This window comes from Methylophilus sp. Leaf416 (assembly GCF_001424665.1).
Taxonomy (GTDB): Bacteria; Pseudomonadota; Gammaproteobacteria; order Burkholderiales; family Methylophilaceae; genus Methylophilus.
Genome location: NZ_LMQS01000005.1, coordinates 57,672 through 173,014, shown reverse-complemented (window position 1 = coordinate 173,014; position 115,343 = coordinate 57,672). Strand labels below are relative to the sequence as shown.

Here is a 115,343-nt window from a genome sequence, read left to right as displayed (position 1 = left end):
TAATTCACTTTCAACCAATGTTTCTGAAAAGGCACCGCAATTGATGGCCGCAAATGGGCCCGCTTTTCTTGGGCTTAAATTATGGATGTGTCTTGCTACCAACTCCTTGCCCGTGCCAGTTTCACCTTTGATCAAAGCAGTAGCATCACTTGGCGCTACCTTTTCAATCAAAGAAAGTAACTGCTTGGATTTCTCATCAGAATAAATAAGTGCGCTTGCTCTAACGGATAAACTTAAACGTTGTGGATTGGGAAAAAGAACAATCTTGTCCTCTCCCGAAAGGTTTTCATCAAACTCGGATGCTGTCCATACTCCCTCGCCCGCATTGTCACGATCATTTCTCGCCATTTATGTATCCGTCACGTGGTATTTATTTTCAAAAACGTGAAAGATACGCTTGCTACATAATAATTACAAATAACATTTTGTCATTCACTTATATCAAATAGTTATTAAAAAATCGGCAATTCTACTGCTTGCGCTGCAACAGTTCTCAATAGTCAATTGCTGCAAAATCAACAGAGGCAACATTAAAATAAAAAGCGAAAATCATACAAGCCATTGATTAAAAGAGTTTTTAATAAGATGGCACACATTCTGCTATGAATCGGGTACTATAGGCGCCTCCCCTATTTATATAGGCCACCCCCCTATAAAATAACTGTATTTATAACTAGAAAGAATTGATTCATGTCACGCCGAGCTAAGCCCTCATATTCGTATTTATCTGCATTATTTTTATCACTGGCAGCTTTAACAGAATTTCAACAAGCAATGGCTGCTGAAGAGGAGTTACCCGCTGTAGAAGTGAAAGGTAAACAAGAACAAGAGTCGTCTATTAATTTGAAAGCGAAAACCAGTACTGGTAGCCGCCTTGGATTAACCAATTTGGAAACACCCGCCAGTGTTGAAACACTGGATGCCGAAACAGTGAAACTTCGTGGCGATTTCAGCATACGCGAAGCTGTTTCCCGAACTACAGGTTTCACAGATATTAGCAACCTGGGCACCGGTGTTGCTTACTCTGCCCGTGGCTTCACCGGCAATAACTCTGTAGCTCAAGCAGAAGATGGGATACGTTTGCTAGTCGCGGCTACGACCATCACCTACCCCTCCGATAGTTGGGGCTATGAAAGATTCGAAGTATTGCGTGGCCCGGCATCAGTATTGTTCGGTGACGCTTCAGTCGGCGGCATTGTGAACAGCATCCGCAAAGCACCTAGTCGTGAATTTTCATTGCAAGGCCTGGTAAGTGGTGGCACACAAGGAGCCTATCGTTTAGGGATAGGCGGTACAGCACCGGTGGGTGAAGTGGGGGCCGTACGTATTGATGCATCGGCTTCGGGCGGTCAGGGACATGTGGATGATGGACGTTATTACAGTCACAAGTTAATGACTAATTTTGAGATCAAGCCAAGTGATACGCTCAAGCTGAACTTTATCTATGATCATAGTGATGAAAATCCTATGAATTACACTGGCATCCCATTAAAGAATGGCCGGATTAAAAGTGAGCTGCGTGACGAGAATTACAATGTAGACAATGCTATTCAAGAATTCCTGGATGACAGATTGAAAGCCAAGTTGGACTGGGATATTTCAGACTCTCTGAAACTTACTAACACAGCCTACTGGTTTAACTCACGCAGGCATTGGCGTGGAGTTGAATTGTACGCTTTAGGCGCTACTCCTAATACCGTCGACAGGAACACTTATACCGAGATACAGCACAAACAAAGGCAACTGGGTAACCAGACTATTCTCGCCGGCACGAGTGAGCTTTGGAATCATGAAAACAAATGGTCTATTGGCTATGAAGTTGCTCGAGTTGATTTCCAGTATTTTGACAACTTCTACTTGGGCAATGACCCGAGTAGTACGGTTGATATTAGCAACAGCAATCCTGGCTTGTTTCAAACCATAGACCCAACGCTAAAGGAATTTACCTCCAAGACAGTGCAACAAGCCTTGTTCGTAGAAGACGCTTTTCGCATTACGCCTGACCTAACCTTAAGTGCAGGTCTTCGCCAAGACTGGATCGACCTTGATCATACTGCCACCCTTCCTTACAGAACCACTGATTACAACAAGCAGTTCTCTCCCTTCTCATTCCGTCTGGGTGCTACTTACCTGTTCTCACCGAACACATCACTATATGGTCAATGGAGTCAAGGTTCTGACCCTGTCTCTACGATTGTTAGCACACGTTCAAACAATCGCAACTTTAAACTTACCTCGGCAGAGCAGGCTGAAATTGGTATCAAGCATGTGCTCGATAATCGAAAAGGCGAGTTTACTGTGGCTATCTACGATATCAGCAAGGATGATATTCTCACGCGTGATCCCAGCAACCCAACGCAGACGGTACAGGGGGGCAAGCAATCATCCAGGGGCATAGAGTTTTCTGCTTCATTATTACCGCTTGATCATTGGCGCACAGACTTTAACCTTGCTATTCTGGATGCTCAATATGACGAATTGCGTGAAGGTAGTGCGGGTATTTCGCGTGCAGGCAACACCCCAGTTGATGTTCCGGAGCGTGGAGCTAATGCGTGGGTCTATTACCAGCAACCATTGTGGCAAGCCGGACTAGGTGCACGTTTCGTTGGTGAACGTTATTCGAATAATGCAAATACGACAAAATTGCCTGGCTATACCGTTTATGACGCTAATGTAGCTTGGCACATTAATAAAAATGTCACACTGCGTGGCAGCATCCGCAATTTGACCAACAAGCTTTATGCGGCTGTCTCTTACGATACCGAGCAGTTTCTCATTGGTGAATCTCGCCGTGCCGAAATTAGGGGCGAGTTTAACTTTTAAGCAAGCATCTTGAGTTAGTTGTGCGATATCTGTATCTTACCCATCGATGGCTGGGCCTTATTCTTGGCCCACTCGTCGTGCTCTGGCTGTTATCCGGGGTAGTGATGTTATTTGTCAGCTATCCCTCTCTCACAAATGAAGAACAGCTGGGTCACCTGCAGACATTACAGCGCGATTTGGTAAAGGTTTCACCCGAAACCGCCTGGCATTCAATTTCTGGACAATCTCTAGAGACAACTCCAATAAAAATCCAGCTGGAGATGCAACAAAGCCGACCGGTATACTATTTTTTAACAGATCACTGGCGTGCGGTCTGGGCCGACTCCGCGAGTAGAGTTTTCATTGATCGTGAGATGGCTATCCGAAATGCACTGGCTTTCCAACCGGCGGAACACGTTAGTAAAGTGAGTTTGATTGCACTTGATCAGTGGTCTTTTTCCGGCAGGCTGAATCCCCATCGCCCGCTTTATAAAGTCTCGCTGAATGACGAAAACAAGTCCGAAATATATATCTCCAGCCGCACCGGACAAATAGTGCTTGAAACCAGCCGGCATGAAAGATTCTGGAACTGGCTGGGTTCAATCACCCACTGGGTTTACTTCACAGAGTTGCGCGCTAACAGAGAGGTCTGGCGGCAAGTGATTTTATGGCCCGCCGGTTTTGCTATTGCGTTATCGGCGATTGGCATCTGGATAGGCATATTAAGAATGCGGCTGGCTTCACGTTATAGCCGAAATCGACATACCCCCTATCGCGGCCTTATGCGTATACATCATGTTGCGGGTTATACACTGGGGTTGATTTTATTTACCTGGTTATTCAGCGGCTGGCTTTCGATGACACCGATGAACTGGCTGTCTGACCGCAGTTTATCCGATCAAGAATTACATAACTGGCAAGGCCAGCCGGTTTCTTTAGATGATTACCGACTACCAGACCATTTTTCGGCCGAGACAAAACTCCTTGAATGGACCTCATTTTCGGGAAAGGTAGGTGTCATTAGCCATCATTTAGATAAGACCCAAAGGCTAGAGCCGGTGAGCGGCAATGCATTGCCAGCATACACACTGCAACAATTACAGGCAGCTGTCAGGGATTTACAAACAGCATCTCTGACATCTATCGAATGGCTCCCTGAACAAGGAGACGCCTATTACACAACGCATAACAAGCACCTTCCTATCGCGCGTGCCAGTTTTGCGTGTGATTCTAATGTGAGCTATTACATCAATGCAGTCACAGGGGAAATCGTTTCCAGCCAGGATACACGTAGCCGATCTTATCGATGGCTGTTTACGGCACTGCACACATGGAACTTCCCAGGGATTGAACCGCAATTCTGGCGCAGGTTGTTAATTATTCTGCTATCTATCGCCGGGCTGACTATTAGTCTGACTGGCCTTTACTATGGCTTTAAACGTTTGTCATTGCAGCGTTAAACCTAATAATGATTGCGGCGCAACTCAGAAGGAATATAACTCCATTTGGGAATCCACAGCAAAGCGATTAAAGACCCTATCGCCCCTGCTATCGCAATAAATATCATAGCCGGATGCTCAACAATCTGCTCCGGATAAATACTGACAAACGCGCCCAAGCCTATGGCATTTCCGCCTGCTACTAACACTGCCGCAGCATAATCATGAAAGCGGCGGGCCTTATTGGCCCCCATCGCCCATTTCGGGTCAGTGTTATAGCTTGGCATATGCGTATGGGCATTATCCAGCCTCTCAAGCTCGGACAGGAAACGGCGCAGATTGGTAATTGCTCGTTCTGATTTGTAATCCAGGAATGCAAGACTAGTGGAAGCCACGGGGAATCCAAGCACCAACCATTCTATTGGTAAAGGGTCACTCGCTACACCAGAAGGTTTAAGTGCCACCAGGGCTGCAAGCAAACTGACTGTCAGCGTCACATACAGGGTCAGGGCCTGCTGCCGTTGCGTAATGCGGGCATTGACCTCTTGCGAAGCAGAAATAAACCGGTAATTGGCATCCACGATATTTTTTGACATGGTATTGACTCCGCTTTAACAGTGGGTTCATCAATGAGTTTAGCTGAAACAAAAAAACCGGAATAGCCTTCTGAAAAAGCAGAAGCTATTCCGGTTGAGCCAATCAGTGAATTGCTAACTTACATCTGCAAGCTTGATTAAACGTGCGAATAGCCCTGACTCAGCCTGACCTAATGGCTTCCATGAAACAGGGCGCTTATCATTCGGGTACCAATAGGCAGAGTGGCAAGCTTCACAAGCTTTTTCTATACCCTCGCCAGCTTTAAGCAAAGCCTCAGGATTTTTCTCATCAATTGCGATTAGCGCAATTTTGGTTGCTTCCTGTAGCCCCTGAGCTTTTAAGGCAAAATCAGCGTGATTATTGCGGATAAGCTCCTCAATCTTTTTGGGGTCTTCTTCAACAGGGTGTATGGAAGTACTGGCCCCGGTCACCGCAACCTGCCGGTCAGGGATCTGCAATAAATTACCTGCCTCTATCAACGCAATGGCATGCTGCCTGAGTACAGCCCACTCTGCATCTGTAGCAGGTGCTTTTTCCTCAACCCCCTCTTTTGTGACCGTAGTGGAGACGGAATTCCAGATAGGGTCCACATGAGGGTCAATCACCGAAAGCATCAGCTCCTGCAAGGTGCCAAATGGCTTGATTCCGTCCGGAATTTCTGTTGTTTGTTTACTGCACGCAGTAATCACCAGATAAAACGTGGTTAAAAACACTACCTTTACATTCATGTATAAACTTGCTTTCTATTGCGATTGAAGTCTAATTCAAAAAACCGATTGCACGTCCTGCAAATGCAACCCCAAACCACAGGGTGAGGCTCAGTGTTGCTGCGGATATTGCGACCACAGGTTTTGGATTCTCTTTACGCGTCACCAGCCTTGTGATCGTGAAATGCACTACCAGCACCGCGGCCAGCAGATAGAACTTCAGCCAGAATGCAGGATTCGGGTAATACAATGACGCGCTCGGCAGAAGAATAAACAAGCCGGATATGGCAACCAGTACCAATCCAGCCAGGATCAAGGGATTAGTGACTTTAGCCAGATAAGGGATGGGTTGCTTGCGCAATCCAAACCCAATCAGGCGCAGGTTTACGATTAATACGGCAGTTAAAATCAGCAGGAATCCCAGTATATGAAATAGTTGTGCAACTGCACCGGCAAATGCATTCAACTGCGAAATATACAGGCTTACCTGATTGGTTTGTAGTTCATTAAAAAAAGCTTCTGTGGTCATGATCTGGTTCTCGCAATTACTTAGATTAGAATCTGGATTGGGTTGCTTCAAGGTATGGAATCAACCGCCCCAATATAACGACGCCGCTCCATGAAATCAGCGAAACCCAGCCTGCCAGCTTGGCGCCTGCCGGAAATTGAGCCTGCTGACCCCATACTTGTACAGTCCTGCCAAACTTCAGTTCAAACCAAAGTGCATTGAAACCGGCGACCACAATGAGTGCCAGTTTGAGTGGGAAAACCGGTATTTCCCAGATACGCGGGCCTTCAGCCCATAACAAAATAATGCCGGTGACAAAGGTGATCAGGAAACCCACCAATACATAAGGCCTGAAATTATGTAGCACTTCATTGACGGGCACTTGCTTGAGGAATACCCCAATCAGCCGTAGATCAGTTGCTATAATCAAGCCCAACGATAGTGCCAGCCCGATCAAATGAATGCCTTCCAGCAACGGAAACAGATATAGTGATTCGCGCACACTGGTACCAAACTCTGAGTCATGCAGAATTTGTAGAAATTGAATAATGGTCATGAATGTCCCTAAAAATAGTAGCTGATACGATTAGGCCCAAATCTCAGTATTTAGTAGCTATCATCCGCTTCAATACTTGTTTTTATAGGCTTATCCCCTATGGCTGTAGCAGACTCCATGCCATCTATTAGCCCAAGCAAAATACTTATTTAAGTATATGATTTATATATGATTTATCAACAAACCGCACAATGATTGATGGTGATACCAGGAAGCGGCTGTTGCCTGCGCAACAAATGGCTCGAGAGGGTGTTGATTACCCAGCAATGAGTGAAAATAGAAGGACTACAAAAAAGAAAGGTATGCTACGCCCTGCCCCCATTAAAGAGGGATTTAATCAGGGCATAACATACACAGAGATTGCAGCAATTTACTGATGTCAGCTTAATTGCTGCGGGGAGATAGTCAGGCCAGGTGTTGACGGAAAAACTGCACCGTCCTTCCCCAGGCTAACTTTGCAGCTTCCGCGTCGTATCGCGGCGTTGTATCGTTATTGAAACCATGCTGGACATCAGGGTAAATAAACGCCTGATAATTCACTTTTGCGGCTTTTAGTGCGGCCTCATATTTAGGCCAACCAGCATTGATGCGTTCATCCTGGCCTGCATAATGCAGCAATAAAGGCGCCTTGATTTTGGCGACTTCTTCATCAGCAGGCTGCCCACCATAGAAAGGAACGGCTGCCCCAAGATCGGAGACTTTAGTCGCCAGGAAATTGGAAATACCGCCGCCATAACAAAAGCCGACCACGCCAACTTTGCCATTACCTTGCGGCAGTTTTTTCAGTGCAGTCGCTGAGGCAATAAAATCTTCACGGCTTTTAGCCTGGTCCAGCTTCTGGAAAAGTTCACGCGCCTTGTCTTCATCGCCAGGATATCCACCGAGCGGGAATAAGGCATCAGGGGCAAATGCGATAAAGCCATCCACAGCCAGACGGCGCGCGATATCTTCAATATGCGGGTTCAAGCCGCGGTTTTCATGCACAACCAGCACAGTCGGCAACTTGCCTTTGGCATTGGCAGGCGTGACCAGATAGCCGCGCACTTTGCCGTAACCATTGGGCGAATCAATTTCAATGTACTCTGCCTTGATCCGCACATCAGACTCTTCGACTTGCCTGGCCTGGGCAAATTTGGGCGTCAAAGCCGCCAGCAGGCCGCTGGCAGTCACCCCAGCAACTGTATATTTACCAGCCTGGTTCAGAAAGTCACGCCGACTGATATCCCCGTGCACAAACTTTTCAAACAGCCCCAATACTTCCGGATGAAAATCCTTCGCTGTTTTTTGCGTCATTCAAATTCTCCGTAATGTCAGTGATCAATGGTTATTTAGCGCGGCCAAGGAAGCCTTGCGCCAGCAATGGGATACGGTAAGCGGCGCCACGGCCAACTACCACCAGGGTTTTCTTGTCCTTGCCGGCAAAAGCCAAATTCTGTGGTTTGTTAGGCAAAGCAATAATACCCAGCTTCTCACCTTTGGCAGAAAATACCTCTACACCGGAGTTGGTAGCCACATAGACACGGTTTTCAGCGTCAATCGCAATACCATCTGCACCACTGGCAAACTCACCTGCCGGGTTTTTCTGGTAACCATCCAGCTTGGCGAAATCACGCTTGTTGGACAATGAGCCATCAGCCTTGATGTCGTAGGCGATCAGGAATTGGTTGGCAGTATCAGCCACGTACAATACTTTTTCGTCTGTGCTCAACTGTACACCGTTAGGACGCTTGAGGTCATTGATAACACGGGTAGTTTTCCCATCAGGCGTGATGTAGTAAACAGCAGGGCGGGCTGCTTCCGCATCTTTTTCTTCAGGCTTGGGTATCACACCGATGTCAGTGAAGTAAATTCCGCCTTTTTTGTCCAGCACCAAATCATTCGGACGCTGGAAAGGTTTGCCCTCAAAGTTGTTAGACAGCACTTTTTCATGGCCGGCCGGATAAACGATACCTACTTGCGGTTTCAGGTTTTGCACCGAGATCAGGTCACCCTTTGGTGTAAATGCCAGGCCATTAGAACCGTTACTGTTCTGCAGGAAAATCGAAACACCACGGTCTTCTTTTAATTGTGTAATGCGGTTGGCGCGAGTTTCAGTAAAGATCGCCGAACCGTCAGGCAAAGTGATAGGACCTTCAGTGCCTTCAAAACCTTCATAAAGAAACTCGTATTTCGTGCCTTTGGCGACTACGCCAGGAATATCGGCATTTACTTCATACTTCGGCGTTGGCGGTGTGATGCGAGTCAGTGCACCGCCCTGTGCTTCGTAATCCTGCACGCCAATCGCACCCACTACTTTGTAGCCTTTCCCAATCAGCAAATCAGCAGCTGCATGGGCTCGACCGGCATGGTTGGAAATAGTAGCGATCTGTTTATCTTTAGGGATGTAATCCAGGTACTGTTCAAGTTCTTTGGACTGGATGTTCAGGTATACAGGAAAGCCGCCAATCTTGATCAGCTCATCAGGGCGACGAAGATCGATCAGCACGTAGTCGCTAGGTTTGGCAAGGATGGCATCCACATCCGCTTTATCCAGTTTTTTTGAGATAGGTGGTTTTTTCGCTTCTTGTGTATTGGCTGGTGCAGTATTTGTTGCGCCAGTGTTACTTACACCGCCGGCATAAGATAACGTTGCCGCAGAAAGAAATAGTGAAGCCACTACCAGATGAATTTTTTTCATTGTAATCCTTTTATAGGTCTAACAGAGTGATGCAATACATGCATAGCCGTGACCATGACATGCGATATCGGCCATTACTATTGCAACCTGCGTGCCAGCTTTTGAAGTGTGGGATGACTAGCTTCAGGCCTGGAGTTTTTCTATCTAATCAATTGATCTAAAAAGGAATTTTATAAAATGAAAATGGCACGTTAATCACGTGCCATTCAAAGGGATTTACCAGGCTGTTTACTATGCAACAGTTGCCGTATCAGCATGTTGCATTAGAAACAATCATTAGTCTTAAAAGTTGTAGCGCAAACCTACGCGTAATGTGCGTGGTTCCAGCGGATGAACCAGACGTCCATCAATGCCCTGTCCACCGCCGCAACCTGCCCCATCCTGACGCGAGCAGGCGCCGCCCCAATACTCGATGTCATTTGCCTTGCGATTCAACAGATTAAGGATGCTGGCAGACAGTTGCCAGTGTGGGTTGAATTGATAGTCCAGCCTGGCGTTTGCTGTCAAAAATGAAGATGATGTTTGCGTACCGGTTTCTTCCAATGCATAAGAACCGATATAACGTACCCTGATGCCGCCGGACCAATGGCTGCCATCATCATAGTTAGCCGCCAGCGATGCACTTACCGGGATAGCGTTAGGCACATGACGGCCACCGTTTTCTTCGCGGTCAAACCTGGCTTTTGATAACGCCAGATCGGCATCCAGGAAGAAATAATCTGACAAAGTCAGATGGTTAGTCCACTCAACCCCGTAGCGATGTGAACTACCGCGTGGTTCAGTGATTCCTTCGTCGCCAACAAACACCAATTCGGAAGCAGATTTTACCTGCCACACTGCCAATGCTGTTTGCCAACCTTCAAATGGTGCTGCACGCAGTCCTAATTCACCGCCTGTACTTTTGGCGAGTAATGGCACCCGCTCGGCTGGCAAGCCATCAACTGCATTATTGGTGATGACGGCACCACGGATATCATTACTATGGAAACCGCGGCCCCAGTTAGCATAAAATTCAAGTTAATTGAATGGTGCAATCGCTAAACCCAACTTAGGGCTGACCTGATGTGCAGTCTCACTGCCGCCATTCGCCAGGTTGAATTGGCCGCCACGGGCATTTACATCGGCAGAAATGGTGTCATACCGTAAGCCGACATTAGTGCGCAGCCAAGATAACCAAGGCGTTTTCAGTTCAGTATAAAGAGCGCTGCCGGTCTGGTTAACCTTATTTTGACTGACTGTATTGGTACGCACACGATTGACGGTGTCATACAAACCCAGAGCTCCGATGCGGTCATGGCGCAACTGCGCACCGGCAATCACTTCGGTATTAAACCAGCCCTCAGGTAATAACCAATGCTTTTCGGCCTGGCCGCCAAACAGAATCCTGTGATCTTCCTGCTCATGCTGGTCGCCATCAGGGCCATTGATATAACCTGATGGTGCGCTGAAAAGGTTTAAGCCATAGTCGATCACCCAGGCATTGATTTTCCGGTAAGAATGCTCATCACTCTGGTTCCATTCACCTGACAAACTGATGCGATGAGTTTTGCCGCCATCATTGGGAACCAATGTACCAAAGCGGCCAATCTCGCCGCTATCAATGGCCCGTTGCGGTACATGCTCGCTGGCTACCCAGGTGCTTTTATAGGCCATGGCAGTAATGATGTAACCGTCACTGGCTGTCCCTTCACTGATACTGCCATGCAGATTGACCTTGTTCAGGTTTTGCGACTGGTCCCAAGGGCCATCATACCCAACCAGTTCAGCAGCACCCAACAGCTGGCGGCCGTTCCACTCGGCACTTCCGGCTGTCAAAAAACGCTGGTACTGGTATTCACCAACGGTCAATGCTGCGAAAGGCGTTTTGAGCGAGCGTTTGTACTGGATACGCGCCGAACCAGTGGTATTAAAATCCCCATCTTCAGCGGCATATGGGCCTTTCTGGTAACGCAGGCCTCCTATCAGTTCCGGAATCAGGAAATTAAGGTCCATATAGCCCTGGCCGTGAGCATGGCTGACCATATTGATAGGCATACCGTTCACATAAGTAGCAAAGTCACTGCCATGATCCAGATTAAAGCCGCGCAGGAAATACTGGTTGGCCTTGCCATCACCAGAATGCTGCGTCACGATGAGTCCCGGCACGGTTTCCAGCACTTCACCCGGACGCAGGAATGGCCGGTGTGCCAACTGCTTTTCAGTCACTTTTCCATCTGAAGCAGAATCCGCAACCCCAATCAATGCATGGATTTCGGCTCTGACTTCAATGGCCGGTAATGTATCTTTGGCTTCAGCATTTACGGAAGTTGTCCATGCGGTCGCCAATAGTGCCATCAACCAGCACCAGCCATTATTCTTCTTATACATCTAAATCCCTTATTTATTTCGTTAAGACAAAAGCGACGACGATAATAATGGATAGGGGGCTTCCCTATCAGGGGATTTACATAACAGGAGTTATGCCCATTCCTGACATATGATTGAAATCAAATAGTTAGCCGATAAAAATGGTAAGCAGACAAAAAGCATGTGCTGTTATATACACATTTTTCTAACAATTGCTCGCCATGAAGCAGCCAAATACCGGAAAAGCTAAAAAATGCTGTTTAATTATTGGCTGCCGAGTAGATTACCGGAATACTTACCAACACATCCACCGGCTCACCCTTAACAGTAGGAGGTTTGAAAAACCAGCGTGAGACGGTGGTCATGGCGAGCCAGTCCAGCTCAGGGTTAGTAGATTTGAGTATATGTGGTAACTGCACCGCCCCATTTTTATCGATGGTGAATTCCACCAGCACTTTTTCAGCACTTTTAACCTCATAACCATAAGGCAATTCTGCAACAGGTGAATAAATCGCTTGCGGTTTTTGGTCCAGGTGTGCGAGTTTGTAAACAGGTGCTTTGACTTCTTTAGAGTGCCGCAATATCCGGTAAACATCGCTGTCGTAAAGCGTATCCTTGCTATTCCTGGAAAATTCATACCCTATCTTCAGGCTAGCCCATGCCCCTACCTGCTCCTTGATAGCCGGAGTGAACACGCATGAAGCCAGCATCGCCCGTGTCGCCGCTGCAAAATCCTGGTGACTGGCTTCTGTTATATTGATGTCCGCCGGATGGCCAGTAGGATCAATCAGCACTGTCGCCGCCACTTTTCCCGTCACTTTTTTTTGGAACAATTCAAACGGATAAACCAGCGGTGCAACAACTTTAAAGGTAGGCAAAGCATCCAGCTTGACCTGCTCCGGGACATCTCCAGTGGTTTCAACTTCAGGATCGAGACCTATACTGTAAGGCTTGTTATCCTCACTATTCGAACCAAACCTGAAGGGGTATCTGAATAAAGAAGGCACAGCTTTCCCGTTAACCATCGCCGGTTTTATTTCTGATGAAGCTACCACTTTAAATACTTCTCTTTCAAAAGCCGGGTGATCGGACCTTATTACCTCAATCTGGGAAATCTCGCCTTTTTCATCCACCAAAGCCTGCAAGGTGACGGCCCCGCTTTTGTGGAAGCCAGCCAAAGTTTCCGGAAATTTGAGACGCGCCCTATGTGTGAACCTGGGTGGGGTAAATTTATTACCGACGGGATTTCCCTTGTCAAACTCACCCTCGACTCTTACGCCATTTGGCCAGGAAATGATTGCATGGCCATTCATTAAGCTGTTAAGGAAATCTCCTTCATAGCGCATGCCATAATTCCATACCAGGGTTCCTTTTCCATTTTTAAGGCCATGTACAAACATACCGTTAAATTCGCTATCCAGCGTCTGCGCATAAGCCTCACCATACAGCAATCCTTTATGGAACGTTCCTTTGAGTTTATTGACAGTCTTTCCTTCGTACACAGCGATGACCTCGCCAGCGCCTTCTATAAAGCCGTTTTGACACTCTCCATTCCATTCATACTTTGCCAATTGCTGCAAATAGTTATCAAATAGTTTGCAGCCGTTTTGGTCTTTGACCCAATAGCGCTTGTTGATTTGTTTGGGAGTAAGTACCACCACTTCTTTTCCGGAGAAGCAGATGGAGACACTGACCCAGTCTTCCACGGCTACACCATGGGCCTGCTTGGGAATGAACTTCCATTGCTTTACACCTTCCAGTGCGGCTTGATCCAGGTTTTTGTGATTGCTGGATTTTTCTACGGCAATCTCTTTCACTTCGCCTGAGGCTGCAACCAGGACCTTGAGTACCGTGATACCATCTTCTCGGGATTTAAGCGATTCTGCGGGATATACAGGGATGGGCTGGGTTATTGTATGATCCACAAGCGCCATTGAAAAAATATTTGCCGCGACTTCGGCCTGGCTGGTAGTGGATAACAATAGGCAGATACATGCCAGCAGAAATTTGGGAGTAGTCAAACGTATGAGAGAATTTTTTAACGATGTCATAGCGATTTAGTATTTTTATGCTGTCGGATTAAACTTTATAATTGAATATTCTCAGTTTTGCCACTGACACTGACTTTTAGCTTAAGACCGTTTCTTTCAAGCGAGACTGCTGTGGACTAGAGTCTGCTCAGGAATACCTACACCCTCCAGCACAGCCTATCCATCACAGAATGAAACAAGGCAAATCACGACTGTTTAACGGTAAAAAAGCGGAAATGCTGGCGTAAATTTTTGTCACTCTTTTAATTTAATATGACCGGCGCGCACTCGCGAGAGGTTTATTTCAAATACGTCTTTAGCACATTGATTACTTCGTCGAGATCTTCCTGATGATTGTGTCCGGCTTCATCGCCTTGATGTGCATACCCCAGATGCTCGCGGATATGCCCTTCCAGCGCTTCAGACATCAAACCGTCAATTGCGCCACGCACGGAGGCAACCTGGTGCAGAAAATTAGCGCATGCCACACCGTTATACAGTGACTTTTCCAGCGCATCGATTTGACCTTTGATACGGTTAATGCGCAGGCCAAGTTTTTTATTATTTTCCGTGATGTGAGACATGGTGTTCCTTAAAAATAATGCCGGGGCAGAATAACTGGCTCCCGGCATTGATGGTCAAGTCGAGAGAATTAGCTTGAATACTTAATTGAGCAACCATAAGGCTTGGTGCTAGCGTGCGGCACTTTCTTGCCATCAGCCAATGCTGCCCATACTTCGCGCACGTAGTTGTTTGCTTTTGGCAGATCTTCTACTTTGGCAGTTGGAATGTCATCAATGCCGCCTTTGTAGACCAGGATGCCTTTAGGATCAACAATGTAAATGTGCGGTGTCGTCTGTGCGCCGTAAGCCTGGCCAATTTTTCCATTCGCATCCAGCACCACATAAGCAGGTTTTGCGCTTCTGGATTCATTCAGTTTGGTGGCTTCTGCACCACTCACATGGCCTTGTTTACCTTCTGCGGATGAGTTTACTTGTACCCATACAATATTCTTAGCGGCTGCGTCTTTTTGCAGTTGTGGAATATTACCACTTTCATAGTGTTTTTTTACAAACGGGCATTCGTGGTTGGTCCACTCCAGCACCACTGTTTTGCCTTTCAGCGAATCCAGGCTGAGCTTGCCGCCATCTGCTGTAGTGCCAGTGAATGCCGGTGCCGGTTTATCTATAATGGCTTCTGCAGAAACTGACTGGCTGAATACGCCAATCGCCAAACCGATCAAGGTATGAGTAAAAATTTGCTTAATTTGCATGATAGCTCCTGGGTTGTATAAAAGTTGTGGTTAATTAAGGTTGGATATGGGAAAGCACACTGGCTGGCGTCAGTATCTGTGGCAGCTCAATCGGCTTACCGGCATGTCCCGCGGGATAAAACACGTACAAGGGCACACCACTGCGCCCGAACTTAGTCAGAATTTTGGTGATTTCGGCATCTTTGTTGGTCCAGTCGCCTTTTAAATACGTAATTCCCTGTTGTTCGAATGCCTGTACGACTTCGGGCTGGCTAAGCGCGACCTTCTCATTGACCAGGCAACTGATGCACCAGGCCGCAGTAAAATTCAGGAACACCGGTTTGCCTTCTGCCAGCAGCGACTCAAGTTTTTCGGCCGAATACGGCTGCCAATTTTGTTTTAGGGATTTAGCCTGTTTATCAGGCAAAGCTTCAGTGGGAGTTTCGGCCAGTAAAGTGACCAGCCCGATAGCAAGTCCCACCACCAGCACTACGCCAGCATTTGCAAATTTAAGCCTGGTGGATGAAGCGCCCCTGCTGATGGCATAGATCCATGCAGCCAATGCAATCAATACAAAACCACTGAGGACCAGGACTACCGCCAGCTCGCCTTGCTGCTGGGCCAGCACCCACACCAGCCATACGGCGGCTGCATACATGGGGAATGCAAAAAACTGCTTGGTGTATTCCATCCATATACCCGGTTTTGGCAATACTTTTTGCAGGCCAGGCCAACTGGTGAGCAGCAGATAAGGAAATGCCAGGCCCAGACCGAGACTGATAAAAATCACTATCAATTCAGGTGCTGGGCGCGCCAGCGCAAACCCTAAGGCAGCGGCCATAAATGGTGCAGTACAAGGCGTCGCCACTATGGTGGCGAGTACACCGGTAAAGAAACTGCCCCAATAGCCAGGCTTATCCGCCAGATGACTGCCTACGCCACTGATACCGCCACCAATGGTAAACACGCCGGATAAATTCAAGCCGACAGTAAACATCAGGTAAGTCATCAGGAACACAAACCATGCTGACTGGAACTGGAAGCCCCAGCCCACCTGTGCCCCACCCGCTTTTAACAAAACCAGAACCAGGGCTAGCGCAACGAAGCTGACAACCACACCAAGGGTATAAACAAGCCCTTGCCTGATCAGCTCACCGCGACCGAGACTGGAATGCGAGATGAGAGAAAGTGCTTTGATAGACAGTACCGGAAACACACAAGGCATCAGGTTGAGGACCATGCCGCCTGCGAACGCCAGAAAAATCGCCAGCAACAGGCTGTCAGTGCCTGTTTCAGCGGGACTGGATTCAGTCACGGTTTGCAGTTTGGGGTTCAGTAAATAACCGCTGGTTTCAGTGCTCTGCTCCTTTGCAATTAACACGCCTTCCAGTGCTTCGCCGGGTTGCAGCGGCATATCTCCGGCATGCAATTCTATGGCGATGCCAGTAGCGGTTTTTGTAACTACCTGCTCATGGCTTTGGGCAATCTTTCCCCATTCGTAAGGATAAAACCAGATATCCTTCACTGCTGAATCAGCCAGTTCGGGCGCATCCACCAGTAATGTCAATGAACCATCACTGCCTTGCAAACGGACAGGCCAGCTTACTTTGGCAGGCTGTCTTTCCAATGCCAGATCGATATCGGGGGCAGCAGTTTTCTGCCCTTGGCCAGCGGCTACCACTGGCAAATCCAGCGATAAAACAACTTGCTGTGGAATACATTCTTCCTTGCACACCAGCCAGTCGACCACCGCCTGAACTTTCAGCGGTTTGCCAGGTTTTAAATCGGCTGGCAATTTCAACGGCGTGGGTAATGTCACGCTATTTTCATAGCCGTAATTCACAATCGGGCCCATTTTGAAACGATCCGGCAACGGCCAGACCACATCACCCGCTTCTACTGGCTGGGAAAACTTCCAGCCTATGGTAGTCACCGTTCCGGAGTCCCCAGGGTTACGCCAATAGGTATGCCAGTGAGGCAGAATATCGAGTTTGATCCCCAAAATAATTTGCTCACCTGGCGCAATGTGGCTATGTGAAGAAATCAAGGTGGCTGTCACCTGCGGTGTGCTGGCCTGATTTGAAGCCGCCATGACAGGCAGGCTTAATCCCATCCAGAGGACCCACAACATCAGGTTTCTGATGGAATAACCTTTAAACATCATTGTGCGAGCCTGGCCTGGATTTTCTGTAAACCGGCAATGGCGCAAGGCTCATCCGTACGGCCACCACCTACACCAATTGCGCCGATAATTTCGTCACCAACCTTAATCAGGATACCGCCGGGACGACCATTGATATTGGGGTTAGCAGCGACAGCATCAGCAAATGCCTTATCTGTTTTTGCCTGCTCGAACAAAGCGCTGGTACTTTTCTTGTATTGCAGCGCGGTCTGCGCCTTGACTGTGCTGGAACTGACGCCTCGTGGTGAAGTGCCATCTGCTGCCAGCAAAGCTTTTAACACGCCTGCAGAATCGACCACACTGGCAGCGACAGTTTGCGCACCATCTGCGGCACAGGCTTCAACGGCAACTTTTGCTGCTTCAACTGCCAGCGTAAGTGATGGCCCTTTGGCGGCAGGCACCCTGGCAGGCGTATTGGCTGGGGGTGAGGGAGGATCTTCGGCCATCACCGGATTCGCCAGACCTGCGTACAACAAAACCAGAAAAACACTTACTGATAATTTTTTCATAACATTCTTTCTAAGTCTTATAAATGCTTAAGCGTCACCTCTCTTTGAGAAAGCGACGCAGCATATCTGGCTAAATAATTAGGTAGTCATCCATTTACATCCTGGCGCGGAAAGCAATGCCAAGTGTGCGTCCATAACCTGGCTGCTCGGTAATGGGGCCGGTATTACCAAAGGAGCTAGCGCCGGTTTTATAATCTTTATCAAAGATATTTCTGGCAATCACAGTGAACTCCCACTTGTCGCTAGCGCTGCCGATGCCCACACCACCATCAGTGATGTTGTAAGCATCCTGGTAAGTACTTGCCGCCTGAGTTGCTCCAATGTAGGTACCGGAACGATAAGCATTGTTAACAAAGAAATGTGCACGGTAACCGGCACCAAAGAAGTAGTTGTAATCAGCGCCATAACTCAGAGTCACTTTTGGCGCTCCATGCAATTGGCGGCCAGAGAAATCTACCAGCACCGGGTTAGCGACATCTGTCGTTACACTGTCAAACTCTTTATAGAATGCATCGTTGTAAGCGCCACTGAAATTCAGGCGCAGGTTGGGCGTCGCGGCAAAGGCTGTGGTGAATTCCAGGCCACGTGCAATGACTTCCGGAATATTCCCCAAGAAACCACGCGTATTGTTCAGGTTAGTGGGGGTTGGATCCGGAACAGTGACGTTGCCCTGGTAGTCCTTGATTTGCGTGTAGTACAAGTTCGCATTCAATAGCAAGCGGTTATCAAACAAAAGCGTTTTGAAACCCAACTCGAAGTCGAGTGCCTGCTCCGGCTTTACGTTGAGTGGCCTGCCATAGTCAGCACTGGATGCATCATTATTGAATTCAACAGCCCCTGACTTTTCACCGCGGGCAGCTGATGCATACAACAAGGTTGAATCCGTAAGCTTGTAACTAGGATTAATCAGCCATCCAATCGAATTATCGCGGATGCTTTGTCCATTTCTCCAGTCATAAATACCGTTAAATCCTGCAGCATTGGTGCCAATCGCCTGCTGGTAAAGTCCTTTTGCTGCATTCCAGGCCGCCAAATCAGCAGCATTTCCCAAGTTCAGACCATAACTAGCTGCTTTAGAATCATCCGTACCATCCGCATTTGTAATGGCTTTTCCGGCCCTATCCAACTCTCGTTTGTTTCGACCATCCTTAAATTCCAAGGTATTGCGAAGCCCCAAAGTTAATGTTGCCTTTTCAGTCAAATGCCAATTGACTTGACCAAAGGCAGCATAACTCTTGGTTGTAGGATTTAACACGTAAGAACGGTAAACACCATTTTGCGAATCTTTCAATAACCCCAAGTATCTTGGATCGGCCGATAATGCAGTGTATTGAGCGTTGCTAGCGTTAAATGCACCGCCATCGGGACCAAAGTAACTCGGATCATCAGAGAAGACTTCGGCATCCAAATAGTACATACCTACTTGGTAATCATAAGATTTGTCACCAACAAAATTCAGTCGTAACTCTTGTGAAAATTGACGATTTGATAATTGTTGACCACCATTATTGATATCAAATCGGGTTGCTCCACCATTTTTGATGTCAAACTCCTGGCCACGATAAGCAGTAATAGAGGTGAGCTTATATTCATCGTTTATATCCCAATTGACTTGCACTGAAGCACCACCTTGGTCAGTACGTTGTGGTCGGGCTTGAGAATCCTCAATAGAGTTACTGCCGTATCTAGGCTGATATGGCGTGCCATCTGCGTTATTAAAGTAAGAGCGAGATATTCTTCTCGTGAATGAGTTTGTTCTAGGTGTGCCATCTGCAAAAGTGGCTGGATCAGAAATTAGCACTGATTTGTTCCCATTTTCCACCGTCTGCGTTCTATCCAAAATAGTACGAATAGACAAGTTCTCCGTTGGTGTCAGCAGAAATTGTACCCGCCCGCCTATACGGTTGGTCTCATTCCATGTTTCATTGCTGGAAGGGCCATTACTTTGCCAAGCGTTATCTAGTATCCCGTTTTGTTTATTAAAAAAGAATGAAGCGCGGTAGGCCAGCAGGTCATCTACTAACGGCCCTGTGGCAGAGAACTTACCTATCATCTGGTCATACTCGCCCACACGGCCCTCTACGTTATAACCGGGTGTAAAACTTGGGGCTTTAGTGGTGATATTGATCGCACCCAAAGTAGTGTTTTTACCGAGCAAGGTTCCTTGAGGGCCGCGCAATACTTCAATACGGTCCAGGTCGTTAAAGTCGTTCCATGACTGACCTACATAAGAACTCACAACACCGTCAACAATGACGCCGACCCCAGGTTCCAAGGTGTCGTTAGCACTGTTTTTACCGATACCACGAATCGAAATACTAGTCTGGCGTGGATTACTGCCAAACACACCCAGGTTAGGGACTGCCTTTACCAACTCATTAATCGTGACGATATTGTCGCGATCCAGACGCTTGCCGCCAATTACCTCAACCGGTAGCGGTACATCTTGTGCGATTTCTTCACGCGCACGTGCAGTGACGATCAGCGAATCCAGCACATTTTGTGTAATGCGCTCTTCTTCCTCTGCTTTTGCTGCTTGCTTGGTTTTTGGTGCTGGTGCGGCGTCTGCTGCTGAATCAGCTTCTTCATTACTCGCCGCAGTGCTATCTGTTTTTTTTGAATTCAGGCTTTGCTTCAGGCTTTCAAGTTCTTTTTTAAGGCGTTCATTCTCCGCTTGCAAATCAGCTACTGTAGGATCCGCAGCCATTGAAAGGCCTGGGACTACTAGTGTTGCACCAATGGCCAGACTCACTGCAGATTGCAGCACTTTTCTTTTAAATACGATGGCTGTTTTATTATCAACAGCTCTTATTGCTCTTCTGACTTTTAGTACAGTCATTAAGGTCTCCCTGGTTATTTATGCTTATAAACTCAGGGACCGTATTGGCAATTGCTATGCCAATCATTAAGAAACCTTGTTTGAAGTAAAAAAAATAAATTTTAATTTATTAAAATCAATGCATTATCGGAAAAACTTTAACCAATAAATTAATAAGAAATTATTTCGAATTCTATTTATATTTAAAACAGCTGTTTAAATTTCAACACTTGCCAGAACAGACTGTTGCCATTGAAACAAATCGTCAATTTTCAAAGCACACGTGAAGCTGCTTCTATATCAACAGTTTGTTTTTAAAACTGCTCAGATACAAACAGTATTAACTCAGAACACAAAATATCGCGATTTTGAGATAACCCCCTTTAAAAAATTTGTATATAAAAATCATCATGTTAAAACATGTACTGCATAAATCATCCAATCAGATGGGCGGCAAAACAACATGGCATATTTTCTGCTAATAGTCATCGCTGAAAGCATCACCCTTATTGATGACTAACTTTTTTATCCGGACTTATTTGTCTATTAATTAAAGCAACTGGAATTTAAGCGACACATGCAAGACACCACCATAAAAGTCTGGGACCTTCCACTACGACTTTTTCATTGGCTATTAGTCATTACAGTCACAATCTCATATCTGTCTGTGAAAACCGACTGGCTGGATGTGGATATCCACTGGTATGCGGGTCTGTCCATTACTTTCCTGGTGTTATTCCGTTTAAGTTGGGGGATTGTTGGCACACACACCGCCAGATTTACACAGTTCTTCCCTACCCCGCGCAAGCTGCTGAATTACTTTAAAAGTTCGTGGCAGGGCGTTGGACACACACCAACCGGAGCATTGTCAGTGATTGCGCTCCTGTTATTACTGGCGGGGATGGTTGCGACCGGCGTAATTGCAAGTGATGACATCACGCTGCAAGGTCCGTTAGCCAAATATGCAGATGAAGCACTGAGCGACCAGATGTCCGAATTACATTCCCTGCTGTTTAATGTATTGCTGGGCCTGATCGTTTTGCATGTCCTCGCTATCGTTTTCTACGGGTTATTCAAAAAAGACAACCTGTTAAAACCAATGATCAGTGGGAAAAAGTCCGTGCCCCTTGCCGCATCATTAACGCTTCCGCCTATCGGTAAAAGGCTGGGATGGCGCTTACTGTTTAGTGTAATCACTGCTGGCGCATTGACCTGGCTGCTGTTCAGCCCGCAAGCGCATACCTTTTTTTACCAGCCCCCGCCTGCCCCAGTTGTGCCTGCTTCACAGCATGCATGGTAACGACAGGCGTTTTTATCATCAATTTCAAGGAAAAAATACATGAAAATTCAGACAATCCTGTGCGCGTTTTTGATGTTGCAAGGAGCAGCAGCCTCTGCTGGCCCGATTGAAGATCAGATCAAGTTCCGTCAATCTGCTTACAGCTTTATTGGCTGGAATACCAACAAAATCAAAACCCAACTGGACAATCCGGATACACTGTCAAAAGAAGAAATAGTTGCCGCAGCGAATGCCATTGCTGCTGCTGCGAATTCGGGACTGGGCGCGCTATATGGCCCGGGGACGGACAAAGGCGAAGGCTGGAAGAAATCCAGGTTAAAATCTGAGTTCTTTGAAAAACCTGAAGAAGCAAAAAAAGCAGCCTTGCAGTTCAACCTGGAAGCCAATGAGTTTGCCAAGGTAGCAGCCACTGGCGATGTAGGCCAGATCAAAGCCAAGTTTGGCAAACTGACGCAGTCGTGCAAATCCTGCCATGACAGCTTCAGAGAAAAAGATGTGAAATAAGCATTACTGTTTATTTCTATTTTGAACATGCACGGCGGCTGGCATTTGTCAGCCGCCGTGCGTATGTATAGCAATTAAACAAACCCCTTAACCGCCTGTAGATGCATGAGCCAGTATGTCTTTTAAAAAACTAATATTTCTAGCCTTATTCAGTGTGATCCTGATCGGGGGTTCCATGTGGCTTTGGCGGGCTTATGAAGAACGGAACGGAGTTGTTGCGGATGAAGCAGACCCTGCCGCATCTCATGATGCAGACCATAAGAATGGAGGTAAACATGGGCCGGGCAGTGGTCGCCATCGTGGTGACAAACCTGTGCCAGTGTTGGTGACAGCAGTTGTCAAAGCCGATGTGCCTATCATCCATTCGGCCTTGGGCACTGCAATTCCCTCCGCGGTAGTCGCTGTTACCAGCCGTGTCAACGGTCAGCTGATACAGGTGGCTTTTAAAGAAGGTGAACTGGTCAAACAAGGGCAGTTGCTGGCAAAGATAGACCCGAAACCATTTGAAACGGCGCTGGCACAAATCCAGGGCCAGGCCGTACGCAACCAGGCATTGCTGAAAAACAGCCAGATTGACCTGGAGCGTTTTAAAACGCTGCAATCGCAAGATTCGATTGCGTCACAGCAGGTAGACTCACAGGCTTCACTGGTACAACAATACCAGGGTACGGTACAAGCTGACCACGCCTCGGTGGAGAATGCCAGGCTGCAACTCGGTTATACCAATATTATTGCTCCGGTCAGTGGCCGTATCGGTTTACGCCAGGTAGATAGCGGCAACAATATCACTACCACAAACCCGATTGCAGTTATTAACGCTATCCACCCGATTCATGTGGTGTTTACACTGCCTGAAGACAAAATCACGCAGCTGGTCCAACAGACACATACACCAGGCAGCCATCATAAATTCAAGGTGGAAGCCTGGGACAAAGCAAATAATACCAGGCTGGCCAACGGCTTTTTGACCAGTATTGATAACCAGATTGACACCACCTCTGGCACGCTGAAACTCAAGGCGGAATTTTCCAATGAAGACAATCGCCTGTTTCCCAACCAGTTCATCAATGTCCGCCTGTATAGCGACACCATACGGAATGCCAGTGTTATTCCAGTCAATGCTTTACAGCATGGGCCGGACGGCGCCTTTGTTTACAAGATTGTGCGTGACGAGAAAGGCGACAAGGTCATCCTGCAGCCGGTCACCGTTGGTCACACTACCGGTGAAATTGCAGCCATCACAAATGGTCTCGCTGTAAATGACCAGGTAGTCAGCAGCGGCATAGATAAACTGAAACAGAATGCCAAAGTAAAAATTAAAAATCCGGCCAATGCATTTGACGATAAAGACGAGCCAGGTGCCGAAAAAAAATCCAGGCGTCCTCACGGTGCTGGCTCTCCGGACCAGACACATAAACGCCGTTCGGATGCGCCTGCTTAAGCAGCGCACTGGTTGATGATGAATCCGTCTCGAATTTTTATTTTGCGCCCGGTGGCGACCTCGCTGCTGATGCTGGCCATCTTGCTGGCTGGCATTCTGTCATACAGCCTGTTACCCAAGTCCGCTTTACCGCAAGTTGATTACCCGATCATCCAGGTGGTGACTTTGTACCCTGGCGCTAGTGCTGAAGTAATGGCAATGAATGTCACTTCACCGCTGGAAAGGCAGTTTGGCTCTATGTCCGGCCTGGCTCACATGTCTTCTGCCAGCTCTGGCGGTGCCTCGGTGATCACGCTGCAATTCAGCCTGAAAACCAGCCTGGATGTGGCTGTTCAATCTGTGCAGGCAGCCATGAATGCCGCCAGCAGCTTTTTACCTGCCGACCTGCCAGCGCCACCGATCTATAACAAAGTTAATCCTGCCGATGCACCGGTATTAACACTGGCGGTAACCTCCTCCACTTTGCCGTTACCAAAATTGCGTGATCTTGTGGATACCCGTATGGCGCAGAAAATTGCGCAAGTGAATGGTGTCGGACTGGTCAGTGTCGATGGCGGTCAAAAACCGGCTATTCGTATTCAGGTAAATCAATCCGCTTTAGCCGCCTACGGCCTGGGCTTGAATGACTTGCGTACCCTGATTGATAGCGCCAACTCTAACCAGGCCAAAGGCAATATTGATGGCCCACTACTGGCTTATGAACTGGATGCCAACAGCCAGCTGCGCTCTGCAGAGGAATACCGTCAATTGATTGTTGCTAATGTCAACGACAGGCCGGTAAGGTTAAGCGATGTCGCAGACATTAAAGAAGCACAGGAAGACATGTATCTTGCTGCCTGGGCGAATAAAACCCCAGCTGTACTCGTCAATATCAAGCGCCAGCCGGGTGCCAATGTCATTGAGGTGGTTGAACAGATACAGGCCAGATTGCCCTCATTGACTGCGGGATTACCTGCCGATGTTGAAATCAAGGAGTTAACTAACCGCACCCATACCATCCGTAGCGCACTGCACGATGTGCAGTTTGAGCTGATGCTGGCAGTCGGTTTGGTGGTGATGGTGATTTTTCTTTTCTTGCGCACCGCAGCCGGCACCCTGATTCCCAGCCTGACTGTTCCGCTATCTTTGGTGGGTACCTTTGGTGTCATGTATGCCGCTGGCTTTAGTATCAACAATCTGACATTGATGGCACTCACCATCGCCACCGGTTTTGTGGTGGATGATGCGATTGTGATGATTGAAAACATCGCCCGACACATTGAAGAAGGTGAAAGCCCACTTGAGGCTGCATTGAAAGGTGCCCGCCAGATTGGTTTTACCATTATCTCGCTGACATTTTCACTGATTGCGGTACTGATACCACTGCTTTTTATGGGCGACGTGATCGGGCGTCTGTTCCGGGAATTTGCCGTGACACTGGCGGTAGCCATTTTGATTTCAGCGGTGGTGTCATTAACGCTTACCCCTATGCTATGCGCACGTTTACTCAAGGCCGCCCCACCGCAGCATGATAAGCGCCCAACATTCAGCGATAAGGTGATCGAGATTTACGGTCGTTACCTGAAGATTTCCTTAAATCATCAACCTTGGGTGCTGGCTATTGCAGGGCTATCATTCCTACTGACGGTTGCGCTGGCGATCGTGATTCCAAAAGGCCTGTTTCCGGTACAGGACACCGGTTTTATCCAGGTAATTACCGAAACACCAGGTTGGGATGCCTTCAGGCAAGTCAGCCTGAAGCAACAGCAGGTTGTAGATGAAATCCTGCGTGACCCGGATGTAGACAGCGTGTCATCAGTGGTGGGCATTGATGGCGTGAATACCACCCATAACAGTGGCCGCCTGTTGGTTAACCTCAAACCTTATCCCCTGAGGCAATCATCAGCCACAGCAGTAATCAGCAGATTAAAGCGTACCCTGGATGAAACCTCACCGCTTATCCTGCATATGCAGCCGGTGCAGGACCTGACGCTGTCAGACCGTATCAGCCGTACCCAGTATCAATACCTGTTGACTAGTACCGATCCGGATGCATTAACCCAGATACTGCCTGCGTTTCTTGAAAAACTACGCAGCCTGCCGCAAATCACAGACGTAGCCAGCAATCAGCACGATGACGGATTACGCGCCGCCATTGTCGTGGACAGGGACAATGCCGGCCGTCTTGGCATCACCATGGCGGATGTTGACAATGCTTTATACAGTGCATTCGGCCAACGCATGATTACTACTATTTTCACACAGGCAAATCAATACCGCGTGATCCTGGAAGCGCAGCCCTCCCAAAGCCCGGGGCTGGCTGCGCTGGAACAAGTATTTGTTTCCAGCAGCAACGGTCGGCAAGTGCCACTGGCAAGTATCGCGACTGTCAGCGAAAAACCTGCTTCCCTGGTGATATACCGAGAAGACCAGCTGCCTTCGATTGAAATCGGCTTTAACCTGGCCGCGGACTATGCGCTGGGTGACGCTGTGTCTGCGATTACAAGGGTCAGGCAGCAGATGCAATTTCCGGCAACAATCATTAGCCGTTTTCAGGGTGCGGCATCGGCATTTATTGCCGCACTGGATAACGAGTTATTTTTAACGCTGGCGGCAATCACTACCATGTACATCGTGCTCGGCATTTTGTACGAAAGTTATATTCATCCCCTAACCATATTGTCAACACTCCCCACTGCAGGCGTAGGTGCTTTGCTGGGCCTGATGGTGACCAATCATCCATTAAGCGTGATCGCGATCATAGGGATTATTCTGCTGATTGGTATTGTGCAGAAAAATGCCATCATGATGATTGATTTTGCACTCGAGGCTGAGCGCGAGCATGGCAAATCCCCTCTGGAAGCCATCTACCAGGCCTGCCTGTTACGCTTCCGGCCTATCCTGATGACTACCCTGGCAGCGCTGTTCAGCGCCGTACCACTGGTTCTGGGCGATAGCCCCGGCTCAGAGTTACGCGCGCCGCTGGGAATTGCGATGATAGGTGGCTTGCTCTTGAGCCAGCTGCTGACCTTATTTACCACACCGGTGGTTTACCTGACTTTTGATCGCCTTGCCAAAACCTGGCAGACAGCAAAGCAGAAAACGGCGAGGCCAACCTGATGGCATGGTTGACCTTGTTCCTGCGACGACCGATTGCCACCACCTTACTGGCGGTGGCAATCGCGTTGCCGGGGATTGCAGCTTATTTTGCCTTGCCTATCGCGTCCCTCCCGCAAGTTGAAATGCCCAGTATTGATGTATTTGCAAGATTGCCGGGGGCCAGCGCAGAAACCATGGCTTCTGCGGTAGCATCGCCACTGGAACGCTCCCTGGGCAATATCGCCGGTGTCAATGAAATGACATCCAGCAGTTCCAAAGGGCAAACCCGGGTCAGTTTGCAATTTGACCTGGACCGAAATGCAGATGGCGCAGCACGTGATGTGCAGGCAGCCATTAACGCAGCGGTGCCTTTGCTGCCTGCCGGCATGCAAAGCAACCCGACCTGGCGCAAAAGCGGCTCCAACATGATTATGCATATTGCATTGACTTCGGAGCGCTACAGTCGACGCGAACTGTACGATATTGGCCTGTCACTGATCGGTCAGCGTATTTCCCAGGTCGATGGTGTAGGCCAGGTGAATGTGAATGGCAGTGCCCTGCGATCGGTGCGCGTTGAAGTTAACCCGCTCACTGCGCATCAATATGGTATTGCCCTGGAGCAGATACGCAATGTGATCGCAAATACCAACGCGCATCTGCCGAAAGGCTTTGTTGAAAATGATGACAAGCGCTGGCAGCTTGATGTGAATGACAGTGGCAATAAAGCCGCCGACTTTGAAGATTTAATCGTGGCCTGGCGCAATGGCGCCCCTATCCGCCTGCACGACATTGCCGATGTCAAGGACTCGGTACAAGAGCTACGCAGCACGGGCAGTGTCAATGGCAAGCCAGGGGTAGTGATCTCAGTCAATAATATTCCCGGCACCAATATTGTCGCCACCGTGGATGGCATCAAGGCCTTATTGCCAAAACTGAAACCCTTGCTGCCGCCCGGCATTGAAATGGAAGTGCTGATTGACAGGAGTACCATCGTCAGGAAGTCACTGCAGGAAGTGGAACATACGCTGTTGATTTCCATCGTGCTGGTGATCCTGGTGACTTTCGTGTTTTTACGCAGTGGCCGCGCTGCGCTGATTCCAAGTATCGCCATCCCGGTTTCACTGCTGGGTACCCTGGCAGTGATTTATTTATGTGGCTTCAGCCTGAATAACTTAACGCTGATGGCGCTGATTATTGCCACCGGTTTTATTGTGGATGATGCGATTGTGGTGGTTGAAAACACTATGCGTCATATTGAACATGGGTTAAAGCCGTTGCAGGCGGCGTTCCAGGCGGTGCATGAAGTATCTTTTACCATTATTGCCATGAGCCTGTCGCTGATTGCTGCCTTTATCCCCTTGCTGTTCATGGATGGCGTGATCGGGCGTATTTTCCGCGAATTCTCCATCACCCTGGCCAGTGCAGTGGTACTGTCATTGCTGATTACATTGACGCTTACCCCGGTACTATCCTCACGATTACTGAAATCCGATCCTTCACCCAACAGGCTGTCACGCGCGCTGGCGAGCATTTTCGATATTCCGCACCGGGCTTACTACAAGGCATTGCAGTGGGCGATCCGCCATTCCGCGCTTATCCTGGTGCTGTTTTTTGTGGCGATAGGCAGCAATGTCTACCTGTATTCCATCGTGCCCAAAGGCTTCTTCCCGTTACAGGATACCGGCAGGTTGCAAGGCAACTTTGAAGGTGATCAGAACCTGTCGTTCTGGGCAATGCGTGAAAAAGTCGACCAGTTCATGCGCGTGATTGCCAGTGACCCGGATATAGAAACTTATTATGAATACACCGGTGGCTTTGGCGGCGGACAGTCCAATACCGGCATGTTGAATGCTCGCCTTAAACCCAGGAAAGAGCGCGAAGCATCCGCACAGGAGATTGTGGACAGACTACGCCCGCAACTGGACAGGGTAGCCGGTGCTTCGCTTCGTTTACGGCCGCAGCAGGAATTTAATATTGGCGTACGACCCGGTTCGGCTGAATTTCAATATACCCTGCTCTCCAGCAACATCGAGGATTTGCGTAGATTCTCGCCGCAATTGAGAGATGCACTAACTAAACTGCCGCAACTGACCGATGTGAGCAGTGATGCACAAGATAAGGGTTTACAGGCAAACCTGGTGATAGACCGTGATGCTGCGGCACGGCTAGGTATTACCCAGCGCCAGATTGATGCTTCATTAAACGATGCCTTCGGCCAACGATTAGTGTCTACCATTTATGAACCATTGAACCAGTACTTTATTGTGCTGACGCTGGCACCACGGTTTGCAGAAGGACCGGAATCATTAAACCATATTTATTTAAACAGCCTCCAGAACCAGCGTATACCCTTGTCCAGCATAGCGCGCTGGGAGCTGGTCAATACCCCGCTGGCAGTCAATCATGAGGGGCAGTTTGCCGCCGCCACCATTTCCTTCAATATTGCGGAAGGCTATGCACTGGATGCAGCCAGCCAGGCGATTGAAGCAGCTTTTGTATCCCTGGACCCACCAGAAAGCATACATGGATCATTCTCAGGTAAAGCAAAAGCATTTAAAGAATCCATGGATAGCCAGCCCTGGCTGATTTTGACTGCACTAGTCACAATTTATATCGTGTTGGGAATACTTTACGAGAGTCTGATACATCCCATCACGATACTTTCCACCCTGCCCTCGGCCGGGATTGGAGCATTAATGGCCTTATTGCTATTTGACAGTGAGTTGACGATTATCGCCATGATAGGCATCGTGCTCCTCATCGGCATCGTGATGAAAAACGCCATCATCATGATAGATGCTGCGCGCTACATCATCCAGCACCGAGGCACCTCTCCTGATAAAGCGATTGTAGAAGCCTGCATGCAACGCTTCCGGCCGATTTTAATGACTACATTTGCGGCTGTGCTGGGCGCACTGCCCCTGCTTTTTGGCGTAGGCGATGGCGCCGAAATTCGCCAGCCACTAGGTATTTCGATTGTGGGCGGTTTACTGTTAGGGCAAGTTTTAACCTTATTCACTACCCCGGTCATTTACTTGTATCTGGACAAGCTGAATCAGTTTAGAACAAAAAAAACACAACGAACAACACCTGTTTCAACAAATATCACATCTGTATGAAAAATATCAAATTGAGCTTTCTGGTAATCGCTGGCCTGTTGCTGGAAGGCTGCAGCGTATGGGAAGCCTATATCCGACCCACAATGGTGATCCCCGAGCAATATAAAGAAGCGAGTGCGTTTGCCGGCTGGAAAGCGGCGACGCCAGGTAGCCCTGCATTGTCTGACAAATGGTGGGATCGCTACCAGGATGCACAGCTCACTCAACTGTTACTGTCAGCTAACCAGGCAAATTACTCGATCCTGATTGCTGAAGCCAATTACCGCCAGGGCCTTGCACTGGCGAGAGGCAGCCGCGCCCCCCTGTTGCCGGCAATCAACGGGCAATCAGCCATTATCCGTGGCAATAACAGCAATTCGGGCGCAAGCACTGAGCTTAGTATAGGCATTAGTGCCAGCTGGGAAATCGATTTATGGGGCAGGATACGCAACAGCATATTGGCAGGTGAGGCAAATGCGGAAGCTAATGCAGCAGACCTGGCTGCCGTGAAACTATCCGTACAATCCGCACTTGCACAAACCTATTTTCAGTTACGCATACTGGATTCGCAAAAATTATTGCTGGATACCACGGCGCAAAGTTTCGAGCGTTCATTGAAACTTACCATCAACCGTTACAACGTCGGATTAGCCTCCCGTACCGAAATCGCCCAGGCCGAAACACAATTACGCAATACCCGGGCGCAAGCAATCGACATCACTGCAGCGCGTGCGCAACTGGAACACGCAATAGCAGTCTTGATAGGAAAAGTCCCGGCCGAGCTATCGATCCCGTCTAGCCCCTACAAGCAAGTGACTGGTATTGCTTTTCCGATTGCAGAAGCCAGCTTGCCTTCCAGCCTGCTGGAAAGAAGACCGGATATTGCGGCTGCCGAACGCCGCATTGCCTTGGCTAATGCGCAGATCGGCGTTGCACGAGCGGCACTATTCCCGACCCTGAGCCTGGGTGCAGGCCTGGGTTACAGCAACGATACGCTGGGCAACCTGTTATCGCTGCCGAACCGCGTATGGTCGCTAGGCCCGGCATTGGCGGGCCCTATCTTTGACAATCAACTACGTCAATCGCAAACGGATGCAGCGATTGCCCGTTATGACGCCAGCGTTGCCAGCTACAAACAGACAGTTATCAACGGGATACGTGAAGTAGAGGACAATATGGCGTTGCTGCGTATTCTGGAAGCGGAAGCGGTGGAACAGGAAATCGCCGTAAAATTCGCGCGTGAGGCAGTTGAACAAACTGAAAACCGCTATCGCGCGGGTATCAGTGAATACCAGAATGTAGTGATTGTTCAATCGGCATTATTGAATGCAGAGCGCAATTTGCTCACTATTACCGGCCGGAGATTTAATGCTTCTGTGGCACTCATGATTGCGTTAGGCGGCGTACATTAGCTATTTGAGAGTTTGTGGAAGTTACAAATAAAAAAGCTGTGTCCACAGACACAGCTTTTTTAATCATCCAGGGAATTAACGATTATTGAAATATCCAATATTCATCACTCTATCGTTCACAAAAGTCACTTCGGTTTCTTTATAGGTATTTTTGGCATCATATTTAACGATGTTTTTGTAGTACCACATTTCCACTTGTACCGGCTTGGAGCTTTTCTCTTGCCCACCCACGCCTGCAATCATGTTACTCGCATTGCTAGGCTTTACTGATTGCTGTTTCTTGAAGGGTTGGCCCAGTTTTTCCAACACTACTTTTTTTGACTTGCCGCTAAAATTATCAATGAATTCGTTTTCATTGTAGGTTTTGCCAGCGAAGGCTGATGCCACGTTGCTGAACATCACCAGTGCCATAACAACAGCCGAAATCTTTGCATAAAACTTCATGTTTATTCCCTGTGATCCAAATTCAATTTTACAATTATCGTGTTTGTGAAAGTATAACTGTTTATCACCTTATTTGGTTGACTGCAACCACGGTAAACTTGTTCACGTCCTGGTCAGATGGTTAGCTGCAAGCCATCGTAACCCACTTCAACATTGGCCGGCAGTGTTGCCTGTAGCGCATGATATTCCAGCTCGTGGGTCATATGAATCAGCACATTGCGTTTGGCACCTATGCGGCTGATCAGCGCCAGAGATTCACTGAGGCTGACATGGGTGGGGTGCGGGGTTTCACGCAGGCAATCTATGAGTAACAGATCCACATCCTTGAGCAACTCGTAAGAAGATTCGGGGATACTGGACACATCCGTCATGTACACCAGATTCCCTATACGATAAGCATAAATACGTATCTTGCCGTGCATCACCGGGATGGGCGTCACGGCCTGCCCCGCCACTTCAAACGGTGTTTCTACCACATGGGCTGCCAGCACGGGCAAATCCCAGAAGTTACTGGGCTCGCGTAAGGTATAGCCAAATTTATCCTGGATATGGCTGATCGCTTCAGGATAGCTATACAGGGGAATCTGGCAACGGTTGATCTGGCAAAAAGCACGCAAGTCATCAATACCATGTAGATGGTCGGCATGGGTATGGGTAAACAACACTGCATCGACCCGCTGCATATTTTCACGCAGTGCCTGCTGGCGTAAATCGGGCGAAGTATCAATCAGGATCACATGACCATCATCCAGCGTCACCATGCTGGAACAACGTGTGCGCTTGTTGCGGTGGTCAGTGGAGACACAAGTGGCACAAGGGCAACCCACCGCGGGAGTGCCTGCACTGGAACCTGCACCAAGTATGGTTAGTTGCATGGCTGCGCGTGCTTAAACAGGCTGAAAAAGTTGCTGGTAGTGGCATCCATTACTTGTTGCAATGGAATATCGCGTAACCTGGCGATTTCTTCAGCTACGTGGCGCACATAGGCAGGCTGGTTGGTTTTGCCGCGGAAAGGAATAGGCGCCAGATAAGGTGAATCAGTCTCGATCAGCATCGATGCCAGTGGCACTTTCTGCGCCACTTCTTTCAAGGCGACGGCATTTTTAAAAGTGACAATCCCGGAAAATGAAATATAAAACCCCATTTCGATGGCGCCTTGCGCCACTTCCCAACTTTCGGTAAAACAATGCATCACGCCGCCCACTTCTGCTGCGCCCTCTTCCTGCATGATACGCAAGGTATCTTCGGCTGCATTGCGGGTATGAATGATCAGCGGTTTACCAGTGGCCCTGGCAGCGCGGATATGGGTGCGGAAGCGTTCACGTTGCCAGTTCAGGTCACCAGTCAGCCTGAAATAATCCAGTCCGGTTTCACCGATGGCCACCACGCGCGGATTATCGGCCAGCGAGACCAATTCGGCTACGGTTGGCTCCTGGATATCTTCATAGTCAGGATGCACGCCAACAGAAGCATATATATTCGGGTACTGCTCGGCAAGCGCCAATACTTCGGGAAACTTATCCAGTGTGACCGATACACACAAGGCATGACCGACCTCATTGGTAAGCATGCTGGCGCGTACCTGGTCGATGTTTTGCGCCAGTTCGGGAAAGTTAATATGGCAATGCGAATCTACAAACATGAATAATCCAAAAACCTGCTAGATAGTATGGGTTGCGCGACTGGATTTAAGCGCTGCGCCGAGTATGGTTTCAATGCGTTTCTTGGCCTCTACGCCGCCATCGCGGTCACTGAACTGGATGCCTATGCCCTGCGGTTTATTATTCACTGCCTGTGGCGTGATCCAGATCACTTTACCGACAATCTTCAGCTTGTGCGGGTCATCCAGCAAGGTCAGTAGCATGAATACTTCCTCGCCCATTTTGAAGGGTTTGCTGGTTGGGATAAATAGTCCGCCACCTTTGACAAAAGGCATGTAAGCAGCAAACAAGGCAGCTTTTTCACGGATAGCCAGTGACAGCACGCCTGGCTTGGCAGGGCTCATCGTCGATGGTGGTTGGGTGTCAGTCATGCATGGACTCCTGGGCTAATCTATTAGCCAAACATCTTCTTGTATTGGAGCAATAATTGCTCCAATTGCAATTCCTGGTTTAACGGGTGCTGTGCGGTCATTTTAAAACGATTTAACTGCTGTTGAAATGCCAGCAGGCGTGCTAACTCAAGTTTCGATGCAAGTGTTTGTAAAGTAGCTGACTCGGCCGGATGGTAGCGTAAGGGCAGTTGATGCCGCGACAGCCATAAATCCAGCAGCCATTTTTGCAGCACCTGAATGGCTGCGCTCATCCCTTGTTTGATCAATATACCACCTGCCAGCGCACTATCCATGGCAGCACCACGCGAAAGGTGCGGGCTCCACTGCTGGTACCAGCCATACCAATCCAGGTCATCCTGCTGAATAGTCGTCGGTGCACCACCACTATAGTGCCAGAGCCATTCGGCCTGCGCGACCGATTGTAACTGCAACCATTGCAAGCCCTGCTCATGCGTTGGCACCGGCATATCCACCTGCATGCAACGACTTAAAATGGTGGGTAATAAGGCCTGGCGCTGATGCGAAACCAGCAGGAATTGCGTACGCTGCGGAGGTTCTTCCAGTAATTTCAACAATGCGTTGGAAGCCGCAACATTCATTGCTTCCAGGGGGTGAATGAGTACCACACGTATGCCTCCTGCCTGGTGGCTGGTCAGGGCCAGGTAATCATTCAATGCACGAATCTGGTCAATCAGGATCTGCTGGCGTTTACGGGTTTTCTTTTTTGCGCTATCTGCGACTTCGTCATCTTCCGGCGTGATTTCCCTGAAATCAGGATGCGCCCCCTCTGATAGCCAGTGACATGACTGACATTGACCGCAGGCAATCCCGTTTTGCTGTGGTTGCGAGCATAACAGTCCTGCTGCCAGTGTATTTGCAAATGCCAGTTTGCCTATCCCGGCCTTGCCATGAAACAGCAAGGCATGGTGGCGGCTCTCGCCTGCATGCACCCAATGTGTATACAGCGATTCTTGCCATGGATATACATTATTAATCATAATGATATGATAATTTCTTCAACTGATTTCTTTACTTCTTCCAAAGACCTGTTGGCATCAATCACGCGGAAACGTTGTGGATATTCAGTCGCACGCGCAAGATATTGGGCGCGTAATTTGGCAAAAAATTCAATCCCCTGCGCTTCAAATTTATCAGGTGTGCGTGCCCCAGCCAGGCGCTGCATACTAACCTCTACCGGCACATCGAACAGCAAGGTGATATCTGGCTGCAAGTCACCCTGCACCCATTTTTCAAGAGACTGCATTTTAGCTAAAGGCAATCCGCGTGCGCCACATTGATAAGCATAGGAAGCATCGGTAAACCGGTCAGACAAAACAATCGCGCCGCGTGCCAATGCCGGAAGGATTACCTGCTGCAGATGTTCCGCACGGGCAGCGAACATCAGTAATGATTCGGTTTCCACATGCATCTCTTTATGCAAGAGCAGTTCACGCAACTCTTCACCCAACGGGGTGCCGCCGGGCTCGCGGGTAGAAACCACTTCACGGCCAGACTTTGCCAGCAATGCCAGTATGGTGGGAATATGCGTACTTTTACCCGCGCCATCCATGCCTTCAAGTGTAATAAACAAACCTGCCATTACTTTATTTCCCAACTCATGCTGTTGTCATTAGTGTTTCTTTAATTGATAGGCGCGCACGGCCTTGTTATGGTCTTCCAGCGTACTGGTAAATACATGCCTGCCCTGCCCGTTTGCCACGAAATACAACGCCTTGGTATTGGCGGGATGTAATGCCGCTTGAATAGACGCCAGGCCTGGCAAAGCAATTGGCGTTGGCGGTAAGCCACTGCGCGTATAAGTATTGAAAGCGGTATCCGTCAGTAAATCCCGTCGCGTGATATTGCCACGATACCGGCTGCCCATGCCATAAATCACGGTCGGGTCAGTCTGCAAACGCATGCCCAGCCGCAAACGATTGACAAACACACCGGCGATTTGCGGACGCTCCACTTCAACGCCAGTTTCTTTCTCAACGATGGAGGCCATGATCAGTGCTTCGTATGGCGTTTTATAAGGCAAGCCGGATTGACGTGTCTCCCACGCAGCAGATAAATACTGCGTCATTTTCTGGTAAGCACGCTTATACATTTCCGTATCACTGCTTTGCTTGTCAATAAAATAGGTGTCCGGAAAAAACCAGCCTTCAGGAGGCTTGGCTTCACCGCTAACCAGTTCCATTAACTCACTATCAGATAAATGTTGTGTCTCATGCCGTATGCCAGGCATTTGCGCCAGCTTCTGCCTGAAGTCGCTAAAGGTCTTGCCTTCAGTCAACTGAAGTTTAAGCTGATTAAATGTGCCATGCTTGAGTACGTCAATCAGGCCCAGCACTTGCAAAGGCGCATTTAAAGCATAATCACCGGCCTGAAGTCGGCTGCCGCTCCCTGTCAGTTTGACCACCGCCAGGAAACTATAAGGCTCTTTCAACACCCCTGCCGACACCAGTTGGTCTGCAATGCCGCGCACACTGGCGCCGGCGGGAATCTGCAAGCCTATGGTTTCAGAAACCATAGGCAATGGCCGTATCATATAAATGACTAGCCAGAGCGTGAGCGCCAGTCCGCATGACCCCAGAACCGCTAACCCGTATTTGAAGCTTTTCTTAAACATGTAGTGCCTGATAAAAATCTTTTAATGCGTTACATAATGCAGCTGTGACCGGAGCTCTTTCGCCCAGTGATTGGTCGCAACCGGCTGATCGTCAATATGCGACACCTGCAACACACCATAAACACTATTCACGATGACAATCGCTTCTGCATTGAGCAAATCGTCCATGGTTAATGTGCTTACCAGCACGGTCTGGCGTTGCGTTTTATACCAATCCAGTATTTTCTGCCGCATCACACCTGCCACACCGCAACTCTCCAGCACTGGCGTCATCACCACGCCATCCTTGCGGATAAACAGGTTACCGCTTACCGCCTCAATGACATGGTCATCATAGTCGCGCAATAAACCGTCAAAAAATTGCGGGTCTTTCAGCTCGCCACGCGCGAGGACGTTTTCCAGGCGGTTTAAATGCTTGATACCGGCCAGTAAAGGCTGATGCGCCAGCCGCGTCTGGCAGGTATATAGCGCCACACCATTCGCATAAATCTCCGGCGGATAATTTGGTAACGGGCTCTGTATCAGCACCCGTGTGGGTTCACTCACTGCCGGTGGCGCATAGCCACGCGCGCCCTCGCCACGCGTAATCATAATCTTGAGGATACTGAACTGCGTATCTTCTTCACTGGCAGACGCCATCAAGTATTTGAATTCCTGCATCAGTAATTCGGCAGAAGGACACACAATCTGGATTTTGCTGCAATCTGCCACCAGGGTCTGGTAATGCAAAGGCCAGTCTTGCAGCTCACCATTCAACAAACGCATGGTGCGAAAAACACCATCGCCATAAGCAAAGCCACGGTTGGTCGGCGCGATGCCATTGACCAGTTTGCCATTGATGCAATAGCGGACAGTTGTCATCTTGAGAAGGGAAAATTGATGTGTCTGAACAAGGCTGAAACCTTACCATAAAACCGGAAAAAACCACGCACCTAACGGCATAAATCAACCATGAAGGAGTAGCGTTACAAAGAATTGAACAATTTTCTAAAGTTTAATGGTTGGATGCCGTTAACAAGATGAGGCGTATTGTATCTGCAATATTATGGGAGGCATCAGCATGTCATTGTCCAGCATCCAGACTAACCTGGCCGCATTGATCAACAAAGCATATAGCGCTGACAATAGCGCAACGAAGTCCGCTGCATCCACACAGGCTAGCGCAACAGCGAGCACAGCCAAAACCGCGGCTAGCGCTCAGAAAGATGCCACGACTGCTGCCGATACCGCAACAGACAACCCAGCTGGCGCCAGTGCGCAGGTGACATTAGGACAATCGGGCAACACAACAGAAATCTATACCGCACAAGGCCTGTTACAGCAAATGCGGCAGATTCAGCTCAGCAATACCATGCTGCTGTTTGGCAGTGAAGAAGAAAATGCCGAAGACAGTACCGGCTTAATGGGCATGTTTGGCAGTGAAGGTGATACTGAAGGGGAAAGCGATTGGACCGAGTCCATTAGCCAACAGCCGGATAAAGCCGCGATAATGGTTGAAAAGGCCAAGAATAGTTCGATTAAGACCATGCTGGGTGGTTAAGTCAGCTTAGCTAGCTTTTTTTGTTTCTTTACATTGTAAGGTTCGAGAAGAATCTTAAGCTTCAGGCTTCACAAAACTGCCACTTTCTTTATCATTCAGCAAGCTCAGCAAATCTGCTGAGCGCAATGCCAGCGCATAACCCAGTACCCCGCTGCCTATCACTACAGTTTCATATTCTGCAATACTGCTGTCCACCAGCACGCGCAAATCGTCCGGCAAAGCTATCGGTGGTACTGCGCCAACTACATAGCCAGTCACTTCTGGCACTTCGTCATACTCTGCCATACGGCATTTACGCTCATTCAGGTGTTTGCGTAATAAAGCCCAGTCTGCACGGCCACTACCGGCTACCGCCAGTAAACTGAACCCGCTGTTTTCGCCTTTAAAAACTATGCTGCGCACCACTGATTGCGGTTGCAATCCTTGGCCAGAAAGCAATTCTTCAAGGCTGCGGATGGGTTTTTTATCTTCACTCAGAGGAATTTGAATGACCTGGAATTGAATGCCTTGCTGTTGTAGCAGGTTGGTCACAGCAGATTTAAAACTGGAGGTCATTGGCGGCATCCTTAATTATAAATTAGTTTAAGTATTTAACTCAAATCATTGATATTTAGTGTATTTATCGTTACTACCTTTACATTTTTCTATCGGATATTTCTGGGCATTCAGATCGATTTTGGCATTAGTCGCAGCAATCAAATCAATTCCGCAGACTTCGGCGATGCGCATCAGATAAACAAAGGTATCCGCCAGCTCATGCCCAACTTTTTCTTTGGTTGCTTCATCCAGCTGGTGGCTTTCCTGCTCAGTCATCCACTGGAAATGCTCTACCACTTCAGCCGCTTCCACGATCATCGCCATCGCCAGATTTTTGGGGGAATGAAACTGTGCCCAGTCACGCGCCTCCACAAATGCATTGATACGTCGACGTAAAGTCAGCAAAGAATCAGTAGTCTGGTTTTCGGGTTCGGTCATAAATAAAATTATTCAAAAATAAAAGGGCGGCAAGGTTTATTGCTGTGCAAGCAAGGCTTCAAATTCATCTGCAGGCAAAGGCCGACTAAACAGGTAACCTTGCATCTCATCACAATCATGCGATTTCAAGAACTCTAGTTGTGCCTGAGTTTCAACGCCCTCGGCAATGACGGTTAACCCCAGACTTTGGGACATTTTGATGATGGCAGTGACAATTGCCGCATCGTTGATATCAATTTGTATATCACGAATAAAGCTTTTATCAATTTTAATGGTATTCACTGGCAGCAGCTTGAGATACGAGAGGCTGGAGTATCCAGTTCCAAAATCATCTACCGATAGCCGGACCCCCATCTCTTTTAATTTATTCAAATCATGAATCACAGTCGCCTCACTCTGAAACGCAACGCTTTCAGTCACTTCGAGTTCAAGATTATAGGGTTGCAGACCGGTTTGTAATAACACTTTCATGACTTCCTGCGTGAAGTGAGCGTGATGTAATTCCACCACAGAAACATTAATCGCAATCGGAATCTCGGGCAAGCCGGCATCTTGCCATTTTTTATTTTGCGTACAAGCTTCCCGTAATACCCAGTGACCAATGCCCTTGATCAAGCCAGACTCTTCAGCAATCTTGATAAAGCGATCTGGCATCATCAGCCCCCATTCCGGGTGCGACCAACGGATAAGCGCTTCAGCGCCAATAATCTTGCCAGTTTTGATACTGACTTTAGGCTGATAAAACAACAGTAACTCATTGTTTGAAATGGCTTTTTGTAGACTGTTTTCCATCGTGAGCTGGGCCGCAACACGCGCACTCATTTCTTTGGTAAAAAATTGGTAATTATTTCTACCTGAATTTTTAGCATGATACATCGCAGCATCTGCATGTCTCGTTAACACATCCACACTATCGCCATCATCAGGATAAACGGCAATACCAATACTGGCGGTAATATACAACTCGTGATTAGCGATGTTGATCGGGTCTTTAATGGCAGAAAGTATTTTTTGTGCGATTTCGGCAGGCACCGTGTCATCATTTAATTCGGGCAATAACACGACAAACTCGTCTCCGCCCTGGCGACTGAGTGTGTCAGAGGCTCGAATGCACATTTGAAGCTTTTTACTCATGACTTTGAGCAATTGATCGCCAACTTCATGGCCCAGGGTATCATTCACCCGTTTAAAATGATCTATGTCAAAAAACAGAATCGCAAGCTTGGAATCCCTTCTTTTCGCCGCACTAATCGCTTACGTGATACGGTCTGTCAGCAACAATCGATTCGGCAAATCGGTCAGGTAATCATGCTCGGCAAGATAAGTCATTTTTTGTGCCATCTGGCGTGCATCACTCACATCATGAAACACCAGCACCACGCCTAAAATGGCGCCATTCTGATCGCGAATCGGCGCTGCTGAATCCTCAATGGCATATTCAGCGCCTGATTTGGCAATCAGCAAGGTATGATTGGCCAGCCCGCAAACTTTGTTGTGTGCCAGCACCACATCTACCGGGTTGGCTGCCAGCTTGCGGGTGCTTTCATTCAAAATCCTGAATATTTCCAGAATAGGACGCCCCATCGCCTCTCCTTTGCTCCAGCCAGTCATTTTTTCGGCCACCGGATTAAGATAAGTCACCTCGGACTGCATATTGGTGGTAATTACCGCATCCCCGATAGATTCCAGCGTGACAATCGCCAGTTGCCTCTGGTTAAACAGCTCCAGCTCCGTGTGTTTTCTTTGTTCTATCTCCTGACGCAAACTCACATTGATATTGCTCAAATCTTCAGTGCGTTCTTTAACCAGATGTTCAAGATTCAAATTTAATTTTGCCAGCGCCTGTTCTGCCAGTAATCGTTTCTGTACTTCAGATTCCAGCCTGGCAATGGTTGTTTTCAGCTGTTTTGTGCTGGTAATCGTCAAGGCAACCGGCATCAAACGCCACAGCATGATTGCGGTAATCCCTGAAGCCACAGCCGTCACGCTTTTCATAGCGGCATCTAGCCAATAGGCAGGCTCCCAAATGGTTGCAATCGCAATCAAATGCGTCGTTCCACAGGCAAAGATGAACACTGAAAACATGACGAATACCCAGTTAAACTCGAGATCAGCGCGTTTTTTAACCAGGTAGAGCAATGCAATCGGGATCGTGTAGTAGGAAATTGCTATGACAGTGTCGGAGACAACATACATCCACAGCAGGACGGGCGTCCATAAATAGCAATGACCATGCGGCATAAAGTCGCCAGGGACCAACCAACTCAATAAAGCATCCATACAAAGCCTCTTCGTTGATTCTTAGTATTGGTGAAATGTAATGGTTAAAGCTGGGTTCCCACAGTAAATGCAGGAAATGATATAGCGATAATATTTACGACTATAATTTATACTAAAATATAGATATGTGACTCAAATAAAACAATGATTAACATTTCAACAAAGCATCCGCTTCAACGTTGTATTGCATGCTTGAATGCGCCATCACATGCATGGCTAACATATTGGCGGATATAGAATACTAAGAGACCTGCTTACGGTTGCTACCTGCCACCATCTTGATTTCAAATAAACGGCATTCGAGCGGGCCGTTGAACAATGGTGTTTTTTTGCTTGGGCTTAAGCGCATCAGTTTGGGCATACGTAAATCGTTGGTCAGGAAGTACGTATTCCAGCCACTGAATTGCTGTTTAAGTGTGGCAGCCATTTGTGGATATAACTCGGCCAGTGTTTCATCTTCACCGATGCGTACACCATATGGTGGATTCGCCACCAGTACGCCGCTGTCGGCGGGTGGAGTGAGTTTGGTAAATTCGATATGGCTCAGTTGTACCGCTTCGCTCCAGCCGGCCATTTCCAGGTTTTGTTTGGTGACACGCACGGCTCTAAGATCCATATCTGAACCATAAATCTTCTGGAAGCTGACAGGTTTCACGGCTTTGGCGGCCGCATTGCGGATTTTCTTGAAAGTATCTGATTCAAAGTTTTTGAGTTTTTCAAAACCGAAATTGCGGTTCAGGCCTGGCGCAATATTCAGCGCCATCATTACCGCTTCCTGCAGGAAGGTACCGCTACCACACATCGGGTCCAGCAGTGCCTGGCCTGGTTGCCAGCCGGAAAGCTTTAAAATACCAGCCGCCAGGTTTTCACGCAGAGGCGCTTCAATGGTATTTTTACGGTTGCCGCGCTGGTATAACGGGTTGCCTGATGTATCTACATACAGGAGAAAACGGTCACTGGTTAAATAGACATGTACACGGATATCCGGCTCACGTGTGTCAATATTGGGTCGGCTACCCACGGCCTGGCGGAATTTATCGCAAATGGCATCCTTGACGCGCAATGTAATGAATTCCAGGCTTTTTAACGGGCTGCGCACCGCGGTGACTTTCACCATCATGCTGTATTTCACATTGAACCAGTTCGGCCAATTCACTTTAAGTGCACCTTGGTAAATGTCTTCTTCCGTTGCGTACTGTCCGTTGCCGACTTGCATGAGCACACGGGTGGCCACGCGTGAATGCAGGTTGATCTGGTAACACACGCCCAGGTCACCGCTAAAGCTGGCACCGCCATCGGTAGGTTTGATGTCATTGGCGCCGCTTAGCGTCAATTCCTCAACAAGTAAGGTTTCTAAACCGCGCGGACAGGTTGCAAAATAATGGTTACGCATTTTTATCTCTGATTTTCTAGTTGAATATCAACTTAATGGTTGAGCAGTGAGCCGCTGTTGCAGGCTTTAACTAATCTCTGCTCAATGTGAATACTTTGCCGTCATTTGGGTTTGCGCCCTGTAAACGGTCAATTAAATCCAGGAACTGGATTGCATGCGTTTGCATGGCTTCCTGCGCACGTTTCCGCAGTGTGATTAAATCCGGCATGGCCAGTTCAGGCTTAAAGCCAAACACAATGATATTGCCCGGTTTGCCGGTAGGCATCATCAACACGCGCTGGTCAAATGTTTGCTCGATGCGCTGCATGTAGATATCAAACTTTTTGTCTGAACCCCATAAGTTAATGGCAAACAGGCCATCCGGCGTCAATGCCTCGGCGCAATCGTCAAAAAATGCCTGCGTGCAAAAGTCAGGCGGCAGGCCGTTGCTGCCAAACGCATCCATCATGAGCCAGTCACAACTCCCAAGATGCTGCTGAATATAGGCAATACCGTCACCTTCAATAATGTTCAGCCGCGCATCATTCTCCGGCACAAAAAAATGGCTGCGCGCGACCTGGATAACTTGCGGGTTCAGTTCAATGACAGTTTGTTTAATCTGTGGGCAGGCTTGCCAGACATATTTGGCAATCGATCCGCCGCCCAGCCCTACGAGTACGGCATTGCGGACATCCGGCTTGAACAATAGGCTGCTCAGCATACCCCACGAATACGCCAGTACCAGCGCAAACGGGTCTTTCACCTTCATGCTGCTTTGAATCGTCGGCGAACCCAGGTGCATAGAGCGCACGCCATCGACTTCGGTGACTTCGACCATTTCGAGATCAGAAATCGCTTTATGAATTTTGCGGTTAAATTTAAACATTATGCGTTTTCCGCCGCATCTGCAGGCGCGTCGCCTGTTTCGGGGACTGAGGCTATTTCAGTGTTGTCAGCGACCGTTTCTTCAATCACGCGCAAGAACTTGGACTCAAGTTCCATCAGCAAAGTATCTATTTTTTGCACTGACAATTGCACTTTGCTGCCAGGCTTTAATACCGGCATGCCATAGACTTTGGTCATGTAAGGCAAGCCGCTGAGGCGGACCAGGTTCTCGCGCCAGACGGTGGCTTCCACTTCCTGGATGTTTTCCTGTACCAGGTATTGCAGGCACCAGTAACGCTCCATACGGGTCTGGAATTCGTTATAGGCATTGTAAGTCTGGTCAAAATTGCGCATATGACCGACGATTTCATCGCCATTGACGGCGTAGACTGGTTCCTGCATCGTCAATACGCTGATAATCTGGCGTTGATTGATTAAATCAACCGCACGTCGCAGCGGAGAAGTACACCAGGCATATTGCGCCACACCTAACCCCTGGTGACCCTCGGCCTTGGTTGTCATATACACTTTGCCGCCATTCTGTGCACGGTAAATCCCCGGCACATTATGCTCAGCCAGCAATAAACCCCACTGGCTATTCGCGGCAATCATTAATTCAGCCACCAGTTTATCCATAGGCGAACCGCGCTGGCGGTTGATGATGCTGACGATCCCATCGGTAACGTAGAAATTGTAATCTACCGGTTGCGGCCTGGTCGGGTCGTATTTGCCACGCGCTTTTTCCAGGCTTTCAGCAAAGTGGAACAGGAACACCAGCGGCTGCCACAACGGGTGGCCGCTATCGGTCTCCAGAGTATTCTCGTTAAAATAAGGCTCTAAAGTGTCATGGCGCAAGTTGTGCGCGATCTGCACGCGTTCCAGGCGGCTATGCCGTTGGACAACGCTGAAATCAGCGGCAACTTCTAGATACAGCGACAAGGCAGGCTTGGTTTCGCCGGCATCGAGGCTGAACGGGCGGATGGCGGTTTCGGGCAGCATGGTGATTTTATGACCAGGCATATACACGGTAGACAAACGCTTCATGACTTCGTGATCTAGTGACTCACGCGGCGTCACCCCCAATGCTGGCGCGGCAATATGAATACCTACTTGCGTATTGCCGTTTGGCAAGGTTGTCACGGATAAAGCATCATCAATCTCGGTAGTCGTGCTGTCATCGATACTGAATGCCTGCACTGTTGATATTAGCAGATCCGCAGGCAAAGCACCCAATGAGAACTCAGGGAACGCAGTGCCATTGGCAAAATACTCACGCAAAAAAGCGCCGAGGTGATAATCGTGGATAGACGGGATCGCCCCAGCATCGTACAGCACCTGCACCGGTAACTTTTTGAGCTCGGTGGCCGCCTGCTCCAGCGCTTTCCATTCCATGGCGTTTTTATCCGGAGCATACAACAGCTGGTCGAGCTTGGCAGAGAAGCTTTCAGGTAACTGTCCGGAAGTCAGCTGCGCGGTCATCAACGCCATCAGCTCGGCTTGCTGGCGTTTTTTCTCGACGCCAGCCATGGCAGCTTTCAAGGTTTCTTCCGGCGCGGCTTTATACTGCCCTTTACCCTTGCGATAAAAATACATGGGTGCACTGTGCAGTTTGATCGCAATCGCCGCTGCTTGCTGGCGGCTGGGTTTGCCGCCATAGTATTCTTGCGCCAGTGACTCAAAACCGAATTCTGATTCACCGCTGCATTCCCATAAAAAATCAGTATCCAGGGTTTCTGCTTCAGTTTGTGCGGCCTCAAGAAAACCGGAAAGGCTGCCCTCAAAGCGCATTAACACATTGGCGGTTTTGATCTTGCTGCGTTTGCCAGTGCTGGCCTCGACTTGCATGCTGCTGTCAGCTTCAGTCATGATGGAAGCGACTTTGAAGCCACCGTCTTCTTCGTAAAAAACATTCATTGCGGGAGATTTGAGGTGTGGATGACACACGATTGAATTCAAAACGCTATTTTACCCGAGAAGCATGTACTTTTTGGCAGAGATTGAACTTTAGCCGGTTGCGGTGACTAAATTAAGCCAGGTGTTAATTAACATAGTCGTCATAAAGGGATACCCTCTACAATAGAGCATATGAAACCGCTGATATTTGATAACCGTTTTATTCGTGAACTACCCGGTGACCGCATTACCGATAACTACACCCGCCAGGTAAGCGATTGCCTGTGGTCAGCCGTGCAACCGACGCCGGTCAAGCAACCCAAATTACTTGCTTACAGTCCGGAGGTAGCTGCCATGCTGGGCCTGAGCGAAGCTGATATGCATGATCCGGAGATGGTACAAACGCTAGGCGGCAACGGTGCCTTGCAAGGCATGTTTACCTATGCGACGCGATACGGTGGCCATCAGTTTGGCAACTGGGCCGGGCAACTGGGAGATGGACGTGCTATCTATCTGGGTGAGTTAGTTCATCAGCAAAATCGTTTTGAGCTGCAACTCAAAGGTGCAGGCGAAACGCCTTACTCTCGCCGCGCTGATGGCCGCGCTGTATTGCGCTCCAGCCTGCGTGAATTTTTATGCTCCGAAGCCATGCATCACCTGGGCATCCCCACCACTCGCGCCTTGAGCCTGGTCACGACTGGCGATTCCGTGGTGCGGGATATGTTTTATGACGGTAACCCTGAGTTCGAGCCAGGTGCGATTGTTTGCCGGGTAGCGCCTTCATTTATCCGTTTCGGCCACTTTGAAATACTTGCCAGCCGCAATGAGTTGCCGTTACTCAAGCATTTTATCGGGTTTACGATAGACAGGGATTATGCCGATTGGTGGCCCAGCACAGGTTTGCTACTGGATGTAGATAATCCAGGCCCAGGGATGATTGAAGCGTGGTTCAGCGAAATATGCGCCCGCACAGCGATCATGGTCGCGCACTGGATGCGGGTTGGCTTTGTGCATGGCGTCATGAACACCGACAACATGTCTATTCTCGGCCTGACCATTGATTATGGCCCATATGGCTGGGTAGATAATTTTGACCCGGGATGGACACCGAATACTACTGACGCACAAGGTCGTCGCTACTGTTTTGGTCGCCAACCGGATATCGCGCGCTGGAATCTTGAGAGGTTAGCAGACGCACTAGCAACTGTGCTGCCCGAAAACAATGGTCTATCAAATGGACTCAATCATTTTGACACGGTGTATTTTGATGCACTGACGACATCGCTGGCTGGCAAATTTGGCCTGGATACCTGGCAAAACGGCGATGGCGAGTTGATCAACGACATCTTTGAGCTGATGCAGCGCGCAGAAGTTGACCAGACTTTATTTTTTACCCAGCTCAAGCAGCTGGACATCAACCAACCGCAAGTCGCCGTGCTTGCGGAAGCTTTCTACACGGAACAAGGCTTGAAACAATTTGGGGAAGATATCCAAAGCTGGTTGCATCGCTATAGCCAGCGTTTGCAGCAATCAACACTTTCGCCAGAAAAACGGCTGCAACGCATGTCAGAAAATAACCCGATTTATGTGTTGCGTAACTACCTTGCTCAGGAGGCGATTGACCTCGCCACCCAGGGCGATAATTCACGGCTGCTGACCTTGCTTGAAGTATTGCGTAACCCATACACCGAGCAGCCTGGCATGTCTGCATTCGCACAAAAACGCCCGGACTGGGCCAGGCAAAAAGCCGGTTGCTCGATGTTATCCTGTAGCTCATAATTGAAAAATGCTGACTGCTGAACAATTAATCACCGATGCTGGCTTGCGCCCGACTAAAGCGAGGGTTGCTGTATTGAATACCCTGTTAACATCCACCAACGCACTTAGTCACCCGGATATTCTGGCGGCTTTGCAAGGCGTAGAGATAGACCGCGTGACGGTATACAGAGTGCTTGATTGGTTGCTGGAAAATAGCTTGATTCATAAAATTTCCAGCGATGACCGCGCCTGGAAATTCCAGCTGAACGCGCCTAAACGCAACTACCGCAGTGCAGACACAGCCCATCTAGGCCTACTAAATAACCACGGTCACGCACATTTGCACTGCCAGCAATGCGGGACTGTATTGTGCATACACGAGCTGGCGGCGCACATTCCGCAATCATTATTTGATACTTACTGTGTATCCAATATCGAAATCAGCCTGAAAGGGCTTTGCCTGGATTGCCAGCAATCCTGACTGTTTCACGCTTCCACATTTAAACCTCTAGATACTAAACACGTTAGAGTTAATACTTAAATTGCAACATAGTTGCAATTAATTCCATATCAACTTAAAATGCAACAAAATTGCATTGCAACCAAGTTGCGTAATGATGTTGACTCCTGCTGAATTACTTTCCATGCCTGAAACTGCCTATATGAATGCCGGACAACTCGCATTCTTTAAAACACTGTTGCTCACGGAACTAGAAACCTTGCAAGCCAATATGCAACTCACCAGCGTGCATTTGCACGAGCAGCAGGAAACACCGGACCCGGCCGACAGGGCCACCCAGGAAGAAACACACGGCCTGGAACTACGCGCGCGGGAACGGGAGCGCAAACATATCAAAACGATACAGTCTGCCTTGTTGCGGATAGCCACCCGCCAGTATGGTTATTGCGAAGAAACCGGCGAGCCTATTGGCCTGGCACGCCTGATTGCACGGCCCACCACAAAACTATGTCTGGAAGCGCAAGAGCGCCATGAGCGCCGCGAACGGCAATTCAATCACTAGAAACAATGAAGGAAAACGCCATGAAAAAACTCCCTGTGACAGTACTCTCCGGCTTTCTAGGTGCTGGCAAAACCACCCTGCTCAACCATATTCTCAATAACCGCGAAGGCAAGCGGGTGGCAGTCATTGTTAACGATATGTCGGATGTGAACATAGACGCGCAACTGGTGCGTGATGGCGGTGCTGAGTTATCACGCCAGGAAGAAAAGCTGGTAGAAATGAGTAATGGTTGCATCTGCTGTACTTTACGTGAAGATTTGCTGGTGGAAATCACACGTCTGGCGAAAGAGAACCGTTTTGATTACCTGCTCATTGAAACCACCGGCATTTCAGAGCCTTTACCGATTGCCGAGACGTTTACCTTTGCCGATGAAGATGGCATTTCGCTGGCGGATGTTGCACAGCTGGATACCATGGTCACCGTGGTGGATGGTTATCACTTCCTCAAAGACTATAGTTCTCAAACATTGCTCAGCGAGCGTGGCGAATCACTGGGTGAAGAAGACCAGCGTACGGTGGTTGATTTACTGGTTGACCAGATCGAGTTTTGCGATGTGCTACTGCTGAATAAAACTGACCTGATGACGCTGGAAGAAATAGCGCAACTGGAAGGTATTTTAAAAGCTTTAAACCCTCGTGCTCACATCCTCCATAGCAGTTTTGGCAAAGTGCCGCTTAACCGCGTTATGAATACCGGATTGTTTGATTTTGACCTGGCAGCCGATGCGCCGGGCTGGTTGCAGGAATTACGCGGCGAGCATGTGCCTGAGACGGAGGAATATGGCATTTCCAGCTTTGTCTACCGTTCGCGCAAGCCTTTTCATCCGCAACGGTTATGGCAATGGCTGAATACCGAGTGGCCAGGCGTGGTCAGATCCAAAGGACGTTACTGGATTGCCTCTCGCCCTGAGTTTTGCGTCATGTGGTCACAGGCAGGCGCCGTCACGCGTACGGAACTGGCGGGCATCTGGTGGGCAGCGACCCCAAGCGAGCATTGGCCGGACGATGCGGAAAGCCTGCAGGAGATACACGCACGCATGCAAGCACCGTACGGCGACCGTCAGCAAGAACTGGTGATTATTGGCATGCATATGCAGAAAGAAGCCCTGATCGCCGGTTTTGATGCCTGCCTGCTAACCGAGCATGAGATTGCTTTGGGTATGGATGCCTGGCGTAGACTCCCCGACCCATTCCCGCGGTGGTCTATGGGTGAGCATGATGAAATAGAGCAACAAGTGACAGAGGAAATGGTGTAATCATGCGCCTCACCAAGCAAATATCGCATCAGACCACTTCGTTGCCCGGCATGAATATAGATTTTGACGCGATGGAATGTCTGTCTATTTTTGAACCCTCTCAACAAGTAGGTATTGTCACAAGGCCTAACAACCCGAGAATATCTGCTTATTTGCAGCAATTCAGCAACCAGCTCAGCGCTGGCAGCAGGCTGACGACAAGACAAAAAGAAACAATGCCTGCCCTGCTTGACCGACAACTACGTCTACCTGAAGGCATCGGCAAACAAGATTTGCTCGCTGATATCTGCCTGCTGGTTAAGCTTTATGCTGACCTGATGGATTGTCCTTCGGTAGGCATCAGGCTGGAAGTGCTGAAGCATGCCATGTGCCCTAAGTTTCATATTGACCGCACCGGCATCCGCCTGCTGTGCACTTATCTCGGCCCAGGTACTGAATGGCTGGACGAAGCATTTTGCAATAGAAATGCATTTGCCAGCACACACCCGACCGATGAAATATTCAACCAATCGCTAGTCCTGCATCCTCAAGGCATACGTCAGGCGCCTGAGCAAGCATTGGTATTGCTCAAAGGGAGTTTGTGGCAAGGCAATCAACATGGTGGCGCTATTCATCGCTCACCCCAGATAGCAGAAACTACGACACGTGTGGTGCTGGCATTAGATGCGATCTGGTGATCTATCAAATTAAAGAATGCTCATAAAAGTGACACGGATTCCCATAAAAGTATCACGACGTCTACTTCATGTTTTTTTGTGAATGACAGTCAGGTTTTTTAGTGAGAAAGCTAAATTGAGGGATTTATAATGATGAGATTGTCCGGATAAATCTAAAATAAATCCTCAGGGAAGAGAAAAATGCCGCATCAAAAAACAATTGTCAGTCTGCTGGCAATGATATTACTACCTGCCGTATCGGTATCAGCGGAGGAAATAGAAGTACCAGAAAAAATTAAAGACAGCAGCCGACAAAAAAGCAAAGCCAAAGAGCCGGTTAACATTGAACTGGATAGCGTGATCGTTCTCGGTAAAAAAGAGCAGGTCTCTGCCACCGATAAAAGCCTGGCCGGTTCTGTTGATGTCATCACCCGCGATGAACTTGAATATGAACATGTAACCGATACGCTGGAATTATTCAGTAAAACGCCAGGTGTGGTTCTCTCACGCTACAGCCAGGGCATAGTGAATACCGAAATCTCTATCCGCGGCTTTAGCGGTGACGGCGAAACACCGAATGCCAAATTGCTGGTCGATGGTATCCCTTCCAATTTATTTTCCGGATTGAGCGAGCTGGATTACCTGTTCCCGACCAATATCCAGAACATCCAGGTATTTAAAGGGACCAGTGATGCCACCACTGGTTTGTTTGCCACAGCCGGTAACTATAAGGTCGAAACACGCAAGGACACCGGCAAGCAATTGCAATTTGGCTATGGCAGTTTTCAAACGCGCGAAATGCAAGGCTATTATGGCGAAAAGCAAGGCGATTTCACACAAAACTATGCGATGGGCTACCGCAAAGGCAACGGTTTCCGGGACCATACCGAGAATGAGAAAATAGCTTTATCCGGCCGCTGGCAATTGGATTTTGACCAATCCACCCTTGCCTTAAGTGCCAAATACGGCAAATACAACTCACCGGAAGCGCCTGGCTATATGCCAAAAGCGCAGGCTCGCTCCAACAGAACTGGCGTAGCGCCGAATGCGCTTAACGATAGCGGCGAGAAAGAATTCAAGCATTTAAGTCTGCATTACGACTATTTCTTTAATAATGATGTGGATGTTAGCATCAAGGGTTACTGGCAGAATTTTGACCGAGAGCGGGTTGTGCGTTTTGTTAACTCAGTTCAAGAAAATAGATTTGATGATCAAACTTCCACTGGTCTCATTGCCAAACTCAACTGGAAAATCAATCCACAGTGGGCATTTGAAACAGGCTACGATATTGAACATCAGGCTGTAAACGAATTTCGTTACCGTCCTAGCAATGGACAAATCCGCCGCGATGCCACCTATGTTTTTAATGCACAGGGTGTCTACGCAAAATTTGAGAATACACCTTTAGACTGGTTGCGCTGGAATATTGCCTATCGAGTGGATCGTCTTAGCAGCGATCCCAAAAACACATTTATTTCAAACGATATTACACTCAGAACAAACATGCTGGATGATCAAACCATCGTTCAGCCTAAATTCAATATCTTTGCAAACTTGAATGAGCAACAAACTTTGTTTGTCAATGCTGGGCGCAGTTTTCAAACACCGACAGGCAATGATTTAAATTTGTTTGACAGATCAGGTACCAGGGTGCCCGTCGATGTTGCTATCAATGATGGCTGGGAACTAGGCCTGAAAAGCGCCTGGAGTAACGATCTGAACACTCGCCTCTCATACTGGCAGCAAAAAGCTGAAAATGAGTTTATCAATATCGATGGCACCCGCCGATTACTGGGTGCAACGCGCAGGCAAGGCGTGGATGCCAGTGTGGATTATAAGTTAAATGACTACTTAAGCTTCTGGGGTAATCTCTCTAAAGTGTATGCCAAAATTGATGAGCCGAATGCGCTTAATCCAAGCTTCCAGGGCAACACGATACGCAGTATCCCGGACCACACGGCTTCTTTAGGCCTGCAAATTACCCCAAACGCTGACTGGATTGCGCGGCTTCACATTGACCGCCAGGGCGCTTATTACGTCAACGAAAGCAATCAGGGCGGCAAATATGGCGCTTACACGCTTACTAACGCGAATGTGGATTACAAAACTAACTGGGGGCGAGTCAGTTTGCTGGCTAACAATATTTTCGATAAATATTATGAGTATGTGTATGACTTTTCATCCACAGGTGCGACTAACCAGCTGAATTTCGCCCCGGGTGCCGGCCGTAACTTTATGCTAACTGCAACTGTGGATTTCAAATGACTGCATTACTATCGATCCAACAATTAAGCCTGCGTTTTGCCGGGCGTCAAATTTTAAACCAGCTAGACCTGAACCTGCGTGCTGGTGAAGTCGTCTCAGTGTTAGGCAGCAATGGCGCAGGTAAATCTACCCTGCTGAAAAGCATTCTTGTGTTACAAGATGCGGCCGAGCAAACAGGTTCAATCCTGATCGCCGGTATTGCTATCGCACAAGCAAGAAATCAGGCTTTGTCGCATCTCGCATATGTGCCCGAACAACCGGCGGTATACGGCCATCTCTCCGCGATTGAAAATATCCGTTACTTTTTAAGCCTGGGTGCCATCAGCCAGAGCATGGATATTGCAACCTGCCTAACCATGGCTGGCTTGCCTGAGCAATCCTGGCATCGCCCTTGTAGCGAATACTCCAAAGGCATGAAACAAAAGGTGATGCTGGCATTCGCGCTGGCAAAACAGGCAAAACTCTTGTTGCTGGATGAACCCAATTCCGGGCTTGACCCCCAGGCCACCGAAGAGCTGAACCAACTCATTGTGCAATGCAAAGAGCGTGGTATGGGCGTGCTGGTGGTGACGCATGACGTACTGTCTGCCATCGCCTTTTCTGATCGTTTGCTGATGCTGACCAACGGCCAGTTACAACCGGTAGCTTTGAACGAATCAGCAATCACGCTGGATAGCCTCAAAAGACTATATCAGGGACAGGTATGAACTCATTGATCTGGAAAATCGCCATCAATGAATGGCGGCGCTTATGGTATGCACGCGTTCCTGCTTTGTTATTGCTGGTATTAGTTGCTCTATGGACGATTGCCGCACTTGCCGCCCATCATCACTGGCAAGACCATGCAAACACCGTCGCAGAAGTCACGGCACGTAGCCAGCATGACTGGCAATCGCAACCTGACCGCCATCCGCATCGCGTTTCACATTACGGTGATTTTGTCGCCAAACCAGTTCACCCGCTCAGCGTGATCGAGCCGGGCATACTCGATCAATCCGGGCACCTGGTCTACCTTGAAGCGCACCGGTTAAATAGCGCAAATTTCAATCCGGCCACCGAGGCCACCAGTCTTGGCCGCTTCCCATTGATTACCCCGGCCATGATTGTGCAATGGTGGATGCCGCTGTTTTTAATCATGATTGCCTATGCCACGGTCACCGCCGATAAAAACAGTGGCATTCTCGCTTTTATGCGCGGCAACGGCACGCCTGGCTGGGCAATCGCGAGCGGAAAATGGCTGGCGTTGTTTTTGCCACTGTTTTTCTTATTGTGTTTGCAAACCCTGTTGATCCTGGCCTGTAGCTGGCAGAGTGAGCAGGCTTTGCTCAGGTTGTCTATCCTAGCGCTCTCGCAAGTGCTTTATATCGCCGGATGGTGCCTGCTGGTCGTGGCCGTGTCGTGGTTCAGCAAGCAATTACATGGTGCGTTGCTGACCTTGCTGCTGTGCTGGGTATGTATCTGCATTATTTTCCCGCGAGGATTAGCGAATCTGGCCCAGATTTCATACCCGACCCAACCAAGAACAGAAGCTGAATACCATGCGGAAACTAAATTGCAGGCCATAGGTGACAGCCATAATCCCAACGATCCGCATTTTGCCGCTTTTAAAGAAAGCGTATTGAAAAAATACCATGTCAGCAGTGTAGAAGATCTGCCAGTGAACTATCAGGGCATATTGATGCAGGAAGGCGAACGCTTAACCACTGCCGTTTATCGTGAACAGCAAGTGCTTCACGATGCGCAACTTGCTAAACAGAATGAAAGTATTCGGCACTGGTTGTGGTTAACACCTGCATTGGCGTTGCAATATATACAGATGGCCAGCGCCGGCAATGACCTGCCGCATCACCAGGCATTTATCCGTCAAGCAGAAGATCGTCGCTACAAATTAATTCAATACCTCAACCAGGTCCACACGTTCAAAGTCATTCAGCGTGACGATAAGAACACCCGTGTATCCGCAGATTTCTGGAAGAAAGCACCCCGCCCTCCGGTTCATTTGTCACCTATGGCCATCAGCCGTAGCAGCATTCTGGCAGGCTTTCTCGTGTTGCTGGGTTGGATATTCATCCCGGGATGTTTGCTTTTTAAAGTGTCGCACCGCTTATGAAACATGAACTGACTTTATTGCTCAAGCAACGCAGCATCATTATATTGCTGCTGCTAAGCCTGTTTTTGACCGGCTTTAGCCTGTATAACGGCTGGCAAAATATCAATCACATTAACGCACAGATCAACCAGGCAAAACAGGAAGAAATTTTGCGCAAGCAGGATTTTCTCGAACACCATAGCCATCATGGAACGCTGGACGCTGGCGAACTGGGCTATTACCTGTTCCATAATGTGTACCATAGCCCTGGCGAGTGGAGTTTTATTGCACTGGGTAACCGGTTGGTCATTCCCTATGTACAGCGCATACGTTTATTGGGCTTGCAAGGCCAGCTTTACGATGGTGAATCCCATCATCCTGAATATGTGATGCTGGGTACGTTTGATTACGCTTTCCTTCTGGTATTTTTTGCGCCTTTGCTATGTATCGCCCTGATGCACGACTTAAAAGCCAGCGAGCAGCAAGCTCAAAGACTACTGTTTTTACGAAGTTTGATGGCCGAGCCAAAATTGTTTTGGGGTAACCGAGTATTATCCCGCTGGCTGCTGGTCGCGCTCACATTCGTGTTGCCGCTATTGTTACTTGCTGCCACGCAAACACTTTCATTTTCGCCGTTGATACGCATACTGGCGATCACTGCCTTATATACTTTTTTCTGGTCTGTATTATGCGCGGCCATCAGCCTGCGTAAACGCGCGCTCAACGCCAATTTCAACGCCATGCTGTTGGCTAGCATCTGGGTCATGCTCTGCGTAGTATTGCCCAATCTTTCCCAGCTGTGGCTGCATCACCATTACCCATTACAGGACGGCAGCCAGATTGCCTTGCAGCACCGGCAATGGGTACATGGTGCGTGGGACTTGCCCAAAGAAGACACGCTGACGCCGTTTTATGCACTGTATCAGCAGTGGAAAGACTCACCGCCAGTGACAGAGCGTTTTCACTGGAAATGGTATTACGCTTTCCAACATATGGCAGATGTAAAACTAGAATCACAAGTTTCCGCACGTGAACAGGCACTCAATCAACGTAACCAAGCCACTGGCTTGCTAGCCAGATTTTTGCCGACAGTATGGGTACAACGTAACCTGGAAGACATTGCACAGAGCGATGTGCCTGACCTGTTAGCACAACGGCAACGCATTACCAGGTTCCATACACAGTTAAGGCTCTATCTATACCCTTACCTGTTTGAGGAGAAGCCTTTTACGACTGACGCTTACATGCGTCTGCCAGTGTTTGAAGATTAGCTCGAGTAATGCATAAGCTAAAACTACGTAAAATCATGAGCCTTTTTTAAGTGATCGCTTCAGGGTGATTTTGAAACAGGTGCGTATAGTGAGAGTCATACAAGTACATCGCTCAGATGCACTTAACAACCAAAAGGAGATTATCATGTGGACTAAACCAGCTGCTACTGAAATGCGTTTTGGCTTTGAAGTAACTATGTACGTTATGAACAAATAATCAGTCAACGCTGATTTAACAGAAACCCGCCAGATAGGCGGGTTTTTTGTTGGCCGTCGTCCTTAAACATTACAACCAGCTATACAATCAGGAACCTTATGTCCAGCTGGCTTACTAAAAAACAATGGCTTGCCAATGCTGCATTCGCAAGTACAATTGTGTTCAAGATAAATTTTCTAAAGAGTCTGTTTTTATACTCACGGAGTTATACATGCGCTTAAAACAAAACGCTGCTACACCACCACTCGCTTCATCTCTTGTTACTTATTCGCTAATTGCTTCATTCATGTTCGCAGCAGTGGCGATGACTGTTTTTAGTCAATCAGTAATGGCCAGAAGCATCCTGCCGGAACAGAAAGATGCGGCATCTGCCCGTGATGCTGTTGGCGATGCCATGAGCAAGCTGAATGACTTGAACCAGCGCATCAAATCGCAAGAGGAACTGATTGCCAAGGAACAGGAAAGACTGCAACAATACCAGAACGAAAAAGCGCAGACTGAACGCGATCTGGAAGCCAAAAAAGCCGTATTCGAGCAAAAATCCAAAGTGCTGGATGAGGCATGGAAAGAACGCAGCAGTTATTAAATACTGAGTCTGATTTACTCCTCAAAACCTTTAAAACACCTCTCTTTTTTAATCTAACCAATCGTTGTTGATCGACCCGAATCACTCACTAGTTAGTTGATTTGGGTCAATACCTGCTTTGCCTGTCACTCCTACAATGCAATCAAGTTCAATGCAATACCTAAGCAAATGGAGTGATCACAATGAAAAAAACAGCAATCAGTTTAATGTTGGCAGCTTTGTTGCCTGCCATGCAAGCACAGGCCGAGCAAGGCGACTGGGTGGTGCGTCTTCGCGCTACCAATATTAGCCCTAATGAAAGCAGCGATTTAGGCAAGTACGTGAATAGAAATGTGGCCCCTGGCGCAATGTCGAATGGCGCCGAGCTGAAAGTTGATAGCAATACTATCCCTGAACTGGATATCAGCTACTACTGGACCAAAAACATTGCTACTGAACTGATTCTGGCCTTGGGTTCCAAACACGATGTCAGTGTCAGCAAAGAGCCAGGCACAGTAGTGCCAAATCAAAAGCTAGGTAGTATCGATGCCTTGCCACCAACCTTAACTGCGCAATGGCACTTTAATCCCGATCAGACATTTGATCCGTATGTAGGTGCGGGGATTAACGCCACCTTTATGCTGGACCGTAAACTGGAACTTAGCCAGGGCCCGCTGGCAGGCAGGGATATTAAAATTGAAAGATCAAGCTTTGGCCCGGCATTACAGGCTGGTTTCGATGTGAATTTAAAAGATGGCTGGCTGTTGAACGCGGACGTGAAATATCTCTGGATAGATACCGACGTAAAACTGAAAACCGCGGGTGGCTGGACCAAGATTGACTCACTGGATGTCAATCCATGGGTAATCAGTGTCGGCGTTGGTAAACGCTTTTAAACTGTTGAAGTCTCTTCCCCGGGCCCAATGGCTCTATTTAGCCTCTGATACCAGGGGCTTTTTTTATGGTTATTACTGCTGGATATTAAACAACGTCATCAACCCTGGAAATTAAATCGGCTAGCCAGGCTGGTTAAATTCAGTTGCTCCAGCAGTTGCTGGCCACGCTCGAGCGCGCTACGTTTTTTCTGGCCAGTGAATTTGGCAATAATCAGTTCGTTTTTCATTGAGTGCTCCCAGCCTACCAGTTCTGTCACAGTCACTTGATAGCCATGTGCTTCCAGCTCCAGGCAGCGCAATACGTTGGTCACATGGCTACCCAATTCACGGGTATGGATCGGGTGCCGCCAGAGCTCACTCAACAAGGTTTTTGCCAGGGAATCCGCTTTATGCTGACGCATCACTTCAGCCACTTCTGCCTGGCAGCATGGCACTAGCACCATGTATTGCGCCTGCTTTTGCAGGCCAAACTGTATGGCATCATCGGTGGCGGTATTACAGGCATGCAGTGCGGTGACAATGTCCACCTTTGCCGGCAATTTTTCCGAGCTCATGGCATCCGCCACAGTCAATGGCTCAAACTGCATGCGTTCAAAGCCACATTCGCTGGCTAACTGGCGGGACTTTTCTATGAGCTCAACGCGGTTTTCAATACCGATTACCTGGCCGCCAGCATGCTGCTTCAGTAATAAATCGTAGAGGATAAAGCCAAGATAGGACTTACCGGCACCATGATCAACCAACACTGGATTTGGCTGTGCTGTCATGACTGACTGCATCAGCGGCTCGATAAAATTAACCAGGTGATACACCTGCTTGAGTTTACGGCGGCTATCCTGGTTAAGCTTGCCGTCGCGCGTCAGGATGTGCAATGCCTGCAATAAAGGAATGGATTGGCCCGGTTTGACCTCGGGCGGCAAAATTGTTTTGACCATACGAATTGCTGCTTTAAAATACTAATCCAGTAGTCTAGCAATAAATGAGCGACTCAGCATAAATGACTGGATTGTCATTGTTGTTGACTGGCTTACTCAGGAACTTATATCGGGAACTCACGCGTTTTTTTGCTGACTACCCTATCAGGTTGGTCAATTTTAGCGCCATGCGCTGATGCCTTGTGAATCCTAATCTACTTCAACTTTGCCAGAAAAGCTTGTTAGAAGTGCTTCACTCGCCAGGTTTCACGTCAGCTATTCAATTAATAAGGGAGAATGAATGTTTTTAAATGTTGCCAGCAAGGCCCTTAATCATCATAAACAACAGCTGAATTACCTTCTGTATAGTTTAATTGCGTTAATCACATTGTTTTCCGGCAGCGCATATTCAGACAGCGTCTGGATGAAAAACGGCGACAAAATCACCGGCACCCTGGTGGTGAAAATTACCGATAAAGTAGTGATCAATACTTCGTACGCGGGTGAAATCAAATTGAATTGGGCGGACATTTTAAGTATCGATGCCGAAAAACCATACACTATGATGCTCTCTGACCAGAGTGTTGTGACTGGCTATTTGAAACATGGTGAGAACGGCCAGGCCATTCTGGATGAAGACGCTAAAACAGAATTAGTCGATACTGAACTGTCAGAAATTCAATATATCAACCCCTCTAAAGACCTTATTGGTGAAGGTTATGTCTGGAGCGGCAACCTTAACCTGGGCGGTGCGTTCAATAACGGCAACAGCAAAAACCGTAATATGCAGTTCAACGGCGAATCTATCACGCGCGGCCTAGAAGACAGGTATACCGCGCAGGGTTACGCATACTGGGCAGAAGATAACGGTGAACAAACCCAGAACAATATGCGTGTACGTGGACAGTATGACCACTTTTTTACAAAAAAATGGTTTACCTATCTGAATACCATCCAGGAAAAAGACCGGTTCAGGGACATCAAATTACGCAGCCAGTACGGTGTGGGTACCGGTTACCAGCTATTTGAAGGAGAAAAACTCAATCTGTCACTGGAAGGCGGTCTGTCGTGGATCGATCAGGACTTCTACCAGGAGCAAGATGAGGACCATGCAGCCATTCGCTGGGCCGTTAACTACAACCAGTTCCTGTTTAATTCTTTCGTCCAGGCATTTCATCGCCACGAAGTGTTATATACCCCACGTGCACCTTCACAAATCCTCCTTTACAGCTCAACTGGCTTACGCTTTCCATTTATTATGGGCTTGAGCGCAACCACTCAACTGGATTACAACCTGGACACCCGCCCGGCAGATGATCGCAGGAAAGGCGACACGCGGGCGTTGTTCACACTCGGGTATACCTGGAAGTAAGTTTCAAGCCTGACGAAATTTAGCGAGTTGCACGCTTGAATGTTAAAATGGCCAATCGTAGCGTTGGCCATTGCAACATTTGCAATCAGAAAAAATGTGCCTGGGCGATAGTTGAAGTACGGCACAGCGTGAAAACACCGTATTTTTTGATGGAATGATGGAGCAAAAATATGGCGATACAATGGTACCCGGGACACATGACCTCAGCCCGCAAAAAGGCAGAGGAAACCCTGGAGCATATCGATGTGGTGATTGAAGTACTGGATGCGCGTGTACCTGCTGCCAGCCACAATCCCATGATCGAAGAGATGCGTAACTTCCGCCAGCGCCCCAACCTGAAAATCCTCAACAAAGCTGATCTAGCAGACCCGCAAATCACACAAGCCTGGCTCAATTACTTTAATAGCCAACCTAATACCAAAGCGGTTGCCCTTTCATGCAAAAAAGCCGGTGACGCAAAAAAAATACCTGGCCTGTGCCGTCAACTGGCACCGCATCGTGGCTCACCTCTCAAACCTTTGCGTATGATGATTATGGGCATTCCTAACGTTGGTAAATCCACATTGATGAATGCCCTGCTCAACCGCCGCGCAGCTAAAGTCGGTGATGAGCCGGCGGTCACCAAAAGCCAGCAGCGATTCGACCTGGGTGACAATCAAAGTATTACGGACACACCAGGCATGATGTGGCCCAAGATTGAACATGAATCGGATGGCTATATGCTGGCCGCAAGCCATGCCATTGGTCGCAATGCCGTGATTGATGAAGATGTAGCAGAGTTTCTTGGGAACTTACTGTTGAAACAATACCCGGCATTGATCAATACTCGTTACAAACTGGATGCCATGAAACTGGATGTGCAACAGATAGATGGGATAGACCTGTTACAGGCGATTGCCAAACGCAGAGCCTACAAGCGTAATGACGGGCAATGGGATATGGAGCGCACGGCAATGGCATTCCTGACTGATTATCGTGGTGGCGCAATTGGCAGGGTGAGTCTAGAGTCCCCCAAAAGCCGTGCTGAAATGATTGCATTGGCCGCGGCCAAACCAGAAAAAATCAACAATGAAGTTGAAAACTCAACAGAAGCTGACGCACAAACAGACGCCTCCTGAAGAGTCATGTTTTAATCTAATTCGTTTTAAGCTATAACGCTGGCATTACGTTTGACAGGTTTACCCATGGCTGGCGGTTGCGTCATCAATAGCTCAATATTACTGGCCACTCTGTTACGGCCATTTTGCTTGGCTTTATAGAGATTCTGGTCTGCCGCTGCAAACATGCTTTCCAGCGCATAACCCACCGTTTCAGAACTCACCGCACCGACACTAACTGTACATTTAATTGCATGGGTATCATCACTCATGCTTTCCACACCTGCAATACTTACTGGGGTCACTTCTATTGTTCTGCGGATACGCTCAGCCAGCACCATGGCTTCCTGCTCACCAGTGTTAGGCAGCAGGATACAAAACTCTTCGCCGCCATAACGCCCGATTACATCGCCACCGCGCAATGCTGCGCGTATATTGCCGGCGCACGATTTCAGCACCACATCGCCAACCAGATGGCCGTAAACGTCATTCACTTTTTTAAAGTAATCCAGATCCACAATCAGCATACCCATCGACAAGGTGATCCGCTGTGAAACGGCCTGCATACGATTAGCAGCCTCCTGCAAACCACGGCGGTTCAATACGCCGGTTAAGCCATCCAGCGTTGCAATAGCCTGTAACCCTGCCTGGGTACGAATATTCATTACCAGAAGTAACAGGCTGGTGACGATGGTGAGGACCAGCATTATCGCTGTCGTCAGATAAGCATGCACCGGCCAATGGATGAACGACAACAGTGCTGCCTCATTTGATACTGCAACTTCTATTGCGAAAAAACCCAGCATCAGGCTGATGCCACCAAACAGGCTGCAACAGAGCCAGAACACTTGCGCGACGAAATCAAGGCCATGGCCTATCAGGCTTCGGCTGCCATAAGAAAATACCCATACCAGGACCAGTAAATTAGAGAGTACTATCCACTTTTCTGCAGCATGCATATTGAGCATGACAGCATTACAGGCCAGCAATGTCGTCATCACCAGTAAGGTTCGATAGCGATAGACGCGATAGCCACGCAGCATGCGTATGCCATTGACATAAATGCTGACGCCAAGTGCAAACAATGTCATCGAGGTAGCTACATAAACGATGCTCTGTCCAGGATTAGATGCGATCAGGGGAATAAAATAGATGCAAAGACCCACGCCCATCATGCCCAAACCACGCACCCAATGCATGATTAATGACTTTTGCTGGTAAGCGCCAAATACCAATAGGACCAGAACCAAAGTAAAGGTGAGGCCGATTGATGATAGAATGACACTATTGAGGTCTAGCAAAGGGAAGGTCAAAGTTTTAGTTTACCTGATAGGGAATAATACTATGGTATCCAGACTATACCCATATAAATTAAGGGCTTAAATAGTCCATACAGGCTAATTCCTTTCTTTGATTGTCTCTCTCCAACCAGTAGAAGTTCCATGCAGCACCTGTTAAATCCTCCTCAGCGCGAAGCGATTCATTACCTTGATGGACCATTATTGGTGCTCGCGGGTGCCGGCAGCGGCAAAACCCGCGTCATTACGCAAAAGATCGCCTATCTGGTTAACGAGGCCAATTACAAAGCCTCGCAGATAGCCGCCATCACCTTTACCAATAAAGCCGCGCGTGAAATGCAGGAGCGTGTTTCACCCCTTTTAGAAGGTAAAAGCGGCAAAGGTTTAACGGTGACCACATTTCACTCCCTGGGCCTGCAAATGCTACGCCAGGAAGCCGCCCTGCTCGGCTACAAACCGCAGTTCTCCATTCTGGATTCATCAGACAGCTTTAAAATTCTCAGCGACATCCTGGCGACCACAGATAAACAATTACTGCGCAAAACACAATGGCAGATTTCCAGCTGGAAAAACGCGTTTGTAAACCCGGACCAGGCCAAGTCACAGGCGGATGAAGAGTTAACCCATGCCGCCGCGCGCGTTTACCAGCTCTACCAGCAAACCCTGCGCGCTTACCAGGCGGTGGATTTTGATGACCTGATTAAAGTCCCGGTTGAGCTTTTCGACCAGCACAGCGAAACACTGGATAAATGGCAACGCAAACTGCAATACCTGCTGATTGATGAATACCAGGACACCAATGCCTGCCAGTATCGCTTGATCAAGCAACTGACTGGCGTACGTGGCCAATTCACGGCGGTGGGTGACGATGACCAGGCGATTTACGGCTGGCGCGGTGCGGACGTTGAAAACCTGCGCCAGTTAACCAAAGACTTCTCCAAACTCAAAGTCATCAAACTGGAACAGAACTACCGCTCTACAGTACGTATTCTGCGTGCAGCCAACAGCGTGATCGCCAATAACCCGAAGTTGTTTGAGAAAAAACTCTGGAGCGACCTCGGTACAGGTGAACTGATACACGTCACCGCTACGCAAAGCGAAGAACACGAAGCCGAAACCGTACTGATGAAGTTGCAGGCGCATAAATTCGAGCATCGCACAACCTATAAAGACTATGCCGTGTTGTACCGCAGCAACCATCAGGCACGCGTAATGGAAAAATTCCTGCGCAACCACAAGATTCCCTACACCATATCTGGCGGACAATCCTTCTTCGACAAAACCGAAATTAAAGACATCACCAGCTATTTACGCCTGATTGCCAACGAAGATGATGACCCGGCCTTTATCCGTGCGGCCACCACGCCGAAAAAAGGCATAGGCAACACCACGCTGGAAAGACTTGGGGAATACGCCAGTGCACACAAACTGTCACTGTTTGCCGCGGCTTTTGAAGGCGGCTTCCAGCACGATATCGGAGCGAAACAACTGGATGACCTGCTCACTTTCTGCCGCTATATCCAGAACCTGCAAACCCGGGCGGTGAAAGACCCTGCCAACGAAGTACTGAACGACCTGCTGAATGCCATCCAATACGAGACCTATTTGTATGACGGCGAAGAAGCACGTGCGGCAGAATTACGCTGGAGCAACGTACTGGAATTTGTCGCCTGGCTCAGCAAAAAAGGCGAAGCCTCGACTGAATACGGCAACGAATCTCCCGGCAAAACCCTGCTGGAACTCACGCAACTGGTCGCCCTCATCACCATGCTGGAGGGCAAAGATGGCGAAGAGCAAGACGCAGTCAAGCTCTCCACCTTGCACGCCTCTAAAGGCCTGGAATACGGCCACGTGTTCCTGATCGGCTGCGAAGACGGCATACTGCCACACCGTGAATCCATAGATAACGACCAGATAGAAGAAGAACGCCGCCTGATGTACGTAGGCATCACCCGCGCACAAAAATCCCTGAACATCACCTGGTGCAAAAAACGCAAACGCGCCGGCGAAATGCAAGCCTGCGAACCCAGCCGCTTTATCGCCGAACTGCCAAAAGACGACGTCAAACACTTCGGCAACCCGTTCAACACCAACGGCGAACCGGCCAGCAAAGATTATGGCAAGAGCAAGATGGCGAATATCAAGGCGATGCTGGCAAGTAAATAACTTCGCACGCCTCATTTAAGGCCAATATAGCCCATGTTATAATCCAAACACTTTTTAACTCAACAATTCTAAGACATGTCACAAAAAGTCGCTTTAATCACCGGCATCACTGGTCAAGATGGTGCCTATCTAGCCGAGCTGCTACTTAATAAAGGCTATATCGTGCACGGAATAAAGCGTCGAGCTTCACTATTTAATACCGACAGGATAGATCATCTATATCAAGACCCGCATATTGATAATCAAAACTTCATCCTGCACTACGGTGACCTGACTGACTCGACTAACTTAATCAGGATCATCCAGCAAGTTCAGCCAGACGAGATCTATAACCTGGCAGCGATGAGCCACGTAGCTGTCAGCTTTGAGACTCCGGAATATACCGCGAACGCCGATGGCATAGGTACTTTGCGTATCCTTGAGGCGATACGCATACTGGGCCTGGAAAAGAAAACACGCTTTTACCAGGCATCCACTTCCGAACTCTATGGCCTGGTGCAAGAAACACCGCAAAAAGAAACCACCCCGTTTTACCCTCGCAGCCCCTATGCAGTAGCCAAAATGTACGCTTACTGGATCACGGTCAATTACCGTGAGGCTTATGGCATATACGCCTGCAATGGCATCCTGTTTAATCACGAAAGCCCGATCCGCGGCGAGACATTCGTCACCCGCAAGATCACACGCGCTCTGGCGCGTATCAAACTCGGTTTGCAAGAATGCCTCTACCTCGGCAACCTGGACTCCTTACGCGACTGGGGGCATGCCAAAGATTATGTAGAAATGCAATGGCTGATGTTGCAGCAAGAACAGGCAGAAGACTTTGTGATCGCCACCGGCAAACAATACAGCGTGCGTGACTTCGTCAATGCCGCTGCCCAAGAGTTAGATATCACTGTCACCTGGCGTGGTAACGGTGTCGAAGAAAAAGGCTACTGGGGTGATAAATGTATCGTGCAAGTTGACCCACGCTATTTCCGCCCCACTGAGGTCGACACCTTGCTGGGCGACCCGACAAAAGCCAAAGAAAAACTGGGCTGGGTACCTAAAACTAGCTTTGAAGAGCTGGTATCAGAAATGGTGCGCGAAGATTATAAATCTGCCCAGCGCGACGAATTGATCAAACAGCATGGCTACCAGGCCATGGACTATCACGAGTAAATCCATGGATAAGAACGCAAAAATCTATGTTGCTGGCCATAGAGGCTTAGTAGGTTCTGCCATTGTGAAAGCACTGCTAGCGCAAGGCTACACAAACTTGCTGACAAGAACCCATGCTGAATTAGACTTGACCTCTCAAACAGCAGTGACGGATTTCTTTGCTGCAGAAAAACCTGAATATGTTTTTTTGGCTGCTGCCAAAGTGGGTGGCATTCATGCCAATAATACCTACCCAGCCCAATTTATTCACGAGAATTTAGCCATTCAGACAAATGTGATCCACCAGTCCTACGTAAACGGTGTAAAGCGCTTACTATTTTTAGGCTCTAGCTGCATTTATCCTAAATTTGCACCGCAGCCGATGAAAGAAGAGCATTTGCTAACGGGTGCACTTGAACCGACAAACAGGCCCTATGCCTTGGCTAAGATAGCTGGTATAGAAATGTGCTGGAGTTATAACCGCCAATATGGCACTCAATATCTGGCTGCTATGCCTACCAACCTATATGGGCCTGGTGATAATTATCACCCTGAAAACAGCCATGTCATTCCGGCACTGATCAGAAAATTCCATGAAGCCAAAGTTAGCAAACAGACTGAAGTCACTGTCTGGGGTACGGGCACACCTAAACGCGAATTTTTGTACAATCAGGACATGGCAGATGCATGTGTGTTCTTAATGCAGCTGAACGATGGTCAATTCAACCAATTACTTGGCAGTGATGAGTCCGAGTCAGGCAAATTCCAGCCCCCTTTAGTCAATGTTGGATACGGCAGTGACATCACCATCAAAACGCTGGCAGAAACTGTACAGAAAGTGATTGGATATGAAGGTAACATTCAATTTGATACCTCTAAGCCGGACGGTACTCCTCGCAAGCTGATGGACTCTACTATCCTGCATCAAGCTGGCTGGCAGCCTAAGGTATCGATAGAAACGGGTTTGGAAGTCGCATATCACGACTTTTTAAAACAAATATAATGGCCTGATAGTGACTATTTAAAAGCTCACTCGTTAAGATTACGTTATGTCACACTTCACAATCCTAAATCTACCTACATTCTCAGATACGCGTGGTTCGCTGACAGTACTTGAAAAGGCTTTACCATTTTCAGCTGTCCGTACGTACTGGATTTATGGAGCAGATGGACAGACACGAGGAGGTCACAGGCATGTCAGCACAAGACAGGCCTTGATCGCGCTACATGGAAGCATTGCGATATATATGAATGATGGCATTTCCGAAGAAACCATCACACTGGATTCCCCCTCTCAATGCCTGCTTGTGGAGCCAAAAGATTGGCACACAATGACTTTTGGCAAAGGTAGCGTGCTGTTTGTCATGGCATCGCATATCTATGACAGAAGTGAATACATAGACACGCCTTACGAGTTGCCAAATAAATGATTGAATACGAAAGTCTTGCTGACTCGAATAAGCAATTCATGCATGAATTGGAAGCCGCCGCTACCAATGTCATTCGCTCAGGCTGGTATGTTTTAGGCCACGAGGTCACCGAGTTTGAAAAAGAGTTTGCAACATGGGTAGGCTCTCGCCACTGCATTGGTGTTGCAAATGGCTTGGACGCATTAATTCTGTCGATAGAAGCACTCATGCTACCTAAAGGCAGCGAAATATTAGTTGCTTCGAATACCTACATTGCAACAATTTTGGCTATTATACGTGCCGGCCATAAGCCCGTACTCGTTGAACCAGACCCTGCAACATTCAACATCGACCCATTAAACATTACGACTAAAATCACCTCATCCACGCGCGCGATTTGTGTCACGCATTTGTTTGGCAAGACCTGCCGTATGGATACTATATGCGCGCTAGCCAATGAATACGGATTAAAATTAATTGAGGATTGCGCTCAATCTCATGGCGCCAAGCTGGGAGGACGCATGACAGGAACATTTGGTGATGCAGGCTGTTTTAGCTTCTACCCGACCAAGAACCTGGGTGCACTAGGTGATGCCGGCGCAGTAGTCACAGACGATGACGAGATCGCTGACCGCCTTCGTCATTTACGCAACTATGGCTCTAAACAAAAGTATATCAACAAGTATGCTGGCGTGAACTCTCGGCTGGATGAAATACAAGCAGCTTTACTCAGAGTCAAGTTGCGTCACCTTGACAACATGTCGGAACATAAACGTAACCTGGCACAGATTTACTTTAACAATCTGCCTGACTGGCTGACCCTACCTCGCCAAAAAGAGGATGAATATGATGTATTCCATATTTTTGGTGTTCGTCATGAAGAAAGAGATAGATTAAAGTCTTGGCTACTGGAGCAAGGCGTGAAGACAGAAATTCACTACCCTATCCCACCACATCGCCAAGAAGCTATGTACGGAATACTGCAAGGAGATTACCCGATTGCAGACATGCTACATGAAACAGAATTAAGTCTTCCAATATCGATTGGTCATACACTCAATGATATTGAGCAGATAAGCTCAATCATAAAAAAGTTTTAAGCCAGGTCTACCACTGCTTTCAGGCATTTTTTAAATTTCAATATACGAAACGATATGATTGAAAATAATCAGCTACTAGCTCTTATCCCTGCACGCGGGGGGTCCAAGGGTTTAGAGAAGAAGAACTTAAAAATATTGAATGGTAAGCCTTTAATTGATTACACCATCCAGGCTGCACTAGATTCAGTTTATGTCGATAATATTTTCTTGTCGTCTGAAAATATTGAAATATTAAACTATGGAAAAAAAAGAGAAATCTGCTTAATCGAAAGGCCGCATGAACTTGCACTAGATACATCAACTGCTGTTGAAGTTGTATCGCATTTCATTAAACATCAATCCTTGGATCCCAACACATACATTGCCTACTTGCAACCGACATCACCATTGAGGAACTCTGTCATTCTGGATAATGCAATTTCCTCAATGTTCAAAAGTGGCTTACATAGCCTCACAAGTATTGTTGAATTAGAATCATCGCCTTATAAATCCTTTAAAATTAATAACCAAGGCACTTTAGAATCACTCTTTTCGGAGCATCTGACTAATGCTTCTCGCCAAACGCTTCCGAAAACATATCTAGCAAATGGCGCAATTTATATATTTAAAGTCCAGGACTTTGAAAGATTGGGCGGTTTTCCGTCTAACGGGGGCTTACCGTTTATTATGAGTAAAGAAGAGAGTGTAGATATTGACACTCAGAATGACTTTTTTGAAGCAGAAAGATTATTGGAGGTAATGAATGGCAGAATTTAGTATTGCCGGTCGCCTAATCGGAGATAACCATCCTCCATTAGTGATAGCTGAAATAGGAATAAATCATGAAGGCTCAATTGATGTTGCGATAGAAATGGCTGATGCTGCGATTAACTCAGGCGCTGAAATCATCAAACATCAAACGCATATTATTGAAGACGAAATGTCCAATGAAGCAAAAGAGGTCGTTCCAGGAAATGCTGACGTTTCAATATATGAAATTATGAATCGTTGTGCACTGAATGAAGCCGATGAGAAAAAACTCATGGACTATGTAAAAAGTCGCAATGTAATCTTCATTAGCACTCCTTTTTCTCGCGCTGCTGTAGATAGATTAGTGAGCTTTGATATTCCAGCTTTTAAGATTGGCTCTGGTGAATGCAATAACTACCCCTTAATCAGGTATATATCGCAATTCAAAAAGCCGGTTATTTTAAGTACTGGAATGAACACTATCGAGTCCATTCGTAAATCAGTAAATATCTTAAAAGAAAAAAACATCCCATTTGCTCTTTTGCATTGCACCAACATCTACCCTACCCCGCCTGAACTAGTTAGGCTAGGTGGGATAACTCAACTAAAAGAAGAGTTTCCGGATGCCGTAGTCGGGTTATCCGACCACACGACATCTAACTACACATGTTTAGGTGCCGTAGCTCTTGGGGCATCAATTTTAGAGCGACACTTTACCGACAGCATGTCCAGACCTGGCCCTGATATTGTTTGCTCTATGGATAGAAATACTCTGAGCCAATTAATCGATGGATCCAAAATCATATTTCAAGCAAGAGGCGGCAAGAGAGAGCCGATCAAAGAGGAAGCAGCAACGATTTCCTTTGCATTTGCTTCTGTCGTCTCCATTGCCGACATTAATGCCGGAGAAACTTTATCTGACAAAAATATCTGGGTAAAAAGGCCGAGTGGTGGCGACTTCACTGCCGACGATTATGAGAGTCTTCTCGGAAAGAGCACCGTTCGCGCAATCAAAAAGGGACAACAGATTAAGAAAACTGATATTTTAGGCAGCACTGAACATGGCGCCTGATTCAGCAATAAAAAAAATAATATTTCTCACTGGGACTAGAGCAGACTTTGGCAAGTTAAAAGCCCTGATGCTCAAACTTGACTCTAAAGAGAAATTTGAAATACATGTCTTTATCACTGGCATGCATATGCTTTCAAAATATGGATACACTTGCACCGAGGTAGAGAGAATCGGCATCAAGAATATTTATAAATTTATTAACCAAAGTGCCAATGACACCATGGAGTGTGTGCTGGCGAAAACAATTACAGGGCTATCAGACTATGTAAAAGAAATCTCCCCTGATTTGATTATTGTGCACGGTGATAGAGTTGAAGCATTGGCTGGCGCAGCTGTGGGGGCATTGAATAATATCTTAGTCGGTCACATTGAGGGTGGGGAAGTATCTGGAACGGTTGATGAACTGATCAGACATTCAGTTTCTAAATTATCCCATGTTCACTTTGTTGCCAATGATCTGGCCAAGAAAAGAATCATACAGCTTGGTGAAATACCCGATAGCATTCATATCATTGGCTCACCCGATGTTGATGTGATGAACTCGGATTCGTTGCCTTCTATTGCCGAAGTCAAATCAAGATATGGGCTATGTTATGATAAATATTCCATTTTAATGTTTCACCCAGTGACAACAGAGGTCAAAGAACTACATAACCAGATAAAGACCGTTGTTGATGAAGTCATTGCATCAGAAAAAAACTATATTGTTATTTATCCTAATAATGATCATGGCTCAAATATCATTTTGCGTGAATATGCGCGCTTGGAAAAGTTAGAGAATATCAAAATATTCCCATCGATGAGATTTGAGTACTTCCTTACGCTCCTAAAAAATGCTGACTACATCATTGGCAACTCCAGCGCCGGTGTCCGTGAAGCTCCACACTTTGGAGTTCCCGCCATCAACATGGGGACCAGGCAGCAGAATAGAGTTAAATGTTCATTGGTTATTGATACCGCATTCGATAGTATTCAAATTAAAGAAGCCATAGCCCGGAGCGATCAACTCGTACGCACGCCTCAAGCATTATTTGGTAATGGAAATAGCGCAAATCAATTTTGTGAAATTCTTGATTCTTCAAAATTTTGGAACATAGATAAACAAAAGCATTTTGTGGATTGGAAGTGAATTGAGAGTAATTGCCAGATTGGATATAAAGAATGAACATGTTATCAAAGGAATTCATCTTGAAGGGCTCAGAAAAGTAGGCAATCCCCTTGATATGGCAATGGATTACTACATGCAGGGGATAGATGAATTGCTTTTCCTGGATAGCGTTGCTAGTTTATACAATCGGAATAATATATTTTCAGTGATCAGAGCCGCCTCTGAGAAGGTTTTTGTTCCAATCACAATCGGTGGTGGATTGAGGAAACTATCAGATGTTGAAGAAGCTTTAGACTCAGGTGCAGACAAAGTTGCAATCAACACCTCAGCAATTCAGAACCCTGCTTTTATTGAAGAGATCGCTACTAAATACGGTAGCCAGTGTGTAGTTGCTTCGATACAAGCAAAACACACTCAGAATGGTTGGGAAGCTTATACAGAGTCAGGCCGGGAGAAGACTGATATCTTAGTAGAAACCTGGTGCAAACAGCTTCAAGATTTAGGTGCCGGAGAATTGCTCATTACTTCGATTGATAAAGATGGCACTAAGCTAGGATTCGATGTAGAACTTATGGAGATGGTTAACAACTCTGTGACGATTCCTGTTTTAGCAAGTGGTGGATTTGGAAAGCTTGAACATATAGATGCACTTTATGAAAAAACAAATCTAAGCGGACTCTGTTTTGCATCTGCGTTACATTACAAAAATATTGAAATAAAAAATATTAAAGAGCACATAAAAAACAAGTATGAGCAACATTAAAAATATAGCTATCCTCAATTACGGGCTTGGCAATATCAGAAGTATCAGTAATGCGCTTCAAGCTTCTGGCGCAAACGCATTATTGACTGATACAAGAGATAGCATCCTCGAAAGTGATGGCCTTATTATTCCAGGTGTGGGTGCTTTCCCCAATGCCATGAATAATCTTGAAAAGAAAAACTTGATTCAAACGCTAAAAGATTTTTCGGCATCGCAAAAGCCTATTCTAGGCATTTGTTTAGGAATGCAATTGCTGTTTGATAAAGGATACGAACACGAGGAAGTTGATGGTCTGGGTCTGATCAGTGGTGATGTGAAAAAAATAGATCTGTCTCATTTAGAGAGTGCGAGGCTACCGCATATACGTTGGGCTAATGTGTCATCCACCTCACTCGGAGAGCAGGATATGTTTAATCAAATTCCTGCTCCCGAAAGAAGATTTTATTTTATTCATAGCTATGCTGCGACGAATGTTTCAGCGAGTTCAATCACCTCCTATGCGGGTTACCACGATTTGAATTTTGTTGCTTCGGTACAGAGTGGCAATATCTGGGGAGTGCAGTTCCATCCTGAAAAGAGTGGCATTAGTGGATTACAGTTGATAAGCAATTTTATTAGCAAGTGCTAACAAGTTATAAGGAAATTTATGAGCAAGACCCTATTTGGTTTGCCTGAACAAGTCAGATTTTGTAAAAAATGTGTCATCTCTAACCAGCGACCTAGTTCCACTGTTGAATTCAAGCATGAACGCAATGAAAAAAAATCTACCATTGGATTTAATGAAGATGGTATCTGCGATGCTTGCCTCTACAATGAGGTAAAAAATGAAAATATTGATTGGCAAAAACGTGAAGATCAGCTTGTAGAATTGCTTAATCAGCATAAAAGAACCGACGGTGGTTATGACATCGTTGTACCTGGTAGTGGCGGCAAAGACAGTGCGTATACATCGCATATCCTGAAATACAAGTATGGGATGAACCCATTAACTGTGACGTGGGCTCCACATCTCTATACCGACATCGGTTGGAAGAATTTTGAAAACTGGGTACACATGGGTGGCTTGGATAATATTCTCTTCACGCCTAACGGTAAATTACACAGATATCTCACTAGACAGGCATTCCTGAACCTGCTACACCCCTTTCAACCATTTATCGTAGGCCAAAGAATTATTGGTCCTTCAATGGCAGCAAAGTTTGGTATAAAACTGGTTATGTATGGAGAGAATCAGGCCGAATACGGGAATAATCCCAAGGAAAATTACAAGCCCACCATGGACAACAAGTTCTTTTCTTCCAGCAATCCAGAGGAAATGATTCTTGGTGGGAAAAAAGTAAAAGAAATATTAGAAGAAACTGAATTTACGCTCAATGACTTCGCTCCATATATCCCGCCGAGTGCCGAATATTTGGATAGTAAAGGTGTAGAAGTTCACTATCTTGGGTATTACTTGAAATGGGACCCTCAAGAATGTTATTACTATGCAACCGAACATACTGGTTTCCAGGCGAACACAGAGAGAACAGAAGGAACTTACTCAAAATACAGCAGCATTGACGATAAGATCGATATGTTTCATTACTATACGACTTTAGCTAAATTTGGTATTGGTCGTGCAACTTACGACGCTGCGCAAGAGATTAGAAATGGCAAAATCACTCGTGAGGAGGGAGTTGCTCTAGTTCAAAAATATGACCACGAATTCCCCAAAAAATACTTTAAAGAGTTTTTAAGCTATCTGAGTATTACTGAGGAAGAGTTTCACCAGACAGTGGATAAATTCAGATCACCTCATCTGTGGGAACTGCGGGATGGTGCCTGGACTTTAAAACATACTGTGTATTGATTTATGAAAATTCTACATGTAGCAAGTTTTAGTGGAAACATAGGCGATATCGCCAATCATTATGGTTTCAGAGCATGGTTCGAAAAATTGATCTCAAATGAGATTGACTGGAATGAATTTGAGATCAGAAACGTTTACCGCGGAACAGAAAGGTTTGACGACCAATTCGTTGCTTTAGCCAACGCTTCGGATCTGGTTATTTTCGGTGGAGGAAATTTTTTCGAGCTTTGGGTAGAAAACTCGCCGACTGGAACTTCTATCTCAATAGAAAATGAGATTTTCAATAAAATAAAAACTCCCGTTTTCTTCAATGCCTTAGGTGTTGATGATGGCATGGGCTACAGCGCTTCTACCATTGATAGATTCAATGCTTTTTTTGAGAAGCTTACTCACGAACCTACGCGCTATCTCGTTAGTGTAAGGAATGACGGTGCATTTTCAACCCTGTCGAAACATGTAAAGAATAAAAACAACTTAGCAAAAGTCGTAAAATTACCAGATGGCGGCTTTTTTACTAAGCTACCTCAGACATCATCCAAGAATAAGGAAAATGGTTTGATGGTTGGGATCAATCTTGCAGGCGATATGCTTGATGTGCGATTTCCAGGTAAGGAACACCATGATTACAATAGTTTTCTGAAAGAGTTCAGCAACCTGATACGGGATATATCCGAAAAATGGTCAAATACAAAATTCATCCTGTTTCCACATATATACAGTGACATTAAAGTTTTTTCCGACCTGATGTTCATCTTACCAGACCATATCCGCAGGAATGATTTGATTGTAGCTAAATATGATTCAAATTGCCCATTTGAAGCATCCTCATTTATGGAATATGAAAAATGCGACATATTCTTAGCAAGTAGATTTCATTCTAACGTTGTCGCCTTGGGAAATAACATTCCTACAATAGGTTTAAATAGTTATAAACAGATTCACGGTTTGTATGATGAAATCAATATGTCGAAATACTTAGTCAATGTTAAAGAACACACATTTTCTAAAAAAATCATGGATTTAATAACCGAAATGACCGAATCCGATCAGCTTGCATATGAAATTTCAAATGTAAAACTAAACATAGAAAAATCATTAGATCAGGCGATTTCAGAGATTAGTGCTTGGCTACAAACTAATCACATACAAATCCAAAATCCAGATAACTTTAAGTCGTGAACCAAGCAACAATCAAGAACTACAGCAACTTTGATTATTTAAGAGCTATTTCTGCTGTAGTTGTTTTCATCAGCCATCTATTTCAGATTTTTTGGATGCCTGTTGTCGGGAGTGACCATCCATTAAGCCACTTAATGCACCATGCAAGCGTTGTTGCAGTGCTGACTTTCTTCGTACTTAGCGGATATGTCATTGCCATGAGTCTGAATAGGAATCTTGGGATCAATAATGGCAAATTTCACGAAACCGAATATTTCGTAAGCCGTATTATCAGGATTTACCCACCATTTATCTTTTCAATTCTTCTAGTAGTTTTCATATACATTATTGTGAATGTGCTGAAATTACCTGGTACAACAAGTCCTCTTTCTACCACTATAGATCTGTATCAGGCGCGCGAATATTTCACTCTAAATTTTAGGGAAATCCTCACTGCATTCGCCTTGCTGAATGGTTTAGAACAAATGAACGGACCTTTGTGGAGTCTATATATTGAGGTCAGGATGTATATTTTTGCTGGCCTTCTAGTTTTAATCATTAATTCCGGCCGCGGGTCTTTTAAACAGATTTCAAGTACTCTTTTATTTTTGGTTTTAGCTAGATCCTTTATCCAAAATCCCGTCACTATCCACTATGCATCCTGGTGGCTGGTTGGTTCAGCCTTTTTTATTTGCTACGAATCTTCCAGACCCAGTGTAAAATTAATTTCGGCTATTTCAATAGCCATTTTATTTGGAACAATCATTTTTTCTACTCAAGAAAAAGTAAGCGACACCATTCTTGCATTCTTTTTTATTTTTACAGTTTTTGTAGTAGCAATGAATACACGCTGGCTGCTCGGTAGCTTCATGAAAAAAATCGCGAACTACTCTTATAGCCTTTACATCATCCATTTCCCAATCACGTTATTTGTATATTCTTTGTATTTGTTACTTATTGATAACCATGACATTTACATGCGGTTAATTTTCTCAGCAACCCTATTCTTCCTGATCATGCAATTCAGCAGATCAGTCGCAAGCCATCTTGAAGACACAAAAACCTTCAAGAAGGTGTTCTATGGCATTTTCAAGAGAAAAATCCAACCATTATGAAAACAATGTTTTTTTCCTTGAATGCTGCAATTTGGTTACATGCTTTACCAGAAAGTATATTAGCGAAGGCCCTAAAGAAAAGTGGCCATGAAATCACTTATGTTTCATGCAATCAGACGTTTCCAGACTATTGTACAAGCATGAGTGCTTTTGGCTTGGAGCCATCTTCTGATAACTCCTTAAAGCGAAACATTTGTAAACAATGCAATAAAAATGCAACTCAAATAGCCAAGGTTGCTAGTAATAAACACCTGAACCTATCCTCATATGTAACCAATGAGCATGTGAGTGAAGTAAAAAAACTTGTCTCGCAATTAACTCAGGATAATTATCTTGATTTTGAATACCTGGGCGTTCCCGTTGGTAGGATCGCAACATATGAACCCTACCTAAAATTCAAAAAAATGACTACCGTGCTAGATGATGCACAATGGAAAGCTTATCTCCAACATATTGAAAGCTGCCTGATATCCCTGCTGGGCTTTTCAAGAATTTATGCTCAAGAGAATCCCAGTAAAATCTTTATCTACAGCCCCCAATATGGAACAAATGGGGTTTGCGCAGAATACGCAATTCGACACGGCAGTAAAGTTTATTTTATTGAAGGTAGTTCTAGCAACTCGGAACGCTACAGTGCTCTGCGAGTTTGGAGTTGGGGTAAACATAAACTAGTTAACCCGGCACTTGCACACTGGGATCAAGTTAAGCAGTTTGTTACAAAACAAGATATAAACAGAATTCATGGTCATTTATCTGAACTGTATAAAGCCAGTTCTTTTGCCGTATTTTCAAATGCAAAAAAAGGAAATTTAGATCTTAGGGACCACTACAAAATCCCTAAGGACTCTAAAATCATACTGGCGAGTTTAAGTAGTTATGATGAAGCTTATTCAGCCTTTGTCATTGGTGCATTTCCAGCAAAAAAAGTGAACAGTTCTGTATTCAGCGACCAGTTCATATGGATTCAAAATACGATTGAATATATCTCAAAACATGAGAATCTTTTTTTGATCATCCGCGTTCACCCGAGAGACTACCCAAATAAGCGAGAGTTGATACAGTCGGAACAATCAAAGAAATGGGAGTCTATACTCTCGAATCTACCTTCCAATGTCGTTGCCAACATGCCAAATGAAGGCCTGTCGATCTATGACATCCTGGATCAAGTCAATCTTGTAATCACCGGTTGGTCGGCAACAGGAGTCGAAGCATTGTTGCATGGTGTGCCCGTAGTGACCTATGACTTTAATCTGCCATCGTATCCGGCGGATATTCATTTCACTGGAGATAATTTGCAAAGCTATTTTGCAAATATTGAAAATGCGCTTAATGATGAAAATAAAATCCAACGGGTGCTGCATGCATTTAGATGGTTAGCTGTGAGTTTTTCTATGGGGACTGTGCAGCTAGCTCAAATGACAGAGGTCGGAAAAAACTGGCAGCCTTCCTTAATTAATAAGATCTCGAAACGCCTGCTAAACAAAATATTCAGGCGTTTATGGATGAAAATGGACTTGAGTAAAGAATTCAAGAATGCTGAAGAAGAAAAACGCTTTTTAAAATTCTTTGAAACTGATGCGGATTCACTTTATGCCTCAGGGTTGATCGGAAACGCACCGCTGACAGATGATCTGTTACTAGCCAACTTAACAATTGATCCAGATTTCAGGCGTATAAAATGATTGCTAGTTTTAAAAAACGTTTACCGATTCCGGCTTACATCATTGACGCTCTTCAACAGGTTGTTTTCACTCGCTTAGTACTTATGAGTGTGTTCCTGGCTATATCGGACCTGGCTGGCATATTGCTTATCTTTCCATTTGTGTCGCTGGCAATGAATCCAGACTATATTCAAAGCCATCAATTTCTGACATTTTTTTTTACAGATCTGAGTCACAGTAAATTGATCATATATTCAGGCATTTCATTAATCGTAGCTTATTTAGTTAAAGCTCGACTCCACCAAAAGGTGCTTAGAAGTCAAAATGAAATTATTGCAGGATTTACAAAGGATTTAACTGATAATTTCCTGCATAAAACGATTAATGCCAAATATGAGTTTTTTAGCAAACTTTCAACTTCCAGACTAGCTGGAATAGCATTCTCCAATACTATTCATGCATCCATTACACTGCAGATGATGCTCAGCATTTTGACAGAGCTATTTTTCTTATTACTTCTGCTGATAACTTTTATTGTGTCTATGCCATTTGTGGCATTAGGCATCATTTTCATTTCACTTCTATATTTTGTTTTTCTATACAAACCGATTAGTAAAAAAGTTACTTATTTAGGCGTGTTACAGAATAACATCGAAAACCTCAGGCACAGGGTGCTGCACTCTTTGGCCGCATCGATTCGTGACATAAAAATCATGAGCCTTGGCCCGACTATTGAATCATACAGTCGTGACATTTCAAGCAAATTCGCTGAATCAAACTGGATGTTTGCAACGACCCAAGGATTAACCAGAATTTATCTTGAAACATTAATGTTAATCGGGATTGTGATATCAATCATATTATTTCTTTCTCATGGTTCTGATATACAAAAAGCCACCCCGCTTATCGCATTAGCCACATTGGCTGCGTTAAAGGCATTACCCTCTCTGGCTAAACTTATATCATCAATTAACGCTTATAAATACTCATGCCGTTTCGTTCAGCACCTACTTGATACATCTATACAACTAGATAGTAATCAACAATTAAAACGAGATGATTCTTTGAGTTTCGATCAGCAATTCTGCATTGATAATCTATATTTTAGCTATGGTGACAAACCAACGCTGAAAAGCATTTCCATGACGATCCAGAAAGGCTCGTCAGTAGGCATCGTAGGACCGTCAGGCTCCGGAAAATCAACGCTGCTTGATATCATCACTGGTCTCTTGGAAACTAAACAAGGCGTTTTTTCTCTCGATAACCAGGTGATTGAGCCTTTTAGCAGTAAATCATTTTCCTCAATCCTGGGTTATGTTCCACAATCCATCACACTGTTTGATGAAAGTATTTCTTACAACATCACATTTGAAGCTCATCCAGATAAAAACCGTTTAAAACAGGCAATCGAGATATCTAAGTTGGATCACTTTATTGAATCCTTACACGATAAAGAGGCGACTAAAATCGGTGAAGGCGGAATTAATTTGTCTGGCGGGCAAAAGCAACGGCTGGCAATTGCCAGAGCAATCTACAAAGCACCTGAAATTCTGGTTTTTGATGAGCCGACCAGTGCATTAGATTCCATTACCGAAAAAGCTTTTATCGCCGACATTGCAAAGCTTCATGGGGTGGTAACGACTATCATTGTGTCTCATAAGCTGTCTAACGTCACTGATTGCGACAATATTTACGTAATGGATAAAGGCACAATCATAGATTCTGGGGTGCATGAGTCATTGCTAGTATCATGCAACCTTTACAAGACGATGTACCATACACAATTAACAAGTTAGAACTCTCGATAGTTTCAGCACTTCTAAGATGACCGATTGTTCAATTCCACGTTCATACATTTAAAATTGATGCGAATACTCCATAAACTTATAAAGTTCCTACCTGACTCAATAAAATACCTGAATAACTCTTATGGTCAGGAAGGTGAAGATATCTTATTACAGAGATTGTTTTCCGGATTAAAAGAAGGCTTTTATGTAGATATTGGAGCTCACCACCCTATCCGCTTTTCCAATACATTTTCTTTCTACAAGAAAGGCTGGTCAGGTATCAACATAGAACCCAATCCAGAAATGTATGCATCTTTTCAAAAAAACCGCTCAAGAGATATAAATTTAAATTGCGGTGTAAATAACTCCAGTGGAACCCTGGACTATTATATGTTTAATGAGCCAGCATTAAACACTTTTGACAAGGAACTCGTGGATGATCGCCTTGCGAAAACAGATTTTTTTGTCAAAAAAACGATACAGATCAAAGTTTATTCTTTAAGTGAATTGCTTGAAAAGTTCGTACCTAAAGATAAGAATATAGACTTCATGTCCGTTGATGTTGAGGGATTAGACCTAAATGTTTTAATGTCGAATGACTGGAATAGATTCAGACCTAAATACCTGCTTACAGAACAGCTGGGGCTAGAGAGCATAGAAAACTTGAACTTCCCGATTCATCATTACATGAAGTCTGTCGATTATCAGGCAAAATTCCGGACATACAATACTATAGTCTATGAAGACTCTAGGAGTGCTTAATTGGAATACGCGCCTATCGCTCTATTTGTATACAACAGACTTCTTCATACTCAAAATACAATACAAGCACTAAAAGCAAATCATCTATCCTCTGAAACTGACCTTATTATTTTCTCTGATGGACCCCGATCTTCAGAACAGAGTAAAAAAGTAGACAGCGTAAGAAACTTTATCAAGTCTATCGATGGTTTCAAGTCGATCAGGATTATCGAGCGGGATCGCAATTATGGTCTAGCGAACTCCATCATTGATGGAGTAACGAAGGTATGTAATGAATTTGGAAAAGCGATTGTTCTGGAAGATGACATTGTCACTTCTACTTACTTTTTAACATATATGAACGATGCGCTTAACCATTATAAGAATAACGAAAAGGTAGCCAGTATTCATGGTTACATATATCCGACTCAAGGTTTACCTGAAACGTTTTTCTTGAGAGGCGCTGATTGCTGGGGTTGGGCCACCTGGAAAGAAAAGTGGGGATTATTCAACTCCGACGGGGTTCAGCTCTTAGACGGCCTTAAAAGGCAGAAACTTTTAAAACGCTTTAACTTCAATGATACCTACCCGTATTCTCAAATGTTAAAAGATCAAATAGATGGAAAAAATGATTCCTGGGCAATTCGCTGGCATGCCAGCGCTTTCTTAAACAATATGTATACCCTATATCCTGGGAAATCTCTTGTTGAAAATATCGGTAATGATGGTAGTGGTACGCATTGCAGCAATACTGAAATTTTCACATCGCACTTATCGGATACCAAGATTAATTATTTCCCAGTGGCAGTTGAGGATGACTTGCTAGCTTTAAAGTTGATTGAAAACTATTTCAAAGCACAAAAAAACAAGTCAATGGATATATTACGTAGAATAAAAAGAAAGCTGGGACTTTGACTTTAAGAAAAATATTGAAACTCTTCTGTCCACCTATTCTGCTTAAAGCCCTTGCACATTTTCGAGGCAACAGAATTCGGTTTATTGGTGATTATGCCCACTGGAGCGACGCTCAAAATCAAGCCATAGGGTACGACAGCGACAATATCTTCGAGAAGGTTAAAGAGTCCACGCAAAAAGTAATTTCTGGACAAGCGGCTTATGAAAGAGATTCCGTTTGTTTTTATGAACCAGCATATCGCTGGCCTTTATTAGCCTGCTTATTATTTATTGCAAATAAACAAAATAACAAACTTAATATTATTGATTTTGGTGGTGCGTTAGGTAGCCTGTATTACCAGCATAGAGATTTCTTGAGTACGATTCACGAGGTGAACTGGTCTATTGTTGAGCAGTCTCATTATGTTGAATACGGAAAAAAACAATTACAAAATAAACAGTTATCTTTCCATTCAACCTTAGCCGAAGGCGTCAGGGGTAACAAAGGAGATGCCATCCTTTTATCAAGTGTTCTTCCATACATTGAAAATCCGCGGCAATTATTAAGTGAAATTGCAGAGTTTAAATTCCAATACATTTTGATTGACAGAACCCCTTTTATTCGATCGGAAAAAGATAGATTAACTGTACAAAGCGTTCCAGAATCCATTTATAAAGCTAGTTATCCTGCTTGGTTCTTTTCAGAAGGTCAGTTTGATAAACTCATGCAAGAGTTAGGATACAAATGCATCTATGAGTTTAGTTGTGATGATGATTTTGAACTAGGAGAAGTTAAAGGTTTCTTGTTTGAAAGAATTTCCTGATAACCTTTAACCCCAAAATGCTCTCTGTTTTCATCGGTTACCATTGCACCTGATGGACCTACTAGCAATGATTCTCAGAAGAATTAGCTAAGCAAACCCAGAGTATTTAACCCAGCTGAAAGAATTTATACATGGAGCATTACGTCACCCTTTTTGACAGCGGCTTTCTGCCTTCAGGCTTATGTTTACATAGCTCCCTGATGAAACATGCTCCCCATTTCACACTTTGGATAGTGTGTATGGACAAAAAAGTTGAGCAACAACTTAGTGAGCTTAACCTTTCCAATATCAAGCTTATATCCTTAGAGTCAGCTGAGAATGATCGCCTGCTTTCCGTTAAAAAAGACAGAAGCAAAGGTGAATACTGCTGGACCATGACCCCATTCACGCCAGAAATAGTATTCCAGCTGGCGCCTGAAGCTAAACGCGTGACTTATCTGGATGCTGACCTGTTTTTTTATGACAATCCAACCTGTTTTTTTGAAGAGTTTGAGAAAACCCATAAAGATGTATTGATCACGGAGCATGGATTTGCACCTGAATATGCGCACTGGGAGGAAGCTAGTGGCAGGTTTTGCGTGCAGTTCCTCACCTTCAACAACACCCCCGAGGCATTTAAGGTGATGCGCTGGTGGCAAGATGCATGCATAGACTGGTGTTATGCACGCATAGAGAAAGATCGTTTTGGTGATCAGAAATACCTGAACCAGTGGCCAGGGCTATTCGAAGAGCATGTGCATATCCTTACGCAGGTAAATAGAACCTTGGCGCCATGGAATGTCAGTTTCTATATGGCGAAGCAAACTCAAGCGCCTGTGTTTTATCATTTCCACTCATTACGGCTGGCTGGTAAAAAAATTGTCAGGCTATATGAGGGCTATCTGATCAGCAAACAAAGTATGTTTTTATATAGGGCTTATATGAGCACACTACAAGAAAAACTAAAGCTGCTGAATATGCAACAAATGGATATCCCTTCTTTCCCTGAAAAAATCTCTCTCTTCATGTTGTTAAGAAGATGCCGCGATTTACTTAAAAAAACAGTAAAATACAGTGTTTTAAAATACTAAGACCTTTAAGGCAAATAATATGGCTAAGGTTGTTATCGTACAGCCCTGGTTTACAGCAGTTGGTCACCCCGCTCAATCTATTTTAAATACGGCTAAAGCTTTAAGTAATTCTACAAGCATTAGCTATTTAGTTTCTGCGCAAGATGGCACCTCTGAAGAACCATTGAATAAGTTGCGTGAACTGGCGGAGGTAGAAAGCTTTAAGGTGGCTACTCCGTCCCTGCGTGAGGGGACGCTAAAAGCACTGGTTAAGCTTTTAAAACTGAACAGACAGAAAAGACACTTTCAGCATGTGTTTTTTTTTGATGCGCACCTGGTATTACTCTCCCTTGTGTGGCCTTTGTTTCATGCTGTTTTAAAACCTCAAAGACTAAGCCTTATCTATCTTATGGGGCCAGAACGTATATTGCGCTCACGTATAGTTACAGGGTTTGTAACTCGCTTCCTGCAGCGTAAAGAAGTGACACTCTATCTGCGTACTGAAGAGCTTATGGCTGCCTGGCTCAAGGCGTTTACCAGCGTAGCACCTGATGGCATACGTTATCTGTCATCGCTGGAATTGCCTGGTCCGCTGCTGCCTATCACGCCCCCCACTATTTGTGACCAGGTCAAGTTCGGCGTCCTGGGCCAGATCCGCAGGGGTAAAGGTCTGGAGTGGCTGGTACCCATGTTTATACGCAAGCCTGAACTAGGTGAGCTTTTAGTCGCAGGCGCATTTAACAATGCCAGCGAGGCTGAAGCAATGGCTTTTTTACAAGGCTTCAGTGGCTTCCGTAATGAGTATCTGGCGGATGATACAATGCTGGCAATTGCACAACAACAACACTACTTGCTCATGCTTTACGATCACTGGGATGCCCGGATGGAAAGTGCAATGCTTTACCTGGCGGCACGTGCAGGTAGGCCCGTAATTGCCTTCGGAAACGGCTGGTGTGGCAGGCAGATCACTGAATATGGTAACGGATTAATTGCCCCTACAAATCACGCCGATATAGAGTCGCTGCTTCAGTCCCTTCCCTCACCGGCTAGCGCAGAATATACAAAACTGCTGTTGGGAGTGGAGAAATTCAGGCAGGCTCATTCGAGTGAGAAACTGCGTGACCTTTACCTTAATGAGTTGGTAAATTAAATGTTCTTAGATAATCTCTTACCTGGCTACATGGGTATGTTAGCTGCCCCCTCCAAGCTGCTGAAGCGTTTTTGCCACAAGGAAATGGTGTCATTCGGGTTGCTGGCTAATTTGCATGTGATGAAACGCAGGCAAATAATCTCTGGCATTGATTCAATCTGGGATATCGGGGCCAATCAGGGTCAATTTGCATTTATGGCCCATTGTGTCTGGCCGCAACTGCCTATTTATAGTTTTGAACCTGACCCGGACAGCTTTTCCCAGCTAAAGCGAAACTTTACCAAATATGCCATTCCCGGCCAGCCGCACAATATCGCATTAGGGGCAGAACAGGCCAGCCTGGAGCTACGTCGTTATGCCAACCCTGTGAACAACTCATTCTTGAACAGGCAGGAGCAGAACGAAAATGAATCTTATGATAAGGTCATTGTAGAATGTAGCACCTTAGACAACCTTCATACAGCCTTGCCAATAACAAAGGCTGCCTTTCTAAAACTGGATGTGCAAGGCTTTGAACTTGCAGTAATAAAAGGTTCAGCGGAGTTTCTGCGGCATTGCCGCTATGTGCTAGCTGAAGTTTCCTTTTCTTCGTCTTATACCAACGGTGCGCATGCTGACGAAGTGATGCTGGCTTTGCGTGAACATGGGTTCGAATGCATACAAATGCTGGATCTTCTGCGCGATAAACAGACCGGTCATATGCTGGAAGCAGACATGCTGTTTGTAAATAAGCGTTTGGACAACCCTCAATGAAGATAAGCATTGCAGTCCCCTCTTTTAATTATGCACGTTTTCTCAGGCAATGCCTGGATAGCATCGCTACACAATCGCATCAAGACATCGAAGTACTCATTGCAGATGGTGGCTCTAGCGATGGTTCGATAGAGATCATAGAAGCCTACTGCCAGGCAGACCCTAGGTTCAAATTCGTCAGCCGCTCTGATACAGGCCAGGCAGATGCAATCAAACGTGCATTTGCACATGCCAGCGGGGATATTCTTTGCTTTCTTAATGCAGATGACTGTTTCCTGCATAGTGATGTTTTCAGCACAGTGCTACATGATTTCCAAAAAAACCCTCAAGTAAGTGTTCTTACTTACGGCGGCGACTATCTGAATGCCGAAGGCAACAAGATAAAGCGGATCAATTACCGCTACCATCCTATGGATGGCTTTCACTGGATGCGCTATAGAACCGCCATCATCCAGCCAGCAACATTCTGGCTGAAACATGTTTACAACCCTGAAGAGTGGCCATCCAATTACCACTTTGTATTTGATGTTGTGTTTTTTTATCAAGCCTATCTTAAATATCAATGGATGGAATCTTCAACGCCGGTGGCGGGCTATCGCTTGCATGGAGAAAACAAGTCTATGTCAGTAAAATCAAAAAGGGTATTTGAGCTGGCGGCTTTTGAAGAGCTGAAGTTTGGAAACGGTTCTTTCAGGGCGCGGTACTTGAAGATACTGGCCACGTTGATATCTAAACTTGAGACTATGGGTAGTTTAGGTAAAAGACTTACCCATGCTATTTACCTATTTAACAACAGCCTTTCATTCCTGAGCTTTTACCGTATCCCCGGGATTTAAATCAGATGAAAATTTCAGTGATAACGGTATGCTATAACAGCGCCGAGACCATCCAGGACACCCTCACCTCAATCGCAAGTCAGGACTATCCAGATGTAGAGCACATCGTGATAGACGGCGGGTCAAAAGATGACACGCTAGAAATGGTGAACGCTGCGTCAAGTGTGAAAAGATTCGTCTCCGAACCAGATAATGGAATTTACGATGCCATGAATAAAGGCATTGCTATGGCAACAGGTGATATTGTCGGCACACTTAATGCGGACGACTTTTATATTGATAACACCGTATTAAGCCAGGTAGCGAATGTATTTTCTGATCCATCAGTAGATGTTTGTTATGCCGACCTGGTGTATGTCTATGCCAAAAATACCAGTAGGATTCTACGTTACTGGCAATCACGGCCGTTTGAGCAAGGACTATTTAAAAAAGGATGGATGCCTGCGCACCCTACCTTTTTTGTGCGGCGAGAAGTGTATGAGCAATGGGGTAATTTCAACCTGGACTTCCCTCGTCAGGCAGACTTTGAATTGACCATGCGTTTTTTGGAGATCAATCAATTAAAATCAGTCTATATCCCGAGAGTCTGGGTAAGAATGCGCGCTGGTGGAGCATCCAATAATAGTATCAGGGGAATTATCAAAGGCAATATCGAAGCCTATCATGCATGTAAACTGCACCGTCTTGAAGTAGGCCCTTTTTTTATAGCCAGAAAAATCTTTTCGCGCATCCCACAGTTTTTTCGTAGAGCAGAGCTCAGATAATGCAACTGCTGATCACAGGTGCCAGTGGTTTTGTCGGAAAAACATTAGCTAAACATTTATACGCTAATGGCAGTGTTTTCAAGGCCATACAACGCGAAGCGCTTGATCCCGAATCATATCCGGGTACATATGAATGTATCATTCATTTAGCGGGGCGTGCCCATGTGATGCACGAAACAGCAGCGGATATTTATCAAGCTTATGCCGAGGTCAATATTGACTACACGCTCAAAGTCGCTGAGTTGGCAAGCCGCCTCAAGATAAAACGTTTTGTATTTATCAGTTCGGTAAAAGTCAACGGCGAGTCATCTGCCCGGCCTTACACCGAAACAGATTTACCAGCACCGTTAGACGAATACGGCCAGACCAAGCTAGAAGCTGAAATCAAGCTAAAAGAATTTTGTGCAGCACACCAGGTGGATCTAGTGATCATTCGTCCTCCGCTTATTTACGGCCCTGGAGTTAAGGCTAACTTCAGGCAATTGATCAAACTGTGTTTATTGCCACTACCTTTGCCTTTTGCCGCTGTGGACAACAAAAGAAGTTTTATCAGCTTGGATAACCTGTCCGATTTTATTGTTTTATGCAGCTGGCACCCCCAGGCTGCGGGCCAGACTTTTCTGGTTGCAGATGGTGAAGATGTCTCTACCGCGACATTAATTAAAAGCATACGCCAGCTAAGCGGGAAGAGTCCCCTGCTGTTCCCTTTACCGGTCTGTTTTCTGACGCTGCTGTTTAAGCTCACAGGCAGATCCAGCCTGGCGTTGCGGTTAATGGGGTCGTTACAGGTGGATATTTCAAAAGCGCGTACTCTGCTCGGCTGGCAGCCTAAGATCAGCTTTAGTGAAGGTATTTCGCGCACATTAAAAGAATGACCATGTTGAAGAGACTACTGGATATATTGCTGACGTTGTGCGGAATAGTAGTATTAATGCCGTTCATTACCATCACTTACCTGTTAGTGAAACTAAGCTCTGCCGGACCGGCTTTATACTGGAGCCAGCGTGTAGGTCGGGAAAACCAGTTGTTCCTGATGCCTAAGTTCCGTTCCATGCGCATAGGCACGCCACAGATCGCCACCCATCTAATGAATCAGCAGGCTGACCCGGATGTATTTTTGACCCCCGTCGGTAGCTTTATCCGCAAGACCAGCCTAGATGAGCTGCCGCAGTTATGGAGTGTGCTCAAAGGTGATATGTCCATCGTCGGGCCCCGCCCGGCTTTGTTTAACCAGGACGACCTGATCAGCCTGCGCACTGAAAACCAGGTACATACCCTGAAACCGGGCATCACCGGCTGGGCACAGATCAATGGCAGGGACGAGATACCTATTCCGGCCAAAGTGACACTGGATGCTTATTATCTTGCGCATCAATCGCTGTGGCTGGATTTCAAAATCATCCTGCTGACCATACTCAAAGTGTTAAGACGTGATAACATCACCCATTAATTGCACCTAATGACCATTTGAATGCTTAAATTGCCTGCTCGCTTTTTATCTGTACTCGCCTATCTGCATGATGGTCTGGCGCTGGCATTGGCCTGGTGGGTGGCATTTCTATTTCGCTTTAACTTTGCAGTGCCCCCGGTGTACATAGGTTTTTTTGTAGCTAGCCTGCCAGCCATTTTTATAGCTTACAGCATCTGTTTTAAAACGTTTGGGCTTTACCGCGGCCTTTGGCGCTTTGCCAGCCTGCCGGATCTTAAGCGTATCGTGCGTGCGATCGCCTTTGGTGCCCTGCTTACTGCCAGCTTTGCTTTGATCGCACACCCTGCTGTCATCATTCCAAGGTCAGTTTTATTCATACACCCGATGTTGCTGGTGATCATGATGGGCGGCAGTCGCTTTCTATATCGCTCATGGAAAGAAAGACGTTTATTTAACACCGTTGCCGCGCAGGGAAAGCCAGTTATTGTGATTGGGGTAGAAGACAGTTCATTTAATTTGATTAAAGAATTAAGCAAGAGCCCCGAATGGCGAGTGGTAGCGATGATAGACCCTAATGGCAAGCTGGTGGGTCGCGAGATCATGCATACCAAAGTGGAAGGTGGCTTGCAGGATATCCCTCAAATTGCTCAGCGCTATGGCTCATTACATTGCATGATTGCGATGCCTGGTAGCCGGCATGAGAAACGCCGTCTTGCAGTGGAGGCCGCACGTCAGGTCGAAGGCATGGAAGTCTTAACCTTACCAGCCATGTCAGACCTGATCAGTGGCCGCGTCAGTTTGTCGCAAATCCGTAAAATTGATGTCGAAGATTTGCTAGGACGCGATGTAGTGCAATTGGATAGCCATGGCTTGAATACCATGCTGGCTAATAAAGTGGTATTGGTATCAGGCGCTGCTGGTTCGATTGGCTCCGAGCTTTGCCGTCAGATTTTGAGCTTTCAACCTGCACAATTGATTTGCCTGGACATTTCCGAATATGCTCTTTACACGCTGCAGCAGGAGTTCAGTCAGTGGTCTACCGATACCGAGCTGGTCTATGTCGTGGCCGATGTAAAAAACCGTGTACGCATCCAGCGTGTGTTGCAGAACCATCAACCTGATGTGGTGTTGCATGCCGGTGCTTATAAACATGTGCCTATGATGGAACATTTCAATGTGGTGGAAGCGTTACAGAATAATGCTTATGGTACCTACCAGATCGCTTCAGCCTGTCAGGCGGCCAGGGTGCCTACCTTCGTGCTGGTTTCAACTGACAAAGCGGTTAATCCAACTAATGTGATGGGCGCTAGCAAACGTCTTGCAGAATTAATTTGTCAGGGATTACAGCATAAGGAAAAATCCGTGACTCGCTTTATTACGGTGCGTTTTGGTAATGTGCTGGGTAGCAGTGGTAGTGTGATTCCTAAATTCCGCGAGCAGATTGCGCATGGCGGGCCCATCACCATTACCCATCCAGATATCACCCGATATTTTATGTCTATCCCTGAGGCGGCACAGTTAGTGCTGCAAGCTGCCACTATGGGCAACGGCGGCGAAGTATTTGTGCTGGATATGGGCACACCGGTGAAAATTATAGACCTGGCACGCGATATGATTAAATTGTCTGGCCTGCAAGAGCATGATATCCGCATTGAATTTACCGGCCTGCGCCCTGGCGAGAAACTCTATGAGGAATTACTTGCCGATGACGAAAACACGTTGCCGACCAGCCACGAAAAACTGCGCATTGCACAGGCCCGTACGGCTGATAGCGTTTGGTTAGCCGACCTGCTGGAGTGGTTAACCAATAGCCCGCATCTAGCTGAATCGCAACTCAAGCAGGACTTGCAACGCTGGGTGGAAGAATACCAGCCTGACAAGCGTCCGGCGCCGAGTATTTCCTTGCGTGGCGACACATTGTCCTTGGATACACTGCCTTCCCCTTCGCAACAGATTCACTGATTTTTACTTACATGCTCACAGGTCAGACTGATCTGTGAGCATGTGCTTTTATTTACGCATCAAGCTTAGTCTATGGTTTGATGTCGTTTACAATGTCGGATCGATTTAACAACCTCTGCTGCAGTCCCCTTTATGCCTCATATTACGCTTGATAATGCTAGCCTAGCATTTGGTCATCACGCCCTGCTTGCCCAGGCTTCATTTCAATTAAACCCAGGCGAACGCGTCGGTTTAATTGGCCGCAATGGTGCTGGCAAGTCCAGTCTTCTCAAAGCCATTGCAGGTACCATCAAACTGGATGACGGCACTGTTTGGCGCGCACCAGGGGTACGCATTGTTTATGTGCCACAAGAACCTGAACTGGATAATGCGCACACAGTTTTTGAAGCGGTGGCAGAAGGCTTGGGCAGCTTGCAGCAAACCATTATTGACTACCATCAGGTCACGCATGATATGGGCATGCCGGATGCCAATATTGAAGCGCTGATGGAACGCATGCAGGCATTACAGCATGAAATGGATGCACAAAATGGATGGGTAGCGCAATCACGGGTTGAAACCGTGCTCAGCCGCTTAAAACTGGATGCAGATGTATTGGTCTCCACGCTTTCAGGCGGCTGGCGTAAACGCGTAGCCCTCGGGCGTGCACTAGTGGCAGAGCCTGAAGTGTTATTACTGGATGAGCCGACCAACCATCTGGACCTCGAAGCCATCGAGTGGCTGGAAGAATTGTTACTGGGGTTTAACGGTAGTGTGTTGTTTATCACCCATGACCGCCGTTTCCTGGACAAGCTGGCGACACGCATTACCGAACTTGATCGTGGCAACCTGACCGACTTTGTCGGTAATTTTTCACAATATCAAATTAAAAAAGAAGAGCTGCTCGCGGTAGAAGAGACTCATGCTGCCAAATTCGATAAATTTCTGGCACAGGAAGAAGTCTGGATCCGTCAGGGCATTAAAGCACGCCGCACGCGTAATGAAGGACGCGTCAGAAGACTGGAAGCACTGCGCCTGGACCGTGCTGCCAGGCGTGAGCGTCAAGGCGACGTCAAACTCAACCTGGATGCGGGTGAACGTAGCGGCAAACTGGTGGCAGAGCTTGATCAGGTCTACAAGTCATATGGCGATAAAACATTGATCAAAGGCTTCAGCACGCGCATTTTACGTGGCGACAAAATTGGTTTGCTGGGCCCGAACGGCATTGGCAAATCCACGCTGCTCAAGCTTATTTTAGGTGACATTGAAGCGGATAGCGGCGACATTCAGCGTGGCACAAAAGTGAATGTTGCTTATTTTGACCAGATGCGCGAGCAGCTGGATGAAGAAGCGACATTGGCCGATACCATTAGCCCAGGCTCGGACTTTGTCGAAATTGGTAATGAGCGTAAACATGTCATCAGCTACCTGGAAGATTTCCTTTTCCCGCCTCAACGCTCACGCTCACCGGTGAAATCACTTTCCGGTGGCGAACGCAACCGTTTACTATTGGCGCGCCTTTTTGCCCGCCCCGCCAATGTCCTTGTACTGGATGAGCCGACCAATGACCTGGATATCGACACGCTGGAACTACTGGAAAACTTGTTACAGGATTACACAGGTACCCTTTTCCTGGTGAGCCATGACCGGGCCTTTCTGGAAAACACTGTCACCCAAGTGATTGCATTTGAAGGACAAGGGAAATTGACGGAATTTGGTGGTGGATATGATGACTGGTTAAGATTTAGCCAGGATCGCAATCAAAAACCCGCTGCCACACAAAAAGCATCGGCCACGCCAGCATCAGCAGCCATGCCTAAGGAAACGACACGCAAAAGCTTGAGCTTCAAGGAGCAACGCGAGCTCGAGACCTTACCTGAAGAGATTGAATTGTTAGAGCAAGAGCAATCAGACATTCAAACACAATTAGCGCAGCCTGATATTTATAAACAAACACCAGAGCTAGCGAAAACCCTACAGGAAAGACTGAGTGAAATTGAAACATTAGTCATGCAAAAGCTGGAGCGTTGGGAAATACTGGAAAGTGCGCGTTAATCCAATTCTATTTAACGTTGGCTTCATTTAATTACACTGCCATCTCAACAATAAAAAAGCCGAATCATACCGATTCGGCTTTTTTATGAAATCTTAAACTAAACAGAGAAGCTTGCGCGTGAACTATTGCCACCATGCGCCTGACCGTTTTTGCCGTACAGCTGTGTGTTATTTGCGGCTTTACCTTGCAGGGCATCCAGTTTTTCCTGATTGCGCTGAAAATGTTTATTGATCAGCACACCATTCAGGCGATTGAGCTCTTTCGCTTGCGCCAATTGCCGCTGGAAATTTACCCAAGCATCATCGATGGCAGGGCTGGAAAGCAACTCCAGCCATTTGGACATCCCATTCTCATTGGCTTCAAATCCTGCCGCCGCAAGTGCTGAGTAGCGTTGGTTGGCTGCTTCACCCAAGGCTTGCAGGAGACCTACCCGCTTGTCTACCATTTGCTCAATGATATCCAGGTCGGCAGAGATCAATGCCGTTTGCTCGTTATGCAAATCGTTAACCAACTCGGCCACCAGGGTGGAATCTGCCTCAAAACTAATGGCCGGAACTGAAGTTCGATCTGCATGACTCATAGCATCATCCTTTATTCGGTTTTATTAAATCTTTAACTGTTTGCAGCAAACCATCCGCCACTTTGGCGGTGTCTACCGAGAAATCGCCACGGGCAATAGCCGCTTTGATTTCATCTACTTTATTAGTGTCGAAAACTTCACCGTTTGCCAAACCGGCTTCCAGTGATTGCAACTGCACCGAAGCTGCAGACAACGTCACATTATCTGTGCTGGGGTTGCCGGAAGCGCTGGTAGTTTTTTCGCTACTTTTGCTATTAGTGCTTTTATCGAGCACTGGTTTATCAACGGTACCAAGTTTTTTAATAGAGTCTGAAATATTCATGCCGCACCTCTGCTTCTGTTTGTCTGGATGTAAGGGTGTCGAAAACCCTCAATTGTTAACAGTACTATCGGCATAGTTTAAGCGAACTTTAGCGCTGAATATACTTTTTATCTCAAGTTTATGATCAACAAGCATTTTTAGCTTTAAAAATTGTGGCGCAGACTAAAAACGTACATCTACTTTCCCTGAAGCTTGCGCGACACCTTTAATGATCTGGCCATTACTTACCTTCACATCTACTACCTGGCCAACATTGGCAGTTTGCATGGCGGTTCCATCTGCAGAGATCACAAATCCTTCACCACGGCTGTTTAACTGAACCATTTGTCCCTGCATGATCACTGGCATTGCTTTGAGCAACTCTGGTCTAAGCACTGTACCCAAAGGCATATTCAATGATGCTTTTTTACCTTCCAGCATAGAGACATCAGTAATAATCCCTGCAGGTAACTTGGTTATATCACCGGTTTGCATCACGATATCTGATGCTTGCACGGGTGAACCCTGGCTGACCGGTAAACCAATCACCGCATATTCGCCCCATACTTGCACATCCGCTTGTACATATAGCGTCCATGGCTTGGTTGCTGATTGCAAACAGCGCACCCCAATATGGGTTTTACCCCACAATCGTGCGCCCTGCACGTTAAATCCTTCCATCAGGTCACAGTCCGCGATACGGATACGGTTATCCAATGGCTGGATTTCAATATTCACTTTACCTGGATAGCCCTGCGTCTGACCTTGCACATACTGCATCACCGTCTGATAAACACGCGAGTGCATATCACTCGCAGCCGGGAATGCCAGCCGCTGGTTAGCGGCAACCGCAGCATTCGGCAAACGATCAGCTGCTTGCACGTGGCAAGCAAAAAGCCAGATCAGGCCTGGAATCACTGCAGCAAAAATGGTAAGCAGACGAGGTTTCATGGAGTCTCATTCTACGCACGACAGATGTAAATGATTGATGAAATAAAGGGTATTTCACCCTCTTAATCCAAGAATGATTATTGTCTTCGCCGCGTACACTAAGCACAGCTAGTAAAAGTCATGTGTGCGTGAAAGCAGGCCCGCTTATCAGGGTTAACGACGGCAGATGGCAAAACTTTAAAGGACCTTGAGATTTCTGTCGGGGAATGCCCGGGAAAGGAAAAGACGATGATCAATAAACTGGATGCTGCGTTTAGTTTTCACCAGACAGCGCTGCGCGTGCGCAATCAGCGCCAGGAATTGCTTGCTTCGAATATTGCCAATGCCGATACCCCGCAATACAAGGCACGTGACCTGGATTTCAAGTCCGCCATGCAAGCAGCCCTGCAACCTAATACAGGCACAGGCACTGCCCAACAACCGGCCGGACTTTTACAACAAACCAATGGCGCACATATGAAGGGTAGCGCAGGGAATGGGCTGACCGGTTCCAGCGACGTGCTGTTCCGCTCTGTGCTGCAAGGGTCAGTGGATGGCAACACAGTCGATATGGATGTGGAACGTAATGCTTACGTAGATAACGGCATCCGTTATGAAGCCAGCCTGACCATGATGTCTGGCCAGATTAAAAAAATGCTGTCGGCCATTACGGGCCAGTAAGAATAAAGGAGCAAGCATATGTCTTTATTTAATGTATTCAAGATTTCCGGTTCTGCGATGAGTGCACAATCTCTGCGGCTGAATACCGTCGCCAGTAACCTGGCCAACGCGGATAGCGTCGTCAGCTCAGACGGCAAGCCTTATCAGGCCAAACAGGTGGTATTTAAAGCGGTGCAGGATGCTGCCACCAACTCCAGCACGGTACAAGTTGACCGTGTGATTGAAGATACCAAGCCAGGCAAAATGGTCTACGACCCCAAAAACCCGATGGCCAACAGCGATGGCTATCTCACCATGCCTAACGTCAATGTCACGGAAGAAATGGTGAACATGATTTCAGCTTCACGCGCTTACCAGAACAACGTGGAAACCATGAATGCTGCCAAATCCATGCTGCTCAAGACACTCAATATCGGTCAATAACCTTATATAAGGATTTTTAACATGACAACCGTCAATACAAACCAGGTATCGCAGGACATTCTTGATGCGGTCAACAAGAAAAACAGTTCTAAAGGCAGCAACGTTGATGAAGCGCAAGACCGCTTTATGACACTGCTGGTGACGCAGATGAAAAACCAGGATCCATTGAACCCGATGGATAACGCGCAGGTGACCAGCCAGATGGCGCAACTGAACACCGTAACTGGTATCAACAAACTGAATGAAACCATGAGCAGCCTGATCAGTAGCGTGCAACTGGGCCAATCGTACCAGGCTACCAGCATGATAGGCCATAGCGTTCTGGTGTCAGGCAATAACCTGACCCATGCTGAAGCCGGCGGCTATTTTGGTGTCAACGTCCCTAACGGTGCAGATACCGTGTCAGTGAATATCAAAGATGGTGCCGGACAAATTGTACGCACCCTCAGCTTTGGTAAACAGGAAGTGGGCGTGAATGCCTTAAGCTGGGACGGCAAAAACAATGAAGGCGTAGTGGCCCCTAGCGGCAATTACACCTATGAAATCACCGCCAAGATTGGCGATACCACAACCACCAGCTCTCCACTAAGCCTGGCGCAAGTTCAAAGCGTGTCCAACAGCACCAGCGGCATCAAGCTTAACTTGAGTAACAACACGGCAGTCGCAGTCTCTGACGTCGTCGAAATATTCTAATTTGTCTATTAATTTTATTTGCAGAATTTAGTCTTTCTCCAGGAGATCACATCATGAGTTTTCAACAGGGTTTAAGTGGCTTGAACGCAGCTTCCAAACAATTGGAGGTGATTGGTAATAACGTATCTAACGCCAACACCGTTGGCTTCAAGCAATCACGTGCCGAGTTTTCGGATATGTTCGCCGCTTCACTGATAGGCAGTGGCGCAGCGCAAATCGGTATTGGTACTAAACTGGCGGACGTAAACCAACAATTTACTCAGGGCAATATCACCGCTACCAACAATACCCTGGATATCGCCATTAACGGCGGTGGTTTCTTCCGTCTGAGCAACAACGGCGCTGTGACATATACCCGTAACGGCCAGTTCCAGATGGATAAGAATGGCTATATCGTCACTAGTGATGGCAAGCGCCTGATGGGTAATCCTGCTGATGCCCTTAACGGGTCTTCTCCCGTTGAGTTGCAGATTGATACCAGTGATTTGAAACCGGTCACGACTACCGAAATCACCGGTCAATATAACCTGAACTCGGAAAGCCCTGCCATTGACCAGACAGTCAGGCCTTTTGACCCACAAGATCCGCTGAGCTATACCAACGCTACCGCGATCAAGGTATATGACGACCTGGGTAACGCACACAATATCCAGAGCTATTTTGTAAAAACAGCCGCTAACACATGGCGTCTTTACACCACAGCTGATGGTACCAACATCACCCCGGCGCCAGTGCCAGTAATGAACTTCTCCGGTACCGGTGTGTATGACACCGCTACTTCAACAGTAGGCAACATCACTTTCACACCAACCACCGGTTCCGGTCCTGTGACTGTCGCGATGGATTATTCCAACAGTACGCAATATGGCGCAACCTTCAGCGTGAACAAACAGACCCAGGATGGTTATACCTCCGGCCGTATTGCCAGCTTCACAGTGGGTGATGACGGTGTGATCCTGGGCCGTTATACCAATAACGAAACCAAACAACTGGGCCGCGTTGTGCTGGCCAACTTTGCCAACCCTAACGGACTGGTATCCCTGGGCGGCAACCAGTGGCAGGCAACTAACGAATCTGGAGCTGAACTGATAGGCTCGCCAGGCAGCAGCACCATGGGTGTATTGCAATCTTCTGCGCTGGAAGACTCCAACGTTGACCTGACCGGCGAGTTAGTAAATATGATCACTGCACAACGTATTTACCAGGCCAACGCGCAAACGATCAAGACCCAGGACCAGGTATTACAAACCCTGGTCAACCTGAGATAAGTAGCACACTGACTTTAAGCTGAATCTTCACTATTGAATGACTAAGGAGCTGGTATGGATCGCCTGATTTACACTGCAATGACAGGGGCAAAACATATTCTAGAGCAACAGGCCACGACTGCCCATAACCTGGCAAACGCGACCACTACCGGTTTCAAGGCACAGGTAGACAGTTTCCGCGCCGTGCCGGTACTCGGCGATGGTTTGCCTACCCGCGCTTTTGTCGTCGATGCGACGGTAGGTACCGATTACAAATCCGGTGCCATCCAGCAGACCGGCCGTGACCTGGATGTAGCCGTCACCGGCGAAGGCTGGATCGCAGTGCAGCGTGCCGATGGCTCTGAAGGCTATACCCGCAACGGCGCATTGAAAATCAATGAAAACGGCCAGCTTCAAACTTCTACTGGCCTCAATGTGATGGGTGATGGTGGCCCGATTAGCATCCCGCCGGACTCGGCGATCGCTATTGGTAAAGACGGCACCATTTCAACGGTGAGCAATTTAACCACGCCTAGCCCCAGCACCATTATCGGCAGGATCAAGCTAACTAACCCTCCTCCTGCCAGCATGAAGCGTGCTGACGATGGTGTATTTGTCACGGAAAATGGCCGGCCAGCACCTGCTGACGCCAATGTCACCGTGGCTGGCGGCGCGCTCGAAAGTAGCAATGTCAATGTAGTCGAAACCATGGTCAATATGATCAGCCTGGCACGCGGTTTTGAAATGCAAATGAAGATGCTGGAAAACGCGCAAAACAACGCTGGAAAAGCCGATCAACTCTTCAGTTTGAATGGCTAAGGTCTGTCATATTATTGACGGTATGAACAAGGGTTTTCACCCAAAGGAGTAAACGATGATACGCTCATTATGGATTTCCAAAACCGGTCTGGATGCGCAACAAACGCAAATGGACGTAATTTCACACAACCTGGCTAACGTCAGCACCAGTGGCTTCAAGAAATCACGTGCAGTATTCGAAGACTTGCTCTACCAGAACATTCGTCAGCCTGGTGCACAGTCCTCGCAGCAAACCCAGCTGCCTAGCGGATTGCAACTGGGTACAGGTGTAAAACCCGTAGCCACCGAGCGTATTTTCACCCAGGGTAACCTGCAGCAAACAGATAACAGCAAAGATGTCGCCATTCAAGGTAACGGCTTCTTCCAGATCCTGATGCCGGATGGCAGCACTGCTTACACACGCGATGGTTCTTTCCAGATGGATAGCCAGGGTCAACTGGTGACTTCAAGCGGCTTTCCTGTTCAGCCGGCAATCACCATTCCTGCCAATGCACAAACATTGTCGATTGGCCGTGATGGCGTGGTATCGATCACAACGGCGGATTCAACGGCATCTACACAGATCGGTCAAATCCAGCTGGCAACCTTTATCAACCCGACCGGCCTGCAATCCAAAGGTGAAAACCTGTATGTGGAAACCACCGCTTCAGGTAACCCTAATACCAATACTCCAGGTTCCAACGGTGCAGGGTTGTTACAACAGAACTACCTTGAAACATCCAACGTAAACGTTGTCGAAGAACTGGTAAGCATGATCCAAACCCAGCGTGCTTACGAAATTAACAGCAAGGCCATTACAACCTCTGACCAGATGTTGCAAAAACTGTCACAGATGTAATTTTTGTTTGAAGGTTGGCATCATATGCATAAAACGTTTATCAGCTTATTGTTTTGCCTGGCAATCGCCCAGCTCCTTGGCGGTTGCTCAGTGACGCCTTCTACCATCGTACAAAAACCTGAAACCCCACGCTCCACTTTGGCTCGTCCCGATGCGCGTACCGAAGGCGCTATCTTCAATACCGCAGGCTATCGCCCATTGTTTGAAGATCGCAGGCCACGTTATGTGGGTGATATCCTGACTGTGCGTATTACAGAAAATACAACCGCCAACAAAGCGTCTGACAACGGCCAGAGCAAAGATGGTTCAGTGGGCGCTTCCATTACCGGCCTGTTTGGGCATAATGTGCCTAAATCAGCCTTTAATGCAGGCTCTGCATTATCCTTTAAAGATAAAGCCAGTGCTGATGCCAGCAACACTTTCAGCGGCTCTGTCACCGCGACTGTGGTCGATGTGTTACCTAATGGCTACCTGGTCATCAGCGGCGAAAAACAAATCGGCTTTGACAAAGGTACCGAATACGTCAGGTTTTCCGGAGTGGTTAACCCGGACACCATTACCATCGGCAATGAAGTACTTTCTACCAAAGTGGCAGACACACGTGTTGAGTATCGCTCCAGCAGCAAGATTGATGCTGCCGAAGCGTTCTCCATCTTCTCCCGCTTCTTCCTTAGCATGATCCCGTTATAGGAGAGTTGAACATGCCAAGCCTGTTTAACACATTCACCCGCACTGCCACGCAGCTACTTAACCTGATACTGGTATCGGGTCTGGTGCTTTCAGCGCCTTTAGCGCATGCAGAGCGTATCAAGGACATTAGCAACATTCAGGGCGTACGCGCCAACCAGTTGATCGGTTACGGTTTGGTGGTAGGCCTGGATGGCACCGGTGATATGACCACGCAAACGCCATTTACCGTACAAAGTATTATCAGCATGATGAACCAGATGGGTATCACTTTGCCGCCTGGTACCAACCTGCAACTGAAAAATGTCGCCGCCGTGATGGTGACCAGCTCCCTGCCCGCTTTCGCCCAACCAGGCCAAACGCTGGACGTCACTGTGTCCTCCATGGGGAATGCCAAGAGTTTGCGTGGCGGTACATTGCTGATGACACCATTAAAAGGTGCGGACGGCCAGATTTATGCCATGGGCCAGGGTAACCTGGTCGTTGGCGGCGTGGGTGCTGCAGCGAATGGGAGCTCGGCACAGATCAATCACCTGAGCGTGGGCCGTATTTCAGATGGTGCCACGGTTGAACGTGCCCTGCCTAACACGTTGCTGAATCAGGATCTGGTCAAACTCGAACTGAAGGAAAGTGATTTCTCCACTGCCAATAATGTGGTGGAAGCCATCAACAAGAAATTTGGGCCGATGACTGCACAGGCTGAAAGCGGCCGCGTGATCCAGGTGCGCCCACCGGAAACCATGAGCCGTGTCTCTTTCCTGGCTAACCTGGAAACTATCAACGTGGCACTGGCCGCAACACCAGCCAAGATCATCATGAATGCACGTACCGGATCCGTGGTCATGAATAAGGCAGTGACGCTGGATAGCTGCGCTGTTTCTCATGGCAACCTGTCTGTGGTCGTCAATACTTCACCAGTGATTTCACAGCCTGGCCCGTTCTCGAATGGCCAGACCGTATCCACTGCCATTTCCGAGATCAATATCAATAAGGAACCTGGCAAAGTACTCAAATTGAATAATGGCGCCAACCTGGCTGATGTGGTCAAAGCGCTGAATGCAATTGGCACCACACCGCAAGACCTGCTGGCGATTTTGCAGGCGATGAAAGCCGCTGGCGCGCTGAACGCCGAGCTTGAGGTTATCTAAGCGAGATTGCCATGCAACCACGTGTCGATCCTAACAGTCTTGCAATAGATGGCAGCGCACTGAATGGCCTGAAAAACGCCAAAAGTGACTCACCGGAAGCCATTCGCGCCGTCGCCCGCCAGTTTGAAGGCGTGCTGATGAACATGATGCTGAAAAGCATGCGCGATACCGTGCCGCAAGATGGCATCACCGATAATGAACAGAGCAAAATGTTTATGGGCATGCTGGACCAGCAGCTCACCACGCAACTCAGCCAGAAAGGCATGGGCCTGACTGAAGTACTGGTCAGGCAATTGAGCAAGTTCAGCCCCAAGCCGGCCGAAGACACTGAAAAAACCAAAACACAACTGCATGGCACCAAAAATGATCTGGTGAATGGGCTTTCTTCCAGCAATCCATCTTTGAGTAATCTGGCCTCTAGTGGCACGGCTTCGGGCAAAGCTGTATTGATGCAAGCCGCACAAAAAATCCGTGATGCCTACCAGCAATGGGAAGCTACCAAACCTGAAACTGCCAGTACCGATAATGATTCCGCCTGGGCGCGCGGCATTCCTGAACTGCCACCATTGATGGAAGAAACGCAGGAAAATGCGAAAAACTTCACATTGCCGCAAGCTGCACCGTTAGCGACGGCCATGAGTGAAGTCGCCAGCAAAACCCAGCAATTTATCCAGCGCATGTTACCGCATGCCCAGGCTGCCAGTAGTGATTCCGGTATCCCGGCTAAATTCATGATCGGCCAGGCCGCACTGGAAAGTGGCTGGGGAAAACACGAAATCAAGACCACCAACGGTGTGAATAGTCATAACCTGTTCGGTATCAAAGCGGATGCCAGCTGGAAAGGCAAAGTGGCGAACAGTGTCACTACCGAGTACATCAATGGCGTCAAGGAAACCCGCGTAGAAAAATTCCGCGCCTATGACAGTTACAGTGATGCCTTCAAAGACTATGCAAAACTGATTTCACAAAATCCGCGCTACGAAAAAGCTATGAATAACACGCACGATGCCAGCGCTTACGCGCATGAACTACAACGTGCGGGTTACGCCACAGATCCGCAATACGGCAAAAAACTGACTCAGGTGATCAAGCATCTGCAAAGTTAGTATGAAGGGAACACGGGATCATTGATCGATCGAGATTTAGTGCAAGAAGCACGGAACGCTGAAATATCTAGCATAAGTTATACAGCTAGGTTTCGAGTACCGGGCAACGCAGCAGTTCGGTCGCACAGACATTTATTCCCTGTTTACTAAAGAATTAGAAAAAACTGCCGTTAGGCTAAATAACTGTAACTTTACATACGTGTCGAACACTCTGCAGGGTGCAGGCACATGAGGACTCCAACATTATGTCCAACATATTGAATATCGGCAAAAGTGCATTAAACGCAGCCCAGATCGGGATTGCCACCACTGGTCACAACATTGCTAACGCGTCTACCCCGGGATACACTCGACAGGTGATCGTGCAGGCGGCATCACAGGCGCAAAACTTTGGCTATGGCTTTGTCGGCCAGGGCACGGATATCACCGGTATCAACCGTGTCTACAACGAGACGCTGGCTAAACAGTTGCTGACGACCACGTCAACCAGCAACGCCAGCTCTGCCTATTACAACAGCATCAATGAAATCAACGGCTTGCTCTCGGACGCCAATGCCGGTCTGAGCCCGGTCATGACCAAATTCTTCAGTGCCATCAGTGCGGCAGCTGCTAACCCGACCGATGTAGCGACCAGGCAGACAGTGATCTCTTCTGCAAATTCATTGCTGAACCGTTTTTCGGCAATGAACTCTCGTCTGGACGATATACGCCAGAGCCTGAATACCCAGGTGTCGGCCAGTGTGACCAGCATCAACAGCTACGCAACACAGATTTCGCAATTGAATCAGGTCATCGAAAAGGCAACCAGCACCACGGGCAACCCTCCTAATGACCTGCTAGATCAGCGCGACCTGTTATTGTCCAAACTCAGCGAGCAAGTCAAGACAAACGTCGTCAAGCAGAGCAATGGCAACTATGATGTCTTCATAGGCAATGGTATGCCGTTAGTGGTCGGTGATGACACTTATCAACTTTATACGCAGGCCAACCCTACCGCGCCTAATCGCCTTGAGATTGCTTATGGCGATAGAAGTGCGCCGAAAATTATAGATGGTTCATCCCTGGGTGGTGGCTCTCTGGGGGGGCTACTGACATTCAGAAATGAAACTCTGGATTCCGTCCAGAACCAGATCGGACAATTAGCCGTCACGCTGGCCACCCAATTCAATGAAATGCAGCAACAGGGTTATGACCTGAATGGTAACGCCGGGGTTGCTTTATTTAATGTACCGCAACCTGTCGCTACCAGCAGCACCAGTAATATAGATAAAACCAAGCAGGCGACTGCCACTTTCGTGCCTGGGCAATCACAGCAGGTCACCAGCAGTGACTACACGCTGAAATATACCGGTGGCCAGTACAACATTATCCGTAACAGCGACAAAGTGGTGACCAGCACTGCTACCCTGCCCATCACGGTGGATGGCATTGAATTCAATGTCAACACGAGCACTCCGGTCGAAGGTGATGAATATATGATACGCCCCACCCAGGGTGCGGCGAGCAAGATCACGCTGGCGTTTGATGATGTTGAAAAACTGGCGCTGGCTGAGCGTATCGATGCCAACGGCAATGTGATCGCTTTCAAAGGCGCCGGTGATAACGGCAATGGCCTGCGTTTAGGCAAGCTGGCGGATTCCGCCAATGTACGCATGCTGGGAAGCAACGGTAATCGTTCATATGCACAGGCTTTCGCCCTGATGGTCAGCGCGGTAGGTACCAAAACCAACGAGATGATGGTGACTAGCAAGGCAGATGCTTCTGCCCTTGAAAATGCAACCACGGCGATGCAATCGGAATCCGGTGTCAATATCGATGAGGAAGCCGCCAATTTATTACGGTATCAGCAAGCCTATCAGGCCGCCGGCAAAATGATGCAAATCGCCAGCCAGTTGTTCGATGTACTGCTGCAATTGGGTCAGTAATTAGCAAGGATGATGAATCATGAGAATTAGCACCAACAGCATTTACCAGAGTGGCACCAACCGCCTGATGGATTTGCAGAATGACCTGAGCAAACTGAATGAGCAGATTTCCTCCGGTAAACGCGTGCGTACCCCGGCAGATGATCCGGTTGCCTCCGCCCGTATTCTTGAGTTGACTAATGCACAGAACCTGAACAGCATTTACGCCAGCACGCGTAATGTGGCGAAAACATCGCTGGAAACCTATGAAACCAATATGACCAGCATCACCAATGTGATATTGGACGTGCAATCCTCCCTGGTTTCCGCAGGGAATGGCTCATATAACGACCAGCAACGCGCCAATATTGCGAGTGAGTTACAAGGCCGCCTTGATAGCCTGATTGGCCTGGTCAATACCAAGGATGCCCAGGGAAACTACATGTATTCAGGTCACCAGACCGGTACTGTGCCTTATGTACTGAATACGGTGACAGGCAATATCGACTTCCAGGGGGATACTGAAAAGCGCGCTCTGCAAGTGGATGTGCAACGCCAGATGCCGGTGACGTACAGTGGTACTGAATTGTTCCAGGCCAATGGGAATGACCTGTTTGGAACATTGCAGGACATGATCAGCCTGTTGAAGACACCCATCACTGATGCGACGACTCAGACCAACTTCAGTAACGGGTTGGCTGACACCATGACCAAAGTACAAGGTGTACTGGACCAGGTGTTGAATGTACGTGCTGACCTGGGTAGCAAACTGAATGAACTGGATACCCTGGATGTCACAGGCAGTGATATGGAACTGCAATATACCGCCTCGATCTCCAAATTACAGGACCTGGATTACACTGAAGCCTTATCTGACCTGGCCAAGCGTAGCACTATCCTGGAAGCAGCGCAGAAATCCTACGTGCAAACTTCACAATTGTCTTTATTCCAATTTATATAACTGTCTTAGAATTAACTAAAAAAAGACCCGGACGGGTCTTTTTTTTATCCTGGTAACAAAGCCGCTTTATCTGATTACCTGCAACATCAATTGCTGTGCATCTATCAGCCAGCGATTGACCGGGCTGATCAATGACGGCAGGCTTAGTAATGTCATCACCATCCCAACTGAAATAGTGACCGGGAAGCCGATACCGAAGATATTAAACTGTGGTGCCGCTTTGGTTAAAATACCCAATGCCATGTTGGTAATCAGCAGGCTGGCCACCACCGGTAGCGAAAGCAATAAGCCCTGGGAAAAAATGTGCCCGCCCAGTTCGGCAATTGCCTGCCCATTCAGTTGCCAGTGATCCAGCAAAATAGGCATGGTTTCAAAACTCTGCAACATCACCGCCACTACAATCAAGTGCCCATCCAGACTCATAAAAACCAGCAAAGTCAGCATGGTGAGGAATTGCGCGACGGCAATAGTCTGCCCTTCAGATTGCGGGTCAAAGAAGCTGGCAAAGCCCAGGCCCATGCTCATCCCCATCATGAAGCCCGCCATTTCCACAGCGGTGAACATGATACGCATGACGAATCCCATGCTGATACCTATCAGTACCTGTGCCAGCAAAGATAACATACCCTGCCAGGACATTACTTCAATAACAGGTACTTGTACTGACGGCGCAATCGCCAGTGTAATGACAAAGCCTATGCCGAGTTTGATGCGGTTGGGGATGGAGGGATGGCTGAATAACGGGACGACAGCGATACAGCCTAACACACGGGTCAAGGGCCAAAGCAGTTGCACTATCCACTGTTGCAGATCAGAAGCATGGATGGTTAGCATGACGCGTAGCGAGCAGAATCAATAGTATGAACGGTCAGCTTAATTGACCAGTTGCGGAATCATGGTGAATACCCGGTGCATATAATCCACCAAGGTCATCAGCATCCAGTGTCCAGCTAACAGCAACATCGCCATCACACCCACCAGTTTCGGGATAAACGACAATGTTTGCTCGTTAATCTGCGTGGCCGCCTGGAAAATACTGACCACCAGGCCAATCGCCAGCGCGGTGCCCAAGATGGGTGCTGCCACCATCAATGTAGTCTGCATGGCTTCGCTGCCTATGGTAAGAACCTGTTCAGGACTCATGGGTTACTCCTTTAAAAGCACAATCTTTATGGGTCATTACATGACAAAACTTTGGGCCAACGACCCCAGGATGAGCTGCCAGCCATCGACCAGCACAAACAGCATCAGCTTGAACGGCAGCGAGACAATCGCCGGTGATACCATCATCATGCCCATTGCCATCAGGATACTGGCGACCACCATGTCAATAATTAGGAACGGGATGTAAATAGCAAAGCCAATCTGGAAAGCAGTTTTCAATTCACTGGTCATAAAGGCCGGCACCAGAATGCGCAATGGCACTTCTTCCGGGGTGTTGATAGCCTGTGTGTGTGCCATATTGGCAAACATGGCAAGATCATTTTCACGCGTCTGCTTGAGCATAAAACCTTTGAGTGGCAGTGCGCCGCGATCAAGGGCTTCCTGCATAGTGATTTTGCTCTCAGACAGAGGCTGGTAGGCATCCACATAAATCCTGTCGAATACCGGACCCATGACGAAAAAAGTAATGAACAGCGCCAGGCCAATCAATACCTGGTTGGATGGCGCTGATTGTGTGCCTAATGCCTGACGCAATAAAGACAGCACAATCACAATACGGGTAAAGCCGGTCATCATCAGGATCGCTGCCGGAATAAACGTCAGCGATGTCAGTAGAATCAGGGTTTGCAGACTGAGTGTGTAATCCTGACCGCCACCGGCTGCAGGGGTCACCGAGCCTATTGATAATCCTTCAGCTGCCCATGAATACGCTGGCCAAAGGTAAATTAGCCCAAGTAACAGAGGGAACAAAAGAAATTTTAAAACAGAGATTACACGCATCGTCATCGTATCCAGAACTTAGGCATGCCGTTATCGCCGGGCATGCTTTTTAAAGATGGAGATAGTGTACGCTGGGCTTATGGAAATCAAAGGCCGGAAATAAACGACTCAAGGCTTGTTTTTGAAGGATTTGACTGTTTGCTGCATTGCTTGCTGTAAGCGTACGGCAAAAGATGCATGTGGATCAATGCCACTATTTAAAGAATGATTGTTCGAAACAGGCTCTGGTGTGGCAGGTGCCACTTCGCCCAGCGCAGTCATTTGTCCAGCGCTCACGCCAACCACTAACCAGCGTCCGGCCACTTCCAGCACCACGACACGTTCTCTGGGGCCTAGCTGCACGCCACCGACTTGTTTAATCACGCCAGTTTGTGCCAAACCCTGTCCTGGTAACACACGTCTTAACACCCAGGCAATGACCGCAATCACCAGTAAAACAATCACGGTACCAAACACCATGCGGCCCAGGCTGTCGCTGGCTGATGGCGGCGCTGCCGTTTTAACCGTTTCAGCGGAAAATGCAATGGCAGACCACAACAGGCTGACTATATAGACTGGCAATAACTTCACAAGCTTGATCACTTTTTATGCTCTATATCAGTTTTAATTGATGCCGTTAATCACTTAACGATTCAGTTTACGGATACGCTCGGCTGGGGTAATGATATCAGTCAGGCGGATACCAAATTTGTCATTCACCACCACAACTTCACCTTGCGCAATCAGGCAACCGTTGACAAGTACATCCATCGGTTCACCGGCCATGCCATCCAGCTCGACCACAGAGCCCTGAGCCAATTGCAGCAGATTCTTGATAGAAATTTTGGTACGGCCCAACTCTACGGTCAGTTGTACCGGGATATCCAGGATGAAATCAATATCATTCTGTGTCCCCTCCAGCTTATTGTTGGCACTAAACTCGTTAAATACTGCTGTCTTGCTGACTGGCTCTTGCAGTGCAGAAGACTCGGCTTGCGTCTGCTCAGCCAATGCCGCACCCCAGTCATCTTCGGCGATGGTTTGTACATCACCTGTATCTGACACACCCATTGCAGCCATCGCTGCTTCCATTTCATCATCTGCACTGTTGCCAGTAGCGGGATCCATCGCCATTATGACTCTCCTTGCAATTGCTCCTGACTTCCGTCAGCACGTATTAATTTCTCAACTTTGAGGGCATATTGCCCGTTAAATACCCCGTAACGGCATTCCATTACCGGGATATTGTCAATCTGACCTTCGATAGTGTCACTGATATTAATAGGGATAACATCCCCCTGTTTTAGCTCCAGCAAATCGGCTACCGTCAATCTGCGGTTAGCCAGATTAGCCACAATCTCAACTTCGGCAGCCTGGATCTGTTGTGTCATCAATTTGACCCAGCGCTTGTCACCACCCAGGTTTTCACCTTGCAACGGTGATGTCAGCAAATCTTTAATTGGCTCGACCATGGCATAGGGAACGCAGAAATGCATTTCTCCACTGTTAGGGCCCAGCTCGATATTAAAGGTAATCGCAACGACGACTTCATTTGGTGTCGCAATATTGGCAAACTGGGTATTCATTTCCGAGCGCAGGTATTCAAACTCGACCGGATACACAGGGGCCCAGGCTTTGGCATATGAATCAAACATCAACGCCAGAATGCGCTGGATAATACGTTGCTCTGTCTGCGTGAAGTCGCGGCCTTCCACCCGGGTATGAAAGCGGCCATCGCCACCAAACATATTGTCTACCACCAGGAACACCAGAGTCGGGTCCAACACCATCACGCCTGTACCACGCAATGGATTCATATGAATCAGGTTTAAATTGGTCGGCACGACCAGGTTACGGATAAAGTCGGTGTACTTGATGATACGGACCGGGCCGACTGATACTTCAACCGTACGGCGCAAAAAGTTGAACAGTTCCACGCGCAGCAGGCGCGCGAAACGTTCGTTGATAATTTCCAGCGTCGCCATCCGGCCACGCACGATACGTTCCTGTGTTGCCAGGTTGTAATTGCGGACACTGGAATCATCCTTATCCGACGCATCACCATCGTCATCGCCCTCAACACCTTTGAGGAGCGCGTCAATTTCATCCTGTGATAGAAACTTGTCAGCTGACATGGTTACTCGCTATAAACAACTGGTCTTTAAACTTAAAACGTGGCCTGAACTTACTGGATCACAAAAGAGGTAAACAATACCTGTGTGACTTTTACCGGCTTGCCGTTAGCGGTTAACGGCTTTTTCAACTCTGTCAGTAATTCTTCGCTTAATTGTGTTTTACCTTCCGGTGTTGAAATATCACTGGCCTTTTTGCTGGTCAAAAGCAACAGGATACGGTTACGCAATACCGGCATCTGGGTTTTAAATTTTTCGGCGAGCTCGGCGCCTTTTACTTCTACTGTCAGGTCAAGCTGCAAAAACTTCTCATCCGGGTCTGGCAACAGGTTAACGGTAAAGGTTTCAAACTGCACGTAGGTCAATGCAGTTTTAGGGTCAGCATGGCCTTCGGCCTCGGCTTCTTCCTCATGCTCGCCCTCTTCGGCTTCAGCCGCAGCTTCGCCTTCTTTGGCTGGTTTGGCTTTAGCATGTGCATCTTCCTTTTTCTGCATCAAGAAAAATGCCGCACCACCGCCAACGACAGCCAGTGCCAGAATGATCGCCAGGATGACAATTAATTTCTTTTTGGATTTGGGTGCTGCTACTGCAGCTTCCGCTTTAGCGGGTTCTTGAGCCATTGCACAAAACCTTTCAATTAAGCTTTAAATAGTATGGTCAAAACAGCTTGTGACCAAAAAGCATCAGAGTTGGTAACATTATGCCCATGGCAAGGGCTGGGAGATTGCTGAATAAAAGGGTGAATTCGGTGCTTAATCAGATTTTATGCAGCACCAGCCATCAGGCTGGCGCTATAGTCAGGCGAAGGTATCTACCAGGCCACGTGAGACGGTGGTTTTAACGGCAGTCTGGGTTGCTGCAACAGTCTCGGTTTCAGCAGTCACTTTAGCATTACCTTTTGCGGATTGTTGCTCAAAATGCTGCTCGGCCTGATGACCGTTACCGACAAAAGTCTGCCCTAATTGCAGGCCTTGCGACTCCATGCGGTCACGCAAGTCCTGCATGCCATCTTCAAGTGCCTGGCGTACTAAGGGGTTATCGGTAATAAAACTGGTATTCACTGACTGGTTATCAACTTTCAACACCACCTGAATCGGACCAAGGTCAGGCGGCGACAAAGTCAAACTGGCTACATCGTCGCCACTGCCTACCATATTCATTACATGCTGGTTCATCGCCGTTTGCCAACGCTCATTGCCAAATGGCGTAGAGACTTGCGACATAATGACGTTGGCATTCTGTGAAATGCCTGCTGTATTTAACCATGGGCTATTAGGCAAGGCCTGTGCGACTGGTACAGTCACCGTATTGGCATTTTCAATCTGAATATCGGCACTCATGGCTTGGGCCACGGCTTTATCGGTGATTACAGTTTCGCTAACCGCATCTGCTGTTGATTTTGCAATGCCCAATGTTTCGGAGAAATTAGCCGGTTTATCGGTCACCGGTGTTTGGCCATCAGTCACTAATGGCGTTTTTGTATCTACCGCAGCTGTCTGATTTGCGGGTTGTGCACTGACCGGAATATTGGCTGCGAGTGTTTTATCAGCCAGCGCTTCTTCAGGCAAGGCTGTTGCATTCGGGTCAACTACAAATTCACCTTTTGGCAACGCCAATCCGGCACCGTCAATATTCAGACCTGCCTTGTCGTCTGTACCACTCTGGCCTGATGGATTGCGCATGGCAATCATGGCGGTCATGGTTTGCATCCATGGCGTAATACTAGGGTCATTCGGGTCGGTTGCTTGCAGGTTAGTGATTAATCTTCTTTTGCGGTCCAGCGCAGTTTCATCTATGCCGGAGGCTTCTCCAGCGGCAGCTGCCTGGTCGTCAATCTCTTTGCTTTTGTCCGTTTTACTGTCATCTGCGCTTTTATCTTTAGCAGTGGCAGTGTTTGTTTTTGGCTGGTCTTTTGCTGCAGGTTCTTTGGCCGCAGCTTCGTTTTTGACGTTATTAGTCTGCGCTGATTCTGCTTTTGCAGGCTCTTTCACCGATGGCTTATTTTTATCTGCAGGCGGGACAATAGTATTGGCAGGTTTGTTAGCTTGCTGCAATTGTTTACGTAACGCCTGGGCAAATTCATCAGACTGGTTAGCCTGGAAATCCTGCGGTGCATTGCTGGCTGCAGTCTTTACGGCATCAGCATTACCCATATTCAGTAATCCTGCGGAATTTAAAAATGTCATGTGACCCTCCTGATACTTTAAATGCTAGTGCGTTTCGCACGGCCCTACGCTTTTAATAGAGTGTTTCGCACGGCCTGATGCTTTACATAGTGGTCCGCTTCGCACGGCTGGCAAACTCATCCATCAGTTTCTGGTCACGCTTGCGCTCGATCTTTTCGTTTAAGGTCCGGGCCCGCGTGATCAGCACTTCATAGGACTTTTGTTTACGCTGTTTTTCCTGCAGTACCTGTTGTCGCTGCAGAACAACTGCCTGCAATTGTTCTATTTGAGCATTCTGACTGTTGACAGCGGTTTCCAATTGCGAGAAAAAGCCCTGAAAGTTGCGGTATAAATCCGCTTTGAGTCCTTTTTGCACGACAGTTTGCCATTGCTGCTGGTATTCCTGCTGATATTGACTCAGCAATGACTTTTGCTGCTGGCCCTGCTCCAGCTGTTTCATCGCCTGTGCCAATGCCTTCATGGCAAGCTCTACTTCATCACCGGCCAGCTGACTCAGCAGGGTCAATGTCTGGGTAGATTGTTTATTAGCCATGTTTTTAATTCGCTTTAAGACAGCACTTGTGACAAATGCTGCAAGCTGAATTGCATATCCGCACATTCGTGAATATCCTGCTGTAGAAAGGCATTGATCTGGTCGCGCTTTTTAATCGCGACATCCAGCATCGGGTCAGAACCCGGCTGGTAAGCACCGACGGCGATCAAGTCCTGGTTACGCAAATAACGGGAATACAATTGCTTGAGCAAGCGTGCCTGTTGCTGATGCTCGCTGCTGGTAATGTTATGCATGGCTCGGCTGATCGATTGTTCGATATCAATTGCCGGGTAATGACCGCTTTCGGCCAGCGTACGGTTGAGCACAATGTGTCCATCGAGAATGGCGCGTGCAGAATCGGCAATCGGGTCTTGCTGGTCATCGCCTTCGGTCAGCACAGTGTAGAAAGCGGTAATCGAACCTTCACCACGTGCGCCGTTACCGGTACGCTCTACCAGCGCCGGTAATTTGGCAAAAACGGAAGGTGGATAACCTTTGGTAGCCGGTGGCTCGCCAATCGCCAGTGCGATTTCACGTTGTGCCATGGCATAACGTGTCAATGAATCCATAATCAGCAATACATGTTTACCCTGCTTGCGGAAGCCTTCGGCAATCGTGGTGGCATAACTTGCTCCCTGCAAACGCATCAACGCGGAGACATCGGCTGGCGCCGCAACGACGACTGAGCGTGCCAGGCCTTCAGGCCCTAAAATCTGTTCGATAAATTCTTGAACCTCACGGCCCCGCTCACCAATCAGGCCCACCACAATCACATCGGCAGTGGTGTAACGCGCCATCATGCCCAGCAGTACGCTTTTACCAACGCCGGAACCGGCAAAAAGGCCCAGGCGTTGTCCGCGGCCCACGGTCAGCATGGCATTAATGGCACGCACGCCTACATCCATGGTCGCTTCAATCGGGGCACGCATCAGCGGGTTGATCACACGTCCATTCAACGGCGCCGTGACATCGTTGGAAATAGGCCCCAGGCCATCCAGCGGAATACCCGCCGCATCCACTACCCGTCCAAGCAAACCATCCCCCACCGGAAAATGGCGCGCCCTGTCCTGGGCCCGGCGGCGTGGCGGGCGGCCGAATTGCGGTTTAGGCAATGTTTCCATGACTTCCATACTGAATACCTTGGCACCCGGCGTGACGCCATCCACCGCAGTTTGCGGCATCAACAGCAGGTTTTCACCATCAAAACCGACTACTTCTGCTTCTACCCGGCCACCATCCTGCAAAGGGATAAAACAGGCGCCGCCAATCGGCATTTTGATACCGGTAGCGACCATTACCAGACCAGTGACTTTAATAATACGGCCAGCAACTTCCAGCGGTTCAACCAGGTTGATGATTTCGCGGCAATCTTTTAGATAACTCTGCCACCGTTGGGTATGTATATTGTCTTGCATGTCTTTGGGAGCAGGACTAGCGGAATCGGGGTCAGTAGAGCCGGACGCCTCAGACAGTATTGAAGGTAATTCTGCTGTCTGTGATCCTGGGGATTCTGATTCTGAGCTTTGATCTTGCCCGGAAAAGGGTTTGGAATCGATGTCAGCGTCGTGTACGTTATTCATACCATCTATTCTGGATTGAAAGACGCTGTTTTAATCCGTCAATGAAGCAGGTTTATTCCAGTCATCATAACGGGACAAACCTTGTACCAGTCGTTTCCAGCGCATTTCATTAGTCGCATCAATCTGGTTTTCTGCAGTTTCCACCAGGCAGCCACCACGTTCTATCTGGCTATCTTCTACTAATTGCCAGCCTTGATCTTTCATCTGATCGCCAATGCTAGCGCGCAATATTTTGGCATCTTCGTGATGCACAATCACGCGCGCGGGCTGTTTCACTTGTGGCAGGTATTGCATGGCATCCAGCACTACCGGAATAATACTTTGCGGGTCTGCCTGCAGTTTGCTTTTCAGCATGGCTTTTGACAGTTCCAACGCCAGGGTCAGTACAGATTCCGCGATCGCCACATCCTGCATCGACAAAGCCTGCTGGAAATTACCGGATAGTTGCAGCAACTGCGTACGTTCTGCCTCAATCTCGGCCTGCGATTGCTTGATGCCATCGCCATAACCTATCTTGAAGCCTTCTTCATACGCTTCCTGCCTGACTTGCTTGAGAATATGGCTAACGGTACGGGCATTTTCTTCTGCCTGTACGCGATCGCGCCTGACCCGCTCGGTAGAAGCGACATCATCAAAGCTGGCCATTTCCCAACGTTGATAAGCGGTCATTTGTTCTTTAGGCGTTGCAGAAGCTACCATGTCAGTGTTTCCTTAAAATGCTTTATACGTACTGCTCGCTGTCGCCTTTGCCAGCCAGCATGATCTGGCCTTCATCGGACAAGCGTCTAACGGTTTGCAGAATGACTTTTTGTTGTGTTTCAACTTCAGACAATTTGACTGGGCCGCGGCTTTCCAGGTCTTCACGCATCATGTCAGCCGCACGCGAAGACATATTGCGGAAGAATTTCTCGCGCATTTCTTCGGAAGTCCCTTTCAGTGCCACGATCAGTACATCGGATTGCACTTCGCGCAGCAATACCTGTATGCCTCGGTCATCGATATCGATGATGTTATCGAATACAAACATCTGGTCCATGATCTGCTGCGCCATGCCATCATCATAACTTTTCAGGCCATCCATCAATTTGGCTTCATTCTCACCGCTGAGGAAGTTCATGATTTCAGCGGCAGTTTTCACACCCCCGATGGTCTGGCGCTTGAGGTTATCGTTACCGGCCAGCATTTTCAGCATGCCTTCGTTCAGCTCGCGCAAGGCGGTTGGTTTGACACTGTCCAGTGTGGCAATCCGCAAAATGACGTCCTGGCGTAAGCGCTCCGTGAAATGGCCGAGAATCTCTGCAGACTGTTCCGCTTCCAGGTGCGAGAGGATAGTAGCAATGATCTGTGGATGCTCGTTCTTGATGAAATCAGCCACGCTGAATGCATCCATCCACTTCAGGCTTTCGATACCTGCGGCATCCTGTGATTGCGGAATACGGTTCAATAAATTGGAAGCCTTGTCATCACCAAACGCTTTTACCAGCACAGAGCGGATATAGCTGTCAGAATCCAGGCCAAAGTCGCTACTGCCGGCGAAGTCGAGCATGAATTTCTCCAGCACCTCTTCCACTTCTTCTTTAGGCACCGGTTTCATGGAAGCCATGACGATGCCCAAACGCTGTACTTCTTTAGGCGTCAGGTGTTTCATGACCTCGGCAGCTTCGTCTTCGCCCAGAGCCAGCATCAAAATTGCACTTTTTGTTAAACCATCAGCAGCCATTTGCTATTTCTCCGCGGAAGTCCAGTTAGAAACCACATTAGCTACCATGCGCGGATTTTCTTTCGCGACCAGCTTTGCTGCCTCCAGAGTTGCATTCAATGCACTGGTACTGGCAGCGCCTGGCAAGGCTGGTGAATCGCCACTCAATGTCACCAGTGCGTCTTCTTCTGAAGCACCTTCAGCACCAGGCAACGCCGCAGCACCCTGCACCAGTTCCAGTTGTTTTTTATCAGCACCAGTCAGCTTGTTGGCCAGAGGCTTGAGCAATTTCTTGTAGATCATCAACAGGACAATCACACCAGCCAGGAAACGCAGGGCATCCTTGCCATACTCGATTGCCATCGGGTCTTTCCACAATGGTGGCTCAGCCAGTTTTTCCTGTGCTTCGCTGATAAATGGCGTATTGACCACAGAGATAGTGTCACCGCGTTCACGGTTGAAACCCATCGCCTGCATCGCCAGGTCACTCACTTGCTGTTTCTCGGCAGTATTCAGTGCGCGGTAAGTTGTTTTACCGGTGCTATCCACTACCGGGATATGGTTAACCACGACCGCTACGTGCAGGCGTTTGACACCGCCTTTAGCCTGCTGGACATAACTGATGGTTTTATCCAGCTCATAATTGGTAGTAGTGTCTTTTTGGGTGTTTTGTGGCGGTGCTGGTGGAGCTGCAGCCGGCGCATTTTCATCCCCGCCCTGTGCGGCTGGTGCATTGACAGGGGCAGTAGATTCACCAGGTGGCTGATTAGATACTGCACCTGGCACGGCACCATTACTGCCACTGCTATTTTGTGACTCGTGGTTTTGTGCGCTACGCACCGCCATGTCTTCCGGTTTGCTGTTTGGTTTGTAAGATTCGTTGGCTTGCTCAGTGTTTGAGAAATCAATTTCAGCACTGGCTTCAGCGTGTACATTTTTCGCGCCCACAATCGGTGTGATGATGGACTCTACACGGCGGGCAATGTTGCTTTGCATGTTTTCCACATAAGCCATTTGCTCAGGGTCCAGGCCGTTTTGCTTTAATTTATTCGCATTGTCGGATAACAGGTTGCCATTCTGGTCTACCACGGTCACATGGTCTGCCGAGAGGTTGGGCACACTACTGGCCACCAGATGCACCACAGCAGCCACTTGCTGGCCATCCAGACGGCGGCCATTATGCAGGTTTAATAATACGGAAGCTGTCGGATACTGTTGCTCACGTACGAACACGCTTGGTTTAGGAATAGCCAAATGAATACGCGCTGCCTGGACAGCAGAAATAGACTGGATGCTACGCTCCAGTTCGCCTTCCAGGCCACGCTGGAAATTGACTTGTTCAACAAATTGGGAAACACCGAACTTCTGGTTTTCAAGTAATTCAAAACCGATATTGCCGCCTTTTGGCAGACCTTGTGCTGCCAGTTTCAAACGCACTTGGTGCACTTGGTCGGCAGGGATCATGATGGCACT

The 115,343-nt window shown here is 47.4% G+C and carries 107 protein-coding genes and 1 pseudogene (2 of these 108 cut by a window edge); 61 read left to right on the top strand and 47 right to left on the bottom strand.

Translation table 11 applies throughout. From position 1 onward, the window contains the following. A protein-coding gene (locus ASG34_RS12945; protein ID WP_082504918.1) for a sigma-54 interaction domain-containing protein crosses the window boundary here: on the bottom strand, positions 1-348 show its 5' end (the start). The gene continues 768 nt to the left of window position 1, outside the view; only the first 348 of its 1,116 coding nucleotides appear in the window; its start codon is at positions 346-348; its stop codon lies off the left edge, out of view. A 342-nt stretch (positions 349-690) separates the two neighbouring features. Between ASG34_RS12945 and ASG34_RS12940 the strand changes: the two genes are divergently transcribed. Both ASG34_RS12940 and ASG34_RS12935 read left to right on the top strand, forming a co-directional pair. Continuing rightward, positions 691-2,823 (top strand): TonB-dependent receptor, encoded by a 2,133-nt coding sequence (locus ASG34_RS12940; protein ID WP_055831189.1) that lies wholly within the window; start codon positions 691-693, stop codon positions 2,821-2,823. 20 nt (positions 2,824-2,843) lie between these two features. Beyond that, complete coding sequence (locus ASG34_RS12935; protein WP_082504917.1) at positions 2,844-4,262, top strand: PepSY domain-containing protein; 1,419 nt, start codon at positions 2,844-2,846, stop codon at positions 4,260-4,262. A 2-nt stretch (positions 4,263-4,264) separates the two neighbouring features. Here ASG34_RS12935 and ASG34_RS12930 read toward each other — a convergent pair whose 3' ends face one another. The 13 genes and pseudogenes from ASG34_RS12930 to ASG34_RS12860 all read right to left on the bottom strand — a co-directional run bounded on the left by ASG34_RS12930 (position 4,265) and on the right by ASG34_RS12860 (position 20,444). Beyond that, a complete protein-coding gene (locus tag ASG34_RS12930; RefSeq protein WP_055831186.1) occupies positions 4,265-4,837 on the bottom strand; it encodes a hypothetical protein in 573 nt (190 codons plus the stop codon). A gap of 114 nt (positions 4,838-4,951) precedes the next feature. Further along, entirely contained in the window at positions 4,952-5,566 is a 615-nt protein-coding gene (locus ASG34_RS12925) for a cytochrome c (RefSeq protein WP_055831185.1), read from the bottom strand. Between the two features lie 31 nt (positions 5,567-5,597). Further along, complete coding sequence (locus ASG34_RS12920; protein WP_055831184.1) at positions 5,598-6,074, bottom strand: DUF6644 family protein; 477 nt, start codon at positions 6,072-6,074, stop codon at positions 5,598-5,600. A gap of 25 nt (positions 6,075-6,099) precedes the next feature. Continuing rightward, positions 6,100-6,609 carry a hypothetical protein gene (locus ASG34_RS12915; protein ID WP_055831183.1) on the bottom strand — a complete coding sequence of 170 codons (510 nt, stop codon included), beginning with the start codon at positions 6,607-6,609 and terminating at the stop codon, positions 6,100-6,102. Positions 6,610-7,014: 405 nt separating this feature from the next. After that, positions 7,015-7,902 (bottom strand): dienelactone hydrolase family protein, encoded by an 888-nt coding sequence (locus ASG34_RS12905; protein WP_055831181.1) that lies wholly within the window; start codon positions 7,900-7,902, stop codon positions 7,015-7,017. A 31-nt stretch (positions 7,903-7,933) separates the two neighbouring features. After that, positions 7,934-9,286, bottom strand: coding sequence for an SMP-30/gluconolactonase/LRE family protein (locus ASG34_RS12900; RefSeq protein ID WP_055831179.1), 1,353 nt, complete (start codon positions 9,284-9,286; stop codon positions 7,934-7,936). Positions 9,287-9,568: 282 nt separating this feature from the next. Continuing rightward, positions 9,569-11,620: pseudogene (locus ASG34_RS14205) on the bottom strand (TonB-dependent receptor). 272 nt (positions 11,621-11,892) lie between these two features. Continuing rightward, positions 11,893-13,557, bottom strand: coding sequence for a TonB family protein (locus ASG34_RS12885; protein ID WP_162239326.1), 1,665 nt, complete (start codon positions 13,555-13,557; stop codon positions 11,893-11,895). A 404-nt stretch (positions 13,558-13,961) separates the two neighbouring features. Next, positions 13,962-14,246, bottom strand: a complete 285-nt coding sequence (locus tag ASG34_RS12880) for a metal/formaldehyde-sensitive transcriptional repressor (protein ID WP_055831170.1) — start codon at positions 14,244-14,246, stop codon at positions 13,962-13,964. Positions 14,247-14,314: 68 nt separating this feature from the next. Then, positions 14,315-14,935, bottom strand: coding sequence for a redoxin family protein (locus ASG34_RS12875; RefSeq protein ID WP_055831168.1), 621 nt, complete (start codon positions 14,933-14,935; stop codon positions 14,315-14,317). 34 nt (positions 14,936-14,969) lie between these two features. Further along, on the bottom strand, positions 14,970-17,078 hold the full coding sequence (locus tag ASG34_RS12870) for a protein-disulfide reductase DsbD family protein (protein WP_235559804.1): 2,109 nt from the start codon (positions 17,076-17,078) through the stop codon (positions 14,970-14,972). Then, complete coding sequence (locus ASG34_RS12865; RefSeq protein ID WP_055831166.1) at positions 17,075-17,605, bottom strand: GlcG/HbpS family heme-binding protein; 531 nt, start codon at positions 17,603-17,605, stop codon at positions 17,075-17,077. Before ASG34_RS12865 ends, ASG34_RS12870 begins: the two co-directional genes overlap by 4 nt. Before the next feature lie 94 nt (positions 17,606-17,699). After that, positions 17,700-20,444, bottom strand: a complete 2,745-nt coding sequence (locus tag ASG34_RS12860; RefSeq protein ID WP_055831165.1) for a TonB-dependent receptor domain-containing protein — start codon at positions 20,442-20,444, stop codon at positions 17,700-17,702. Between the two features lie 556 nt (positions 20,445-21,000). On the opposite strand from ASG34_RS12860, the gene ASG34_RS12855 reads away from it, so the two are divergent. The 6 genes from ASG34_RS12855 (at position 21,001) to ASG34_RS12830 (ending at position 31,256) form a co-directional block, all read left to right on the top strand. Continuing rightward, the gene (locus tag ASG34_RS12855) at positions 21,001-21,723 is read left to right on the top strand and encodes a cytochrome b/b6 domain-containing protein (protein WP_055831163.1); all 723 of its coding nucleotides are present in this window, start codon (positions 21,001-21,003) and stop codon (positions 21,721-21,723) included. A gap of 39 nt (positions 21,724-21,762) precedes the next feature. Next, positions 21,763-22,227, top strand: coding sequence for a c-type cytochrome (locus ASG34_RS12850; protein WP_055831160.1), 465 nt, complete (start codon positions 21,763-21,765; stop codon positions 22,225-22,227). Between the two features lie 115 nt (positions 22,228-22,342). Then, entirely contained in the window at positions 22,343-23,668 is a 1,326-nt protein-coding gene (locus ASG34_RS12845; RefSeq protein WP_055831158.1) for an MdtA/MuxA family multidrug efflux RND transporter periplasmic adaptor subunit, read from the top strand. A 15-nt stretch (positions 23,669-23,683) separates the two neighbouring features. After that, complete coding sequence (locus ASG34_RS12840; RefSeq protein ID WP_304437823.1) at positions 23,684-26,767, top strand: efflux RND transporter permease subunit; 3,084 nt, start codon at positions 23,684-23,686, stop codon at positions 26,765-26,767. Then, a complete protein-coding gene (locus ASG34_RS12835) occupies positions 26,767-29,865 on the top strand; it encodes an efflux RND transporter permease subunit (protein ID WP_055831156.1) in 3,099 nt (1,032 codons plus the stop codon). The genes ASG34_RS12840 and ASG34_RS12835 overlap by 1 nt, the downstream gene beginning before the upstream one ends. Next, positions 29,862-31,256 (top strand): efflux transporter outer membrane subunit, encoded by a 1,395-nt coding sequence (locus ASG34_RS12830; RefSeq protein WP_082504914.1) that lies wholly within the window; start codon positions 29,862-29,864, stop codon positions 31,254-31,256. The genes ASG34_RS12835 and ASG34_RS12830 overlap by 4 nt, the downstream gene beginning before the upstream one ends. 75 nt (positions 31,257-31,331) lie before the next feature. Here ASG34_RS12830 and ASG34_RS12825 read toward each other — a convergent pair whose 3' ends face one another. The 8 genes from ASG34_RS12825 to pabC form a co-directional block, all read right to left on the bottom strand. Then, on the bottom strand, positions 31,332-31,667 hold the full coding sequence (locus tag ASG34_RS12825; RefSeq protein WP_229008318.1) for a hypothetical protein: 336 nt from the start codon (positions 31,665-31,667) through the stop codon (positions 31,332-31,334). A 146-nt stretch (positions 31,668-31,813) separates the two neighbouring features. Beyond that, positions 31,814-32,575 carry an MBL fold metallo-hydrolase gene (locus ASG34_RS12820; protein ID WP_055831151.1) on the bottom strand — a complete coding sequence of 254 codons (762 nt, stop codon included), beginning with the start codon at positions 32,573-32,575 and terminating at the stop codon, positions 31,814-31,816. After that, a complete protein-coding gene (locus tag ASG34_RS12815; RefSeq protein WP_055831150.1) occupies positions 32,566-33,342 on the bottom strand; it encodes a TatD family hydrolase in 777 nt (258 codons plus the stop codon). Before ASG34_RS12815 ends, ASG34_RS12820 begins: the two co-directional genes overlap by 10 nt. An 18-nt stretch (positions 33,343-33,360) precedes the next feature. Further along, positions 33,361-33,732, bottom strand: coding sequence for a PilZ domain-containing protein (locus ASG34_RS12810; RefSeq protein ID WP_055831146.1), 372 nt, complete (start codon positions 33,730-33,732; stop codon positions 33,361-33,363). A gap of 23 nt (positions 33,733-33,755) precedes the next feature. Continuing rightward, positions 33,756-34,751, bottom strand: coding sequence for a DNA polymerase III subunit delta' (gene holB / locus ASG34_RS12805; protein WP_055831144.1), 996 nt, complete (start codon positions 34,749-34,751; stop codon positions 33,756-33,758). After that, a complete protein-coding gene (gene tmk / locus ASG34_RS12800; protein WP_055831143.1) occupies positions 34,748-35,353 on the bottom strand; it encodes a dTMP kinase in 606 nt (201 codons plus the stop codon). The genes holB and tmk overlap by 4 nt, the downstream gene beginning before the upstream one ends. A gap of 30 nt (positions 35,354-35,383) precedes the next feature. Next, positions 35,384-36,385, bottom strand: a complete 1,002-nt coding sequence (gene mltG, locus ASG34_RS12795; RefSeq protein WP_055831142.1) for an endolytic transglycosylase MltG — start codon at positions 36,383-36,385, stop codon at positions 35,384-35,386. A 21-nt stretch (positions 36,386-36,406) separates the two neighbouring features. After that, a complete protein-coding gene (pabC, locus tag ASG34_RS12790) occupies positions 36,407-37,246 on the bottom strand; it encodes an aminodeoxychorismate lyase (protein WP_055831141.1) in 840 nt (279 codons plus the stop codon). Between the two features lie 199 nt (positions 37,247-37,445). Here pabC and ASG34_RS12785 point away from each other — a divergent pair, with 199 nt between their 5' ends. Next, entirely contained in the window at positions 37,446-37,925 is a 480-nt protein-coding gene (locus ASG34_RS12785) for a hypothetical protein (RefSeq protein WP_156376488.1), read from the top strand. Between the two features lie 54 nt (positions 37,926-37,979). Here ASG34_RS12785 and ASG34_RS12780 read toward each other — a convergent pair whose 3' ends face one another. The 7 genes from ASG34_RS12780 to ASG34_RS12755 form a co-directional block, all read right to left on the bottom strand. Further along, positions 37,980-38,480 carry an aminoacyl-tRNA deacylase gene (locus ASG34_RS12780; RefSeq protein ID WP_055831132.1) on the bottom strand — a complete coding sequence of 167 codons (501 nt, stop codon included), beginning with the start codon at positions 38,478-38,480 and terminating at the stop codon, positions 37,980-37,982. Positions 38,481-38,525: 45 nt separating this feature from the next. Next, complete coding sequence (locus ASG34_RS12775) at positions 38,526-38,900, bottom strand: nucleotide pyrophosphohydrolase (RefSeq protein WP_055831130.1); 375 nt, start codon at positions 38,898-38,900, stop codon at positions 38,526-38,528. Between the two features lie 36 nt (positions 38,901-38,936). Next, the gene (locus tag ASG34_RS14200) at positions 38,937-40,151 is read right to left on the bottom strand and encodes a putative bifunctional diguanylate cyclase/phosphodiesterase (RefSeq protein ID WP_255352321.1); all 1,215 of its coding nucleotides are present in this window, start codon (positions 40,149-40,151) and stop codon (positions 38,937-38,939) included. A gap of 3 nt (positions 40,152-40,154) precedes the next feature. Beyond that, the gene (locus ASG34_RS14195) at positions 40,155-41,168 is read right to left on the bottom strand and encodes a PAS domain S-box protein (protein ID WP_235559803.1); all 1,014 of its coding nucleotides are present in this window, start codon (positions 41,166-41,168) and stop codon (positions 40,155-40,157) included. A gap of 253 nt (positions 41,169-41,421) precedes the next feature. Further along, a complete protein-coding gene (locus ASG34_RS12765; RefSeq protein ID WP_055831128.1) occupies positions 41,422-42,573 on the bottom strand; it encodes a THUMP domain-containing class I SAM-dependent RNA methyltransferase in 1,152 nt (383 codons plus the stop codon). A gap of 70 nt (positions 42,574-42,643) precedes the next feature. Then, positions 42,644-43,438, bottom strand: a complete 795-nt coding sequence (locus ASG34_RS12760; RefSeq protein ID WP_055831126.1) for a polyamine aminopropyltransferase — start codon at positions 43,436-43,438, stop codon at positions 42,644-42,646. After that, positions 43,438-45,351, bottom strand: coding sequence for a ribonuclease catalytic domain-containing protein (locus ASG34_RS12755; protein ID WP_055831124.1), 1,914 nt, complete (start codon positions 45,349-45,351; stop codon positions 43,438-43,440). Before ASG34_RS12755 ends, ASG34_RS12760 begins: the two co-directional genes overlap by 1 nt. Positions 45,352-45,522: 171 nt before the next feature. On the opposite strand from ASG34_RS12755, the gene ASG34_RS12750 reads away from it, so the two are divergent. From ASG34_RS12750 to ASG34_RS12700, 12 genes are all read left to right on the top strand, one after another. Then, positions 45,523-47,109: a protein adenylyltransferase SelO gene (locus ASG34_RS12750; protein ID WP_055831122.1), complete on the top strand. Its 1,587-nt coding sequence runs from the start codon at positions 45,523-45,525 to the stop codon at positions 47,107-47,109. 7 nt (positions 47,110-47,116) lie between these two features. Further along, a complete protein-coding gene (locus tag ASG34_RS12745; protein ID WP_055831120.1) occupies positions 47,117-47,569 on the top strand; it encodes a Fur family transcriptional regulator in 453 nt (150 codons plus the stop codon). Positions 47,570-47,705: 136 nt separating this feature from the next. Then, positions 47,706-48,110: an RNA polymerase-binding protein DksA gene (gene dksA / locus ASG34_RS12740; RefSeq protein WP_055831456.1), complete on the top strand. Its 405-nt coding sequence runs from the start codon at positions 47,706-47,708 to the stop codon at positions 48,108-48,110. A 20-nt stretch (positions 48,111-48,130) separates the two neighbouring features. Next, on the top strand, positions 48,131-49,366 hold the full coding sequence (gene zigA / locus ASG34_RS12735) for a zinc metallochaperone GTPase ZigA (RefSeq protein ID WP_055831118.1): 1,236 nt from the start codon (positions 48,131-48,133) through the stop codon (positions 49,364-49,366). A gap of 2 nt (positions 49,367-49,368) precedes the next feature. Beyond that, positions 49,369-50,043: a DUF1826 domain-containing protein gene (locus tag ASG34_RS12730; protein WP_055831116.1), complete on the top strand. Its 675-nt coding sequence runs from the start codon at positions 49,369-49,371 to the stop codon at positions 50,041-50,043. A 180-nt stretch (positions 50,044-50,223) separates the two neighbouring features. Continuing rightward, a complete protein-coding gene (locus tag ASG34_RS12725; RefSeq protein ID WP_055831114.1) occupies positions 50,224-52,287 on the top strand; it encodes a TonB-dependent receptor in 2,064 nt (687 codons plus the stop codon). Then, on the top strand, positions 52,284-52,994 hold the full coding sequence (locus ASG34_RS12720) for an ATP-binding cassette domain-containing protein (protein ID WP_055831113.1): 711 nt from the start codon (positions 52,284-52,286) through the stop codon (positions 52,992-52,994). The genes ASG34_RS12725 and ASG34_RS12720 overlap by 4 nt, the downstream gene beginning before the upstream one ends. Beyond that, entirely contained in the window at positions 52,991-54,397 is a 1,407-nt protein-coding gene (locus tag ASG34_RS12715) for a DUF3526 domain-containing protein (protein WP_055831111.1), read from the top strand. Before ASG34_RS12720 ends, ASG34_RS12715 begins: the two co-directional genes overlap by 4 nt. Beyond that, positions 54,394-55,647, top strand: a complete 1,254-nt coding sequence (locus ASG34_RS12710) for a DUF3526 domain-containing protein (protein WP_055831109.1) — start codon at positions 54,394-54,396, stop codon at positions 55,645-55,647. Before ASG34_RS12715 ends, ASG34_RS12710 begins: the two co-directional genes overlap by 4 nt. A 145-nt stretch (positions 55,648-55,792) precedes the next feature. Next, the gene (gene pqqA / locus ASG34_RS14235) at positions 55,793-55,864 is read left to right on the top strand and encodes a pyrroloquinoline quinone precursor peptide PqqA (RefSeq protein ID WP_081624291.1); all 72 of its coding nucleotides are present in this window, start codon (positions 55,793-55,795) and stop codon (positions 55,862-55,864) included. Positions 55,865-56,075: 211 nt separating this feature from the next. Further along, positions 56,076-56,450, top strand: coding sequence for a hypothetical protein (locus ASG34_RS12705; RefSeq protein ID WP_235559802.1), 375 nt, complete (start codon positions 56,076-56,078; stop codon positions 56,448-56,450). 182 nt (positions 56,451-56,632) lie between these two features. Next, complete coding sequence (locus ASG34_RS12700) at positions 56,633-57,325, top strand: OmpW/AlkL family protein (RefSeq protein ID WP_055831105.1); 693 nt, start codon at positions 56,633-56,635, stop codon at positions 57,323-57,325. A 98-nt stretch (positions 57,326-57,423) separates the two neighbouring features. Here the strand turns inward: ASG34_RS12700 and ASG34_RS12695 are convergent, their stop codons facing one another. After that, on the bottom strand, positions 57,424-58,260 hold the full coding sequence (locus ASG34_RS12695; RefSeq protein ID WP_055831103.1) for a class I SAM-dependent methyltransferase: 837 nt from the start codon (positions 58,258-58,260) through the stop codon (positions 57,424-57,426). Positions 58,261-58,540: 280 nt separating this feature from the next. On the opposite strand from ASG34_RS12695, the gene ASG34_RS12690 reads away from it, so the two are divergent. Continuing rightward, positions 58,541-59,611 (top strand): DUF481 domain-containing protein, encoded by a 1,071-nt coding sequence (locus tag ASG34_RS12690; RefSeq protein WP_055831101.1) that lies wholly within the window; start codon positions 58,541-58,543, stop codon positions 59,609-59,611. A 170-nt stretch (positions 59,612-59,781) separates the two neighbouring features. After that, complete coding sequence (gene ylqF / locus ASG34_RS12685; protein ID WP_055831100.1) at positions 59,782-60,729, top strand: ribosome biogenesis GTPase YlqF; 948 nt, start codon at positions 59,782-59,784, stop codon at positions 60,727-60,729. Positions 60,730-60,755: 26 nt separating this feature from the next. Here ylqF and ASG34_RS12680 read toward each other — a convergent pair whose 3' ends face one another. Continuing rightward, a complete protein-coding gene (locus ASG34_RS12680) occupies positions 60,756-61,907 on the bottom strand; it encodes a GGDEF domain-containing protein (RefSeq protein WP_235559801.1) in 1,152 nt (383 codons plus the stop codon). A gap of 243 nt (positions 61,908-62,150) precedes the next feature. Between ASG34_RS12680 and ASG34_RS12675 the strand changes: the two genes are divergently transcribed. The 27 genes from ASG34_RS12675 to ASG34_RS12545 all read left to right on the top strand — a co-directional run bounded on the left by ASG34_RS12675 (position 62,151) and on the right by ASG34_RS12545 (position 91,499). Further along, positions 62,151-64,172, top strand: a complete 2,022-nt coding sequence (locus ASG34_RS12675; protein WP_055831098.1) for a UvrD-helicase domain-containing protein — start codon at positions 62,151-62,153, stop codon at positions 64,170-64,172. A 75-nt stretch (positions 64,173-64,247) separates the two neighbouring features. Beyond that, positions 64,248-65,333, top strand: coding sequence for a GDP-mannose 4,6-dehydratase (gene gmd, locus ASG34_RS12670; protein WP_055831096.1), 1,086 nt, complete (start codon positions 64,248-64,250; stop codon positions 65,331-65,333). A 4-nt stretch (positions 65,334-65,337) separates the two neighbouring features. Continuing rightward, positions 65,338-66,315 (top strand): GDP-L-fucose synthase family protein, encoded by a 978-nt coding sequence (locus ASG34_RS12665; protein WP_055831094.1) that lies wholly within the window; start codon positions 65,338-65,340, stop codon positions 66,313-66,315. A 46-nt stretch (positions 66,316-66,361) separates the two neighbouring features. Continuing rightward, positions 66,362-66,742: a sugar 3,4-ketoisomerase gene (locus ASG34_RS12660; protein WP_055831092.1), complete on the top strand. Its 381-nt coding sequence runs from the start codon at positions 66,362-66,364 to the stop codon at positions 66,740-66,742. Beyond that, entirely contained in the window at positions 66,739-67,821 is a 1,083-nt protein-coding gene (locus ASG34_RS12655; protein WP_055831090.1) for a DegT/DnrJ/EryC1/StrS family aminotransferase, read from the top strand. The genes ASG34_RS12660 and ASG34_RS12655 overlap by 4 nt, the downstream gene beginning before the upstream one ends. 54 nt (positions 67,822-67,875) lie before the next feature. Then, complete coding sequence (locus tag ASG34_RS12650) at positions 67,876-68,577, top strand: acylneuraminate cytidylyltransferase family protein (RefSeq protein ID WP_055831088.1); 702 nt, start codon at positions 67,876-67,878, stop codon at positions 68,575-68,577. After that, positions 68,564-69,622, top strand: coding sequence for an N-acetylneuraminate synthase family protein (locus ASG34_RS12645; RefSeq protein ID WP_055831086.1), 1,059 nt, complete (start codon positions 68,564-68,566; stop codon positions 69,620-69,622). The genes ASG34_RS12650 and ASG34_RS12645 overlap by 14 nt, the downstream gene beginning before the upstream one ends. After that, positions 69,612-70,751 (top strand): UDP-N-acetylglucosamine 2-epimerase, encoded by a 1,140-nt coding sequence (gene neuC / locus ASG34_RS12640; RefSeq protein WP_055831084.1) that lies wholly within the window; start codon positions 69,612-69,614, stop codon positions 70,749-70,751. The genes ASG34_RS12645 and neuC overlap by 11 nt, the downstream gene beginning before the upstream one ends. Position 70,752: 1 nt before the next feature. Continuing rightward, positions 70,753-71,493 (top strand): imidazole glycerol phosphate synthase subunit HisF, encoded by a 741-nt coding sequence (gene hisF / locus ASG34_RS12635; protein ID WP_088178546.1) that lies wholly within the window; start codon positions 70,753-70,755, stop codon positions 71,491-71,493. Continuing rightward, on the top strand, positions 71,480-72,121 hold the full coding sequence (gene hisH, locus ASG34_RS12630) for an imidazole glycerol phosphate synthase subunit HisH (RefSeq protein WP_082504912.1): 642 nt from the start codon (positions 71,480-71,482) through the stop codon (positions 72,119-72,121). Before hisF ends, hisH begins: the two co-directional genes overlap by 14 nt. A gap of 18 nt (positions 72,122-72,139) precedes the next feature. Continuing rightward, positions 72,140-73,342 carry an N-acetyl sugar amidotransferase gene (locus ASG34_RS12625; RefSeq protein ID WP_055831082.1) on the top strand — a complete coding sequence of 401 codons (1,203 nt, stop codon included), beginning with the start codon at positions 72,140-72,142 and terminating at the stop codon, positions 73,340-73,342. A gap of 3 nt (positions 73,343-73,345) precedes the next feature. Continuing rightward, positions 73,346-74,521 carry a polysaccharide pyruvyl transferase family protein gene (locus tag ASG34_RS12620; RefSeq protein ID WP_055831081.1) on the top strand — a complete coding sequence of 392 codons (1,176 nt, stop codon included), beginning with the start codon at positions 73,346-73,348 and terminating at the stop codon, positions 74,519-74,521. Next, the gene (locus ASG34_RS12615; RefSeq protein ID WP_055831079.1) at positions 74,518-75,615 is read left to right on the top strand and encodes an acyltransferase family protein; all 1,098 of its coding nucleotides are present in this window, start codon (positions 74,518-74,520) and stop codon (positions 75,613-75,615) included. Before ASG34_RS12620 ends, ASG34_RS12615 begins: the two co-directional genes overlap by 4 nt. Then, entirely contained in the window at positions 75,612-77,297 is a 1,686-nt protein-coding gene (locus tag ASG34_RS12610) for a hypothetical protein (protein WP_055831077.1), read from the top strand. The genes ASG34_RS12615 and ASG34_RS12610 overlap by 4 nt, the downstream gene beginning before the upstream one ends. Further along, on the top strand, positions 77,294-79,072 hold the full coding sequence (locus ASG34_RS12605) for an ATP-binding cassette domain-containing protein (protein ID WP_055831075.1): 1,779 nt from the start codon (positions 77,294-77,296) through the stop codon (positions 79,070-79,072). Before ASG34_RS12610 ends, ASG34_RS12605 begins: the two co-directional genes overlap by 4 nt. A 69-nt stretch (positions 79,073-79,141) precedes the next feature. Further along, entirely contained in the window at positions 79,142-79,825 is a 684-nt protein-coding gene (locus ASG34_RS12600; RefSeq protein ID WP_200934480.1) for an FkbM family methyltransferase, read from the top strand. Further along, a complete protein-coding gene (locus ASG34_RS12595) occupies positions 79,826-80,719 on the top strand; it encodes a hypothetical protein (protein WP_055831073.1) in 894 nt (297 codons plus the stop codon). After that, complete coding sequence (locus ASG34_RS12590; protein WP_055831071.1) at positions 80,716-81,522, top strand: methyltransferase, TIGR04325 family; 807 nt, start codon at positions 80,716-80,718, stop codon at positions 81,520-81,522. Before ASG34_RS12595 ends, ASG34_RS12590 begins: the two co-directional genes overlap by 4 nt. Positions 81,523-81,761: 239 nt before the next feature. After that, on the top strand, positions 81,762-82,592 hold the full coding sequence (locus ASG34_RS12585) for a hypothetical protein (RefSeq protein ID WP_055831069.1): 831 nt from the start codon (positions 81,762-81,764) through the stop codon (positions 82,590-82,592). 19 nt (positions 82,593-82,611) lie between these two features. Continuing rightward, positions 82,612-83,721 carry a glycosyltransferase gene (locus ASG34_RS12580; RefSeq protein WP_055831067.1) on the top strand — a complete coding sequence of 370 codons (1,110 nt, stop codon included), beginning with the start codon at positions 82,612-82,614 and terminating at the stop codon, positions 83,719-83,721. Between the two features lie 36 nt (positions 83,722-83,757). Beyond that, positions 83,758-84,474: an FkbM family methyltransferase gene (locus ASG34_RS12575; protein ID WP_157256772.1), complete on the top strand. Its 717-nt coding sequence runs from the start codon at positions 83,758-83,760 to the stop codon at positions 84,472-84,474. Next, a complete protein-coding gene (locus ASG34_RS12570; protein WP_055831063.1) occupies positions 84,471-85,310 on the top strand; it encodes a glycosyltransferase in 840 nt (279 codons plus the stop codon). The genes ASG34_RS12575 and ASG34_RS12570 overlap by 4 nt, the downstream gene beginning before the upstream one ends. A 5-nt stretch (positions 85,311-85,315) precedes the next feature. Then, the gene (locus ASG34_RS12565; protein WP_055831062.1) at positions 85,316-86,074 is read left to right on the top strand and encodes a glycosyltransferase family 2 protein; all 759 of its coding nucleotides are present in this window, start codon (positions 85,316-85,318) and stop codon (positions 86,072-86,074) included. After that, positions 86,074-86,949, top strand: coding sequence for an NAD-dependent epimerase/dehydratase family protein (locus ASG34_RS12560; protein ID WP_055831060.1), 876 nt, complete (start codon positions 86,074-86,076; stop codon positions 86,947-86,949). The genes ASG34_RS12565 and ASG34_RS12560 overlap by 1 nt, the downstream gene beginning before the upstream one ends. Before the next feature lie 2 nt (positions 86,950-86,951). Continuing rightward, entirely contained in the window at positions 86,952-87,524 is a 573-nt protein-coding gene (locus ASG34_RS12555) for a sugar transferase (RefSeq protein WP_055831058.1), read from the top strand. Positions 87,525-87,545: 21 nt separating this feature from the next. Next, complete coding sequence (locus tag ASG34_RS12550; protein ID WP_055831057.1) at positions 87,546-89,465, top strand: polysaccharide biosynthesis protein; 1,920 nt, start codon at positions 87,546-87,548, stop codon at positions 89,463-89,465. Between the two features lie 132 nt (positions 89,466-89,597). Continuing rightward, entirely contained in the window at positions 89,598-91,499 is a 1,902-nt protein-coding gene (locus ASG34_RS12545) for an ATP-binding cassette domain-containing protein (protein WP_055831056.1), read from the top strand. A 98-nt stretch (positions 91,500-91,597) separates the two neighbouring features. On the opposite strand, the gene ASG34_RS12540 is transcribed toward ASG34_RS12545, so the two are convergent. The 3 genes from ASG34_RS12540 to flgA form a co-directional block, all read right to left on the bottom strand. Then, positions 91,598-92,080, bottom strand: coding sequence for a flagella synthesis protein FlgN (locus tag ASG34_RS12540; protein WP_055831055.1), 483 nt, complete (start codon positions 92,078-92,080; stop codon positions 91,598-91,600). A gap of 4 nt (positions 92,081-92,084) precedes the next feature. After that, on the bottom strand, positions 92,085-92,402 hold the full coding sequence (gene flgM, locus ASG34_RS12535) for a flagellar biosynthesis anti-sigma factor FlgM (protein ID WP_055831052.1): 318 nt from the start codon (positions 92,400-92,402) through the stop codon (positions 92,085-92,087). A 162-nt stretch (positions 92,403-92,564) separates the two neighbouring features. Beyond that, positions 92,565-93,332: a flagellar basal body P-ring formation chaperone FlgA gene (flgA, locus tag ASG34_RS12530; RefSeq protein WP_055831050.1), complete on the bottom strand. Its 768-nt coding sequence runs from the start codon at positions 93,330-93,332 to the stop codon at positions 92,565-92,567. A gap of 228 nt (positions 93,333-93,560) precedes the next feature. Here flgA and flgB point away from each other — a divergent pair, with 228 nt between their 5' ends. The 11 genes from flgB to flgL all read left to right on the top strand — a co-directional run bounded on the left by flgB (position 93,561) and on the right by flgL (position 103,818). Beyond that, positions 93,561-93,992, top strand: a complete 432-nt coding sequence (flgB, locus tag ASG34_RS12525; protein ID WP_055831047.1) for a flagellar basal body rod protein FlgB — start codon at positions 93,561-93,563, stop codon at positions 93,990-93,992. 18 nt (positions 93,993-94,010) lie between these two features. After that, a complete protein-coding gene (gene flgC / locus ASG34_RS12520) occupies positions 94,011-94,415 on the top strand; it encodes a flagellar basal body rod protein FlgC (RefSeq protein WP_055831046.1) in 405 nt (134 codons plus the stop codon). A 21-nt stretch (positions 94,416-94,436) separates the two neighbouring features. Continuing rightward, on the top strand, positions 94,437-95,108 hold the full coding sequence (locus ASG34_RS12515; protein ID WP_055831045.1) for a flagellar hook assembly protein FlgD: 672 nt from the start codon (positions 94,437-94,439) through the stop codon (positions 95,106-95,108). Positions 95,109-95,161: 53 nt separating this feature from the next. After that, positions 95,162-96,376, top strand: a complete 1,215-nt coding sequence (gene flgE, locus ASG34_RS12510; protein WP_055831043.1) for a flagellar hook protein FlgE — start codon at positions 95,162-95,164, stop codon at positions 96,374-96,376. 54 nt (positions 96,377-96,430) lie between these two features. Continuing rightward, positions 96,431-97,174: a flagellar basal-body rod protein FlgF gene (gene flgF, locus ASG34_RS12505; RefSeq protein ID WP_055831041.1), complete on the top strand. Its 744-nt coding sequence runs from the start codon at positions 96,431-96,433 to the stop codon at positions 97,172-97,174. Positions 97,175-97,229: 55 nt separating this feature from the next. Next, positions 97,230-98,012: a flagellar basal-body rod protein FlgG gene (gene flgG / locus ASG34_RS12500; protein ID WP_055831039.1), complete on the top strand. Its 783-nt coding sequence runs from the start codon at positions 97,230-97,232 to the stop codon at positions 98,010-98,012. Between the two features lie 24 nt (positions 98,013-98,036). Continuing rightward, entirely contained in the window at positions 98,037-98,702 is a 666-nt protein-coding gene (locus ASG34_RS12495) for a flagellar basal body L-ring protein FlgH (RefSeq protein ID WP_200934481.1), read from the top strand. 11 nt (positions 98,703-98,713) lie between these two features. Beyond that, entirely contained in the window at positions 98,714-99,847 is a 1,134-nt protein-coding gene (locus ASG34_RS12490) for a flagellar basal body P-ring protein FlgI (protein WP_055831037.1), read from the top strand. 11 nt (positions 99,848-99,858) lie between these two features. Next, positions 99,859-100,953 carry a flagellar assembly peptidoglycan hydrolase FlgJ gene (gene flgJ / locus ASG34_RS12485; RefSeq protein ID WP_055831035.1) on the top strand — a complete coding sequence of 365 codons (1,095 nt, stop codon included), beginning with the start codon at positions 99,859-99,861 and terminating at the stop codon, positions 100,951-100,953. A 245-nt stretch (positions 100,954-101,198) separates the two neighbouring features. Beyond that, the gene (gene flgK / locus ASG34_RS12480; RefSeq protein WP_055831033.1) at positions 101,199-102,878 is read left to right on the top strand and encodes a flagellar hook-associated protein FlgK; all 1,680 of its coding nucleotides are present in this window, start codon (positions 101,199-101,201) and stop codon (positions 102,876-102,878) included. 19 nt (positions 102,879-102,897) lie between these two features. Continuing rightward, positions 102,898-103,818, top strand: coding sequence for a flagellar hook-associated protein FlgL (gene flgL, locus ASG34_RS12475; RefSeq protein ID WP_055831031.1), 921 nt, complete (start codon positions 102,898-102,900; stop codon positions 103,816-103,818). 66 nt (positions 103,819-103,884) lie between these two features. Here flgL and fliR read toward each other — a convergent pair whose 3' ends face one another. The 13 genes from fliR to fliF all read right to left on the bottom strand — a co-directional run. Beyond that, positions 103,885-104,652 (bottom strand): flagellar biosynthetic protein FliR, encoded by a 768-nt coding sequence (gene fliR / locus ASG34_RS12470; protein WP_055831030.1) that lies wholly within the window; start codon positions 104,650-104,652, stop codon positions 103,885-103,887. A 39-nt stretch (positions 104,653-104,691) separates the two neighbouring features. Further along, complete coding sequence (gene fliQ, locus ASG34_RS12465) at positions 104,692-104,961, bottom strand: flagellar biosynthesis protein FliQ (RefSeq protein WP_055831028.1); 270 nt, start codon at positions 104,959-104,961, stop codon at positions 104,692-104,694. Between the two features lie 36 nt (positions 104,962-104,997). After that, the gene (gene fliP, locus ASG34_RS12460; RefSeq protein ID WP_055831026.1) at positions 104,998-105,762 is read right to left on the bottom strand and encodes a flagellar type III secretion system pore protein FliP; all 765 of its coding nucleotides are present in this window, start codon (positions 105,760-105,762) and stop codon (positions 104,998-105,000) included. A gap of 108 nt (positions 105,763-105,870) precedes the next feature. Further along, complete coding sequence (gene fliO / locus ASG34_RS12455) at positions 105,871-106,332, bottom strand: flagellar biosynthetic protein FliO (RefSeq protein WP_235559800.1); 462 nt, start codon at positions 106,330-106,332, stop codon at positions 105,871-105,873. Positions 106,333-106,386: 54 nt separating this feature from the next. After that, the gene (fliN, locus tag ASG34_RS12450) at positions 106,387-106,875 is read right to left on the bottom strand and encodes a flagellar motor switch protein FliN (protein ID WP_055831024.1); all 489 of its coding nucleotides are present in this window, start codon (positions 106,873-106,875) and stop codon (positions 106,387-106,389) included. Continuing rightward, on the bottom strand, positions 106,875-107,876 hold the full coding sequence (gene fliM / locus ASG34_RS12445; RefSeq protein ID WP_055831023.1) for a flagellar motor switch protein FliM: 1,002 nt from the start codon (positions 107,874-107,876) through the stop codon (positions 106,875-106,877). Before fliM ends, fliN begins: the two co-directional genes overlap by 1 nt. Positions 107,877-107,926: 50 nt before the next feature. Continuing rightward, a complete protein-coding gene (locus ASG34_RS12440; protein WP_055831021.1) occupies positions 107,927-108,493 on the bottom strand; it encodes a flagellar basal body-associated FliL family protein in 567 nt (188 codons plus the stop codon). A 177-nt stretch (positions 108,494-108,670) separates the two neighbouring features. After that, positions 108,671-110,059, bottom strand: a complete 1,389-nt coding sequence (locus ASG34_RS12435; RefSeq protein ID WP_055831019.1) for a flagellar hook-length control protein FliK — start codon at positions 110,057-110,059, stop codon at positions 108,671-108,673. 82 nt (positions 110,060-110,141) lie between these two features. Next, the gene (gene fliJ / locus ASG34_RS12430; RefSeq protein ID WP_055831017.1) at positions 110,142-110,591 is read right to left on the bottom strand and encodes a flagellar export protein FliJ; all 450 of its coding nucleotides are present in this window, start codon (positions 110,589-110,591) and stop codon (positions 110,142-110,144) included. Between the two features lie 14 nt (positions 110,592-110,605). Beyond that, positions 110,606-112,006, bottom strand: coding sequence for a flagellar protein export ATPase FliI (fliI, locus tag ASG34_RS12425; protein ID WP_055831016.1), 1,401 nt, complete (start codon positions 112,004-112,006; stop codon positions 110,606-110,608). Positions 112,007-112,201: 195 nt separating this feature from the next. Continuing rightward, on the bottom strand, positions 112,202-112,870 hold the full coding sequence (locus ASG34_RS12420; RefSeq protein ID WP_055831014.1) for a flagellar assembly protein FliH: 669 nt from the start codon (positions 112,868-112,870) through the stop codon (positions 112,202-112,204). Positions 112,871-112,892: 22 nt separating this feature from the next. Further along, on the bottom strand, positions 112,893-113,891 hold the full coding sequence (gene fliG / locus ASG34_RS12415; RefSeq protein ID WP_055831012.1) for a flagellar motor switch protein FliG: 999 nt from the start codon (positions 113,889-113,891) through the stop codon (positions 112,893-112,895). 3 nt (positions 113,892-113,894) lie between these two features. Continuing rightward, a protein-coding gene (gene fliF / locus ASG34_RS12410) for a flagellar basal-body MS-ring/collar protein FliF (protein WP_055831010.1) crosses the window boundary here: on the bottom strand, positions 113,895-115,343 show its 3' portion. It continues 258 nt past the right edge of the window; the window shows 1,449 of its 1,707 coding nt (coding positions 259-1,707); its start codon lies off the right edge, out of view; its stop codon occupies positions 113,895-113,897.

What these genes read in the sequence shown, in the direction of transcription:
- flgL (WP_055831031.1), top strand. Translation starts at nt 102,898, where the DNA reads ATGAGAATTAGCACCAACAGCATTTACCAGAGTGGCACCAACCGCCTG.
- ASG34_RS12570 (WP_055831063.1), top strand. Translation starts at nt 84,471, where the DNA reads ATGAAGATAAGCATTGCAGTCCCCTCTTTTAATTATGCACGTTTTCTC.
- ASG34_RS12605 (WP_055831075.1), top strand. Translation starts at nt 77,294, where the DNA reads ATGATTGCTAGTTTTAAAAAACGTTTACCGATTCCGGCTTACATCATT.
- ASG34_RS12565 (WP_055831062.1), top strand. Translation starts at nt 85,316, where the DNA reads ATGAAAATTTCAGTGATAACGGTATGCTATAACAGCGCCGAGACCATC.
- fliR (WP_055831030.1), bottom strand. Translation starts at nt 104,652, where the DNA reads ATGCTAACCATCCATGCTTCTGATCTGCAACAGTGGATAGTGCAACTG.
- fliM (WP_055831023.1), bottom strand. Translation starts at nt 107,876, where the DNA reads ATGTCAGCTGACAAGTTTCTATCACAGGATGAAATTGACGCGCTCCTC.
- hisH (WP_082504912.1), top strand. Translation starts at nt 71,480, where the DNA reads ATGAGCAACATTAAAAATATAGCTATCCTCAATTACGGGCTTGGCAAT.
- ASG34_RS12875 (WP_055831168.1), bottom strand. Translation starts at nt 14,935, where the DNA reads ATGCAAATTAAGCAAATTTTTACTCATACCTTGATCGGTTTGGCGATT.
- fliI (WP_055831016.1), bottom strand. Translation starts at nt 112,006, where the DNA reads ATGCAAGACAATATACATACCCAACGGTGGCAGAGTTATCTAAAAGAT.
- dksA (WP_055831456.1), top strand. Translation starts at nt 47,706, where the DNA reads ATGTTGACTCCTGCTGAATTACTTTCCATGCCTGAAACTGCCTATATG.
- ASG34_RS12760 (WP_055831126.1), bottom strand. Translation starts at nt 43,438, where the DNA reads ATGTTTAAATTTAACCGCAAAATTCATAAAGCGATTTCTGATCTCGAA.
- ASG34_RS12680 (WP_235559801.1), bottom strand. Translation starts at nt 61,907, where the DNA reads ATGCATTGGGTGCGTGGTTTGGGCATGATGGGCGTGGGTCTTTGCATC.
- ASG34_RS12665 (WP_055831094.1), top strand. Translation starts at nt 65,338, where the DNA reads ATGGATAAGAACGCAAAAATCTATGTTGCTGGCCATAGAGGCTTAGTA.
- ASG34_RS12540 (WP_055831055.1), bottom strand. Translation starts at nt 92,080, where the DNA reads ATGAGTCATGCAGATCGAACTTCAGTTCCGGCCATTAGTTTTGAGGCA.
- gmd (WP_055831096.1), top strand. Translation starts at nt 64,248, where the DNA reads ATGTCACAAAAAGTCGCTTTAATCACCGGCATCACTGGTCAAGATGGT.
- ASG34_RS12625 (WP_055831082.1), top strand. Translation starts at nt 72,140, where the DNA reads ATGAGCAAGACCCTATTTGGTTTGCCTGAACAAGTCAGATTTTGTAAA.
- flgJ (WP_055831035.1), top strand. Translation starts at nt 99,859, where the DNA reads ATGCAACCACGTGTCGATCCTAACAGTCTTGCAATAGATGGCAGCGCA.
- ASG34_RS12580 (WP_055831067.1), top strand. Translation starts at nt 82,612, where the DNA reads ATGGCTAAGGTTGTTATCGTACAGCCCTGGTTTACAGCAGTTGGTCAC.
- ASG34_RS12830 (WP_082504914.1), top strand. Translation starts at nt 29,862, where the DNA reads ATGAAAAATATCAAATTGAGCTTTCTGGTAATCGCTGGCCTGTTGCTG.
- ASG34_RS12585 (WP_055831069.1), top strand. Translation starts at nt 81,762, where the DNA reads ATGGACAAAAAAGTTGAGCAACAACTTAGTGAGCTTAACCTTTCCAAT.
- ASG34_RS12905 (WP_055831181.1), bottom strand. Translation starts at nt 7,902, where the DNA reads ATGACGCAAAAAACAGCGAAGGATTTTCATCCGGAAGTATTGGGGCTG.
- ASG34_RS12775 (WP_055831130.1), bottom strand. Translation starts at nt 38,900, where the DNA reads ATGACCGAACCCGAAAACCAGACTACTGATTCTTTGCTGACTTTACGT.
- ASG34_RS12435 (WP_055831019.1), bottom strand. Translation starts at nt 110,059, where the DNA reads ATGACATTTTTAAATTCCGCAGGATTACTGAATATGGGTAATGCTGAT.
- ASG34_RS12745 (WP_055831120.1), top strand. Translation starts at nt 47,117, where the DNA reads ATGCTGACTGCTGAACAATTAATCACCGATGCTGGCTTGCGCCCGACT.
- flgM (WP_055831052.1), bottom strand. Translation starts at nt 92,402, where the DNA reads ATGAATATTTCAGACTCTATTAAAAAACTTGGTACCGTTGATAAACCA.
- fliG (WP_055831012.1), bottom strand. Translation starts at nt 113,891, where the DNA reads ATGGCTGCTGATGGTTTAACAAAAAGTGCAATTTTGATGCTGGCTCTG.
- fliP (WP_055831026.1), bottom strand. Translation starts at nt 105,762, where the DNA reads ATGCGTGTAATCTCTGTTTTAAAATTTCTTTTGTTCCCTCTGTTACTT.
- ASG34_RS12785 (WP_156376488.1), top strand. Translation starts at nt 37,446, where the DNA reads ATGTCATTGTCCAGCATCCAGACTAACCTGGCCGCATTGATCAACAAA.
- ASG34_RS12690 (WP_055831101.1), top strand. Translation starts at nt 58,541, where the DNA reads ATGTTTTTAAATGTTGCCAGCAAGGCCCTTAATCATCATAAACAACAG.
- ASG34_RS12870 (WP_235559804.1), bottom strand. Translation starts at nt 17,078, where the DNA reads ATGATGTTTAAAGGTTATTCCATCAGAAACCTGATGTTGTGGGTCCTC.
- ASG34_RS12695 (WP_055831103.1), bottom strand. Translation starts at nt 58,260, where the DNA reads ATGGTCAAAACAATTTTGCCGCCCGAGGTCAAACCGGGCCAATCCATT.
- ASG34_RS12700 (WP_055831105.1), top strand. Translation starts at nt 56,633, where the DNA reads ATGAAAAAAACAGCAATCAGTTTAATGTTGGCAGCTTTGTTGCCTGCC.
- fliJ (WP_055831017.1), bottom strand. Translation starts at nt 110,591, where the DNA reads ATGGCTAATAAACAATCTACCCAGACATTGACCCTGCTGAGTCAGCTG.
- ASG34_RS12610 (WP_055831077.1), top strand. Translation starts at nt 75,612, where the DNA reads ATGAAAACAATGTTTTTTTCCTTGAATGCTGCAATTTGGTTACATGCT.
- ASG34_RS12825 (WP_229008318.1), bottom strand. Translation starts at nt 31,667, where the DNA reads ATGGCACTGGTGATGTTCAGCAACGTGGCATCAGCCTTCGCTGGCAAA.
- ASG34_RS12810 (WP_055831146.1), bottom strand. Translation starts at nt 33,732, where the DNA reads ATGACTGACACCCAACCACCATCGACGATGAGCCCTGCCAAGCCAGGC.
- ASG34_RS12440 (WP_055831021.1), bottom strand. Translation starts at nt 108,493, where the DNA reads ATGGCTCAAGAACCCGCTAAAGCGGAAGCTGCAGTAGCAGCACCCAAA.
- neuC (WP_055831084.1), top strand. Translation starts at nt 69,612, where the DNA reads ATGGCGCCTGATTCAGCAATAAAAAAAATAATATTTCTCACTGGGACT.
- holB (WP_055831144.1), bottom strand. Translation starts at nt 34,751, where the DNA reads ATGATTAATAATGTATATCCATGGCAAGAATCGCTGTATACACATTGG.
- ASG34_RS12845 (WP_055831158.1), top strand. Translation starts at nt 22,343, where the DNA reads ATGTCTTTTAAAAAACTAATATTTCTAGCCTTATTCAGTGTGATCCTG.
- ASG34_RS12815 (WP_055831150.1), bottom strand. Translation starts at nt 33,342, where the DNA reads ATGTTTGTAGATTCGCATTGCCATATTAACTTTCCCGAACTGGCGCAA.
- flgE (WP_055831043.1), top strand. Translation starts at nt 95,162, where the DNA reads ATGAGTTTTCAACAGGGTTTAAGTGGCTTGAACGCAGCTTCCAAACAA.
- flgB (WP_055831047.1), top strand. Translation starts at nt 93,561, where the DNA reads ATGATCAATAAACTGGATGCTGCGTTTAGTTTTCACCAGACAGCGCTG.
- fliQ (WP_055831028.1), bottom strand. Translation starts at nt 104,961, where the DNA reads ATGAGTCCTGAACAGGTTCTTACCATAGGCAGCGAAGCCATGCAGACT.
- ASG34_RS12900 (WP_055831179.1), bottom strand. Translation starts at nt 9,286, where the DNA reads ATGAAAAAAATTCATCTGGTAGTGGCTTCACTATTTCTTTCTGCGGCA.
- ASG34_RS12545 (WP_055831056.1), top strand. Translation starts at nt 89,598, where the DNA reads ATGCCTCATATTACGCTTGATAATGCTAGCCTAGCATTTGGTCATCAC.
- ASG34_RS12780 (WP_055831132.1), bottom strand. Translation starts at nt 38,480, where the DNA reads ATGACCTCCAGTTTTAAATCTGCTGTGACCAACCTGCTACAACAGCAA.
- ASG34_RS12835 (WP_055831156.1), top strand. Translation starts at nt 26,767, where the DNA reads ATGGCATGGTTGACCTTGTTCCTGCGACGACCGATTGCCACCACCTTA.
- ASG34_RS12940 (WP_055831189.1), top strand. Translation starts at nt 691, where the DNA reads ATGTCACGCCGAGCTAAGCCCTCATATTCGTATTTATCTGCATTATTT.
- ASG34_RS12720 (WP_055831113.1), top strand. Translation starts at nt 52,284, where the DNA reads ATGACTGCATTACTATCGATCCAACAATTAAGCCTGCGTTTTGCCGGG.
- ASG34_RS12840 (WP_304437823.1), top strand. Translation starts at nt 23,684, where the DNA reads ATGATGAATCCGTCTCGAATTTTTATTTTGCGCCCGGTGGCGACCTCG.
- ASG34_RS12655 (WP_055831090.1), top strand. Translation starts at nt 66,739, where the DNA reads ATGATTGAATACGAAAGTCTTGCTGACTCGAATAAGCAATTCATGCAT.
- ylqF (WP_055831100.1), top strand. Translation starts at nt 59,782, where the DNA reads ATGGCGATACAATGGTACCCGGGACACATGACCTCAGCCCGCAAAAAG.
- ASG34_RS12660 (WP_055831092.1), top strand. Translation starts at nt 66,362, where the DNA reads ATGTCACACTTCACAATCCTAAATCTACCTACATTCTCAGATACGCGT.
- ASG34_RS12915 (WP_055831183.1), bottom strand. Translation starts at nt 6,609, where the DNA reads ATGACCATTATTCAATTTCTACAAATTCTGCATGACTCAGAGTTTGGT.
- ASG34_RS12515 (WP_055831045.1), top strand. Translation starts at nt 94,437, where the DNA reads ATGACAACCGTCAATACAAACCAGGTATCGCAGGACATTCTTGATGCG.
- flgC (WP_055831046.1), top strand. Translation starts at nt 94,011, where the DNA reads ATGTCTTTATTTAATGTATTCAAGATTTCCGGTTCTGCGATGAGTGCA.
- ASG34_RS12865 (WP_055831166.1), bottom strand. Translation starts at nt 17,605, where the DNA reads ATGAAAAAATTATCAGTAAGTGTTTTTCTGGTTTTGTTGTACGCAGGT.
- ASG34_RS12650 (WP_055831088.1), top strand. Translation starts at nt 67,876, where the DNA reads ATGATTGAAAATAATCAGCTACTAGCTCTTATCCCTGCACGCGGGGGG.
- ASG34_RS12850 (WP_055831160.1), top strand. Translation starts at nt 21,763, where the DNA reads ATGAAAATTCAGACAATCCTGTGCGCGTTTTTGATGTTGCAAGGAGCA.
- ASG34_RS12645 (WP_055831086.1), top strand. Translation starts at nt 68,564, where the DNA reads ATGGCAGAATTTAGTATTGCCGGTCGCCTAATCGGAGATAACCATCCT.
- ASG34_RS12495 (WP_200934481.1), top strand. Translation starts at nt 98,037, where the DNA reads ATGCATAAAACGTTTATCAGCTTATTGTTTTGCCTGGCAATCGCCCAG.
- ASG34_RS12620 (WP_055831081.1), top strand. Translation starts at nt 73,346, where the DNA reads ATGAAAATTCTACATGTAGCAAGTTTTAGTGGAAACATAGGCGATATC.
- ASG34_RS12750 (WP_055831122.1), top strand. Translation starts at nt 45,523, where the DNA reads ATGAAACCGCTGATATTTGATAACCGTTTTATTCGTGAACTACCCGGT.
- ASG34_RS12725 (WP_055831114.1), top strand. Translation starts at nt 50,224, where the DNA reads ATGCCGCATCAAAAAACAATTGTCAGTCTGCTGGCAATGATATTACTA.
- ASG34_RS12925 (WP_055831185.1), bottom strand. Translation starts at nt 5,566, where the DNA reads ATGAATGTAAAGGTAGTGTTTTTAACCACGTTTTATCTGGTGATTACT.
- ASG34_RS12420 (WP_055831014.1), bottom strand. Translation starts at nt 112,870, where the DNA reads ATGGTAGCTTCTGCAACGCCTAAAGAACAAATGACCGCTTATCAACGT.
- ASG34_RS12675 (WP_055831098.1), top strand. Translation starts at nt 62,151, where the DNA reads ATGCAGCACCTGTTAAATCCTCCTCAGCGCGAAGCGATTCATTACCTT.
- flgK (WP_055831033.1), top strand. Translation starts at nt 101,199, where the DNA reads ATGTCCAACATATTGAATATCGGCAAAAGTGCATTAAACGCAGCCCAG.
- ASG34_RS12710 (WP_055831109.1), top strand. Translation starts at nt 54,394, where the DNA reads ATGAAACATGAACTGACTTTATTGCTCAAGCAACGCAGCATCATTATA.
- flgG (WP_055831039.1), top strand. Translation starts at nt 97,230, where the DNA reads ATGATACGCTCATTATGGATTTCCAAAACCGGTCTGGATGCGCAACAA.
- ASG34_RS12705 (WP_235559802.1), top strand. Translation starts at nt 56,076, where the DNA reads ATGCGCTTAAAACAAAACGCTGCTACACCACCACTCGCTTCATCTCTT.
- flgA (WP_055831050.1), bottom strand. Translation starts at nt 93,332, where the DNA reads ATGAAACCTCGTCTGCTTACCATTTTTGCTGCAGTGATTCCAGGCCTG.
- ASG34_RS12765 (WP_055831128.1), bottom strand. Translation starts at nt 42,573, where the DNA reads ATGCGTAACCATTATTTTGCAACCTGTCCGCGCGGTTTAGAAACCTTA.
- ASG34_RS12600 (WP_200934480.1), top strand. Translation starts at nt 79,142, where the DNA reads ATGCGAATACTCCATAAACTTATAAAGTTCCTACCTGACTCAATAAAA.
- ASG34_RS12550 (WP_055831057.1), top strand. Translation starts at nt 87,546, where the DNA reads ATGCTTAAATTGCCTGCTCGCTTTTTATCTGTACTCGCCTATCTGCAT.
- ASG34_RS12715 (WP_055831111.1), top strand. Translation starts at nt 52,991, where the DNA reads ATGAACTCATTGATCTGGAAAATCGCCATCAATGAATGGCGGCGCTTA.
- fliN (WP_055831024.1), bottom strand. Translation starts at nt 106,875, where the DNA reads ATGGCGATGGATCCCGCTACTGGCAACAGTGCAGATGATGAAATGGAA.
- flgF (WP_055831041.1), top strand. Translation starts at nt 96,431, where the DNA reads ATGGATCGCCTGATTTACACTGCAATGACAGGGGCAAAACATATTCTA.
- ASG34_RS12855 (WP_055831163.1), top strand. Translation starts at nt 21,001, where the DNA reads ATGCAAGACACCACCATAAAAGTCTGGGACCTTCCACTACGACTTTTT.
- ASG34_RS12930 (WP_055831186.1), bottom strand. Translation starts at nt 4,837, where the DNA reads ATGTCAAAAAATATCGTGGATGCCAATTACCGGTTTATTTCTGCTTCG.
- ASG34_RS12575 (WP_157256772.1), top strand. Translation starts at nt 83,758, where the DNA reads ATGTTAGCTGCCCCCTCCAAGCTGCTGAAGCGTTTTTGCCACAAGGAA.
- ASG34_RS12555 (WP_055831058.1), top strand. Translation starts at nt 86,952, where the DNA reads ATGTTGAAGAGACTACTGGATATATTGCTGACGTTGTGCGGAATAGTA.
- ASG34_RS12820 (WP_055831151.1), bottom strand. Translation starts at nt 32,575, where the DNA reads ATGCAACTAACCATACTTGGTGCAGGTTCCAGTGCAGGCACTCCCGCG.
- ASG34_RS12920 (WP_055831184.1), bottom strand. Translation starts at nt 6,074, where the DNA reads ATGACCACAGAAGCTTTTTTTAATGAACTACAAACCAATCAGGTAAGC.
- pabC (WP_055831141.1), bottom strand. Translation starts at nt 37,246, where the DNA reads ATGACAACTGTCCGCTATTGCATCAATGGCAAACTGGTCAATGGCATC.
- ASG34_RS12490 (WP_055831037.1), top strand. Translation starts at nt 98,714, where the DNA reads ATGCCAAGCCTGTTTAACACATTCACCCGCACTGCCACGCAGCTACTT.
- ASG34_RS12880 (WP_055831170.1), bottom strand. Translation starts at nt 14,246, where the DNA reads ATGTCTCACATCACGGAAAATAATAAAAAACTTGGCCTGCGCATTAAC.
- tmk (WP_055831143.1), bottom strand. Translation starts at nt 35,353, where the DNA reads ATGGCAGGTTTGTTTATTACACTTGAAGGCATGGATGGCGCGGGTAAA.
- zigA (WP_055831118.1), top strand. Translation starts at nt 48,131, where the DNA reads ATGAAAAAACTCCCTGTGACAGTACTCTCCGGCTTTCTAGGTGCTGGC.
- ASG34_RS12730 (WP_055831116.1), top strand. Translation starts at nt 49,369, where the DNA reads ATGCGCCTCACCAAGCAAATATCGCATCAGACCACTTCGTTGCCCGGC.
- ASG34_RS12560 (WP_055831060.1), top strand. Translation starts at nt 86,074, where the DNA reads ATGCAACTGCTGATCACAGGTGCCAGTGGTTTTGTCGGAAAAACATTA.
- ASG34_RS12755 (WP_055831124.1), bottom strand. Translation starts at nt 45,351, where the DNA reads ATGAATGTTTTTTACGAAGAAGACGGTGGCTTCAAAGTCGCTTCCATC.
- mltG (WP_055831142.1), bottom strand. Translation starts at nt 36,385, where the DNA reads ATGTTTAAGAAAAGCTTCAAATACGGGTTAGCGGTTCTGGGGTCATGC.
- ASG34_RS12860 (WP_055831165.1), bottom strand. Translation starts at nt 20,444, where the DNA reads ATGACTGTACTAAAAGTCAGAAGAGCAATAAGAGCTGTTGATAATAAA.